Source organism: Flavobacterium gelatinilyticum (assembly GCF_027111295.1).
GTDB lineage: Bacteria > Bacteroidota > Bacteroidia > Flavobacteriales > Flavobacteriaceae > Flavobacterium > Flavobacterium gelatinilyticum.
The window spans coordinates 4,900,850-5,016,192 of record NZ_CP114287.1; the positions used below are offsets into that span (position 1 = coordinate 4,900,850).

The 115,343-nt window shown below is 34.8% G+C and carries 97 protein-coding genes and 7 tRNA genes (1 of these 104 cut by a window edge); 45 read left to right on the forward strand and 59 right to left on the reverse strand.

Annotated elements, in window-relative coordinates:
* The 15 genes from OZP11_RS21240 to OZP11_RS21310 all read left to right on the forward strand — a co-directional run.
* Nucleotides 1–993 carry the 3' portion of a T4 RnlA family RNA ligase gene (locus tag OZP11_RS21240; RefSeq protein WP_281232493.1) on the forward strand. 24 nt of this gene lie to the left of the window's left edge, so the window shows 993 of its 1,017 coding nt (coding positions 25–1,017); its start codon lies beyond the left edge, outside the window; its stop codon occupies nucleotides 991–993.
* Nucleotides 994–1,065: 72 nt separating this feature from the next.
* On the forward strand, nucleotides 1,066–2,343 hold the full coding sequence (locus tag OZP11_RS21245) for a class I SAM-dependent methyltransferase (protein WP_281232494.1): 1,278 nt from the start codon (nucleotides 1,066–1,068) through the stop codon (nucleotides 2,341–2,343).
* A gap of 3 nt (nucleotides 2,344–2,346) precedes the next feature.
* Nucleotides 2,347–3,531 (forward strand): hypothetical protein, encoded by a 1,185-nt coding sequence (locus OZP11_RS21250; RefSeq protein ID WP_281232495.1) that lies wholly within the window; start codon nucleotides 2,347–2,349, stop codon nucleotides 3,529–3,531.
* 11 nt (nucleotides 3,532–3,542) lie between these two features.
* Nucleotides 3,543–4,442 carry a phosphatase domain-containing protein gene (locus OZP11_RS21255; protein WP_281232496.1) on the forward strand — a complete coding sequence of 300 codons (900 nt, stop codon included), beginning with the start codon at nucleotides 3,543–3,545 and terminating at the stop codon, nucleotides 4,440–4,442.
* 192 nt (nucleotides 4,443–4,634) lie between these two features.
* Nucleotides 4,635–5,432 (forward strand): TatD family hydrolase, encoded by a 798-nt coding sequence (locus tag OZP11_RS21260; protein ID WP_281232497.1) that lies wholly within the window; start codon nucleotides 4,635–4,637, stop codon nucleotides 5,430–5,432.
* A gap of 113 nt (nucleotides 5,433–5,545) precedes the next feature.
* Nucleotides 5,546–6,262: a DUF434 domain-containing protein gene (locus OZP11_RS21265; RefSeq protein WP_281232498.1), complete on the forward strand. Its 717-nt coding sequence runs from the start codon at nucleotides 5,546–5,548 to the stop codon at nucleotides 6,260–6,262.
* Nucleotides 6,263–6,264: 2 nt separating this feature from the next.
* Nucleotides 6,265–6,948, forward strand: coding sequence for a hypothetical protein (locus OZP11_RS21270; protein ID WP_281232499.1), 684 nt, complete (start codon nucleotides 6,265–6,267; stop codon nucleotides 6,946–6,948).
* 1 nt (nucleotide 6,949) lies between these two features.
* On the forward strand, nucleotides 6,950–8,320 hold the full coding sequence (locus OZP11_RS21275; RefSeq protein ID WP_281232500.1) for an SDR family oxidoreductase: 1,371 nt from the start codon (nucleotides 6,950–6,952) through the stop codon (nucleotides 8,318–8,320).
* A 7-nt stretch (nucleotides 8,321–8,327) separates the two neighbouring features.
* A tRNA-OTHER gene (locus OZP11_RS21280) sits at nucleotides 8,328–8,398 on the forward strand.
* 3 nt (nucleotides 8,399–8,401) lie between these two features.
* Nucleotides 8,402–8,475 (forward strand) — tRNA-Ser (locus tag OZP11_RS21285).
* Nucleotides 8,476–8,694: 219 nt separating this feature from the next.
* Nucleotides 8,695–8,767: transfer RNA gene (locus OZP11_RS21290), tRNA-Asp, on the forward strand.
* 250 nt (nucleotides 8,768–9,017) lie between these two features.
* Nucleotides 9,018–10,124, forward strand: a complete 1,107-nt coding sequence (locus OZP11_RS21295; protein WP_281232501.1) for a hypothetical protein — start codon at nucleotides 9,018–9,020, stop codon at nucleotides 10,122–10,124.
* A gap of 61 nt (nucleotides 10,125–10,185) precedes the next feature.
* Complete coding sequence (locus tag OZP11_RS21300; RefSeq protein WP_281232502.1) at nucleotides 10,186–10,935, forward strand: nucleotidyltransferase domain-containing protein; 750 nt, start codon at nucleotides 10,186–10,188, stop codon at nucleotides 10,933–10,935.
* A 6-nt stretch (nucleotides 10,936–10,941) separates the two neighbouring features.
* Nucleotides 10,942–11,625 carry a hypothetical protein gene (locus tag OZP11_RS21305; protein WP_281232503.1) on the forward strand — a complete coding sequence of 228 codons (684 nt, stop codon included), beginning with the start codon at nucleotides 10,942–10,944 and terminating at the stop codon, nucleotides 11,623–11,625.
* A complete protein-coding gene (locus tag OZP11_RS21310; protein ID WP_281232504.1) occupies nucleotides 11,622–13,916 on the forward strand; it encodes a DEAD/DEAH box helicase in 2,295 nt (764 codons plus the stop codon). Before OZP11_RS21305 ends, OZP11_RS21310 begins: the two co-directional genes overlap by 4 nt.
* Nucleotides 13,917–14,056: 140 nt before the next feature.
* On the opposite strand, the gene OZP11_RS21315 is transcribed toward OZP11_RS21310, so the two are convergent.
* The 8 genes from OZP11_RS21315 to OZP11_RS21350 form a co-directional block, all read right to left on the reverse strand.
* Nucleotides 14,057–14,416, reverse strand: coding sequence for a hypothetical protein (locus OZP11_RS21315; RefSeq protein ID WP_281232505.1), 360 nt, complete (start codon nucleotides 14,414–14,416; stop codon nucleotides 14,057–14,059).
* A gap of 180 nt (nucleotides 14,417–14,596) precedes the next feature.
* Complete coding sequence (locus OZP11_RS21320) at nucleotides 14,597–15,253, reverse strand: hypothetical protein (protein ID WP_281232506.1); 657 nt, start codon at nucleotides 15,251–15,253, stop codon at nucleotides 14,597–14,599.
* Nucleotides 15,254–15,389: 136 nt separating this feature from the next.
* The gene (locus OZP11_RS21325; RefSeq protein ID WP_281232507.1) at nucleotides 15,390–15,971 is read right to left on the reverse strand and encodes a hypothetical protein; all 582 of its coding nucleotides are present in this window, start codon (nucleotides 15,969–15,971) and stop codon (nucleotides 15,390–15,392) included.
* A 942-nt stretch (nucleotides 15,972–16,913) separates the two neighbouring features.
* Nucleotides 16,914–17,555, reverse strand: coding sequence for a hypothetical protein (locus OZP11_RS21330; RefSeq protein WP_281232508.1), 642 nt, complete (start codon nucleotides 17,553–17,555; stop codon nucleotides 16,914–16,916).
* The gene (locus OZP11_RS21335) at nucleotides 17,507–18,811 is read right to left on the reverse strand and encodes a hypothetical protein (protein WP_281232509.1); all 1,305 of its coding nucleotides are present in this window, start codon (nucleotides 18,809–18,811) and stop codon (nucleotides 17,507–17,509) included. Before OZP11_RS21335 ends, OZP11_RS21330 begins: the two co-directional genes overlap by 49 nt.
* Nucleotides 18,801–18,974, reverse strand: coding sequence for a hypothetical protein (locus OZP11_RS21340; RefSeq protein ID WP_281232510.1), 174 nt, complete (start codon nucleotides 18,972–18,974; stop codon nucleotides 18,801–18,803). The genes OZP11_RS21335 and OZP11_RS21340 overlap by 11 nt, the downstream gene beginning before the upstream one ends.
* A gap of 4 nt (nucleotides 18,975–18,978) precedes the next feature.
* The gene (locus tag OZP11_RS21345) at nucleotides 18,979–20,826 is read right to left on the reverse strand and encodes a phage baseplate assembly protein V (protein ID WP_281232511.1); all 1,848 of its coding nucleotides are present in this window, start codon (nucleotides 20,824–20,826) and stop codon (nucleotides 18,979–18,981) included.
* Between the two features lie 358 nt (nucleotides 20,827–21,184).
* Nucleotides 21,185–21,595 (reverse strand): helix-turn-helix domain-containing protein, encoded by a 411-nt coding sequence (locus OZP11_RS21350; protein ID WP_281232512.1) that lies wholly within the window; start codon nucleotides 21,593–21,595, stop codon nucleotides 21,185–21,187.
* Nucleotides 21,596–21,805: 210 nt separating this feature from the next.
* Between OZP11_RS21350 and OZP11_RS21355 the strand changes: the two genes are divergently transcribed.
* The 19 genes from OZP11_RS21355 (at nucleotide 21,806) to OZP11_RS21445 (ending at nucleotide 46,799) form a co-directional block, all read left to right on the forward strand.
* On the forward strand, nucleotides 21,806–22,864 hold the full coding sequence (locus OZP11_RS21355) for a nucleotidyltransferase domain-containing protein (protein ID WP_281232513.1): 1,059 nt from the start codon (nucleotides 21,806–21,808) through the stop codon (nucleotides 22,862–22,864).
* A gap of 181 nt (nucleotides 22,865–23,045) precedes the next feature.
* Nucleotides 23,046–23,480, forward strand: coding sequence for a hypothetical protein (locus OZP11_RS21360; RefSeq protein ID WP_281232514.1), 435 nt, complete (start codon nucleotides 23,046–23,048; stop codon nucleotides 23,478–23,480).
* Nucleotides 23,481–23,656: 176 nt separating this feature from the next.
* The gene (locus OZP11_RS21365) at nucleotides 23,657–28,732 is read left to right on the forward strand and encodes a DUF4132 domain-containing protein (protein WP_281232515.1); all 5,076 of its coding nucleotides are present in this window, start codon (nucleotides 23,657–23,659) and stop codon (nucleotides 28,730–28,732) included.
* A 264-nt stretch (nucleotides 28,733–28,996) separates the two neighbouring features.
* The gene (locus tag OZP11_RS21370; protein WP_281232516.1) at nucleotides 28,997–32,089 is read left to right on the forward strand and encodes a DUF6493 family protein; all 3,093 of its coding nucleotides are present in this window, start codon (nucleotides 28,997–28,999) and stop codon (nucleotides 32,087–32,089) included.
* Between the two features lie 5 nt (nucleotides 32,090–32,094).
* Nucleotides 32,095–33,423, forward strand: a complete 1,329-nt coding sequence (locus OZP11_RS21375) for an SWIM zinc finger family protein (protein WP_281232517.1) — start codon at nucleotides 32,095–32,097, stop codon at nucleotides 33,421–33,423.
* A gap of 763 nt (nucleotides 33,424–34,186) precedes the next feature.
* Nucleotides 34,187–34,260: transfer RNA gene (locus tag OZP11_RS21380), tRNA-Arg, on the forward strand.
* A 20-nt stretch (nucleotides 34,261–34,280) separates the two neighbouring features.
* Nucleotides 34,281–34,353 (forward strand) — tRNA-Asp (locus OZP11_RS21385).
* A gap of 86 nt (nucleotides 34,354–34,439) precedes the next feature.
* Nucleotides 34,440–34,511 (forward strand) — tRNA-Ile (locus tag OZP11_RS21390).
* A gap of 107 nt (nucleotides 34,512–34,618) precedes the next feature.
* Nucleotides 34,619–35,167 (forward strand): 3'-5' exonuclease, encoded by a 549-nt coding sequence (locus OZP11_RS21395; protein ID WP_281232518.1) that lies wholly within the window; start codon nucleotides 34,619–34,621, stop codon nucleotides 35,165–35,167.
* A gap of 17 nt (nucleotides 35,168–35,184) precedes the next feature.
* Entirely contained in the window at nucleotides 35,185–35,754 is a 570-nt protein-coding gene (locus tag OZP11_RS21400; protein WP_281232519.1) for an RNA ligase 1 family protein, read from the forward strand.
* A 29-nt stretch (nucleotides 35,755–35,783) separates the two neighbouring features.
* The gene (locus OZP11_RS21405) at nucleotides 35,784–36,569 is read left to right on the forward strand and encodes an ATP-grasp domain-containing protein (protein ID WP_281232520.1); all 786 of its coding nucleotides are present in this window, start codon (nucleotides 35,784–35,786) and stop codon (nucleotides 36,567–36,569) included.
* An 898-nt stretch (nucleotides 36,570–37,467) separates the two neighbouring features.
* Nucleotides 37,468–38,565 carry a slipin family protein gene (locus OZP11_RS21410; protein ID WP_281232521.1) on the forward strand — a complete coding sequence of 366 codons (1,098 nt, stop codon included), beginning with the start codon at nucleotides 37,468–37,470 and terminating at the stop codon, nucleotides 38,563–38,565.
* Nucleotides 38,566–38,620: 55 nt separating this feature from the next.
* Entirely contained in the window at nucleotides 38,621–39,187 is a 567-nt protein-coding gene (locus tag OZP11_RS21415; protein ID WP_281232522.1) for a metallophosphoesterase family protein, read from the forward strand.
* A gap of 19 nt (nucleotides 39,188–39,206) precedes the next feature.
* The gene (locus tag OZP11_RS21420) at nucleotides 39,207–39,752 is read left to right on the forward strand and encodes a 3'-5' exonuclease (RefSeq protein WP_281232523.1); all 546 of its coding nucleotides are present in this window, start codon (nucleotides 39,207–39,209) and stop codon (nucleotides 39,750–39,752) included.
* 208 nt (nucleotides 39,753–39,960) lie between these two features.
* Nucleotides 39,961–40,578 (forward strand): hypothetical protein, encoded by a 618-nt coding sequence (locus tag OZP11_RS21425; protein ID WP_281232524.1) that lies wholly within the window; start codon nucleotides 39,961–39,963, stop codon nucleotides 40,576–40,578.
* 37 nt (nucleotides 40,579–40,615) lie between these two features.
* Complete coding sequence (locus OZP11_RS21430) at nucleotides 40,616–41,746, forward strand: AAA family ATPase (protein WP_281232525.1); 1,131 nt, start codon at nucleotides 40,616–40,618, stop codon at nucleotides 41,744–41,746.
* Nucleotide 41,747: 1 nt separating this feature from the next.
* A complete protein-coding gene (locus tag OZP11_RS21435) occupies nucleotides 41,748–42,446 on the forward strand; it encodes a hypothetical protein (protein ID WP_281232526.1) in 699 nt (232 codons plus the stop codon).
* A 5-nt stretch (nucleotides 42,447–42,451) separates the two neighbouring features.
* Nucleotides 42,452–45,013 carry a ribosomal protein L7/L12 gene (locus tag OZP11_RS21440; protein ID WP_281232527.1) on the forward strand — a complete coding sequence of 854 codons (2,562 nt, stop codon included), beginning with the start codon at nucleotides 42,452–42,454 and terminating at the stop codon, nucleotides 45,011–45,013.
* Nucleotides 44,985–46,799, forward strand: coding sequence for a hypothetical protein (locus OZP11_RS21445; RefSeq protein WP_281232528.1), 1,815 nt, complete (start codon nucleotides 44,985–44,987; stop codon nucleotides 46,797–46,799). The genes OZP11_RS21440 and OZP11_RS21445 overlap by 29 nt, the downstream gene beginning before the upstream one ends.
* A 48-nt stretch (nucleotides 46,800–46,847) precedes the next feature.
* Here the strand turns inward: OZP11_RS21445 and OZP11_RS21450 are convergent, their stop codons facing one another.
* The gene (locus OZP11_RS21450) at nucleotides 46,848–47,642 is read right to left on the reverse strand and encodes a hypothetical protein (protein WP_281232529.1); all 795 of its coding nucleotides are present in this window, start codon (nucleotides 47,640–47,642) and stop codon (nucleotides 46,848–46,850) included.
* 86 nt (nucleotides 47,643–47,728) lie between these two features.
* Here OZP11_RS21450 and OZP11_RS21455 point away from each other — a divergent pair, with 86 nt between their 5' ends.
* Complete coding sequence (locus OZP11_RS21455) at nucleotides 47,729–48,412, forward strand: outer membrane beta-barrel protein (protein WP_281232530.1); 684 nt, start codon at nucleotides 47,729–47,731, stop codon at nucleotides 48,410–48,412.
* 75 nt (nucleotides 48,413–48,487) lie between these two features.
* On the opposite strand, the gene OZP11_RS21460 is transcribed toward OZP11_RS21455, so the two are convergent.
* The gene (locus OZP11_RS21460; RefSeq protein WP_281232531.1) at nucleotides 48,488–50,266 is read right to left on the reverse strand and encodes an AMP-dependent synthetase/ligase; all 1,779 of its coding nucleotides are present in this window, start codon (nucleotides 50,264–50,266) and stop codon (nucleotides 48,488–48,490) included.
* Nucleotides 50,267–50,443: 177 nt separating this feature from the next.
* A complete protein-coding gene (locus tag OZP11_RS21465) occupies nucleotides 50,444–50,875 on the reverse strand; it encodes a hypothetical protein (RefSeq protein WP_281232532.1) in 432 nt (143 codons plus the stop codon).
* 342 nt (nucleotides 50,876–51,217) lie between these two features.
* Between OZP11_RS21465 and OZP11_RS21470 the strand changes: the two genes are divergently transcribed.
* Entirely contained in the window at nucleotides 51,218–51,499 is a 282-nt protein-coding gene (locus OZP11_RS21470; protein WP_281232533.1) for a hypothetical protein, read from the forward strand.
* A gap of 60 nt (nucleotides 51,500–51,559) precedes the next feature.
* Here OZP11_RS21470 and purL read toward each other — a convergent pair whose 3' ends face one another.
* The 3 genes from purL to OZP11_RS21485 all read right to left on the reverse strand — a co-directional run bounded on the left by purL (nucleotide 51,560) and on the right by OZP11_RS21485 (nucleotide 59,235).
* Nucleotides 51,560–55,213 (reverse strand): phosphoribosylformylglycinamidine synthase, encoded by a 3,654-nt coding sequence (gene purL / locus OZP11_RS21475; protein ID WP_281232534.1) that lies wholly within the window; start codon nucleotides 55,211–55,213, stop codon nucleotides 51,560–51,562.
* Nucleotides 55,214–55,596: 383 nt separating this feature from the next.
* Nucleotides 55,597–57,453 (reverse strand): endonuclease, encoded by a 1,857-nt coding sequence (locus OZP11_RS21480; protein WP_281232535.1) that lies wholly within the window; start codon nucleotides 57,451–57,453, stop codon nucleotides 55,597–55,599.
* 270 nt (nucleotides 57,454–57,723) lie between these two features.
* Entirely contained in the window at nucleotides 57,724–59,235 is a 1,512-nt protein-coding gene (locus tag OZP11_RS21485) for a hypothetical protein (RefSeq protein WP_281232536.1), read from the reverse strand.
* A 227-nt stretch (nucleotides 59,236–59,462) separates the two neighbouring features.
* Between OZP11_RS21485 and OZP11_RS21490 the strand changes: the two genes are divergently transcribed.
* The 4 genes from OZP11_RS21490 to OZP11_RS21505 all read left to right on the forward strand — a co-directional run bounded on the left by OZP11_RS21490 (nucleotide 59,463) and on the right by OZP11_RS21505 (nucleotide 61,905).
* Nucleotides 59,463–59,894, forward strand: a complete 432-nt coding sequence (locus OZP11_RS21490) for a PaaI family thioesterase (protein ID WP_281232537.1) — start codon at nucleotides 59,463–59,465, stop codon at nucleotides 59,892–59,894.
* A 3-nt stretch (nucleotides 59,895–59,897) separates the two neighbouring features.
* Nucleotides 59,898–60,962, forward strand: coding sequence for a chorismate-binding protein (locus OZP11_RS21495; RefSeq protein WP_281232538.1), 1,065 nt, complete (start codon nucleotides 59,898–59,900; stop codon nucleotides 60,960–60,962).
* A gap of 73 nt (nucleotides 60,963–61,035) precedes the next feature.
* Nucleotides 61,036–61,752, forward strand: coding sequence for a bacillithiol biosynthesis deacetylase BshB1 (bshB1, locus tag OZP11_RS21500; protein ID WP_281232539.1), 717 nt, complete (start codon nucleotides 61,036–61,038; stop codon nucleotides 61,750–61,752).
* Between the two features lie 79 nt (nucleotides 61,753–61,831).
* Nucleotides 61,832–61,905 (forward strand) — tRNA-His (locus OZP11_RS21505).
* A 122-nt stretch (nucleotides 61,906–62,027) separates the two neighbouring features.
* Here OZP11_RS21505 and OZP11_RS21510 read toward each other — a convergent pair.
* From OZP11_RS21510 to OZP11_RS21550, 9 genes are all read right to left on the reverse strand, one after another.
* Complete coding sequence (locus tag OZP11_RS21510; protein WP_281232540.1) at nucleotides 62,028–63,029, reverse strand: DUF535 family protein; 1,002 nt, start codon at nucleotides 63,027–63,029, stop codon at nucleotides 62,028–62,030.
* A 396-nt stretch (nucleotides 63,030–63,425) separates the two neighbouring features.
* Complete coding sequence (ypfJ, locus tag OZP11_RS21515; RefSeq protein ID WP_281232541.1) at nucleotides 63,426–64,274, reverse strand: KPN_02809 family neutral zinc metallopeptidase; 849 nt, start codon at nucleotides 64,272–64,274, stop codon at nucleotides 63,426–63,428.
* A 69-nt stretch (nucleotides 64,275–64,343) separates the two neighbouring features.
* Nucleotides 64,344–68,396 carry a PAS domain S-box protein gene (locus OZP11_RS21520; protein WP_281232542.1) on the reverse strand — a complete coding sequence of 1,351 codons (4,053 nt, stop codon included), beginning with the start codon at nucleotides 68,394–68,396 and terminating at the stop codon, nucleotides 64,344–64,346.
* Nucleotides 68,397–68,481: 85 nt separating this feature from the next.
* Nucleotides 68,482–69,276 carry a DUF2189 domain-containing protein gene (locus OZP11_RS21525; RefSeq protein WP_281232543.1) on the reverse strand — a complete coding sequence of 265 codons (795 nt, stop codon included), beginning with the start codon at nucleotides 69,274–69,276 and terminating at the stop codon, nucleotides 68,482–68,484.
* A 116-nt stretch (nucleotides 69,277–69,392) separates the two neighbouring features.
* Entirely contained in the window at nucleotides 69,393–70,721 is a 1,329-nt protein-coding gene (locus OZP11_RS21530) for an aldehyde dehydrogenase (RefSeq protein ID WP_281232544.1), read from the reverse strand.
* Nucleotides 70,722–70,796: 75 nt separating this feature from the next.
* Complete coding sequence (locus OZP11_RS21535; protein WP_281232545.1) at nucleotides 70,797–71,486, reverse strand: RluA family pseudouridine synthase; 690 nt, start codon at nucleotides 71,484–71,486, stop codon at nucleotides 70,797–70,799.
* A 194-nt stretch (nucleotides 71,487–71,680) separates the two neighbouring features.
* A complete protein-coding gene (panB, locus tag OZP11_RS21540) occupies nucleotides 71,681–72,499 on the reverse strand; it encodes a 3-methyl-2-oxobutanoate hydroxymethyltransferase (protein WP_281232546.1) in 819 nt (272 codons plus the stop codon).
* A gap of 50 nt (nucleotides 72,500–72,549) precedes the next feature.
* The gene (locus OZP11_RS21545; RefSeq protein ID WP_281232547.1) at nucleotides 72,550–73,743 is read right to left on the reverse strand and encodes an SH3 domain-containing protein; all 1,194 of its coding nucleotides are present in this window, start codon (nucleotides 73,741–73,743) and stop codon (nucleotides 72,550–72,552) included.
* Nucleotides 73,744–73,831: 88 nt separating this feature from the next.
* Nucleotides 73,832–75,259 carry an L-serine ammonia-lyase gene (locus OZP11_RS21550; RefSeq protein ID WP_281232548.1) on the reverse strand — a complete coding sequence of 476 codons (1,428 nt, stop codon included), beginning with the start codon at nucleotides 75,257–75,259 and terminating at the stop codon, nucleotides 73,832–73,834.
* Between the two features lie 287 nt (nucleotides 75,260–75,546).
* Between OZP11_RS21550 and OZP11_RS21555 the strand changes: the two genes are divergently transcribed.
* The 5 genes from OZP11_RS21555 (at nucleotide 75,547) to OZP11_RS21575 (ending at nucleotide 80,835) form a co-directional block, all read left to right on the forward strand.
* Complete coding sequence (locus OZP11_RS21555; protein WP_281232549.1) at nucleotides 75,547–77,694, forward strand: cation:proton antiporter; 2,148 nt, start codon at nucleotides 75,547–75,549, stop codon at nucleotides 77,692–77,694.
* A 25-nt stretch (nucleotides 77,695–77,719) separates the two neighbouring features.
* Nucleotides 77,720–78,460: a DUF2625 domain-containing protein gene (locus OZP11_RS21560; protein ID WP_281232550.1), complete on the forward strand. Its 741-nt coding sequence runs from the start codon at nucleotides 77,720–77,722 to the stop codon at nucleotides 78,458–78,460.
* A 431-nt stretch (nucleotides 78,461–78,891) separates the two neighbouring features.
* A complete protein-coding gene (locus OZP11_RS21565) occupies nucleotides 78,892–79,254 on the forward strand; it encodes a VOC family protein (RefSeq protein WP_281232551.1) in 363 nt (120 codons plus the stop codon).
* Between the two features lie 214 nt (nucleotides 79,255–79,468).
* Entirely contained in the window at nucleotides 79,469–80,131 is a 663-nt protein-coding gene (locus OZP11_RS21570) for a class I SAM-dependent DNA methyltransferase (protein WP_281232552.1), read from the forward strand.
* On the forward strand, nucleotides 80,128–80,835 hold the full coding sequence (locus OZP11_RS21575; RefSeq protein ID WP_281232553.1) for a VanW family protein: 708 nt from the start codon (nucleotides 80,128–80,130) through the stop codon (nucleotides 80,833–80,835). Before OZP11_RS21570 ends, OZP11_RS21575 begins: the two co-directional genes overlap by 4 nt.
* Nucleotides 80,836–80,846: 11 nt before the next feature.
* Here OZP11_RS21575 and OZP11_RS21580 read toward each other — a convergent pair whose 3' ends face one another.
* The 36 genes from OZP11_RS21580 to truA all read right to left on the reverse strand — a co-directional run bounded on the left by OZP11_RS21580 (nucleotide 80,847) and on the right by truA (nucleotide 115,111).
* Nucleotides 80,847–81,530 (reverse strand): 2'-5' RNA ligase family protein, encoded by a 684-nt coding sequence (locus tag OZP11_RS21580; RefSeq protein WP_281232554.1) that lies wholly within the window; start codon nucleotides 81,528–81,530, stop codon nucleotides 80,847–80,849.
* A 5-nt stretch (nucleotides 81,531–81,535) separates the two neighbouring features.
* Nucleotides 81,536–81,901 carry an iron chaperone gene (locus OZP11_RS21585; RefSeq protein WP_281232555.1) on the reverse strand — a complete coding sequence of 122 codons (366 nt, stop codon included), beginning with the start codon at nucleotides 81,899–81,901 and terminating at the stop codon, nucleotides 81,536–81,538.
* Between the two features lie 99 nt (nucleotides 81,902–82,000).
* Complete coding sequence (locus OZP11_RS21590) at nucleotides 82,001–82,468, reverse strand: SRPBCC family protein (protein WP_281232556.1); 468 nt, start codon at nucleotides 82,466–82,468, stop codon at nucleotides 82,001–82,003.
* 145 nt (nucleotides 82,469–82,613) lie between these two features.
* Nucleotides 82,614–83,801 carry a hypothetical protein gene (locus OZP11_RS21595; RefSeq protein ID WP_281232557.1) on the reverse strand — a complete coding sequence of 396 codons (1,188 nt, stop codon included), beginning with the start codon at nucleotides 83,799–83,801 and terminating at the stop codon, nucleotides 82,614–82,616.
* Nucleotides 83,802–83,925: 124 nt separating this feature from the next.
* Entirely contained in the window at nucleotides 83,926–84,567 is a 642-nt protein-coding gene (locus OZP11_RS21600) for a porin family protein (protein ID WP_281232558.1), read from the reverse strand.
* A 34-nt stretch (nucleotides 84,568–84,601) separates the two neighbouring features.
* Nucleotides 84,602–85,183 (reverse strand): LOG family protein, encoded by a 582-nt coding sequence (locus OZP11_RS21605; protein WP_281232559.1) that lies wholly within the window; start codon nucleotides 85,181–85,183, stop codon nucleotides 84,602–84,604.
* Between the two features lie 160 nt (nucleotides 85,184–85,343).
* Nucleotides 85,344–86,447, reverse strand: a complete 1,104-nt coding sequence (locus tag OZP11_RS21610; RefSeq protein ID WP_281232560.1) for an MBL fold metallo-hydrolase — start codon at nucleotides 86,445–86,447, stop codon at nucleotides 85,344–85,346.
* Nucleotide 86,448: 1 nt separating this feature from the next.
* The gene (locus OZP11_RS21615; protein WP_281232561.1) at nucleotides 86,449–86,871 is read right to left on the reverse strand and encodes a DUF1801 domain-containing protein; all 423 of its coding nucleotides are present in this window, start codon (nucleotides 86,869–86,871) and stop codon (nucleotides 86,449–86,451) included.
* Between the two features lie 5 nt (nucleotides 86,872–86,876).
* Nucleotides 86,877–87,917 carry a serine hydrolase domain-containing protein gene (locus OZP11_RS21620; protein ID WP_281232562.1) on the reverse strand — a complete coding sequence of 347 codons (1,041 nt, stop codon included), beginning with the start codon at nucleotides 87,915–87,917 and terminating at the stop codon, nucleotides 86,877–86,879.
* A 149-nt stretch (nucleotides 87,918–88,066) separates the two neighbouring features.
* Complete coding sequence (locus tag OZP11_RS21625) at nucleotides 88,067–88,480, reverse strand: hypothetical protein (protein WP_281232563.1); 414 nt, start codon at nucleotides 88,478–88,480, stop codon at nucleotides 88,067–88,069.
* Nucleotides 88,481–88,586: 106 nt separating this feature from the next.
* Nucleotides 88,587–88,979, reverse strand: a complete 393-nt coding sequence (locus OZP11_RS21630) for a hypothetical protein (protein WP_281232564.1) — start codon at nucleotides 88,977–88,979, stop codon at nucleotides 88,587–88,589.
* Between the two features lie 25 nt (nucleotides 88,980–89,004).
* Nucleotides 89,005–89,451, reverse strand: coding sequence for a hypothetical protein (locus OZP11_RS21635; RefSeq protein WP_281232565.1), 447 nt, complete (start codon nucleotides 89,449–89,451; stop codon nucleotides 89,005–89,007).
* 85 nt (nucleotides 89,452–89,536) lie between these two features.
* Nucleotides 89,537–89,950 (reverse strand): 3-hydroxyacyl-ACP dehydratase FabZ family protein, encoded by a 414-nt coding sequence (locus tag OZP11_RS21640; RefSeq protein ID WP_281232566.1) that lies wholly within the window; start codon nucleotides 89,948–89,950, stop codon nucleotides 89,537–89,539.
* A gap of 104 nt (nucleotides 89,951–90,054) precedes the next feature.
* The gene (locus OZP11_RS21645; protein ID WP_281232567.1) at nucleotides 90,055–90,651 is read right to left on the reverse strand and encodes an NAD(P)H-dependent oxidoreductase; all 597 of its coding nucleotides are present in this window, start codon (nucleotides 90,649–90,651) and stop codon (nucleotides 90,055–90,057) included.
* A gap of 17 nt (nucleotides 90,652–90,668) precedes the next feature.
* Entirely contained in the window at nucleotides 90,669–91,100 is a 432-nt protein-coding gene (locus OZP11_RS21650; protein ID WP_281232568.1) for a GNAT family N-acetyltransferase, read from the reverse strand.
* An 82-nt stretch (nucleotides 91,101–91,182) separates the two neighbouring features.
* Nucleotides 91,183–91,521, reverse strand: a complete 339-nt coding sequence (locus OZP11_RS21655; RefSeq protein ID WP_281232569.1) for an avidin-fold protein — start codon at nucleotides 91,519–91,521, stop codon at nucleotides 91,183–91,185.
* A gap of 18 nt (nucleotides 91,522–91,539) precedes the next feature.
* Nucleotides 91,540–92,187 (reverse strand): suppressor of fused domain protein, encoded by a 648-nt coding sequence (locus tag OZP11_RS21660; RefSeq protein ID WP_281232570.1) that lies wholly within the window; start codon nucleotides 92,185–92,187, stop codon nucleotides 91,540–91,542.
* 79 nt (nucleotides 92,188–92,266) lie between these two features.
* Nucleotides 92,267–92,785 carry a TPM domain-containing protein gene (locus tag OZP11_RS21665; protein WP_281232571.1) on the reverse strand — a complete coding sequence of 173 codons (519 nt, stop codon included), beginning with the start codon at nucleotides 92,783–92,785 and terminating at the stop codon, nucleotides 92,267–92,269.
* Nucleotides 92,786–92,937: 152 nt separating this feature from the next.
* Nucleotides 92,938–93,618, reverse strand: coding sequence for a carbonic anhydrase (locus OZP11_RS21670; protein ID WP_281232572.1), 681 nt, complete (start codon nucleotides 93,616–93,618; stop codon nucleotides 92,938–92,940).
* A 95-nt stretch (nucleotides 93,619–93,713) separates the two neighbouring features.
* Nucleotides 93,714–94,232, reverse strand: a complete 519-nt coding sequence (locus OZP11_RS21675) for an arginase family protein (protein ID WP_281232573.1) — start codon at nucleotides 94,230–94,232, stop codon at nucleotides 93,714–93,716.
* Nucleotides 94,233–94,282: 50 nt separating this feature from the next.
* The gene (locus OZP11_RS21680) at nucleotides 94,283–94,561 is read right to left on the reverse strand and encodes a hypothetical protein (protein WP_281232574.1); all 279 of its coding nucleotides are present in this window, start codon (nucleotides 94,559–94,561) and stop codon (nucleotides 94,283–94,285) included.
* A gap of 207 nt (nucleotides 94,562–94,768) precedes the next feature.
* Nucleotides 94,769–95,515 (reverse strand): DUF2314 domain-containing protein, encoded by a 747-nt coding sequence (locus OZP11_RS21685; protein WP_281232575.1) that lies wholly within the window; start codon nucleotides 95,513–95,515, stop codon nucleotides 94,769–94,771.
* A 112-nt stretch (nucleotides 95,516–95,627) separates the two neighbouring features.
* Nucleotides 95,628–96,590, reverse strand: a complete 963-nt coding sequence (locus OZP11_RS21690; RefSeq protein ID WP_281232576.1) for a DUF6620 family protein — start codon at nucleotides 96,588–96,590, stop codon at nucleotides 95,628–95,630.
* A gap of 24 nt (nucleotides 96,591–96,614) precedes the next feature.
* A complete protein-coding gene (locus OZP11_RS21695; protein ID WP_281232577.1) occupies nucleotides 96,615–97,556 on the reverse strand; it encodes a hypothetical protein in 942 nt (313 codons plus the stop codon).
* A gap of 11 nt (nucleotides 97,557–97,567) precedes the next feature.
* Nucleotides 97,568–97,810: a hypothetical protein gene (locus OZP11_RS21700; protein ID WP_281232578.1), complete on the reverse strand. Its 243-nt coding sequence runs from the start codon at nucleotides 97,808–97,810 to the stop codon at nucleotides 97,568–97,570.
* Nucleotides 97,810–98,763, reverse strand: coding sequence for an SPFH domain-containing protein (locus tag OZP11_RS21705; protein ID WP_281232579.1), 954 nt, complete (start codon nucleotides 98,761–98,763; stop codon nucleotides 97,810–97,812). The genes OZP11_RS21700 and OZP11_RS21705 overlap by 1 nt, the downstream gene beginning before the upstream one ends.
* Nucleotides 98,764–99,079: 316 nt before the next feature.
* A complete protein-coding gene (locus tag OZP11_RS21710) occupies nucleotides 99,080–99,544 on the reverse strand; it encodes a copper resistance protein NlpE (RefSeq protein WP_281232580.1) in 465 nt (154 codons plus the stop codon).
* Between the two features lie 197 nt (nucleotides 99,545–99,741).
* The gene (gene lpdA, locus OZP11_RS21715; protein WP_281232581.1) at nucleotides 99,742–101,130 is read right to left on the reverse strand and encodes a dihydrolipoyl dehydrogenase; all 1,389 of its coding nucleotides are present in this window, start codon (nucleotides 101,128–101,130) and stop codon (nucleotides 99,742–99,744) included.
* A 408-nt stretch (nucleotides 101,131–101,538) separates the two neighbouring features.
* On the reverse strand, nucleotides 101,539–102,123 hold the full coding sequence (locus OZP11_RS21720) for an NUMOD4 domain-containing protein (RefSeq protein WP_281232582.1): 585 nt from the start codon (nucleotides 102,121–102,123) through the stop codon (nucleotides 101,539–101,541).
* Nucleotides 102,124–102,347: 224 nt separating this feature from the next.
* Nucleotides 102,348–103,112, reverse strand: a complete 765-nt coding sequence (locus OZP11_RS21725; RefSeq protein ID WP_281232583.1) for a LytR/AlgR family response regulator transcription factor — start codon at nucleotides 103,110–103,112, stop codon at nucleotides 102,348–102,350.
* 378 nt (nucleotides 103,113–103,490) lie between these two features.
* Complete coding sequence (locus tag OZP11_RS21730) at nucleotides 103,491–104,810, reverse strand: RagB/SusD family nutrient uptake outer membrane protein (RefSeq protein ID WP_281232584.1); 1,320 nt, start codon at nucleotides 104,808–104,810, stop codon at nucleotides 103,491–103,493.
* Between the two features lie 11 nt (nucleotides 104,811–104,821).
* Nucleotides 104,822–108,160 carry a SusC/RagA family TonB-linked outer membrane protein gene (locus OZP11_RS21735; RefSeq protein ID WP_281232585.1) on the reverse strand — a complete coding sequence of 1,113 codons (3,339 nt, stop codon included), beginning with the start codon at nucleotides 108,158–108,160 and terminating at the stop codon, nucleotides 104,822–104,824.
* A gap of 19 nt (nucleotides 108,161–108,179) precedes the next feature.
* Nucleotides 108,180–110,774, reverse strand: a complete 2,595-nt coding sequence (locus tag OZP11_RS21740) for a zinc-dependent metalloprotease (protein ID WP_281232586.1) — start codon at nucleotides 110,772–110,774, stop codon at nucleotides 108,180–108,182.
* A gap of 86 nt (nucleotides 110,775–110,860) precedes the next feature.
* A complete protein-coding gene (locus OZP11_RS21745) occupies nucleotides 110,861–112,444 on the reverse strand; it encodes a histidine kinase (RefSeq protein WP_281232587.1) in 1,584 nt (527 codons plus the stop codon).
* A gap of 23 nt (nucleotides 112,445–112,467) precedes the next feature.
* Nucleotides 112,468–114,222 carry an ABC transporter ATP-binding protein gene (locus tag OZP11_RS21750; RefSeq protein ID WP_281232588.1) on the reverse strand — a complete coding sequence of 585 codons (1,755 nt, stop codon included), beginning with the start codon at nucleotides 114,220–114,222 and terminating at the stop codon, nucleotides 112,468–112,470.
* A 142-nt stretch (nucleotides 114,223–114,364) separates the two neighbouring features.
* Nucleotides 114,365–115,111: a tRNA pseudouridine(38-40) synthase TruA gene (gene truA / locus OZP11_RS21755; protein ID WP_281232589.1), complete on the reverse strand. Its 747-nt coding sequence runs from the start codon at nucleotides 115,109–115,111 to the stop codon at nucleotides 114,365–114,367.
* Nucleotides 115,112–115,343: the final 232 nt, after the last annotated feature.

Here is a 115,343-nt window from a genome sequence, read left to right on the forward strand (position 1 = left end):
ATGATTTTGCAGGATTATGTTAAGGTAAACAAACACCCTGAACACGATTTGTATATTTACAACTATACTCAAAATGCACAATTTGAGAGAGTTTGGAACGAAATTACAATTAACTGCAGAGGAATTATCTTAGATGCGAATAATAATATTATCGCTAGACCTTTTCCTAAATTTTTTAATTTGGGTGAAATGGAAAATCAAATTCTTCCAGATACTACTTTCGAAGTTTTTGATAAAATGGACGGTTCGTTAGGGATTTTGTATTGGATGAATGACGCTCCTTTTATTGCAAGCCGTGGTTCATTTTCAAGCGATCAATCTGATAAAGGAAATGAAATGCTTCACGGAAAGTATAAAGATTCTTGGCCATTGCTGGACAAATCGAAAACTTATTTATTTGAAATTATTTATCCTGAAAACAGAATTGTTTTAGATTACGGGAAATCAGAAGAATTGGTTTTACTGGCTATTATCGATACACAATCGGGAGAAGAATTCCCTCTTGAAGATATTGGATTTCCAACAGTTCAGAAATTTGACGGAGTAAAAGATATTAAAACGCTATCGGCATTAAATCAGAATAATAAAGAAGGATTTGTAATTAAATATGCTAATAACTTTCGGGTAAAAATTAAATTTGAAGAATATATTCGTTTACACCGAATCATCACTCAGATTTCCAATTTGAATATATGGGAGTTTTTAAAAGATAACAAACCATTCGATGAAATTTTAGAACAAGTTCCTGACGAATTTTTCAATTGGGTAAAACAAACAAAGGCCGATCTGGAAAGGGATTATAAAATAATAGAAGATAAATGCAGAACCGATTTTAAAATACTGGAAACAAGAAAAGAAACCGCTTTTTATTTTCAAACCTGCCCATATCCAAAGGTTTTGTTTTCGATGTTGGACGAACGGGAATATTCAGAAATAATCTGGAAACTGATCCGCCCAAAATTTGAAAAACCATTTAATACAGAAGAAGAGTAAAAAATTAATTTAAACTGCGCAGAATTACTGCGTAGTAACAAAGCTATATTTGTCAAGACAAAAATAAAAGCCATGATTATCAAAATAAAATCAGAGAACAAATACTTTTTGGACATCCTATATAAAAATCCAAATACAGACCAGGGACTTTATTTAAAGGAATTAAAAAACGGAATTGTAATAGGAAATGTCATCACCCAAAACGAATACCACTGTATCTTTTTAGACGGAAAACACAGTTATCTGCCAGAAGAAGGGAATCAAATAGATTTTCAAAGTTACTGCAGTCCGTTGTTGGCATTAAATATGGCGACGGAATTCTTTAATCATATGTATAAAGAGAATAAAGTTTTAGACGAAACGCTGATTCCGTGGTTAGAAAAAAACTATGATGAAGTTGATACAGAGAAATGCACGATAGAAGTTCCAACATTTTTTATTGATTCCAACTGGTACAAAAACGAAAAATATCTTTTGTCAAAATATATAGACGGAATTACATTGGTCAATAAAATAGGTAACAATTTCGAATTAAAAATCGAAGGAGCGACGACAAGAGAGGCCATGCAAAAATTCTCGCTGGTAGCATTATTTACCCATTTTACCAACAAATATGCGGTCTATACTTTCATTGATGATTATTTTATCCAGAAGCATATCACGATGTTTACGAATCTTACTGGCGTTCCATATTTTGTGTTTTATCTTTTTATAAAAAGAATTATGCGTTCTCCATCGCAGTTTGAGAAATTTAAACCGCAATTGGAAGCCTATTTTAATGACGAAGTTCAGTTTGGGTTTACAGATACACATCAGTCAAGAAAAGAATTTATCTGCAGCAGAATTAACTTCGAAGAATCAATTTTGGATTTTGGCTGTGGCGAATTGCAGTATTACAAATTACTTAACAAAAAAGGATTTACAGAAAATTATTATGCATATGACGAAGTTGATTTTAAGCATATTGCTGATAAAATTCAGGAATCAGACAGAACAGATAATCTGATTTGGACAGAAAACCTGGAAGAACTTAAAGATTTTGAAGGACAGATTATTTTAAGTGAAGTGATTGAACATAATTCGGTTGAAGATGCAAAAGAGATCCTAATCTGGATTAGAGACAATACGAAGTTTACTCAATTATTTGTCACAACGCCCGACAAAGAATTTAATGTAAATTATGAATTAACAGAAGAATTTCGTCATGACGATCATGATTTCGAATTATCAAATGCAGAGTTTGTAACATTTATAAATGAAATTTTTCCAAATCCTAAAACCTTTCATGGAGTAGGAGATTGTGTAAAAGGAGTTTACCCAACAAGTGCTGTAATCATTCAAAAAAAGTAGAAAATGTTAGATTATAAAGTAAGAAACAGAATAGATTGGTTCTGCAAAAATCAAATCAATGATTTTTCGCCAACCATTTCGCCTGCGCCAAAAAACAAAGAAAGAAACGAAATCGAAAGTATCGAAACCGCGATTCACTATTATATGCATTATGGCGTAACACAATTTGTAGTTCAAAAAAAATACATGGGTTCGTACTGTACGATTTATCTAAAAAGGAATATCGAAGAAACGTACTTTGTTTCCCGAAACGGCTATAAAATGGATCATATCGATACAGAACAAGCTATTGAAAGTTTGAGAGATTTGCATACAAAAATGCTTTTAGATTTTCCGGAATTTGAAACCCTTTTGATTGCGTCAGAATTGTTGCCGTGGAAAGTTCTGGGAGGAGGATTGATTGAAAAAGAATTTACAGGATATTACGATGCCTTGCAGACGCATAAAGACTATTTGCAAGATTCTGGATTAATTGAAAAATTAATCGCTGTCAAAAATGATGAAGCTTTTACAACTTATGTTTCAGATAAAAAAGAGCTTTCGAAAAAGGAATTTGCCAGCAAGCACAAAATGCATATTATCCGTCAGTATGATGCTTTGGCAGCAGTAAAAATTCCAGATCTGGATAAACAACAAGAATCACTAAATGTATTCAAAAATCAGATTGATACTTTTGGAACAGAAGGCGAAATTTATTTTAAGCCTTTTACTATTTTAAAAGAAGTAAAAATTTCCGGTGAAGAAATAGTGCCAAATAGCAATTTGACTTACGAATTGATAAACGATGATCCATTTTTGCATTTGGAAATTACAGCTTCAAATAGAGAAGAAAAGCTAAAAGAAATCTATGCTTTTTTCGAAAAACTGACAGAAGCAAATGAAGAAGGAATCATGATAAAACCAGTTCAAAATTACATAAAAGGTCTTCCGCCCTGTTTTAAAATCAGAAACAACAATTACCTGACAATGATTTACGGCGTGAATTTCCATCAGGATTTTGATTATTATTTAGATAAAAGAAACGTAAAAAGAAAACTAGAACAATCAATAAATGGCTGGGAAATCAATCAGAAGATGCTTCAGATTCCTTATAAAGATTTAGGAGACGAGAATTATTTAATGCGTCTGCTCCTTTTGAAAAGAATCAATAATGAAGAAATAGAAAAAACATTAGATCCAAGATTATAATAAATTATAAAATGAAAAAGACACCAACATTAACGATATTAGTCGGATGCCCAGCATCAGGAAAAAGCACCTTTGCCGAATGGAAAGTGAGAACTGAAGCCAAAACCATGCGAATTAGTCGTGATGAAATCAGGTTTTCTCAATTTCAGGAAGTAATGGATTCATCTGTTGAAAGTATGATTTCTAAAATCATCAACGTGCAGATTAAAACCCTGCTTTCAAACGGATGGAATGTAATTTTGGATACTTGTAATGCTAAAGTAGAATATCTGAAACAACCAGTAATGGAATTTTCTGAAATGGCAAATATTGAATTCAAGATGTTTGATCTGCCATTAGAAGAACTTTTTACTAGAAATGATAAAAGAGATCGAAAAGTACCAAGAAAGGTAATCGAAAAAATGTATTACGAATTGAAGAAAACCAAAGAAAAATTTGATTTCAAACCTATAAAAAAGATCGAAAAAAATCTGGAATACTGCGATCAAAATCCAGATTTGCCAAAAGCAATTATCTGCGATCTTGACGGAACATTGGCCTTAATGAACGGAAGAAATCCCTTTGATGCAAGCAAATGTGACGAAGACGAAATTAATAATCCAGTGGCAAATGTGTTGAGAAATTATAAGAAACTAGGATATGAAATTTTGCTGGTTTCCGGAAGAGAAGACCGATACAAAGAGCCAACATTGCGTTTTCTTCAAAAACATGAAATTGAGTACGACGATCTGATCATGCGAAAAACAAAAGACAGCCGAAAAGATTCTATCATTAAAACCGAAATCTATAACGAATTTATAAAAGATAAATACTTCGTAGAATTTGTATTAGACGATAGAAACCAAGTGGTAGATACCTGGAGAAACGATCTGAAGCTACCGTGTTTCCAAGTGTATTACGGGGATTTTTGATTTTCAAGGGGCAAAGGAACTAAGGCTTTCTGAACGCACAGATTGTAGAGACGCGACTCAGTTCCCGATAGTCATCGGGATTACGAGATTTAAATAACGCCTTAGTGGCAAAAAAATAAAATAACGAAAAAGACTAAAGAGAAGAAACCTTTGTCCCTTTGGCCCTTTGAGTCTTTGTAACTTTAAGAAAAAATGACATACATAGATATCGGAATTAATTTGACCAACAAACAATTCCAAAACGACATAGACGATGTCGTACAAGACGCCATCGATGCCGACGTATCGCAAATGATACTCACAGGTACAAGCGTACGAAATAGCGAAGAATCTGCTAAAATTGTGCGACAATACCCAGGCGTGTTGTATGCAACGGCAGGAATTCACCCGCATGATGCGAAGAGTTTTGATGCGCAGAGCATTTCGAAACTAAAGAATTTATTACATCAGAAACATGTCGTTTCTGTTGGCGAATGTGGACTCGATTTTGATCGTGATTTTTCGCCCCGAAACAAACAAGAAGAATGTTATAGATCGCAATTAGAATTGGCGATTGAAGTTCAGAAACCTTTGTTTTTGCACGAAAGAGCCGCTTTTAGTGCTTTTATGAACATCACAAAAGACTATCTGCCGAAGTTGCCAAAAGCCGTTGTGCATTGTTTTACAGGAACGCTGCAAGAAGCCAAAACGTATCTCGATAACGGATTTTATCTGGGTTTTACGGGAGCGATTTCAGATGCCAAACGTTTCAGCCATTTAAAAGAAGTCATTCAGTACGTACCGCTCGACCGAATGATGATTGAAACCGATGCGCCGTTTATGCTTCCTAAAAACGTCCCGAACAGCCTTTTGAAGAAATACCACGAACGAAGATGCGAACCGTCTTTTCTGCCTTATGTAGCGGGAACAATCGCACAGTTTAAAGGAATTGCTTTGGATAAAGTTGCGGAGGAAACGACTAAAAATTCGAAAAGTTTTTTTAATATTTAGATTTGTATCCTAACAGGTTTCAAAAACATCTTAGGTATTATATTAGGAGCTTTTAATTTGGGAAAAGACCTAATAGGTTTTCAAAACCTGTTAGCACAGAAAAAAACATAACCATGACAGATCTCAAAAACCGAGGAAAAGAAGCCAGCGACGACGCTTTGTTTAGAACTGAGAAAATGCAGTTCAAACTAAAAGAAGCCGTAACCGATATGCATTATTTTTTAAGCCGGGATTATGGCGAAAAATCGACATTGGCTTTAGTTGGAAACCGTTATCGCTTAAATGCACGTCAGCAGCAGGCTGTTCGCGGAATGAGTGCTTCTCAAAAACAGATTGATGACCGAAAAGCAAAAGAAATTCAAAGTCAGAATCTGGAAGGAAAAGAGATTTGTTTTGACGGATTTAATGTTCTGATTTTACTTGAAAGTATTTTATCAAACGCTTATGTTTTTAAAGGACAAGACGGTTTTATCCGAGATCTGTCAAGCGTGTATGGAACTTATAAAAAAGTAAAACAGACTTCTGAGGCCATTGAATTGATAGGAGATTTTTTTAGAAATGAAAAAATTAAAAAGGCACTTTGGTTATTTGATAAACCTGTTTCAAACAGCGGAAAATTAAAGCAAATGATAGAAGAAATTGCTTCAAACCATAATTTCAATTGGGAAGTGCAATTAGTAAACAACCCCGATAAAGTAATAGCCGAAAGTAATTACATAGCAGTAACTTCAGATGCCTGGATTTTAGATAACGCTTCTGCTAATTTCAATTTAATGAAATATGTATTGTCGCAAATGAGTGTAAAAGGAACTGTAATTTGCCTTGAATAAAAATGAAACACAATCTCTTTCAGGAAATTAAATCGGTAATTCCAGATCTTGATAAAGAATGGAAAGAAAAGTATGCTTTGTTTTTGACAGATGAAAATCTAGAGCTTTTTTCAGAAAACCTGATTTCATTTCACAATCAGAAATCAGAAATATCGAGACTGCCTTATTTTAAAGATGAAATTGTAGTTTCGCTGCAGGATGCTGTTTTTTATTTTAAAGCTGTTTTAGAAAATTTTGAAAATGGCTCCAGCCATTTGCGCGAAAGTTTGATTCAGACATTTGAAAAAACACCATTTGAAAACATACTGCTTATTTTAGGGCAGCGTTTAACTTCGGCAAGCCAGCGCGATGAAAACGGGATTCCGCCAACAAAAGAAATCCTTTTAGAAAGCTGTTTTGAACCTTTCAATAAAGAGATTTCAATTGCAGCAAGAGCCTGGGAAAAACATGTTGGCAGAAAAAAAGACAGTATTTTTGGAGAAATAAAAGGAAACACCATCCAGAAAAAAGAAAAAGTAGAGAAACTGCTTCATTACATTATAATGCACAAAACATGGTGGAATATTTTCTATCATTATAAACATGGTTTGGTATACGAAATAAGAGTGCAAAATGGACAAGGGTTACGATGGTCTGGAGATGGAAAAAAGTTCATCGGATTTTTAGAAGATTTTTTAGAAGAATAAAATGGAAACAGAAAACAAATATATTTTCAGCACTCAGGAATGGGAAACCTGTATAAAGGTTTTGCAGGCTTTAAAAGACGAACCGTTTGAAAATCCGGACAATGATTTGTTTGCGGGACTGATTACCAAGATTCATAAAAATGCCAAAAAGGACCTGCGCAGCGCAAGTTATTCTTCAAAAAAACAAGAAGATCTTCAGGTAAGTCTAAGTGCGGCTTTGGTTTCAAAAGCTTTAAACGGAGAAACCTTATTTGCTGAAAAAGAAAATCCCGATGAACAGCAGTTTACCGAATTGAAGCTGCCAAAAAACTGTTACGCCTGCAATAATTCGTATAAACTCGCGCATAGTTTTTACACCAGACTCTGCCCGGTTTGTGCCGAAGAAAATTACGAAAAGCGTTTTCAGAATATCGACCTCAAAGGACGAAACGTAATCCTGACCGGCGGACGCGTAAAAGTGGGTTTTGCCACCGCTTTAAAATTACTCAGAAATAATGCCAACGTGGTCCTTACAACCCGTTTTCCGGCATTGGCTCTGGAGCAGTTCAAACAGGAAACAGATTTTGAACAATGGCAAAACAACCTGATAATTTACGGACTCGATTTACGAAATTTGAATGCCATAAATGAGTTTGTAACGTTTTACAAATCCAAATTCGACACTTTGGATATTTTGATAAACAATGCGGCACAAACCATAAAATATCCCGATGATTATTACAGACCGTTAATCAGGAAAGAAGAAAGCCTGCTGGGCGAATTTGCAGCCGAAACCAAACTCATTGCCAATACAACCCCGGTCGCAGCCGAAGTAAAAGCACTTGAATACGGATATGAAGAAAAGACCGAAATCGCGCTTTCACGTTTCGGACAGCCTGTGGATAACCGCGATAAAACGAGTTGGAATTCCACTCTCGAAGAAATCAGCATGTACGAACTCGTTGAGGTAAACCTGATCAATCAAATTGCACCTTACTTTTTGATAAAAGAACTAAAACCGTTGTTTTTAAACTCAGAATTTAAGGAACGATTTATTGTCAATGTTACATCATCCGAAGGGATTTTTAGTTACACAAACAAAACGATTTTTCATCCGCATACCAATATGACCAAAGCGGCGCTGAATATGATGACGCTTACATCGGGCAGGGAATTTGCCGAAGATTCGATTTATATGACCAGCGTCGATGTGGGCTGGATTTCGACCGGAGCAAAAGAAAGTCTTCGGAAAAAGCAGTTCGAAGAAGGGTACATTCCGCCTTTGGATTCGGTAGACGGCGCAAGCAGAATTTTCGATCCGATAGTGCAGGGAATAAAAGGAAAAACTATATTTGGAGTCTTACTAAAAAACTACAAGGTTTCGGCCTGGTAAAAAAAATAGAGCAGTAGTTTAACTGGAAAAATCTTCCCGCCACTGGAAAAGTTTTGGGTTCAAATCCCAACTGCTCTTAAAAAGGTGTTAGCTCAATTGGAAGAGCGTCGGTTTGCTAAACTGGAGGATGCGGGTTCGAGTCCCTGCACACCTTTGTTTTTTTGAGGTTCGAAGATTATACCTCATTTTTTATCATTTCTGTAAAAGTTAGATAATTCGGCAAAGTAATTTAACCGCAAAGTTCGCAAAGGTTTCGCAAAGAATAGCGCGTACAGTTTGTCATTTCGACCGTTAGGGAGAAATCACACTCGGGATTCGACACAGATTGTAGATATGCTTTATGAAACTTCTTGTCCTTTACGACAAAAAAATATGCGGTGTTAGTTCAACTGGAAGAACACCTGCCTGTCACGCAGGAGGCTGCGGGTTCGAGTCCCGTACACCGTACTTTTTTTTCTATTTTAAAGGTTTGTTTTATTAATAGCGAATCCTATTTTTATTTTACTTTTTCAATAAACTTGAGTCTACGCGAAATAAAAAATTCAAACGCATTAGTACAAATAATTATCGCCATCATAGCAAAATAAAAATCACGTGTAATTACTTACTTCAAAAATTCTCTGTTTAATTACATTTGGAATAACTTCAAATAATTGTATAAAAAATGAATATTCAAAAGAGTAGCTTAATTCTATTTTTGGCAGTACTACTGTTGGTGTTTTCTTGTAAAGAAGAAAAGAAAATTAAAAAGGTAAAAAAAAGCCCTAAAAATGAAGTTACAACAGTGGAACCTAAGAAGGAAATTGAAGGCCGAATTTTATCTGAAATTCAAAGCGATTTTCTAAAACAATTGGTAATAGAAGAAATCGGCCAACAAAAATATGACAATCTGCAAACAGAAAAAGCGCCGTATAGTGTTCATTTTACTAATGATGGCGATCCGTATTCTGTTAGGTTTGATATTATAAAAGAACAAGATTTTAATGACGACGGAATTATAGATTATGTAGTGCTTAGGGATTCAAGCGGCATGCTGGGAGGAAATGCAAATACAAACCAAGATTACATCTATTACATCATGAAAGACGAAATTTATTATAAAGAAGCGCATAGTATTTTAGGTTATGCGCCATTTTCTTATAATATAATTGACGAAGCAAAATTTGAGGGAGATACATTAAAAGTCAAAATCACTCAAAATTTTAGAACATACATGGAGGATTTAAAATCTGCTTCTTTATCTTTTGTTTATACAAACGGAAATCTTTACGAAGAATCGTATTTGTCTGATTGTAAGCTCGCACAGTTAGATTCTAAAACTATTTTTAATGATATACCCGAAATAACCAAACGCATTCGAAGTATTGAAATGCATAATTACTGCGAAACTATTGGTGAAGTGTATGAAAAAGACGATGTATTTATTCGGGCTGATTTAGGAGGTTGTGACAATCTATCACTGACTTTTTCTACCTATTATGATGTCGAAAAAAGTAAGCTGAAAAATGCTGCGTTTAGAAAGAATACTACTTTAGAACTTTTAAATTTTTTATCAGCTAATACTCAGTTTTCGGAAGAGATCGATGTGATGATAGAATATTACGAACAAAATCCAGTAACCGATAAATCTATAGAAACGGTTGAAGGATATAGCTTTAGAGTGTTAATTCAGCAGAATGACCCAAAGAAAAACGAACTTCGTTTTTTAGTGCAGCTTGAAAAAATTGATAATCCGTATCAAAAAGAAAATTGGGAAATCGCAACCCGTAATAAAACCGCTCCGCAAGAGAATGAAGATTATTGATTTTCTGTCGTATGCAGCGGGAACAATCGCATAGTTTAAAGGAATTGAATTTGAAAGAATCATGAAAGAAAAAATACTTGAAAAATTAAAACAAATAGAACTCGAAAAAAACGTCGAAATACTCTACGCTGTCGAATCCGGAAGCCGTGCCTGGGGATTTGCCTCTCCGGACAGCGACTACGATATCCGGTTTATATATAAACACAAACCTGAATATTACCTCTCACTTTGGGAGAAACCCGACGTAATAGAATTCATGACCGAAGACGATCTTGACGGTTCCGGCTGGGATTTACGGAAAACCGTAAGGTTGTTAGCAAAATCCAGTGCATCTTTGATGGAATGGTTGTTTTCGCCTGTTGTGTATTATGAGAATGAAGAATTTGCAAAACAAATGCGTGAGATAGCCACAGAATGTTTTTCGCCAATAGCGGTTTTACACCATTATTTAGGAACGACAAAAAACTTTATGGAAGTCTGCGAGATGGACGAAGTAAAACTAAAAAGTTATTTCTACGCCTTACGCACCGTTTTAGCAGGAAAATGGATTATCGAAAACAATACATTTCCGCCCGTAGCTTTTGCAGATCTATTGCCTATTGCACCGAAAAACATACAAGAAAAAATACTGGAATTACAACAAATAAAAGCCGCTCAAAAAGAAAAATACCTGCACCCAAAAGAAACCCTGATAACTCATTTTTTACTCGAAACCGTAAAATTTAATCAGGAAAATGCAAGTAAACTGGCAAGCGGAAAGAAGATGAATGAGGAGTTGGATTTGTTTTTTAGGGGAGAATTCATGCAATAGATAATTATGAAAGGTTATACAGTTACTCATATCGAAAAAATTGATACACATATTACTTTTATTAGGATAAATCCAACTGATATTAAACTGACTTTGAAAGAGGTTTTTCAGTCTTTATCGGATTTAAGCTGGCTAAGTCAATTTGATGGTTCTTATATTGTTGAAAGTTTTAATGAAAGAGCAAAAAATACGATCCAATTTATAGCAGATAATATAATAAAAGCAGAAGATGATAGTGTTACAAGTAGTTCTGGAGAATACATTGTCTCTGAATTAGCTAGAAAATCTATTGTGAGTGAACTTAAATATCTTGATATTCCTTTAGCTGAATTAATAAAAAAACAAAAAATTGGTAATCCAGGATTTGATTTTTATTCTGAAAATACAACAAACATTATTTTATTTGGAGAGGCAAAATATTTAACAGACAAAAATGCGTATGGAAAAGCTTTCGAGCAAATAGTAAAATTTGAAAATAATAAAAACGACGTAGAAGATTTGATTGATTTTGACCGATTTTGTAGCATGGATTCATTAAAAAAATTTCAAAAAAGCGAAAAAGGATTTATTGCTGCTTTCTCTTCAAAAACAATTTCGACAGATAGACTAATAAAGAATATTTGTAAAAATGCTGATTTTATTCAAATAAAAAGATTTAATGAAGTAATCTGTGTAGCTGTAGATATATGAATAATGTAATTAAAAATATTATTGAAAGTAAAAATATAGATCAGATTTTTTGTTACGTATTAGATAGACTTTTTAAAGAAGGTCCTATTCATATAACTGATATGGAGATATTATCTTATATGTCCATTTATCAAACAGAAAAATTTGAGTTACATAAAAATTCAGTTTTGAATTTTATGAGTGTTTTTTATAAAAATGTACCAAGAGAAACTTTAAGGGATGTTGTTTTTGGACAGTATAAAAAATATTTGCATGAAAAACATGCAAAATATCTTAAAGAGGATGAATATTTTACTCCAGTTCAAGCAGATATATTAAAAGGAATAGATAATAATAACTGTTTTAGTTTTTCAGCACCAACTAGTACTGGGAAATCATTCGTGTTCATGAAAAAAATTATCGAATGTAAAAATGATGTTGTTGTAGTTGTTCCATCTCGAGCTTTGATTAATGAATATTATTTAAAATTATGTGCGAGTATTGAGGATAAAACTATCAACATTTTAACCTTTATAGACAAGATAAATACAAAGAGATCTAAAAAAAATGTTTTTGTCGTGACTCCTGAACGATGTCGAGATTTGTTTAAGTATGTTGGTAAAGAAGAATTTATTGTTGATTTGTTTCTTTTTGATGAAGCGCAATTAAGCAATGAAGAAGATAAAAGAGGTCTCTATTATGATAGTATTGTGCGACGAGCTTATAAAAAATATCCAGATGCTAAATTTGTTTTTGCACATCCTTTTGTTGAGAATCCAGAGTCCCAAATAATAAAAAACAAACTAGATCAAAATAAATCTGATAATAAACCGTATAATCAGAAAAATGTTGGACAAATTTTTATCATCAAAGTAGATAAAGAATATTATCACTTTGGAATTGATAAAACAATAATGGGAAATACAAGGGTTAAATGTAAGTTTAATCCAATCTTAAAAGTTTTAAATAATGGAGGAAGTGTATTATTTTATGTTCCTAAAAGTAAAATTTATGACAAAAGGATACTTCTTGATTTCAAAGAATATGTGTCACATTGTAAAGATATAGATAGTGATCGGATTGATTATTATGTTAATGAATTAATAAAGATTACAGGAGGGAATATAAAAGAAGGTGAAAACTATTATTCACAGATGATATCCTTGTTGAAGAAAGGCATTGTAATTCATCATGGTTCAATGCCTTTGCAGACAAGAATATTAATTGAAGAGTTTACTAAAGAAGGACTTTGTAGAATATGTTTTGCAACTTCAACTCTTGAACAAGGAATTAATATGCCTTTTGATATTGTGTTTGTTGATAGATTGGAAATAAAAGATTCATTAGCTCTGAAAAATTTAATCGGTAGGGCAGGTAGGTCAACTCTCTTAAATAATTTTGATTATGGAACTGTTGTTATTAGATCAAATATGAGCGGTTTTAGAAAGGTTATGTTAACTCCAAATAGATTGGATACAGTCTCAAGTTTAGATAAAATAGAAGATAAGGATGATGATTATAATGATTTTAAAATATCGATTGTTAATGGGACTTTTAACGATGAATTTAATTTAACGCCAAAAGAGATAGAAAATATTGAAAAACCAAATACTAAGAAAATAATTCTAGATATTTTAAATTCAGTTTTTTCAAATGATAAATTGATTTCATTGGATCAAATTAACAAAGATTTCGAGTTTAAACTTAACTTGTATTCATCCTTTAGAAAATTGTATGAAACATTTCTGAATAGAGATTTGAATGATGCGGAAGGTGACGTTTTAAGTACTGCCATAAAAATAATGTTGTGGAGAATATATGGAAAAACATTTAAACAAATTTGTTGGTTTAGATACTCTCATGCCATAAATTCTCATTCTATTATTAAAAGTGGTAGAGCAAATTATATAACTGGATTTCATGAGTTACCAAATAAAAAATTATCTAGATATCCCTTATATGGTGCATCAGATTTGATTAAAGATGTTGACTATGATCGAATTGTTTATGATACATATGATTACATAGATAAGCTAATAGGATTTAAATTACAAGATAAATTCTATGCGTCTTTTATAAAGTATTTTGAAAGTGAAAAGGATTTAAGAGCAAAAAAACTTGCCAATTATGTAAAATTTGGAACTGATAATAAAAAGGAAATTTGGATGTTAAGATATGGCCTAACGTTTGAAGATATAGAAATTTTAAACCCACATGTTGAAAGTATAGACTCGGAAGAAATTGTATTTAAGAATTCAATTAATGAGGTTCCTTTAGAATTGAAGCAATCAGTTATAAGATATTTAAATTAAAATACTTTTTGATATTTACATAGTAAAAAGCCCGATCGCGCGGATTTGCAATCCTTGCCCACAAAGAATATAAACTACAACCGTTAGACTTATTACAATTGGGATGGGCACGGATTGCAAATCCGCGCTATCGGGAATTCTTATTTTCTCTGGAGATAGATAGAATAATAAATCTTCACGTTTTCAAAACTACCTCTTGTCTCTTCTTTAATTGTATCAGACAAAAAATTAGGATGATTTAAAATGATAAAAAATTGTTTAGGATCATGTCCACTTTCAAAATCAAATATTTTTGTACTTGGTTCTTTCTTTAAAACAAAATAACCTAGTTTATTAGTAGTCGTTTCGTTACCTTTTTCAGTAATAATGGTAACTTCTGATATTGTTTTTTTCGTATCACGATCATAAACATATCCGTGAACTTCAGGCCTATCATTTTTTAATGAACATCCAACTAATAAAAGAATTATAATTAAAATTTTAAATAAATGCTTCATCATTAATTAATTTTTATCTTGGAAAACCATAGAAGCCCAAGTAGATCAAATTCCCGATCGCGCAGATATATCGACAACGATCGCTCGGATTTGCAATCCGTGCCCACAAAGAATGTAAACTACAACTGTTAGACTTATTACAATTGGGATGGGCACGGATTACAAATCCGCGCTATCGGGTTTTTACCAGCAATTTGTACCGTTATATAAATGATCTAAAACATCATGAAAATTATCTTCTTTGTAATCAACAAACATTTCATAAGAATTATTATCCATATAAAATCGAGTGTTATAATTGTCTATTAGAAATCGATTAGAATATGTTTCTCCAGTTTCCTTATTTTTGACTTGAGATTTAATTGAAGTTTTAAACCTTTTATAGTATTTAATGATTTTATCTTTACTTGTAAAATCTGCGATATCTTTTTGTGATTTATCAATAGGATCTACAATTATATCTTTATATAATAGGGTGTCATTTCTAAAAAAATAAGTTATAATCCTATTATATAATTTGTTTTTCAGATAATCTCTGTTTTTTTTCTCTTTAATTGAATCTTCTCTATAAAAGTGCCATAATTGAGTTGGACATAATTGACCTCCTTCATTTTTTTCAGGTTTTACATTTGAATACATATCAAACTTAGTGGCTGATTTGAAATAGCCATCAATTTTATCTTTTTCATTAGGAATATAGACAGATGAGTATTTATAAAAACCATTATCTAAGAGTTCCTTTTGTGTTACAACTTTATTTAGATAATGATTAATTTCATCTTTCTTATTACAAGAAATAAATAATACTATTATTAATGTTAGGGCTGTTATTTTTCTCACTTTTTTGTTACTTTTATTCCATAATTTTCTAATTCTTTTAAAATATCTCTATTCTCTTCATTTAGATTTCGAGTTGCAAATCCGCGCTATCGGGTTTGTCGTTTTAATGTAAAAATTGGCTTTTAAATCAATTAATTTAATCATCAAAATTGTTAATAATCGAATCTATTTTTTTAAATTCAAGATTTTTTAGGTTATCATTTAAATTTACTTTTCGAATCTTAAATTTTTGCTTCAAATCTTCATCGTCAACAATTCTTTTTATTGATTTTAGATAAAAATCTTCTCCTTCATAATTAATTACATATTGAAAAAGTGTTTTTGATTGCCAAAAATTAATGCAAAAACCATTTTTAAGAAGCACTTTTTTTTGTGAATCATCATATGTAATTTTACTTAATTCCAAATCATTAGGTTGTAAAGTATCTTTCTTCGAAATAAAATTATAAGGTATATTGAATCTATGAATTTTATTTTGTGAATTAATAATTTTGACTTCGTAATTGAGTTTATCTTTAATGTAAACCTTATTTAAGAATATGGCAATATCTTTATCAACAGTTGAAATAATTAATGAATCAATAGCATCAACTTGTAGGTTTAATTCATTTGTTTTTTGATTCACAGTTATTTTTTGTTGTGTTGTATCTTTGCAACCAGACACCAGAAAAATTAAAATGAACAAAAAAATATTATATTTTATTAATACACTTTTCATAATTTAGAATTTTTAATAACGCAACAAAAGCTTCCTTTCTTTCTCCAAATTCAGTTGTAGCTCCTTTAATTAAACGTGTTAATTCTTTAAAATCATTTTCTGTTTCTCCACATTTAGTATTTAAATTAATTAACGTTCCATCAATTTTTCTAACTCCTCTTTCCCAAAACCATCCTGCTGAATCACCTGATACTTCTAAGGAAGTAGAAATTTTGCTAGGAATTTCAATTACATCTATTTTCGAATTTTCTTATCATTATGGGTAATTAATATTAGGAGTCAATTCAATAAATTTTCCTTTTTGAATATAATTCTTACAATAAGTTGATGAGTAAGCGTTATTATATACTGCATTTTAAAAAAAATGATTTTTCTTTTTAATGAAAATAAGTGAATCAAAAGGATGGTATATTTGTCTAATTAAAAAAGTAATATTACCATTGTCTTCTTCTTGAAGTATAAAGTCTAAAGGCATATCACGCCCCTCTTTCTTTTTGTTATAATATAATTTTGTCTCAATTCCGAAGGAAAACTCAAATTAATGATTATCAGTGATTTTTCATCATTAATATCTTTATTGTTAATGTTTTTATAATTTTACCATACCCTAATGTTGAGAAGTCAGCATCAAATGGAATACTATTTCTTACGTTTCCTATAGTATGATTTTTACTGACTGTTTTTTTTAAATCAATATTTAATCTTTTTTGCATCTAATTACAAGAAATAAAAAACTGATTGAAAACAACTTATTTCTTATTAACGCATTTTCCATAATTAAATATTTTTCTTAATTCATTTGTATTGTTTATTCGTTCTTGATACCCATTGGAAGAGCATTATTTTTTTAAGATTATATTTTCACTTATTGCAAAAAGTTTAAACATTTAATACAAAATTTTAAATCTACTTTAGGAAAAACAGATATTCATAATTTAATTTCTATTTCCAATTAAATTTCTTTTTTTTGTTTCTAATAACTATACATTCATCTATCGTATAATTGGTTGGACAGTGAAAACATTCCTTGATTTTATTGAAATCAAATAAATTTTCAAAATCAAGATAATCTTTGATAGCTATTTTTTGATTACTATTTTGAATACATATATAAGATGATGGAATATTATATACACCTCCTTGATTATCGCTCTTTTGATATGATGAATTTGAATAAGAAAGTTTTTTTAACAAATACAGATTATTATGATTTTTAAAAATATAAATCAAGAACGCACTCCCAGTAAGAGTACTATTAAATTCTATTATTTTAATATCTTTATTAACTGATGAAATTTTTAATTCATATAATGGATTGAAAAATAGTTCATTTTTTAATCCATTTATGGTGGCAGGTAATTTGATAACAATTGATTTGTTGAAAATCTTTTTTGTAATAAAATAATAGCAAGTATTACAACTTTCAGTTGTTTGATGATTTAGATAACCTATTTTTTTCTTTTTTTCATAAACAATAATTTTATTTTTGTTTTGTGAAATAGCTTTAATGCCAAAAAATAATAAAAAAATACATATTATTTGTTTATACACTTCGTATCGTACTTTAAAAAATCTTTTGTCCATATTGTAAAATTTATTCTTTCTGTTAATCCGTTATCTCCACCGTTAATTTCTATTGTTACTTCTTTTATATTGTCATTCAATATACCTTTATCCATAGCTTCAATTACTTTTTTTCTGTAAATCGTGGAATACCACCCAGCAGAATTAAAAGAATGAAATAAATTTCCAGAAATTTTCTTTGCAAATATTTTTAAATTTTCATAGAAATTATCGTTAAGACCTTGCTCGTTTGCTTTTAAACTATTTTTAATGCATTCTCCGACACTTTCAATTATATTTCCCTTTGAGTCTTTTGCAGAAAACTTGTTATAAATGGATTTAAAATTTGTATCATTTATATAGTCATAATATGCAAGATAATTGTAATCATGTGTAATTTGCTTCATACCCCTTCCTTGAAAATCTACACCACCTTTATAATTGCTTGGTACAACAGATCTGCTTTCATATGTATATCTAAAACTTATTGTTTCTAGATACATTTGTCCTATAAAATGAATTTTTCTCTTGCAAGTGTTAATTTTAAATTTTTCAAACATAGAATTCATTTCATCGACAAATAGTTTTATCTTATCTTTATTGTCAGTTAATTTTCCTTTCTCTACTCTTATGCAGGAAATATATTCATTTCCCATATTAAAGAAAGCCTCTCTTTCTGCGATATAATGTTGTTTATCACGTAAATTGTAAATTATTTCAATGATTTCTTCTACCGTAAAATCTCGATTGCAATAACAAGGAGAAGAAGAATTTAAACCTGCACCAATTGTCACTCTCCCACAATGTTCCCATTTATCAGGCATATCACCTTTCATGTCAAACCAGTCATTAGAATTATCCTTAAAATAAAAATCTATATATTGTACAGTTTTCATTAAGTTTTTACTAAACGTAATCTCCACAATATCATTATAGTTTTTTATTCCTAAATCATGTTCAACATCTTTTTTATTGTGGTTTGAAACAAATACATTCCCATTTGCAGCGGTTAATTTATACTTTATAAATCCATCAGGATCACTTGCAGTTTGATGAGCTTTTTGAAGTTTAAACTTTAATATCGTTTTTTCTTTATTGAGAGTTTCAGGTTTAAATTCAATTTTATGATCGGATTTTGCTTTGTAAATATCTTTTACTGCTGTAGAAATAAGATTTGTTTTTGAAACAGAAAGAATTTTAAAGTCGTCACTATTGAGTAACTCTGCAAAAGGTACAAAGTCATATTTGCTTACGTAATCATAAAAATTAATCCCCATTGCTTTTTGTTTTTATTTGTTTTGAAGAAACTATAACTATATCATTTTCTGTAGTTCTTAGTACAATCTTGTTGGCAGTTTTAGTTATTTTATTTTTGACTATTATTGTACTGTTTGAAGCAGTTTCTATAAAAATATTTTTTGCTTGTTTTAATATTGCCATGATTTTAATTGAAATTTGAATTTTCTGCTGAATGTCCCTTTATGTTTTTTGCACTGTGCATTTCTATATCATCATCTGTTGTGCTTAAATTCATTTTGCCAGCAATTTCTCCAGAAGTTCCACCTACAGATTTAATATAATTTTTATCAGTAATCTCAGTTCTGTTATCTGATTTTTCAAAGATATTTTCACTTGCAGTTATTGTTATATTGCCTCCTGCAGCCTGAGTTATATCATTTTTTGCATTTGTTGTTATATCAATCCCTGCTTTTACCGTAATACTTTCGCCAGCCTCAAAAACAATATTTTTAGCACGAATCGTTATTGTTTCAGGAGTTGTCACATTAATATTTTTGCCTTCTTCATCCAGTTGAATCTCATTCCCACTCGGGTCTGAAAGCCAGATACCTACTTTTTCTATAAACTTAAATAATTGTCCGTGTTTAAATTTCCAGGCTTTTATACTGTTGTCTTTTGTAGAAAAACCTGATTTTTCTTTATTGCTCGTCATGGTTCCTACCACGATAGGCAGTTCGGCATTGCCTCCCTGAAAGTCTACAAAAACGGTGTCGCCTATTTCAGGTATAATGTGAGAACCTCTGACATTGCCTCCATAGTTTTGAACAAGCGGTATATAGGGTGTGGTTTCGCCTTTGGCCTGCTGCCACGGCATTTGTACCCTGACACCGCTAAGTCCGTCCGGGTCTGCATTGGCCGTTACAACGGCTGTCTGGCTTTTGCAGTTTGGCACCAGATCAGGATCGGTTTGGGGAGAGAACGGGGAACCGTTGAAATTAATAGCCGTGAAATGGTTTTGGTAATCCCCGCCGTCATCGCAGGTATGCCTAATTTGGGTAACACGATAAGAACTCTCCAGCTGTATGTCGATTCCGTATATTCTTACTGTATTTCCAACGGTGATTCCCGGCAGGTCGCTAATGGCTTCAACCTGCATCATGGTGCCCAAGATAGAGCGCATTTTGTTTTTGGCGTATTCTTCGACAGTAGTGCTGCCATTACTCCCAACGGCATTTTGATTGCGCTGGATAAGGGTTTGTTTATTAAAAATTTTGTTGGATTTGTTTATAAAGTTTTGATGGAATCCATCAGCTTCTTTTCTGTATTTTAAAGTTTCGTCTGATGCGTATTCCCCCTTGCGGTTGTCATTTTCGATTATTTTAAAGTTGGATGGCGCCAGCTGTATGTCGTACCGAAAATCCTGCATATTGACACCGCTGTATAATTTTGGCTGTCCGCCGATACCTCCGGGACTGCCAAAAATCAGGGTCCGGCCGTTGTAGTAAAACCACTGTCCGTGTCTTTTTGCCAGACGGTTTAGGAATTCAAAACTGCTTTCGTTATACTGCACCGTATACGACAGCGTATCTTTATAATAGGGTTTTACTTCCATATCGATATCATAGCCGGATTTTACCTTGTTTACAATATCCTGCAATGGTAAGGAGGTAAAAGAGTTAAACTGCGGTCCGTCTTCTAACAGTATTGACAGACTATGCCCCTGAATTAAAAAGGTTTCTTCGATATCTTTAATTTGGGATTTCTGCATTTTTACGCTGGTTACTACTCCGTAAAACTGCATGATATAATCGCGGGGGTCTGTGCCTATAAGCTCGTCAAGCCCTTCTATGGGTTTTATTTCTATGCTTACTTTTTCGCCGTAGAACTTCTGCGAAGCGGGCATTATGCTTTTAAATTCATCTACCAGCAGGTCTTGTCTTACTTCAAACGAAAAGGTGTGATGGTCATGGATTTTTTGAATAATTTCTAAATTGATGAAATTGCCAATAAGGGTTTCGCCAATCTTAATCGTGGTTGCAGTTTGTAAAGCCATAATTGAGATTTAATAGTCTTTTTATAAATATTTTATTTATTATTTTAAAAACAATGATTTTTAAAAGTAAATAAATTACTACGAATTATTGTGTCTCAATATACAAACTTTATTTAAATGTAAGAAATATATTTAATTTATTGTAAATACTATTTTTAAGGAAAACAAAAAACGCATCCAAATTAATGAATGCGTTTCTTAAATATACTGAATTGTATTTTTATCCTTTCAAAGTTTGCAGCTAGATATGCAAGGTTCATACGTGCAATGTACTCACGAGTGGGAGGTTCTCGTCAGCAGGGGGAAAACTCTTTTAAAAGTTTGCGCTTTTTCAATTCTTACCTAAAAAGAAAAATCCCTATTTCCCTTTCATCAACTTTTCTAAATACTCAACCTTATCTTTTTCAGCCTGAACCAAACGTTCGTAAAGCTCGACCACTTTATCAAGAGGATTGAAAGTACAATTGAAATTAGTATTGCTATCTCCATTTCCCTGTGGACCATTATTAGCACTATTATCGTAAAAGTTATTGAAGAAATTAAAAACAGATTCTTCAGTAAAATTTTCAATTGCTTCTACCGTCACGCCAAGTGCTTTTGCAATTAGTACCAATTTTTCGAAATCAACGGTTTCACTGGTTTCAATGCCGGAAATAGTTTGCTGGCTTGTGCCAATGGCATCAGCGAGCGCTCCTTGTTTCATGCCGCGAAGCTCTCTTATTCGGCTGATATTTCTGCCGATATGTTTAGGTTTAGTTGCTGTACTCATATTTCAAAGGTATTTAAAAATTTTAATAAAAACAGCAATTCGTAAAATACAAGATAATTTGGTAGAATACAGTTTTTGCTGTTTTTCGTAAACCGTAAATATATTCTTTTTCTTACTTTAATAAAAGCGTTATTTTTGGAAAGAACTTCGGTTTATCAAAACTTTTATCTTCTATATTTACATTGTTTAAAGAATACGTAATAATTTAAAATGACCATTCAAGACTTAAAATCCCAAAACCTAATCCTGTTCGAAGTAATTTCAGGAAGCAGGTCATTTGGCTTAAATACCCCAACATCCGATACTGATTTAAAAGGCGTTTATTATCTGCCAAAAGAAAAATTCTTTGGTTTAGAGTATATTCCGCAGATAAGTAACGAAACCAACGATGAGGTGTATTACGAAATTGGGCGTTTTGTAGAACTTCTGCTTAAAAATAATCCCAATATACTCGAAATTCTGGCTTCGCCGGAGGATTGTATTTTGTACAAACATCCGCTGATGGAACATTTGCAGTTAGACGATTTTTTGTCGAAACTCTGCAAAGATTCGTTTGCCGGTTATGCCGTAACGCAGATTAAAAAGGCGAGGGGTTTGAACAAGAAAATTGTAAATCCGCTGCCAAAAGAAAAGAAAAGCCTCTTGGATTTCTGTTATGTTTTAGAAGGCTATAAAACCATTACGGTTTCGGCATTTTTGCAGCAGCACAATTTAAAGCAGGAACAGATTGGTCTTGTAGATCTTCCTAATTCTAAAGGAACATTTGCCATGTTTTACGATCACGAAAAAACGCTGGGCTACAAAGGAATTATCCAAAAAGAAACCTCAAACGAAGTTTCGTTGTCGTCTATTAGAAAAAACGAAAAACCAATTGGGTATTTATCCTGCAATCAGGACGGTTACTCAAAATACTGCAAAGAATACACAGAATACTGGAACTGGATAGAAAAACGCAACGAAGAGCGTTACAACACCAACCAAAAGCACGGAAAAAATTACGACAGCAAAAATATGATGCACACCATCAGGCTTTTGCAAACAGCAGAACAGATTCTTGCGGCGGGAAAATTAAACATCAGGGTTTCAAACCGCGAGGAACTTCTGGACATAAAAGCCGGAAATAAAGAGTATGATGATTTACTGGAAATGGCAGATAATTTAATCGCTTCAATCGAAACGCATTATCAATCGTCGAACCTTCCTGAAAAACCAGATGAAGAAAAGGCAGTCAGGACTTTGATTAAGATTCGCGAAAAACTGTATTTTTAGAAAAATTCCAATAAATCTAAATAAAAACCCAAACCCTGCCAATACCAATTGGCGGGGTATTTTTTTGCCTACAAATTGTACTTTTAATTCATGATATTTTTTAACAGTTAAAAGATGTTCTTTTAAGAAAAAATCATTGTAAAATTCTTATTTTACAGCTTCTAAATAAATGCCGCAAAAAATGAATATAAGCATCTCAGTTAAACAATTAGGAAAAAAACATCCGTTGCTTCAGGAGAAGAATATCGCTCTTGCGATAGAAAATCCTGTCATTACTACACAAAAACTCATAGAATCGATTGTCGATCATCAGGTGCAATTGTTCCGTTCTGCTTCATTTGAGTTCGAAGACGAAGACAAAATCCACCTTCCAAAAGAAAATTATCTTCCCATTTTAACCGACACCGGAAAAGTAGGTTTCGGCGCGCTGTACAATCACAACCAAGTAGATTTGGCCAAAGCGCAGGAAAATGCCATTCAGGCTTTTGAAGACGGCTTGTATGCCATTTTCTATGGAGACGATCAGCTGGAAACACTAACCGAACAAATCGATTTATCTCAAAATAAAAACCTCACTTTTATCAGACTGACTTTCTTGGCGGGAAGTTACTGGTAAATCAATTAAAAATTGAGAATTAAAAATTAAAAATTGAAATGGCAAAAATCAATTGCAATATCAATTTTAAATCTTGCAGGTTTAGGAATCAAAATCAATCTAAAATCTAAAATCTGCAATCTAAAATTTGAAGCATCTGCAATTCAAAATAATCTAAAATCTAAAATATCAAAATCATGACGATAGAAGATCTTTTAAAAAGTAAAGTAATCGAAAATCCAATTAAGAGATTTAAAAAAGAACTGGAAGAAATTGTAAACAGCAATCTGGTTACGAAATTATTTTCTGGAAAAAAACTAAAAAAAGAAGCGGCAGAGCTTGGTCTGGAATTAGTAAAACTGCCGGATAGTTATTATGGCAATTTTATTGGGCTGGGTTCAAACGAAGCCGAAAAATTCGAAACCCTGATTAAAGAAGATATTTGGGAAGACAAAAATTACTACGATCTTTTGGTTTTCTTTTTTGGCGAACAAAATGCCGTTTTTGTAAAAGAAGCCTGGAACCGTCTGCCTCTAAAAATGTATCAGAATGGTTATAACCGACGTTCGTTTAGAGCGCCAAACCATAAAAAATATCTAGTTGTTAATCAGGTTAACTTTCTGCGTTCGCTCCTAAACGGACCCAATTTGTACAGTTATCAGGACAGCCGTGCGAATTATTACGATTTAAACCTCGAAGAACAAATTCGTTTTGATACCGAAATTTCAAACGCCAGCAATCAGTTTATGGTTTGGTCGGCAGCAATAGATTTGAATAAAGAAAATCTGTTTCAGCTTTTCGAAGACATTATTTTCAATAAAGACACCCACGGAAAAGTATCCCGCAATATCATCAAAGCGCTTTTAAACAGCGAAAAACAGGAAAGCTGGGAACTGGTCGAAAAATTACTTTTGGCTGCACAGCGTCAGGAAGGTCTGCGCCAGACCGTATTAGAAGCTTTAGATGAAACGAGCATCAACGCGCTGCCTTATATGATTAAGGTGATAATCGACAATAAATTAACCCGTTTTTCATCGGTTATCAGAGCCATTGATACCTGGACAGGATTGGGCTGGGAATCTGAAAAAGAAACTACGGTTCGCAATATCATTGGTCTGGCTTCGGGGTATTTTGATAATCCGGAGACGATTCCGGCGGGAATTCAGAGCAAAAACAATAACGAAGTCTATATGGCGCTTTGGGTTCAGGGCGTTCTGGACGTACAAAAAACCGTTCCGTATCTGCGTGAATTATTAGAAAACGGTTCGGTCGAAAAGAAATCCCTTGCCTTAAAATTTGCCGGAGAAACCAACGATCCGTACATCGAAATGCCGCTTTATTTTAAAGCAATCGACAACGAAAACCTACAGGTTCTGGCTTTTGCCGTGCCAAGAATGAATACCTTGCTTGAAGCCAATGTAAAATCGAAATTTTATGTAGAAAATCCGGATTACCCGAACTTTTTCGATAAAGTCTACAATCTGGCACAGACGGTAACCGAAAAAGAAAAAACGTTTGAAGGAAAAGTATTTTCTTGGTTAAATATTAAATTTGAAAGAGACACGCTTTACGCCGCCGCTATAAATCTCGTTGGTGATAATACCGAAAGATTAGAAGCGGTTTTAACGCATTTTGAAGGCTTTTCTATCAACTTAAGAGAAAAATTAACCCGACAAATTCTGGGCGATTTCTACTCGTATTCTTTCTACAGTTACAACAACAATACACAAAAAGAAGATAAGATTCCAACCGATTTTCAGCGCAGTTTTGCCCTTCGTATCTTAAAAGACAGGGGAGAATCGCTGGTAGCATCGGCAATCCGTACGTTGAATAAACTGAGCCTGACAGAGGATGAACTGGCGATATTTCAGGAATTGTTTAAACGTAAAAATTCCAATTTAAAGAAAAACCTAACGGCGATCCTGATCAAACAGGAAGACCAGAAAATTGTTTCGTTCGTTAATCAGACATTAGAAAAAGGCGATCTGGAACAACGTATGTCGGCTCTGGATTTAATGCTGCAGCTTCAGAAAAATAACAAACTGACAGACAAGGTAAATGACTGGGTAAAAGACTATCTGGAAAGACCAAAAATTACCGAAAAGGAATCTAAATTTATTGAGCAGTTAGAACCGTCGCAAAAGAAAAACGTTTTGAGCGAAGAAAACGGATATGGTTTTTATACCCCAAATACGGTTTCGGCTTACGAACTTCCAAAACCAAAGGCAGATTCTTTGTACACAAAATCGGTTAAGGAGCAGGAATTTGGATTTTCAAAACCGTTATCGCACATCAAAACCGAAATTTCGAAACTGTACACGTTATTCGAAGAAAATAGAAACTACGAATACGAAGTCGAGAATTACGACAACAGTAAAATGTCGGTGCTGCTGGGCAATGGTTTCAGACAATTACGAAGTCTTAAAGACGAAAAAGATCCGGAGATTTTGTTTGCCAATTATCCGCTGCATACTGTTTGGGAAGACTGGTTTAAAAATTCGGGTTTAGACGAAAGAGATTTATTCCTGATGACGCTTGTAAGCAATTGCGACCGAAAAATATGGCGCGATTTTCTGGAAAAACATGTTTTTTATTATAAAGAATTGCTGCCACACCCCAACAAAAGAGGCTACGACTGGGACAACCCAATTTTGAATATTCTGAATGCTTTGCAGGTTAAATACATCTTTAAAGACAAAACCGACTTTTTAATTGATGCCTGCAGTATTTTATATGCCGATCTTCCGGAATCGGTAATAGAATTTGAATTTAAGCCATCAAAAGACCAGTATTATTATGATGCTAATAGTGGAAACGGCTGGCAGAATCAGGGCTTTTTTGATGTGTATTTAAACAAAATTGGTTTTGCAGATTTAACCGAAGAACAAAATATAAAAGTCTGGAATTTGTACCGATGGAGACAGCTCAACGGATTACCAAGAAATATTTCGTATACAAAACCGCCAATTCATTTGTACTGCATTGCTTTTGAACAAAATGCGATTACTGAAGGCGAGTTGTACGAAGGAATTTTAGAAAGCGAAAGAATCTCGGTTTTAACAAGCGATACCAAACATTACAGACATTACGGAAGCGAAGGTTTAACAACGAGATTTCCGTTTTTGGTTCCTATGATCGATAAAATAAGAGAAACCTTTTTGGATGTTGAAATCAAAAGAGGGGATTCGAATACAGCGGTTACACATTTGGTTCAGAGTTTCCAGAAGATTTTTGGCATTAATCGCCTGGTTGAAATTATTTCGGCACTCGGAAAAGCAAGTTTGTACAAAGGTTATATTTATTCGTGGAGTTATACTGAATTGACGAAACAAAAATTGTTCAGTTATTTATTAAAAAGATGTTATCCGCTTGCCACAGACACGCAGGAAACTTTTAATGATCTGGTAAAAAAAGCTAAAATATCCGAAGAAAGATTAATTCAAACCGCCATTTATGCACCTCAATGGCAGAAGTTTATCAGCAATTATCTGGACTGGAAAGGTCTCGATGAAGGAATCTGGTGGTTTCATGCGCATACAAAAACGGCAGCATACAGCGCCGCAAATTCGGAACTGGAAAGTGAAGCCGCACGATTTTCATCTTTGGATTTACAGGATTTCAAAGACGGCGGTGTCGACAAAGACTGGTTTATATCGGCATACAAAAAATTAGGAAAAGCAAAATGGGAACTTCTGTACGAATCTGCTAAATATGTAACAGATGGTAATGGTCACAGACGTGCCAGATTATATGCTGATACGATTACCGGAGATTTAAAAATAAGAGAAGTTACCGCAAAAGTAAAAGACAAACGCGATCAGGATTATTTACGCGTGTACGGCTTGGTGCCTTTAAGCAAAACCAGTCCCGAAAAAGACATTCTGGCACGCTACGAATATTTGCAGCAGTTTAAAAAAGAAAGCAAAGAATTTGGTTCGATGAAACAGGCCAGTGAGGCTTTAGCAATTCGCGTGGCATTGGAAAATCTGGCAAGAAATGCCGGATATCCGGATCCGGTTCGTCTAACCTGGGCAATGGAAACCAAACAAGTTCAGAATATTCTATCTAAAGAAACAGAGGTTGTTCTGGATGATATAACCGTGAGCCTTGTTATTAATAAAGAAGGAAAAGCAGATCTCGTAACCTATAAAGCAGGTAAGGAACTAAAATCGATTCCGCCAAAATACAAAAAAGACAAAGGTATTCTGGAACTAACCAATTACCGAAAAACCATGCGCGAGCAATGGACACGTTCGCGAAAAGGTCTTGAAGAAAGTATGATTCGCGGTGACGAGTTTTTATTCGCAGAAATGCAGAATCTTTTCGAACACCCGATTATTTCGAAACATCTTGAAAAATTAGTTTTCATTTCAAACGATGATAAAATTGGTTTTTATGTAGACGGAAATCTCGTGAGCGGTTTAGGAGAAATGATCGAAGTAAACGAAAACCATACTTTTAGAATTGCGCATTGTTTCGATTTACATAAAAATAATGTCTGGACAGATTTCCAGAAATATTGCTTTGATAACAAATTACAACAGCCGTTTAAACAGGTTTTCAGGGAATTGTATGTGCCGACACCGGATGAATTAAAAGAAAAATCAGTTTCAAGACGTTATGCCGGACATCAGGTACAGCCAACACAGACTTTGGCCTTACTGAAAACAAGAGGATGGAAAGTAGATTATGAAGAAGGATTGCAGAAAGTTTTCCATAAAGAAGGCTATCAGGTAAAAATGTACGCCATGGCCGACTGGTTTTCGCCAGCCGACATCGAAAGCCCGACTCTGGAAACGATAGAATTCCATTCTTTAAAAGATTATAAAAACATTGCTTTTGAAGCTATTAATCCGAGGATTTTTTCAGAAGTAATGCGCGATATTGATTTAGTGGTAAGCGTTGCCCACGTTGGCGGTGTTGATCCTGAAGCAAGTCATTCTTCTATCGAAATGAGAGCTGTTTTATTGAGAGAAACACTTCGATTATTCAAAGTCAAAAACGTCGAAATCAAAGAAAACCATGCGATCATTAAAGGAAAAATGGCAGAATACAGCGTGCATTTAGGAAGCGCCGTTGTACACCAGCTTCCGGGCAAATATCTGTCGGTTCTGCCAATTCATTCGCAGCACAGAGGACGTTTGTTCCTTCCGTTTGCAGATGACGATCCAAAATCGGCCGAAGTAATGTCCAAAGTTTTATTGTTCGCCAAAGACGATGAAATCCAGGATCCTACTATTTTAAGCCAGATTGATAAAACATATACAGAATAGCGCAGTAAAAAGTATCCGGGGAATTTAATAGACAGGGAGAAAGAGTAAAGAGCAAAGAGCAAAGAGTAAAGAGAAAAGAGCAAAGAGAAAAGAGCAAAGAGAAATCCGTTTTAATCCGCGTCTAATTAAAAGCATACAACCAATTAATTCAGAAAAAGCGACCAACATTTAGAGGACAAAGTAAGGCAGGAAAAAAGAGCAAAGAGAAATCCGTTTTAATCCGTGTCTAAATTATGCGCATTTCAAACCTGAAAAAAAACAGTAATGAAAAAAACTTTAAAATACATCGACGGAAATTCAGATAAATTCTGGGAAATTGAAGTAACAGGAACCAGTTATACCGTAACGTACGGAAAAAACGGAACATCTGGCACAACCCAGACCAAAAGCTTCGGTTCAGACGAAGAATGCCTCAAAATGGCAGAAAAAATACTGGCAGAAAAAGTAAAAAAAGGATATTCAGAAACCGGTGAAGTCGATGCTACTTCAAAACCAAAATCGGCTAAAAGTAAAATATCAGACGAAATTCTTGAAGAATACGATTCGATTATAAAAGCAAAAAAAATCGATTTGATGCTTCCTTTTCTAAAAGAAAAATCCAAAGGAAATATCGAAGCGTTAAAAAAACACATTAAAAAAAGTAAACGTTACTGGATGACGTATACAGATTTGTCAAAAGATCCCGGTTATGTAAAAAAAGACAAACACGATTATGGCTGGGGCACGCGCGGTGATTTTCAGCAAAAAGAAATTATCACGCTCAGCGCGGTTGCTTTGTTTGATAAAACCGATATTACAACCTGGGATGAAGCACTTCAATTACTGGACGAAGCCGATCATAAATCGTATGTTTTAGAAACCTTGTTATGGGCAAAACCAAACTGGCTCGAAACGTTTATACTCGAAAAAGTTCGAAGAGACGACTGGCGAAGCTTCAACTATTATATTCTGCGTTTGTTTGAAGACCAGGGTTTAATGCAGTTCAATCCTGAATTGTATGCCTTATGTCTGGCCAATACCAACGAATGGCGCGCCAAAATGAAAGCAAGGGTTTTTATTGCCAAAGCTCTGGAAGATAAAACAACGTACCAAAGAGATATTCCGGAGATGTTTAATTACGAAACCACTCTTCATAATATTTTTTTTAGAGATAATGATAAGCAAAGCCACGACGAGTTTAGCACGTGGGCTATTGTGTACAAAGAATTATTGGACCAGAAAAAAATGGACCGCGCTTTCTTTTTTGAAAATGCGATTCAGATTCAGACCAAAGAATGGAACAACAATATCAAATCGTTTTTTAGAAAAAGAATTGAAGAATTTAACGCATCCGAAGACGAACTGATTGTATATCAGGAAAATATATTTTCGCTTTTACACAACGCTTATCCGCCTGTTACGAGTTACGGAATCGAACTGGTTAAAAAAATATACACGCATCCTAAATTTAAAACCAAATCATTTTTAGAATGGCTGGAGCCGATGATGATGCGAAGCGACTGCAAAGCCGGAATAAAAAGCGCCTTGCCGGTTTTAGAAAAAATGAGCAAAGCCAATCCGAAATTAAACAACTCAATAGCTTCGATTTTAGCCGATATTTTTGTAATCGCTGATTTGACTTTGCAGGAACGCGCGAGTAAACTTCTGGTAAAATTAGGTTCTGTGAAAGACAAAGCGCTGAAAGAAAAACTGACTTCGTACGCCTCATTGATGCAGGGGAATATAAAATCCGGTTTGAGTCAGTTTATGGATCAAGATGCCTTAGCTGATTTTGATTCCGGTTTTGAAGAATACCAGTTCGAAACTAAAAAAGAATTGTTATTGACAGAAGAAGTGCAATTACCAAAGGATTGGAATGAGATTTTGTTTCAGTTTGGAAACTTTATTGGTTCCGAAGAAGTTCTCGATACCGAAATTCTGATGAATACCTACATTCAGCAGCGCGATTTATTCCCGGATGATTACACCGCACAATTACAGCCGTATGAAAAACAGCTGCAAAAGCATTATTTTGAAGCCTCTCATAAAAATGTAATGAAGGTGTTTTTATCCGAAAAAATAAAAAATATCAACACCAAATTCGATGGACGTTTCAAACATTACTCCAATATAAGAACCAATTTTTTAATAAAACCTTTACTGGAAAAAGTACAGCAAAAAATGGATTCTGATTCAAAATTACCAATGCTTTCTTTCCCAAGTCATAAACCGTATTGGGTAGCGCCAAAAGTTTTGCTGGAAAGAGTTATCGCCTATCAAAAAGCAGAGGAAGAAATTGATTACCTGGATTTAGCAGTAGCGATTGCCAGAATGCCGAGAGAAAATACCGAAGAAGCGATTCCGTTACTAAATCAGATCGAAGGCGAATTGAAACCATTATTGTCATTTGCCGTAGGAGCCGAAGACAAATTGACAATCGATTCGACTTCGTTAGTTTCAAAACTTTTGGCAACAATGGGCAAAACGACCAAAGAAAGCGGGAAATTATCGTTATGGGCCGTTGCAGCAAGAACATTCTATCCGGACAATACTTTTGCAGAATTTGAAAGTACGTATTTAAAAGAAGTTCCGTTTGTGGTTTCACCCTATACACCCGAAATTACTTTTAAAGAAAAATGGAATGAATGGAGAAATTATCAAACCAAAGAAAAAGAAAGATCACCATCCTGGTACGAACTTCGTTTTGATATGCCCAACTATACCAAAATTCCGGATTATTTACTTTACAGTCAGGATATTTATACCAGATCAAACAGCTGGGATTATAATTTAAATTATGCCGGAAATACCTGTTACTGGCACAGTTTAACACCGCAGAATCCGGATGCATTGGCCTTGACATTACTGAACAACTGCCGAATTGCCGATGGTTCTAAACCGGAATTAAAAGGTTTTCTGGATGTCATGAACAGGCCGGAGTTTCGATTTTCTGAAAATACACTAATGTTGTTTGCTGCATGTTTCTTTCAGGAGAAAAAAGATTTACGATTAATAGCTTCTGAAACGCTGATTAACCTGATAGAAAAACAAATTCTGGATGTCGAAAAACTGGCTCAGAAAGCGTCGTTTCTGGCTTCTGAAAAATACGGTGCTTTTTCAAGATTAACCGATGGCATAATTGCTTTAAAAGATATTTCGCCTTTGCATAACAGTGCACTGCTTCAGTTTTTTAATACTTTTTTTGCCAATCTTGATGTAAAGGAAAAACTGCCGACGAATTTCAAGAAAATGGTCGAAAATTATGTCGATGTTTTAATCAAAACCAATCAGAAACCATCAGAAAAAGCAATTGTGTTTTTTGAGCAATGGAAAGATAATGCTTCGCTTAAATCGTTGATTAAGCAAATTTTAAAATAAAGAAAATGACAGATTTAGAATATAATTACAAAGGAATTTCGACATACAGTAAAACCAAAGGAATCAACAATCTCGTTTTGGCACATCAAACCGAAATTGAAGAAGTAAACAATATTCCGTGTTTTTTCTGGGGAAGTTTGACAGATCCGTATGTTACGGCAAAATGCTGGAGTACGATTGCCAAAGTCGTTCGTTCGAGTTTTGGTCCTATTCCGCCAAGTCTTCGCGATCCTATTGTTTCTGCCGGATCAGAAAGATTACGCTTTGAAGGATTTTCGTCCTGCAATGGCGTTTACGTACGATTAGATATGAAACCGGAAGCAGTCGACGGCGAATTTATTGCAAACGGAACAACCAATGTCGATTTTAATGATCCAATGCTGAATGCCTTAAACGCCATTCAAAAAAATGAAAAAGTAACCCTTGCAGTTGGACAGCAGGACGTTCAGGTGATTACCAGCAAAGCAAAAGTAACAGAGAAAAAAGTAACGCTGCCTATGCGCTGGATAAAAGGCTTAACAAGTGTTCAGCTGTATTTAGCGGATATGGATTTGAAATTTGAACTCAATAAAATCCAGACCATTCAGTTATTTCAAAGTCTGCCAAAAGGAAGCGTAAAAGGTGATTTCTTTATTACCAAAAGAGCCGGAAAATTTATGTTTTCGACTTTAGCCACAGCCGACAGCGTAAGAATAGGAGGCGTGCAGAGATTGAGACTGCTGGAAGGGATTCTTTCGATAGTCGATAAAATATTCGTTTACGAATCATCAGACAAACAAACCTGCTCGATTGTCTGCGAATTTGGAAAAATGCAATTGCTTATGGCGTTTTCTCCGGATTCCTACCGCGGTTTTTCGGGAGAAGGAAACGTACTGGAAACCATGACCGAAAACCTGCCGATGGAATGGGTGTATGGTTTAAACAGTTTATTAAAATCGAATGAAATGTTTGATCCAACCATGCTTTCTATAGAAAATGATATTGATTTTGGAACGATGGACAACCTGACTTCTAATTTGTCTTCAATGGGATTATTGGGGTATGATTTAAGCGAAAAGGCCCATTTTTACAGACGTCTTCCGTTTAAAACAGAAAGAATTCTTTCGCTGAATCCAAGACTTAAAAATGCTAAAAAGCTGATCGACAATGAAGAAATAGAAATCACAGAACGCAGAGCCAATTATATAGAAGCCAAAGTAAAAGGTTCCGGCGTAGTGCATAAAGTGATAATCGACAGCAATTCGCAAAAATGTACCTGCGACTGGTTTACCGCTTATCAGGGAAAACGTGGTATCTGCAAACATATTCTGGCTGTTAAAATGACGGTTTCTTAAATCATCAAATTGTTATATTTATCAAATTTTCATAAAAATTTGTTAATTTAAGATAGAAAAAGCTACATTTGCACCCGAATGAAAATAAGAAATCAACATATCGACCTGTCAGCAGGACAAAAATGCAGCTATTTAATGGGAGGATTTCCATCGAATAATGCAGGATGCGATATGTATTTTATAGAATAGAATTGTAATTTGTAGTTACAAACTCAATAAAAAATATAAAAAGCGTCTTGATTTCAGGGCGCTTTTTTTTGGTTATCACTGAAAAGCAAAGCAAAAAGATGAGTAAAAACACTTTAATGAAAAATAATTTAAAAAAATTGTACAAAAAATGTTTAATGATTGATCAAAATAGCGAAATATAATCTTGAGAAGTAATCTAATGAGAGACAGTCATTTGATACAATTAAGGATCTGCACCAGTTTGCGGACAGGATTTTCTATCTAATAACATTAGGTTTAAGTAATTGATAATCACTAAAATAATTCAAAAAATAATTTGGATAATTGATTTTTTCGACTTTATCTTTGCCGAAGAAAATCAGAACATAGATTTTCAAAATAAAAACGATTTTAAATTAAAAACAACATATAAAATGAAATTCAATTTCGCATATAGAATGAAATCGCAACGTCCGATCCTAGATCTTGGATGTCTAACAATACAGGTGCATGAATATGGACAATAGGATACGTATATCTTATAAATTCTGCAAGCACCTTTAATCGGGTGCTTTTTTTATGCCCAATAATAAATGATTTTGTAGCTCAGTTGGATAGAGCGTCTGCCTTCTAAGCAGATGGTCGAAGGTTCGAATCCTTCCAAAATCACTTGTTCTCTAGAAGGAACTGGCTCATTGGGGTTACTGGCTAACCTTCCCGACTGTCTCTCGGGAGAAACGGGTTCGACTCCCGTATGAGCCGCTTTTTTTGAAGATGCTGAGGTTCTGAGTTACAAAATAAAAAACTCAGCTTCTTTCTGTCTTTGCGGCAAAAAACAAAAACATAAAATGAGAAGAGAACGAAGGTCGTTCGTCCGCCTTATATGCGGGAGGCTGCAGGTTCGAGTCCTGTTTTTCATTTTTTTTGTCGCAAAGGCGCAAAGCTTCAAAGTTTAAAAAAAACTTAGTGACTTAAAATAGTAGCCGCTTCAAAAGAAGTTGAATAAAAAAATAAAAATTTAGAAATCATGGTGTTATATGATAAAATTATAGTGATTGATATTGAAGCAACTTGTTGGGAAACTAAGGAGGAAACACTCTTAAATCAGAGAGAAATTATCGAAATAGGAGTATGTAAGTTAATCTTATCGTCGGGAAAAATTGAAAATAAACAGAGTTTTTATATCAAACCGGAGGTTTCACGAGTTTCTTCTTTTTGCAGCCAATTAACTGGAATTACAAATGAAAAACTACAGATAGAAGGAACTTCTCTTGAGAAAGCATTAAAGAAAATTAATTCAAAGTATTCGGCAAAGTATAGAACATTTGCAGGTTATGGCGATTTTGATCAAGAAATATTAGAACAAGAGTGTAAAGCAAAAGCAATTGAAAACCCATTTAGAAATGACTATTTGAATATAAAGACACTTTTTAATTTAGTTTACCTTCAGGAGAAACCTCAAGGATTATTAAAAGAGCTGGAGCTGGTAGGAGAATCTTTTGAAGGGAAAAATCATAATGGAGCCGATGATGCTTACAATGCAGCCAAATTACTGTATAAAGTTTTACGGAGATAACAATTAAAAAATGAAAAATGAAAAAGATAAGCACATTATTTGCTAAAAACCCTAACGATTTAGCAAGAGTAATAGATAAAATTAACATCGAAAATAAATGGGTAATGGAAGGAAAAGCCATTGCAACCCGAAAATTTGACGGTACATCGGCTGCTATTATCGGCGGGGAAATATTCAAGCGATTCGATGCCAAAAAAGGACGAACAATCCCGGCAGGAGCAATTCCATGCCAGGAAGCAGATCCCATTTCAGGACATCACCCGCACTGGTTAAAATGCGAGAGATCAAAATCTGAGGACAAACATTTTTTCGAAGCTTTTGATCAGTTAGAAAATAAAATCGACGGAACGTACGAATTATGCGGTCCAAAAGTACAAGGAAACCCTGAAAAGTTTGAAAGACACACTTTGGTAAAACACGGTGAAGAAATATTGGATTTTGTAAGTCTTAATTTCGATGACTTAGAAAATTTCTTATCAGAAAATGATATCGAAGGAATCGTCTTTCACCATATTTCAGACGGAAGAATGTGCAAATTAAGAAAATCAGATTTTGGAATTAAACGAATGAAATTAGAATCTGTATAGAAAACAAGTAACGCTAAAAATGCAAAAAAATGAAAACAGTATACAACAGAATTGCCTTAGTAGGAATTGAACAAGAGGAATATGATGTCATAAAAGCCAGTTATTCAGGACATATTATCTGGCATCAGGCGATACCAAAAATCGTTGTAAAAGACGAGGTGCTTTACATGGAAAAAGCAAACGGAATTGGAATGCTTCCTGTTGATAAAGTAGTGTACTACGGAATTTATGATAATGATTTCGATTTTATTGCAGGTTTAGCCATCTGGAAAGGAGCTTGTTATCCAAATGCAGCAGCTATGCTCGACTGCAGATTTAAGATTCCGTGTCTCGTAAAAGCATTATCGCTTTCAAGATTTAGTGCACCACGCGGCTTTGTAAGCGCAGGAGCTTCTGTAAATACAGCAAACGATACCGTTGCAAAATGGGGAAACTGGCATTGTGGTGAAAACAAACATCGTTTTACCGGAGAGTGGGAAAGTGAGTTTACCGCCACCATTGAACCGTATTACGAAGGAGAAGCCGTCAGGATTATGATGATAGGCGATACCTATTGGCAGATTAAACTGGAAGGAAATGACTGGCTGAAATCGATTCATCCGGATAGCGCGGGTTTTATGCCTGTAGATGATGAGCTGCTTGCCGATACGCTTCATATTAAACAAGCTTTAAATATGGACATGATTGGAAACGATTATATCGTGGCAGAGGATGGTTCGAAATATTTACTGGAAGTAAACCATATCCCCAATATTACAAGGTTTGAAGAAGTAAGACAAGCTTATTTATCGACTGTAATAGAATGGATTAATTAAAAAAAATATCCTGCGCAGAATAATTGCGCAGGATCATTTGAATCTTTGTTCAGGAAATAAAAAGTTCTTTAACAAAATGAAAATACAGCAAAGGAAACTTTGCATTACAATATCAAACAAGCCTTGTTGTGTGTTTCTGTACAGCACCATTGCAGCGAACTTTTCGCGAAAGCGTATCATGTTTTTCTGTACAGCAGGTTTGGAGGTTTTAATCATTTTTCCATAAAAATGGTAATCTCTAAGGGTTGTGGGTTCGAGTCCCATTCGCATTCGTGCGGTAGCTCAATCTGGATAGAGCATTAGAATGTTTACGCAGGTTCGAATCCTGCACCGAATATGCTTCGGTTAGACAAGTGGCTAGTCAACGGGTCTCAAAAACCTGCAAACAGCAGAGAACATCACTCTTAAAAAGATGATTAGGAAAAAAACTAATTTGTCTTTGTCAGTGAAACCCGGGTTTTAAAACCCTAAGTTTCACACTCTGATAAAGCCAGTGCGAACAGCAGCGTATTTTGAAAAGCGTGTTTTTCTTTTCGGTTTGATTGTTAAGAGAATTCGGGGATTCGCTTAATAAAACAGAATCGTAAACAATTCAGGCAGACAAAAAACAAACTATTCGTCCGTTTTTGTTAGAGGAGAAAGACAAAGAGTTTTTTTATTTAGAAAGAGAGAATAGAGGCAAGAGAATAGAGGCAAGAAGCAAGAGAATAGAAGCAAGAGAATAGAAGCAAGAAGCAAGAGAATAGAAGCAAGATGCAAGAGAATAGATTTGAAAAATAGGATATAGATATTCAGAAACCTGAAACCTGAAACCTGAAACCTGAAACCTGAAACTTGAAACTTGAAACCTGAAACAAACAAAACCAAAAAACCAAAAACCAAAAAAACAACACAAACCATGATAAAGAAAATTAAAATCGAAACGTACCAGATAGGTTTGGTGTTCGAAAACAGAAAATTATTAAAAGTAATAGAAGAAGGACAACACTGGATTTTTGGAAACAAAAACATAATGGTGTATGATTTAAACGGATCTTTTCAGCCTCCTTTTGAACTCGATATACTATTGCAGAATGAAGTTTTGGCTTCACTTTTAGAAGTAGTCGAGGTTGCCGATAACGAAATTGTACTACAATTTGTGAAAGGAAACTTCAAAGAAATTTTAGTGCCTGGAAAATATGCTTTCTGGAAAGGAATTGTAAAAAATGAATTCATCAAAGCCGATTTGTCTAAAATCGAAATCACAGAAAACATTCCTGTAAACTTACTCGAAAATGCTAAACTGAGATATTTTGTCAGAAAGTTTACAGTAGCAAGCCACGATAAAGCTTTGTTGTTTGTAAACGGAACTTTCATAAAAGAATTACAATCAGGAACGTATTATTTCTGGAATAACGCGATTACAATCGAGGTTAAAACAGCCGATACAAGACAGCAGCAAGTAGAAATTTCAGGACAGGAATTGCTGACTAAAGATAAAGCAGGATTAAGAATCAACTTTTTTGTGAGATATCAGGTTGTGGATATTCTAAAAGCTTTGGTCGAAAACAAAGACTTTGAAAAACAATTGTATGTTACGATGCAATTGGCTTTAAGAGCTTTTATAGGCAGTTTGACTCTGGACGAATTATTAAGCAGAAAAGACACTGTTGCCGATGCCGTTTTAGAAGAAGCCAAAGCTAAAATCAAAGACTTAGGACTGGAAATTTCTGATGCCGGAATTAGAGATGTAATTCTGCCGGGAGATATGAAGGAAATCATGAACCAGGTTTTGGTTGCCGAGAAAAAAGCTCAGGCAAACAGTATTATGAGAAGAGAAGAAACTGCAGCAACAAGAAGTTTATTAAACACAGCAAAGCTGATGGAAGAAAACGAAATGCTGTGGAAACTAAAAGAGATGGAATACGTTGAAAAAATCGCGGATAAAATTGGTGAAATTACCATTTCAGGAAGCGGAAACGTTATTGGCCAGCTGAAGGAAATCTTCGTTAAGTAAAAAGAAACCGGCAGTATTTAAGCAGCTGGTTTCAAATTAAAAAATTAAAAACACAATGAATCAAAAAATATTTTTCACGTCTGATCATCACTTTGGTCATACGAATATAATCAGGTTTAGCGAGCGCCCGTTTGCTTCGGTCGAAGAGATGGATGCAGAGCTCATTAAACGCTGGAACGAAAAGGTAAGTCCGCGCGATATTGTCTATCATTTAGGCGATATTTCGCTCGCAAGACCGGAACGAACAAAAGAAATTTTAGACCAGTTAAACGGTTCTATTTTTCTGGTAAAAGGCAATCACGACAAATCGGCACTGAGCTGTGCAAAACGATTTGAATGGATCAAAGATTACTACGAATTGAGTGTTGCCGATGAAGACGCACCAAACGGAAGACAAAAGATCATCCTGTTTCATTACGCTATGAAAGTCTGGAGAAGTTCTTTTAGAGGAACATGGCATTTATACGGCCACTCACACGGACAATTGTTCGACGATGAAACCTCACGTTCTTTTGACGTAGGTGTAGACTGCCACAATTATGAACCGCTTTCGTATGACGAGGTTAAAACCCGCATTTTGTCGAAAGCCTGGACAGCTCCTTTTGGAGACAGAGAATTGTAAATTTTAAAAATTAGAAAAAATGACAACTACAGATAAAGTTATTATCATCGATTTAGAAGCCACATGCTGGCAGAGCACCGTCCCGCAGGGACAGCAAAACGAAATTATCGAAATCGGACTGGCGGTTTTGGACACCAATACGGGAGAAATTTCTAAGAACAAAGGAATCCTGATTAAACCGCAGCGCTCTACGGTAAGTTTGTTTTGTACCGAATTAACAACAATCACGCAGGAATTGCTGGACAAAAACGGAGTTAGTTTTGAAGATGCTGTTAACCAGCTTATCGACGAGTACAATCCAGATTTGTATACCTGGGCAAGTTACGGTCAGTACGATTTGAATATGCTTAAAAAACAATGCAAATCGTTTGGTGTTCCGTACCCAATGGGCGACGAACATATCAATGTAAAAGAATACTTTGCGGAAAAATACGGTTTGGTAAAAGCAACCGGAATGAACGGCGCTTTGCATATGCTGAATATCCCGCTTGAAGGAACGCATCACAGAGGTATAGACGATGCCAAAAATATCGCCAAGATCTTGAACTGGTGTCTTAAAAATTAGAATTTAATTTGTTGATCACAGCTGTTAAAAGGATAGTTGACAGCTGTAAAAAGGAACTGCAGTTTAGAACTGCGGTTTCTCTTTTTTCGCCGCGAAAAAAAACGATTTTTTGTCCTTGTTTAATGATATATTTGTTAAGATACAATTTCAAAAAAGTGTGCTTTTAGAGCCGTAAAAATAATTCGATTCAAAAAAACAATCAGATAAAATGAAAACACCCTTTTTGGATACCATTTATCATCTCAGAACAATCGAACAGGTTATTTTGTACGATAAAATAATGACCATTACAAAAGCAGAGGAATCAGAAATTGAATTGTTCCTGGAAACCGAATACGAAAAAGAAATTTTAGAATATCCGGGCACAGCACCGCAATTTAATCCCGATGCGGCTTTATGGGCTGCCAAAACCGTTTACCTCTCGGTACAGCTATTGTTAAACAGAGAACATAAAGTAAGCGAACTGGATGTACTGTTACCCAATTATAAAGGAATTCAGGATGCATCGGCCATTATTTCGGCAGATATCTGCCTGCGTTTCCTGCCTCAAATTATGGCAGAAATGAAAAGAATTGATCCCGAAGATTTGGTAATTCCCATTTTAGAAAAAATCTTAATTCAGTTTCATTATTCTGCTGTAGGATCTGATTTGGATTTTGAAGAACTAAATTATGAAACTATTGCATCAAATGAATGTCTGCTGCAGCTTTATATTGATCGCATCGTACATCGGAAAGCAATCAAATATGCCCAGTCAGATTTTATAAAAAAACAGCTCGAAGCCGGATTTGGAGATTATAAAAAAATTTTCTGGGCGCAGCTTTAAAATACTCGAACAAAACAAAAAAAAACTAACCAAAATAATGAATACAATAGATAAATTAAACGAAGTTTTAAAACATATCAAGGAAATTTTTGTTGGTAAAAATGAGATTATCGACCTGCTGGGACTTGGATTACTGGCAAGGGAAAACGCCTTTTTGTTAGGACCTCCGGGAACTGCAAAAAGTGCCATCGTTAGATCATTGTCTAAGGGAATTGAAGGCGATAAAAACTTCGAATATCTTTTGACCCGTTTTACAGAACCCAATGAGATTTTCGGACCATTCGATATTCGTAAACTGAAAGAAGGCGAACTGATCACGAATACAGAAGGAATGATGCCCGAAGCTTCGATGGTTTTCCTCGATGAGATTTTCAACGCAAACTCGGCAATTCTGAATAGTTTGCTGATGGCGCTTAACGAGAAAATTTTCCGAAGAGGTAAAGAAACCAAAAAGCTGCCCGCATTGATGTTTGTAGGCGCCAGTAACGTGATGCCCGAAGATGAATCGCTGAATGCTCTGCTTGACCGTTTCCTGATTCGTATAAAATGCGATTATGTAGAACCGGATTTATTGCATCAGGTTTTAGCAGCCGGATGGAAACTGGAAAGTGCCGGTGCCAAAGAAACACCCACAATTTCAGCAGATGAAATCCGCGAATTGCAGAAACTCTGCCGTGAGGTAGATTTAACCGCAACACGAAACGAATACGTAGATATTATTCACAGCCTTCGAAATACCGGAATTAAAGTATCTGACCGTCGTGCCGTAAAACTGCAGAACCTAATTGCTGCCAGTGCCTTAATGTGCGGCCGAAAAGAATCGATTGTATCCGATTTCTGGGTTTTGAAATACATCTGGGACAACGAAGAACAAATTGAAATACTGGAAGGAATCATCAATAAAATTATCGAAAAAGATAATTCGGCAGATTCGCACCCTCAGGCTTTGTACAACAAAACGCCTGACGCCGAAAGTGTGATGAAAGAAGTCAATTATCTAACCGAAAAATGGCAGGATGAAAACCTTTCTTTTGAAGAACAAAATGTAATCAAGGATAAACTGAGATATATTCAGACCCGCTGCGACTGGATTAAAGATGCTGAAAAGAAAAAATACATTCAGGATCATATAGAATCGCTGTGGCAGAAAATCCTGCAGACTATTTAATATGTATTTTTTAGAAATAAATAAAGAGCACAAAAATTTTCTCGGCGCCATCAGGCACTGGGAAAACCTCAAAGCCGCTTTTGAAACCCATACAATCTGGATAAAAGATTTCTCGGCTGAACAGATAAATTCGGCCGAGGTTCTTCAGATTCCCTACACAAAACTTTATGAGTTAAAGGATAATTTATTGTTTGAAAAAGGAAAACTGCTTCCGGTAAAAAAACTTCCTTCGGGCTTGTTATGGACACCGGTTTTACGAGCACTTCCGGTTTCACTGCCTAAGTTTAACCATAACTTTTTCGGGATCGAAAAGGAACTAAAAACGACTTTAAAACCTTCTGAGGATTTCAAAGAAGCTTACGCTTTACTGGTAGAATATGACGAACTGAAGACGTTTATAGAATCTGCGCCAAAATACAGGCTTGCCCCTTTGCAATGGGTTATTGTAGACAAAAAAGCTCTGATTTTAGGAACACCTTTACTGCCCTTAAAAGGTGATACGTATTGGTTTGACAATAATTTTTTAATGCCTTCGGGATATAATTTCGAATGGCATGCTTTAACAAAAACGCTGCAGGAAAAAATAAACCCTTCAGCAGAAAGTATTGTACTTTGGAATAGGGACAATACGTATTCAAAAATCCCAATTAAAAATATAAAACCGCTTTCAATAAGCTCATTTCGATTAACTTTTTCATAAATAAAATGGAATTTCAAAGATATTTTCAATCGTATAAAGACTATTTCTGGGAATGGGAAAATCAAATTTTTTCCGAAGACAGTGTATTCGAAACCCTTACCATTCCGAACGGACAGACTATTGGGTACGAGAAATTTGTTTTTGAGATTTTAGAATTTCTTTCAGATGACAGTTTACCGCCTTTCGGAACTTTACTGCTGGCCATAATCGCAACAAATCCGGGAAATGCCGAAGCTGTTGCCATGATCGAAAACCTGGCAAAAAGCAAAGAACTGAAAAAGACTTTTCAGCATCAGAACTTTTTTAGGGTGGGGGCCAGTATCGATTTTTTAAAACTGCTTGCCAGCTTACCGGATGAATACAAAACCGGCGAAAAAAGACTGCAGTTGTTTCAGACCATCTTTCACAAGTGCCATAACCGAATTTCGACAGAAAAAGCAAAATTATTTCTGGATGAATATAGAGACTACAGGCATCATTTGTCGCGTGCAGCGGTCAAGGATGAGTTTAACGAATCGAATTTTATAAAGGATTTTAGAACGCTGGCGCTGTTAAAAGCAAAATTCCCTACAGTTAAGTCTATTCTGGATGAGATGGAAAATACACCGCAGAAAGAAGTAGAAGAAAAACTGGGAGAAGAAGTTTTAGAAGAAGAAAAACTCACTGAAAATCCACCTGATTTTGTGCAGCAGCTTATAGAAGACGACAGAACATTTCAGGTTGGGAGTCTCATAAAACGCCTATGGTCCGGATTGAATATTCCGCTTCATCATAATCACCCAAGCGAACAGCCTTTGGGAGGAATTTCGGATTTAACTAATAAAGGTGATTTTGATAAACTGGTGATCTCGGAATTCGCTTATGATGATGATGTCTTCATGTCCAGAATTGCCAACAATGAAGCACTTTACATTCAAAGAGAAGTACCGCCTCAGGCAGATAAATTTGAACGTATACTGTTAATCGACAGTTCGCTGAAAAACTGGGGAAATCCAAAGATTTTGTCTTACGCTTCGGCGATTGCTATTGCAGCACATCCTAAAACCGATATTAAATGCAGGTTTTTTGTACTGGGAGAGCATTTTGATGAAATAGCTTTAGATAATGTAAGTGAAGTAATTGCTGCTTTAGGTAAGCTCAGCGGAAAACTAGATAGTGCTGCAGGAATTGAAGCCTTTTTTAGAGTTAATAAAATCGACAGCAGTAAACAGGAAGTATTTCTTTTTTCGTCAGAAGACAGTTTAAAACTGACTCCTATGCAAAAAGTACTGAACGATTATTTTAACGAGATCAGATATGTTTTCGAAATGCAGCTGGAAGGCATTAAAGTTCATAAAAACCAGAACAAAGGCAGAAAACTGTTGCAGCATATTATAATGCCGCTGGATGAGTTGTGGCAGAGAGAGAAAAAAAGTAAGCCAAAACAATCACAGAAAACAGATTTTGAAGTAATGCCGCTTTTGTATCCTGTTGAAAGAAACTACGATACAATATTTCATGATGGAAAGAATTTCTACAACTATATAAAGGGAAATTTATTTGCGTTCGTAGATAATGCTTTTGACAAAGGTTTTGAAAAAAAAGCATCTGGTATTCCTTTTGGAAACGGAGAGTTTGCTATAAAAAGAAATCACCTGGGGCAGGAAATTTTATTGTATTATTACTGCGATTTGCTGGTACATAATATCAGCATATTAAATCTCCAAACTCGTGAGTTAAAAAGTGAAACACTTGATATAAGTGCATTAAAGGGAGGGAATATTAGTGTATATGTATTTGATGATGAATTTTACTTCACCAACGGGCAGATGTACTGGCATCTTAGCGATGATTTAAAGCTACACTGGAAAAACGGTAATGCGATAAGAGAAGCTTTCAGTATTTATTCCAGAACACGAAATTCATTTGTGAATAGTTTTAAAAACAGCAAATTTAAGTATAGTACCATAAAAAGAGTATTGGGAGCATCAATTGTCAATGGCCAAATCGAAATTAATGGTTTTGTATTCGCTCATTTAGAATTTAAAAAGAAAACCTACTATAGAAGCGACCTGACAGGAAGTGAAGATGTACGATTTACCGAAAAAGTAAATCTGATTTTAAAAACAAAAGGAACACCTTTAACAAAAGTTATAAAATTAATCAAAGATTATACAAACAAACCTTTGGAGGAATGCCAAAGAATCGTGGATGTAGATTTAGGCGTGATTTTAAATAATGTACCGAGAGAGAATGCCGAAAAACTTAAGAAACTGATAGAAGCGGAAGGAACAATCTGCTATATTGAAAGTTTGTTTTTCGAGTTCGAAGATGGCAGTAAAATAACCAATACAGATGGTATTCTTGTCTTTGAAAGCAGTAAAAAGGAAATATCTAAATTTTATATTCCTTTCATAATTAACGGCAGAACCGTTATGGTGTCAGAAAACGAATATTCAGGGAATGAATACTTCATTTCTGATCCTGCTATGACAAGTATCAAGGAAAGAGATTTTACGGCAAAATATATCGAGCCGTTTCTAAACAATATAAGACAGTATGAAACTAAAATTAAGCATAACAGCTAAAAATTCTTTCCCAAAAGAAGGAATTCTTATAACAAGTACTTCTCCCGGGGTCTGGCTTCATGAAATCCAGACTATCGGGCTGTCACTTGATGCTGTAAAAGTTTTTCCGGTTCCGGGAGTCAAAGCCAACGAAGTATTTGGCTGTCTTGTAGTTTTTAATCCAGGTAAAGTCAACGTAACCGATATTGGGAAAAATAACTTCTGTCAGCTGGCAGAAAACAAATTGTTTATTCCTGAAAATACTATCATCGAACCCCGGCTGACAAAAGAAGAATGGCATACTTTGTTTTCAGAACATTATCATTTACTGCATCCTGAAATTGGTTTTGTAGAATTGAAAGATGAAGTACTGTGGCAGGATCTGCTTCAGGCTCCGGTTGAAAAAGATACAGAAATACTCGAACCGTCAAAAACAATTTCGATACCTCAGTTTATTTCTTCTATTCGCTATGATATCAATCCCGAAAAGATTCTGGAAAATATCGAAGAACCCTTTTCAGAAGAAGAAAAAACAGATGATCTGCCTTTTGATCTTCAAAAAATAATGAATGGAAATCAGGCGGAAATGGATAAATTCCTGGCGTTTTTTGACAAAAATCCGGAACTGGCTTTGAAAATGGCAATTCCGCTCGATACATTAGGAACATCCAGAGGAGGAAATGACGGAAAATTTTCTTTTGATGGAATTACTTACGGCGGAGGCTCTTTTCGGGGAGGAGGAAATACAATGGGTTCGGATTCATTTGACAGTGGATCGGGCAGCATATTCCTAAAAATAGTTTTTGTACTTTTTGTTTTGGCCAGTGTACGCAGCTGCGATTTACGAAGCACCAATCTGGGTATAGATTCTGTTTTTGTAGTAATTGTTGTTATAGCCATAGTGGCTTTACTCGTTGCATTGGCGGTCAGCAGCAGTTCTTCCGGAAGTTCCGGAGGAGCCACTTCAGGCTCAGGAAGTTTAGGGTCTAAAGGATCTTCGGGCTCAGGGAATTCATTTTTAGTAGATTCAGAACGATTTGCCAGTTTACAAAATCGTTATGAAAAACTGGCCGAAAGTTTTATCGAAAAGAAAGAATATGCCAGAGCAGCTCATATTTACATGAAGCTTCTTAAAAACTATTACAAAGCAGCCGAAGTACTTGAAAAAGGCGAATTGTATAATGAAGCGGCTGCGGTGCATCTGAAATATCTGAAAAACAAAAACAAAGCGGCCGAATGTTACGAAAAAGGCCGTGCTTACAATCAGGCGATAGAACTGTATAAAGAGTTTAACAACTATGAGAAAGTGGGTGATTTATATTTGATATTGAATAATAAAAAAGAAGCCGATACCTATTTTTACAAGGTTATTGAAAGCTATACAAACCATTTTCAATATGTAAAAGCCTCTTTGGTTTACAGAAACAAAATTCAGGATGGTAAGCAAGCTCAGGATTTACTTTTAAAAGGATGGAAGGAAAACAGAGATGGGGCAAATTGTCTCAATAATTATTTTGCAAATATCAAATCTGTCGAAAAAGCATCAGAGGCTATTACTGCTGTTTACAATGATACAGTAGCAGAAATCAATTCGGAGTTGTTTTTGCAGGTTATAAAACACGAGTTTAACCGACATGAACAGTTAGAAGAAGTTACCAAAAATATCGCTTACGAAATCGTGGCTGATAAAATTGACAAGAAACCCGAAATTGCTTCAGAGCTGATTCATTTTAACCAAAAGAATAAATCGATGGTTAAAGATGTGATGAGGTATAAACTCAAAGCAAAAAATAAATACCAAAATTAACAAAGGCTGTCTTTTACGAGACAGCCTTTTATATTTGAATAGAAATGCTTATTTGAATGAATGTGAAAATTTACCATTCAGCATATAATTTTCTCCAACCGGAGTATCGCAGAAAATGATAGAGACCACATTGTTTTCATTTTTTACATAAAATTTAGTTCCTGTCGCGGCTACAGCTCCTCCCGGATAACCTCCGTAATTTTCTATAGAAAGTTTTGCTTCACCGGTCGATAAATTTTTATTGTTTCCGAAATCTCCCGAAACTACGGTATACGTGCCCGTTAACGGCGGATTCTGATTGTACTCGTTAAACTGAACTATTATTCGGACAGTCGAGTAAGATGCCGATGTTTTAAACTCGATATTTCCCTCATTAAATCCCCAGCCCGGATTGCTTATTTCAACATCGTTAATGCTTATTGTTGGTAACGATCGGCTTAAACTTATCTGATTATCAGTCGTTGGATTGCAAGGCGCTTTTTCGCCTGTTGTAAACGAATATTCTTTGCCATATCCCGCACCGATTTCGTTGACAGCATAAAATCTATAATAGTACGTTGTAGCAGGTTCGAATATGTTATAGGTCTTAAAAGTTTCACCTCTTCCTGTTCCTTCTGCAATTTTATTGTCGTTTACCGTAGGATTTGCAGATTTAGACCAGACAATACCAAATTCGCTGATTTTTTTACCGCCTTCGCTGGCAATTTCGCCTCCCAGACTTGCTGATGTGGTTTGTACATTTTCAGGTTCATAACTGAAAATAATTGGTACTGAATAGTTTATATTTTCAATTTCGCATCCGTTTAAAACGACCAGTAAAAACAACAGAAAAACTTTTTTCATCTAAAATATTTTTTGCCAAATGTATATAATTTAACAATATATTTGTCCTATAATTTTTAATAATAATCCCCGAGTTTTTCCCCTTTATGAGATCATCAAAAATTAGTTTCCTGCTCTTGTTTTTTCTTCTTGTGCATTCCAATATTTACAGCCAGCTGTTCGAAGGAAGGTTTGGTTTAACAGCCGGATATACTAATTACGTTTTAGATTCGAATGTGCTTTTTACAAAATCGCAGCCGGGTTATATGGTTGGAATAGTAAGTACTGCTGAAATTACAGATAATCTGGAGTTATCGATGGGTTTAAATTATGTGCACCACAGAATGGTTTTTATAGGAAAAGCCGACATGGATGCAGAACCGGAAGAATTAAAATTTAAACTCGAAAATTTAGATCTGCCGATCATTTTTAATTATAATTTTCTGAATCTTAAGAATGAAACCCTCAAATTTGGTGTAAACGCAGGTATTACAATTAGTTTTTTCCAGCAGTACGTTCCATCAGACAGCAGTAAGGAAGACTATATTCTTGATCCTCTTTACATGCCGGTTAAATACCTGAAATTTGATCAGGAAAATGAATCGATATCCATCAATACTTATATTCCTTTTGGTATAAGTGCAGAATATGCCAGTGTAGTCTGTAATTTACGATATAACAAAGGTTTATCTGATCCTTTTAGAAACGCGCCTTTCCATAATTCAGTTTACGAAACAAAAGCAAAACAGGATTATTTCAGTCTTTCATTTACATATTTCTTTGGTGAATAAATAATCCGGCTTACGATTATAATAAAAAATGCTGTCTAAAAAGACAGCATTTTCTTTGGTTAATTATTTTGATTTTTAATTATGATCGTAAATTTTTGCGTAAAGATCTTTGTAGATTTCTCTGATGACTTTTCGTTTTAATTTCAGGGTAGGAGTTAGCTGTCCTCCGTCGATAGACCAGACATCAGGAGTAAGTTCAAAACGTTTTACCTTTTCCCAGTTACCAAATTTTTCGTTTACTTTTTCCACCTCTTCGTCAATACGTTTTATTACATCCGGATTTGAAGCGATATCTGCATTAGAATCTCCTAAAGTAATTTTATGGATTTTAGCCCATTCTTTTACAAATTCAAAATTAGGCTGAATAAAAGCAGCCGGCATTTTTTCGCCTTCGCCAATAACCATAACCTGTTCTATAAAACGGGATTGTTTCATGGCATTTTCAATAAGCTGAGGTGCCACATATTTACCGCCCGAAGTTTTGAACATTTCTTTTTTACGGTCAGTGATTTTTAAGAAACCTTCGCTGTCAATTTCTCCAATATCTCCGGTGTGGAAATAACCGCCCTGTAAAGCTTCGGCTGTTTTTTCAGGATCTTTATAATATCCTAACATTACATTTGGACCTTTAAGTAAAATTTCACCGTCTTCGGCAATTTTAACTTCAAGATTACGAAGTGGTTTTCCAACGGTTCCAATTTTAAAACCTCTGTTTCTTTGGTCGTTAACGGCAATTACCGGAGAAGTTTCAGATAAACCGTAACCTTCCATAACCGGAATTTCGGCAGCAGCAAAAACTCTCGTTAAACGAGGCTGTAAAGCGGCGCTTCCTGAAACCATTAAATCCAAACGTCCTCCCAAACCTTCTTTCCATTTACTGAAAATAAGTTTGCGGGCAATTTTTAACTGAAATTCATACCAGAAGCCATTTGCTCCGTAAGGTTCATAACGAAGACCTAAATCGATAGCCCAGAAAAACAGTTTTTTCTTGATACCGGTAAGTTCGGCTCCTTTTGCATAAATTTTATCGTAAACTTTTTCTAAAAGTCTTGGTACAGCTGTAATTACTGTTGGGCGTACCTCTTTTAAATTATCACTGATTTTATCAATAGATTCTCCAAAATAAACTGAAACGCCATAATATTGGTAAATGTAAAGTATTAGTCTTTCAAAAATATGACAGATAGGCAAAAAGCTCAAAGCTGTACTATTACCCGGGGCAAACGGAATTCTGGGAGCACTGTCTAAAACATTCGAAACAATATTTTTATGCGAAAGCATAACACCTTTTGGTTTTCCCGTAGTTCCGGATGTATAAATAATAGTGGCTAAATCCTCCGTTTTTATGCTGTTTTTTCGAGCTTCAACTTCGTTCTGATTACTTGTATCTTCTCCTAAAGTTAAAAGTTCTGACCAGTGCTTACAGCCTTCAATTTCATTAAAAGAATAAACCTCTTTCAACGATGGCACGTTAGCCTTAATAAGATTTACTTTTTCAAGTACTTCTACATCAGAAACAAAACAGTAAATACTTTCACTATGATTTAATATATATTCATAATCCTCCTCTGAAATAGTTGGATAAATAGGAACATTTTGTGCACCAGTCTGCTGAATACCAATATCCATGATATTCCACTCGGTGCGATTGTTTGAAGTTATTACGGCAATTTTATCATCTTTTTGAACCCCCATGCGCAATAATGCTCTCGAAACGGCATTAGCTTTTGCAATATATTCCCGGCTGGATGTTTTTTCCCAAACCCCATTTTTTTTGGTTGCAAGGGCAACCGGAAGGTCATAAGTTTCTTGTTGATAATAGGGAAAATCAAAAAGTCGTGTGATTGAAACCATGTTTAATATATTGAATTTTACTGCAAATTAAATAAAAATTAAGTACCATTTTTATTTTTGTGAGATTTTATGGGAAAAATTACAGGTACTATTAAAAATCAACGAAAACGTTTTCTTTTTTATAGGGATTCTTTTAAAAAATCAAGAAATATTTAATTTGAAACAGGATTGTAAGGACTATTGTACGTTAAAATCGACGTATTCTTTTACTCTTTCGCCCATTAAAAACATTTTTTTCTTTGTAAAATGTATAGAGAATTGTGAGTAGTACCATTCATTGCCATCAGTAGGTCTGTACCAAAAAGTATACGAAGCACTGTTGAAACCTTCTTTAAAAACAGGAACACCTTCTTCACTGCATTCAATTCCCCAGTTAATCTTTTGTTTGCTTAAATCCTCTGCCTGAATATAACCAGTACCATCCGGATTTAAAACCGTAAGAGGCTGTTTCATGCCCGTTGGAGCATAAGTTCCCTGAACAGGATATCCTATAGTAGTAGTAATATAACGGTCTTTTGAATTGTGTTTGATTTGATCAACATGAACCTGAGAATGTGATTTTGAAGCAATAAAAAATAAGGCAATAAATAGTAATTGTACCGATTTCATTTCAATGTAGGTTTAAGTGTTTTTGGGCGTTCAGCAAAAAATCAGCGGCTGATTTTTTCGCTAATATAGGTTAAATTTTAATAGAAAACGGAATCTGAAATTAACAGAAATGAATTCTTTCCTGATTTTTATTTTTTTGTAAAAAAAATCATTCGCTGTTGTTTAAATCACGTTATTTTTCTCTGATATTTAACTTTTACGTAAAATATAAAAACATTTTCATGATAAAAAAAGGGTGTTTTTCCCCTTTAAAAAACAGGAAATTTCATAACCCGCGGCAACGTAATCTATTTTAGTTTTGGAATCAGTTAAAAACCTAAGCAAATAGAAAAGCTTAACTGTATGGGAATACTATTTTATACCGTAATGGGAATTTGCGGCACATTATATCCGAATGGCTGGAGACGTTTCTTTGAAGTAGCATCACAACAGTCCAAACCGGAATCAGGACGGCATATTGGCGCGATTGGTATGGGGGCAATTGCAGGGTTAGCAGGAGGAACTTTGTTGTATGGACGATTTGCTGAACACGAGCTTTTCGCTGGTGAAGCAGCAGTCGTATCAGGACTGGTTGCTTTTGCTTCCGCCAGTATTATAACAGGTGTTATTTCTTTTTTTGAGTAATGAAAAATGCCTCGGCTAAGGATAGCATCGAGGCATTTTTATTTTTATGAAAACTAAAATCTAGTTTTTCTCAATCCATTTTCTTGCATTCACAAACGCTTCATGCCAAGGAGAAACTTCGTCGTTTCTGTCTTTTGGATAATGCGCCCAGTTCCATTGAAAAGTCGAACGCTCAATATGAGGCATCATAACCAAATGTCTTCCGGTTTTGTCACACATCATTGCCGTGTTGTAATCAGAACCATTAGGGTTTGCCGGATATCCTTCGTAAGCATATTTAGAAACAATGTTGTATTGGTCTTCTGCATATGGTAATTTGAATTTACCTTCTCCGTGAGAAACCCAAACTCCTAAAGTGCTTCCTGCCAAAGTAGATAACATAACCGAATTGTTTTCCTGAACTTTTACAGATGTAAAGATACTTTCGTGTTTCTGGCTTTCGTTATGAAGCATTTTTCCGTGAACTTCATGTTCCGGATTAATTACTTCTAATTCCATAAACAACTGGCATCCGTTACAAATTCCAACAGATAAAGTATCTTCTCTTTTGAAGAAATTGTCTAAAGCCGTTTTTGCTTTTTCGTTGTATAAGAAAGCTCCGGCCCAGCCTTTAGCAGAACCTAAAACGTCAGAATTAGAGAATCCACCAACAGCTCCAATGAACTGAATATCTTCAAGCGTTTCACGACCGGAAATCAAATCGGTCATGTGAACGTCTTTTACGTCAAAACCTGCCAAGTACATCGCGTTTGCCATTTCACGCTCAGAATTACTTCCTTTTTCGCGGATAATTGCTGCTTTTGGTCTTGGTTTTGAGTTATCAATTTCTGGTTTCTTTCCTGTAAAATGTGCAGGGAAAGTATAATTTAAAACCTGATTTTTATAGTTTTCGAAACGTGCCTGAGCTCTTCCGTTTTTAGATTGTTTTTGATCTAATAAATACGAAGTTTCAAACCAAACATCACGGTAAGCTTTTATGTCTAAAGTCCAAAGTCCAAGGTCTAAAGTCTCAGTAGTTGTCGCTTTTCCTAATTTGAAAAACTCAATATTGTTTGATTTTAATTTAGCTTCAACAGCTGCATCTGATTTTGCCTGGAATACGATTCCGATGTTTTCTGCGAAAAGGATTTTCAACAAGTCTTTTTCTGCGAAAGCACTGAAATCAATTTTAGCTCCAAGGTTTACATCAGCAAAACACATTTCTAGTAAAGTAGTGATCAAACCACCGCTTCCAATATCGTGTCCGGCTAAGATCTGGCTTTCGCCGATTAATTCCTGAACTGTGTTAAATGCATTTTTGAAGAAAGCCGAATCTTTAATGGTAGAAGTTTCGTTTCCGATTGTATTTCTGATTTGTGCAAAAGACGAACCTCCTAATTTGAAATCATCTTGAGACAAATTGATATAATAGATTGATTCTCCGTTTTTCTGTAAAACAGGTTCAACAACCTTTCTAATATCGGTACAGTTTCCAGCAGCAGAAATAATAACCGTTCCCGGTGCAATTACTTCGTCATTTGGATATTTTTGTTTCATTGAAAGTGAATCTTTTCCTGTTGGAATATTGATTCCCAATTCGATTGCAAATTCAGAACATCCTTCAACAGCAGCGTACAAACGAGCGTCTTCACCTTCGTTTTTACAAGCCCACATCCAGTTTGCAGATAATGAAACTCCTTTTAACTGATCTTTAATTGGAGCCCAGATTATGTTAGATAACGATTCTGCAATAGCATTTCTAGAACCTGCAACAGGATCAATCAAAGCGGCAATAGGAGCGTGCCCGATAGAAGTTGCGATTCCTTCTTTTCCTAAATAATCTAAAGCCATTACACCAACGTTGTTCAATGGCAATTGTAACGGACCTGCATTTTGCTGTTTCGCAACTCTTCCTCCAACGCAACGGTCAACTTTGTTTGTCAACCAGTCTTTCGAAGCAACAGCCTCTAAACGTAAAACATCTTTTAAGTAGCTTTCAAAATCTCCTGAGTTGTACCCAACATCAGCATATTTACGGTCTACTTTTTTGTCTGTCATGATGGTTTTTGGAGAACTTCCAAAGAAATCTTCCAAAGCATAATCCATTGGTTTAGAACCATTAGATTTTGATTCGAAAGTAAAACGGTGATCTCCAGTTACATCTCCAACCTCGTACATTGGAGAACGCTCTCTGTCAGCGATTCTTTGCAATGTATCGATATCTTTTTGACCAATAACCAATCCCATTCTTTCCTGAGATTCGTTACCAATAATTTCTTTTGCAGAAAGAGTAGGGTCTCCAACAGGTAATTTGTCTAAATCGATCAAACCTCCCGTTTCTTCTACTAATTCAGAAAGACAGTTTAAGTGTCCGCCCGCACCGTGATCGTGAATCGAAACAATAGGGTTATTGTCGCTTTCTACTAAACCACGAATTGCGTTTGCAGCACGTTTTTGCATTTCCGGGTTTGAACGCTGAATGGCATTCAACTCAATTCCTGAACCGAAAGCTCCAGTATCTGCAGAAGAAACCGCAGCACCACCCATTCCGATTCTATAATTTTCTCCACCAAGAATAACGATTTTGTCGCCTTCTTTTGGTTTGTTTTTAATAGACTGATCTACTTTTCCGTAACCAATTCCACCCGCTTGCATGATTACTTTATCGTAACCAATTTTTCTGTTTTCTTCTTCGTGTTCAAAAGTTAAAACAGAACCAGTAATAAGCGGCTGACCAAATTTGTTTCCAAAATCAGAAGCTCCGTTTGAAGCTTTGATCAAAATGTCCATTGGAGTCTGGTACAACCATTTTCTTTCTTCGACTGCATTTTCCCATTTACGATCTTCTTTTAAGCGAGAGTAAGAAGTCATGTAAACAGCAGTTCCGGCTAAAGGAAGCGAACCTTGCCCTCCGGCTAAACGGTCACGGATTTCTCCTCCGGATCCTGTTGCTGCACCGTTGAAAGGTTCAACAGTTGTTGGGAAGTTGTGTGTTTCGGCTTTTAAAGAGATAACCGAATCAAATTCTTTTATTTCGTAAAAATCAGGTTTATCAGCAGATTTTGGTGCAAATTGCTGCACTTTTGGTCCTTTTACAAAAGCAACGTTGTCTTTGTAAGCAGAAACAATATCGTTAGGGTTTTCCTGAGATGTTTTTTTGATTAATTTGAAAAGAGAAGTTTCTTTTTCTTCGCCATCGATTACAAAAGTTCCGTTGAAAATTTTGTGACGGCAGTGCTCTGAATTCGCCTGAGAGAAAGCAAAAATCTCAGAGTCAGTTAATTTTCTTCCTAGTTTAGTCGAAAGATTGTTTAAGTACTCAACTTCTTCTTCGCTTAAAGCTAAACCTTCGACTTTGTTGTAAGCGGCAATATCGTCAATCTCCAAAATTGGTTCCGGCTGAATGTTGATAGTGAAGATTTCCTGATCTAATTCGTTGAATTTTTGAGAAAGCATGGGATCAAAATCATTGAAATCTTCCGTTGCAGGATGAAATTCTTCAATTCTGATAATACCTGAAATACCCATGTTCTGAGTAATTTCTACAGCATTTGTACTCCAAGGGGTAATCATAGTGGCACGTGGACCAACAAAAAAACCTGTCAATGCAGATTTTTCGATCTTATTTGCGTCGGCAAAAAGCCAGTTTAATTTTGAAATGTCTTGAGCTGAAATTTCGTTTTGCGTTTGTACGGCAAAAACAGTTTTGCTTTGGTTTTCAAAGAAATGGATCATTTGTGTAGTTTGTTGTATTGAGCTGCAAATTTAATGTAAATAAATAGTAAGCGCAAATTTGAAAACCATCTCTTTTCAAAAAAAATGAAATTGCTTTTTTCTTGCATTTTTTCTACCAAAAAGACGCAAAATCAGGAGGTTTTGGTTTTCAGCATTTCAAAGATTTCTTAAAAATATGAGAGGTGATATGTGCTGCTATATTAAACTTTTAGAGGAAAAAATATCAAAATTAAAACGGCGCATTTTTTAAGAACTTCACAATAACAGATTTGCAAAATTTACGAAAACTGCAAAGCTGCAGAAAATAATTTCTGCAGAAAATTCTTTCCGTACAATAAAAAAAGCGGCAAATTGCCGCTTTTCTGGTCGATGAAAACCTGATTTTAATTAATAATTATCCTTTTAAACGTTGTTTTTTCTTCTTTGGTAACTTTAATAAAGTAGATTCCGGATAAAATATTTTCTATCGAAACTTCTGAAGAAGTATTATTTTGTTTTTCAAAAACTTTCTGTCCCGAGAATGAGAAAATTTCAATTGAATATGGAATATCAGAATGTCCAAATTCAACTTTGAAGTTTCCATCAGAAGGATTTGGGTAAATTACGATTTCATTTGATTCTGATATAACCTCTTCTTCCTCGATTACCGCAGTCTGTACTTTTTTGCTTCCCAGATTATTGCAGGTATCTTGTGAAAATGAATCCCATTGTGCGCTTAAATTAAAAGTAGTGCTTGGAGAAGTCACGGTTGATTTTCTTCTTAAAGTAACATCTACTGCAAAATTGGCCGTTCCGCCATTGAAAGTTCCAATGATGTCAATTAAAACACCGTTTTTAAATAAACCTACAGCGTCATTTCCGTTAAAAGTTAATTCGGTTGCAGTAGTTGAAATATTGGCGCTGCTTTTTGCAAAACAAGCTGATGCAATAGAATTGTTTACAATTACAAATTTACTTCCTGCCGCCAGTATGCCGCTTAGTGCCAGACCAGTGCTCCAGGAGCCTGCTCCGTTGGTTTGTTTTTTGATGCTGTAAATCGATAAGTTAACAGAACTTCCGGTGTTGTTTGCAATTTCGAGCGCTTTATTGTTTCCTGAGCCTTCGATATACTCAGAGAAAAGTAAGTCGGTTGCAGTGCCTCCGGTGCCGCCGCTGTTTGTGATAACATTTAAGGTATTGCTCGATGCAGAAGTATTTCCAGCGGCATCTTTTGCATACACATTTATATTGTAAGTTGTAGAAGCTGTTAAGCCTGTAATAGTTGCCGCTAATCCCGAAACGGTTGTTTTAAAAACACCATTTGCATAAATATCATAACCTGTAACAGCTGTGTTATCTGTTGAAGCGTTCCATGAAATGCTGACAGAATTTGAAGTTTTGGCTGTTAAAGTCAAATTAGCTGGTGCAGTTGGTGCCTGAGAATCTCCGGAAGAAGTACCGCCCCAGATTTGATTTACATATTCCGGATGATCAATAAACGGGTTTCGGTTGTTCTGGCGGGCATAAATAGCATTGTTTCTGACAATTTCCCTCGGGCTTACAGGATCTTGCGCATGCCACGCCAGCAGCATATTTAAGAAAGCAGTTGTAAAAACTTTGCTGCTTGATCCGTCAAACATAGGAAACGAATAGCCGGAAACTGTGTTTTCGTATCTTGTAGCAAAGTAAAAATACATGCGGGCAATATCGCCTTTAAAAGCATTTATGGGTTCGAAAACCGTTCCTGAATATCCGGAGACAGCACTTGACCCTAATCTGCTCCCGTTTTGAGAAGTATAAGTAGCTGAACTTACATTTCCGTGCGGATAGTTCGAACGCATACCGTTTACTTTTCCATCGGTTGGAGTTATAAAATGAGCATCGGCAACCATTGGCGACTGCTCGTTAAAAACCGACTGTGGAATGATATGTTCTCTGTTATAACAATCTCCTTCAGCAGAATAATTACCGCATCTTTGAGTAGTTCCGGTTGTATAATTATAAGGATCTGTTCCTGATGGATTTTCAGAATACATATCCAAAATGGTTCCGTCGTTTTCATAAAAACTGTCAACGTCAGAAGTTAAGTAGGTAGTGTATAGTCCGGCGTAACCGTTATTGGTATGACCTTTAATAATATTATACAATTGAGTTTTTAAAGTATAACCGGTTCCCGTTGCTGTGCTGTAATAACCAGATGGTATCTGAGCGAAACCAATTGTAACAAATATCAATAAAAATAAAAAGTAATTTTTTTTCATAAATTAATAGTTTTAAGATTTGGTTCGAAATTGATTTTTTAACTTTTTTAAATCATTGAATTTTATAAAGTTAAAAAATGTATTGTAGCAAATCTATTACTTTTATGAATGCGGTGCGTTAAGTGATGTTTAATTTTAAATGTATTTTCTTACTTGAGACTTAGAAACTAGGCAAAAAAGATTAGATTTCCGTTCCAATATTCTGTAGAGACGCACTGCAGTGCGTCTCTACTTTGTGCAAAAAGAAATCTTTGTTCCTTCGCGGCAAAACTAAGGTTTAGGAAAGGTTTTACTCTGATAAGCGCCCAAATCCGGAGGAGAAGTTCTGTTAATTCCTAAAATATCTGTTGGAATAATATATGCCTGATTTCCTTTCGCGAAAGCGGCAGAAGTATTGTCGATATTCAGCTGGTTTTTGGAAACATTGTAAAACTTCGGGTTTTCATTTAATATGATAGTATTGTAATGTTCCGTATCGGTTTTAAACTGATAATCAGGATTTGTTGTGTTACCGAATTTTAACAGACAATTATTCAGCTGATAAACAAAGGCTGTATTTGTATTCTTACTCAAATTGAATTCGTTTGTACTCGAGCCGTAAATGATACAGTTGTTGAATGCTGCATTTGTCAACGGATTGGTTTCAGGAGATGCTCCGGCTAAAGTATTGCTTAAATTAACCGCAAAATGCGAACTGTTGGACCAGTTGTTATTAAAAGTACAATGTGTAAAAGTGTAATTACCGCCGTAAACACAAGATAAACTGGCAATTCCGGCAGAATTAATCGCAATGTTTTCGCCATTAATCTGCGCGTTTTGAGCCAAAATTCCGTATTCGACACAATTGTAAATCTGCGTGTTTTTAATTTCTATTGTATTCAGCGGACTTCTGAATTCTAAACCTGTAACCGCATTTTTTAAAGTCAGATGATTGATGGAATGACCGGTGCTTCCTTTTTCAAAAATAACCGATTTCCATTGTCCCGGAATATTCGAATAAAGCGATTCTAAACGATCACCTTCAAAAATAACTTCGTTTTCTAGTTTAGCAGTTGTTGAAACGGCGCCGTTAATCTGAAGAGACGCTTTATCACCAACAAACAGTCCTGAATTGGCGTGAAAATGAACTCTTGAACCGGCTTCAAAAGTTACCGTTTTGTTTTCGGGAACTCCTGCGTAACCATAAATTACGTAAGGTTTGGTGTTTGTAAAAAGAAGTTCGTTTCCGTTTGCAGCGTCATTTTCGTCCAGATAAAATCCGTCTACGGCTTTACCATCGATTTGGATTTTTTCTTTCGTTCCATCAGGGTTTTGTTTTGGATATAAGAAAACCGCATCCTGAATCAGCGTTACCAATGCCACTTTTTGAAGATTCGCGCCGCTGTCAAATTCGATTTCATCTGTATATAAAAAATCAGTTGGATCAGCGTCGGTAATATCGGCAGTGGTTTCTATAAAAATGTACAAACTATCTTTTGCGAGAAGCGTTACATTATTAAAAATCTTCCCATTGTTGCCGTTCATTCCGTCAACCGTCATGCGGTATTTGGAGTTTAAACCTTTTTTAAGCTGTACAACCGGAATCGAAATATCGTCTTTGCTTCGGTTGTATACTTTTAACTGATATGTACTTGAACCAATATTTTTAAAAACAGTATCCAGATAAACAGTGTCTTTTGAAAACTTTAAATTTCCGTTACTGGCAACGGTATCAAAATCAGTTCGGCAGGAGCTGAAAATTAAAATTATTGCAAGAATAAATAAAGTAAAATATTGACGCATCTGAATAGTTTTTTACCGCAGAGTAAAGGATTAAAATGTTTTTTAATTCTAAAAAATTAATCTGTGTAATCTGTGTCAAAAAAACTTTTGACGAAGATTGATTTTGATAGTTTTTGTAAAAATAACAAAAAACTTACATGTTCGAAGCGGCATTTTAATTTTCGAACAGTATTTTTCAATTTGTCTCATTATCTTTCTTTAATTTTACGATTTTAAAGACCATTTTAATGAATTATACAAAAGAGCAGATTTTGGCGCGCTGTAATGAGTTTTCTAAAAACACATTAATGGAAACGCTCAAAATAGAATATATCGACGCCGGAGAAGATTTTTTAACTGCAAAAATGCCCGTAAATCCAAGTGTTCATCAGCCTATGGGATTACTCCACGGCGGAGCTTCGGTTGCTTTGGCCGAGAGTGTGGGCAGTGCCGCTTCTTTCTTTTTTATCAATCCGAAAGAGCAGGAGGTACGTGGTATTGAAATTTCGGCAAATCACTTAAGAAGTATTCGTGAAGGTTATGTTTTTGGCACAGCCAGAATTATTCACAAAGGCAGAAGTCTACATCTTTGGGAGATCAAAATTACCGATGAAGAAGGTAATCTTGTTTCGCTTTGTAAACTGACGAATATGGTTTTGGAGAGAAAGAAAAGTGAGTAAATTATGAATGCATTTTTCTCTAAAATTAAAAATCATAAAGAACAAAATTTACCTTTTGTGCTTTATTCAAAACCCAATACTTCTGAACTTGTTGGGATTTTACAAAAAAATAATACTTTACATACCGTTTCTGATTACAGCGAAAAAGGATTTGTTTTTGCTTCTTTTGATGGAAAACAGCTTGTTTTAATTCCCGAAAACGAATCGGATATACTGATTGCTCAAAACGAAAGTACTTTATTTGAACCAATTGAAATTGATGATTCTGGTTTTGATCCGGAAGCTAAATTTCAATATGAATATCTGGTAGCACAAGGCGTGCAGGCAATCAAAAATGAAGAATTCAAAAAAGTAGTTTTATCAAGAAGCGAAGAAGTGCCTTTGGCTGCGTTTGATTATATTGAAACGTTCCGTCACCTGGTACAGCTATATCCTGCGACTTTCTGCTATTGTTTCTTTCACCCAAAAATTGGATTGTGGATGGGAGCAACACCAGAAAAACTGCTGAAAGCAAACGGAAATGTTTTTGAAACCATGGCTTTGGCAGGAACGCAAAAAGATAATCCGGAAAAAGAAATCGTCTGGGAGCAAAAAGAAAAAGACGAACAGCAATACGTAACCGATTTTATTGTAAAACGATTAAAGGAATTTGCGGCTTCGGTTGTGGTTTCTGAACCTTATAGTTTAAAAGCTGGATCGATCTGGCATATCAAAACGGATATTTCGGGAGTTTTAAACGAAAATTCAACTTTAGAAGAAGTAGTAGATACTTTGCATCCAACGCCTGCAGTGTGCGGTCTGCCAAAGAAAAAAGCAAAAGTTTTTATTATAGAAAACGAAAATTACAACAGGACTTTCTACACTGGGTTTCTTGGAGAGCTCAACAGCACTTTTGCCGGAGATCATGCCAGTTCTGATTTATTTGTAAATTTACGCTGCATGCAGATTCAGGATGAAAAAGCGATTTTGTACATGGGCTGCGGAATTACCAGAGAAAGTATTCCGGAAAAAGAATGGGAGGAAAGCGTCAATAAATCAATGACGATGAAAAGAGTTTTAAAAAAATAGTTTCAAGTTTCAAGTTACACGTTCTGTGGACAACCTGAAACCTGAAACAAAAAAACAAAACAAACAAAAAGCAATGAAATTAGATATATTAGCCTTTGGGGCGCATCCGGACGATGTAGAATTAGGTTGTGCCGGAACAATTTTAAAAGAAGTTTCCCTTGGAAAAAAAGTAGGCATTGTAGATTTGACACGTGGCGAGTTAGGAACGCGTGGTTCGGCTGAAATTCGTGATGAGGAGGCAAAAGCTGCAGCAGACATTTTAGGGGTTGTAGTACGTGAAAACTTGCGTATGCGTGACGGATTTTTTGTAAATGATGAAAAACATCAGCTGGAAGTTATAAAGATGATTCGAAAATATAAGCCTGAGATTGTATTGTGTAATGCGATAGATGATCGTCATATTGATCACGGGAAAGGAAGTAAGCTGGTTTCGGATGCCTGCTTTTTATCTGGGTTGATGAAAATTGAAACTTCTATAGATGGAGAACAACAGGAAGCGTGGAGACCAAAGGTGGTGTATCATTATATTCAGTGGAAAAATATAGAACCTGACTTTGTAGTAGATATTACAGGATTTGAAGAAAAGAAAATAGAAGCGATCCTGGCTTATAAAACTCAGTTTTATGATCCAAATTCAGATGAACCTGCAACGCCAATTACGAGTAAAAACTTTTTAGAAAGCTTAAATTATCGTGCGCAGGACTTAGGAAGACTTGTTGGTAAAGATTTTGCCGAAGGTTTTACAGTAGAAAGATGTTTGGCAGTCAATAGCTTAGGAAATTTGATTTAATTTTTATGAAAATTTTTCATTTTTTTCTTTGTAGAACTCAACCTTTGTTATATATTTGCACTCGCTAAGCAAAAAAATGGTGGTTGTAGCTCAGCTGGTTAGAGTAGCGGTTTGTGGTGCCGCGGGTCGCCGGTTCGAACCCGGTCAGCCACCCAGATTTAAAGCCCTGAAGTAATTCAGGGCTTTTTTTGTTTTTAGATAAATTCCAATAAAAAAAAATCCAAATCTCAAAGTATACTGACTTGAGATTTGGATTTTTTTATTGGAACTGTTTTTTACAATAATTTTTTTGCAGAAGCTTCGATTTGCGCAGCTATTTCATCCATTTGAACATATCTTCTTCGATATAATGCCCGTTTGTGAGATTTGAGATCTTCCATTGATTTTCGCACCGGACTAAGTGGAAGTTCAAACCAGCCGTCATCATTTGGATGTCCGCCTGATTCATTCCAAATAATATCATAATCGAAATTTATGGTATGACGCCACGGAAGATGAATGGCATGTTTTTGACGATAGGCATGAATAGAATCTCCTGCGCCATAAATATTCACACATCCAAGTTGTCTGGAAAATTCCTGAACAGCGAAAATGATGAGTGATTTTGGACGAAGCCCATTTAATAGTTTTTGTGCTGTTTTGGATTCGTTTTCGGTGTTTTTATTTCCCTGAACACAGCCAATTCTGCAAATCCATTGTTTTGGGGAGATTTCTTCAAATGAGAAAGCGGCAGATACAATCCTGCCTCCCAGCTGATCGCTTGAAAAAGAAAAAACCAGTTCACCTTCTTTACGGAATCTTTCGTCATAGCCCAAAGTAATAGAGGCTTGTATTTCGTCATTAAGCCTGAAATTAGCTATTGTTGCTGCCTTATTGCTGCTGATTACCTTTTTGAATGTTTCGTTTTTACTCATAATAAATTTATAAGTATCACAAATAACTTTTGTTTTTTGCTTTTTTGTCCATTTAATGGACATATAGACTCTGTAGGGTTTTAAATAAATTCTCCTGCGATACGCTGTTATAAATAAAAAGTCAGGAGATTTTAAAATTTGATACCACTTACAAGTAAAGTACGGATTGGTAAGAGCTCCAAAAAGACTCTTTAATTGTTGTTTTAACCGATAGCTTTTTCTTTCTTCTGCAAACGAAGCAGAAGCCTGCAGCCAGCTTTCTTTCATTACAGAAATAACAGAAATTTGTTTTGTATTTGCAGTAATGATGTTTGATTCTATTGAATAATTTCTATTAAAATTATCTTGTTTTTTTTCTAACATATCTCCTAATTCATCTTACTGTACAGTTTCAGGCTTATGAAGTATCTTTTGGTAAAAAGAATTAACATAAATGAACCTTTCAACTTATCAGTAACCCCTAAATGATTTTAAAATTTCGGACGCAAAATTAGAAATAATAATTCAAAAAATAAAGAATAATCTTATATTTTAATCTTTTTAAATTGTTTTAATTAGGTTTTATTCTTACAATTTGTTTAAATTTAAAAATAAGATACTTTTAATGTGGCGCAGAATCTGATTTTTTTCAGATGAGCTTAAATCCGGAAGTTTAAATTACGAAGGATTTGTTTTTACAACCTCTGAATAAATTGCATAAAAAAAAGCATGACTTAAATCGTCATGCTTTTTGGTGGTTATTATATTTGGTTTAATGTATTATCTGATTTCTTCAAATGTAGTTCCTTCTTTGATGTCGCCGGTTTTGTATCCTTTTTTAAACCAGTACATTCTTTGTTCTGATGATCCGTGTGTGAAAGAATCGGGAACGACCTGTCCCTGCATTTTGCTTTGAATCGCGTCATCTCCTACAGCATTGGCTGCACTAAGAGCTTCGTCAATATCGTCAGCATCTAAATTTTCCTGATTGTAATGAGCCCAGACTCCTGCGTAAAAATCCGCCTGAAGCTCTAGGGCTACAGAAAGTTTGTTTGCCGCTGCTTTACTTTTTCCCTGCTGATCGCGACGCATTTTTTCTGATGTGCCTAATAAGGTCTGAACATGATGTCCTATTTCGTGTGCTATAACATACGCAATGGCAAAGTCGCCGCCTTTTGCACCAAATTTAGTTTTAAGCTCTTCAAAGAAACCTAAATCCATATATACCTTTTGATCTCCCGGACAATAAAATGGTCCCGATGCCGACGATGCGCCGCCACAGGCAGTTTGTACAGAACCTCTAAAAAGAACCAATTTTGGCTGTTTATATGTCATTCCATGTTCGGCAAATATTTTTCCCCAAATGTCTTCGTTATCAGCTAAAACTACTCTGACAAAATTCCCCATTTCTTCGTCTTCTTTGCTTAAAGGTGCAGCTGTTTCAGTCTGAGGCTGTGAGCCCTGCATTTGTTCTAAAATAGGCGTAATAAGCTGTGCATTTTCTCCTCCAAAAACATTGAGCAATAAAATAATGATACCAATAATACCGCCTCCTACAGCTATTTTGCCGCCAGAAACTCCTCTTCGGTCTTCTACATTATCACTTTGTCTTCTTCCTTGCCATTTCATAATACTTGTATTAAAGCTTGTTAAGTTTTTCTTGTACGAATTTATATATTTTTTAGCAATAATTTGATTTTATTTTAACCATTTTACCAGAGTCTCCTCTACAGTACCTTTCATGATAGGTTTTGAAATATAGTCGTTCATTCCGGCAGATATGCATTTGTTTCTTTCTTCTTTTTCGGCTCCGGCAGTTACGGCAATAATCGGGATGTCTTTACCTAAAATAGTGTTTCTAATGGCTTTTGTAGTTTCGTAACCGTTCATAATAGGCATTTGGATATCCATAAAAACCAAGGTTGGATTTATGGCTTCAAATTGCTGGACAGCTTCATAGCCGTTTTCGCATTCGTAAATAAAAGCATTGTGATACAGGTTTTTAACGATTGTTTTTAAAAGAAGCATATTGACTTTATTGTCTTCTACAATTAAAAAACGAATACTTTTATTTGTGTTTTTATCACTATCGTCATCAAATTCCAGATTGTTAATATTGAATTCGGTATTGTATCTTTCATTGATACTCTGATTGCTGGTTTTTAGATTTAAATCAAAGAAAAAGTTACTTCCTTCGCCAATATTACTTTCGAGCTGTAAGCGGCTTTCCATTAAGGCGAGAAGCTGATTGGAGATGGTTAATCCTAAACCGGTGCCGCCAAATTTTCTTGTAGTAGAACTGTCGGCCTGAGAAAATGCTTTAAAGATTTTCTGCTGATTTTTTTCCAGAATTCCAATTCCGGTATCAATCACAGAGAACCGAATGGTGCAATTGTTGTTTTTATTTTTGGACAGGACAGAAACGTTTAATTTTATAGAACCTTCGCTGGTAAATTTTACTGCATTTGAAAGCAGGTTAATCAAAATTTGTTTGATTCGTACAATATCTGTCCAGATATATTTTGGAACATTTGGATCAACATTTAATTCCAGCTGCAGGTTTTTTTGGTTGGATTCGTAAATGATTAAATCGAAAACTTGTCCGAGTACTTTTTTAATATCATATAAATCAATGAAAAGCTCCAGTTTTCCGGCTTCGATTTTAGAGAAATCCAGAATATCGTTTATAATTTCCAGAAGGGAATGTGCCGACTGATTAATAGTCGTCATGTATTTTTCCTGAATTTCCTCCAGTTCAGTTTTCATTAATAAATGCGTGAAACCAATAATACCGTTTAGGGGAGTCCGGATTTCATGTGACATATTGGCCAGGAAATCTGATTTTGATTTATTGGCGGCTTCTGCTAATTGCTTGGCTTTTATTGCGTCTTCGGTTTCTTTTTTGTTGGTAATATCAAAATAAATACCACCGACAAATTCGATTTCGTCTCCTTTTTTAATTACGTCCCCAAATTCTTCTATCCAGATATATTCACCTGTTTTGCGTTTGATGCGGTAAATATTATGCAGCGGCATTCCGTTTTGCAGATTGTCGATTTGGTTGTTAATTACTTCATCGCGGTCATCAGGATGAATAAGTGACAGAAACGATAAGTTATTTTCTATAAATTCTGCCTTCGAATATCCTGTAAGGTTCTGGATTTCATCATTTAAAAAGATCTTGGTCGAAAAAGCGTCAAATTTTGATAAATAAACTGTTCCCGGAATGTTGTTGGCTATTAGTTTGAATTTTTCCTCACTTTCGATAATCTTATTTTCATTTCGGTTTCTTTCCAGAGCAGATGAAATGTTGTTGGCCAAAATCTGAAATATATATATTTCTTCTTCAGACCATTTTCGTTCTCTCGTGCAATCGTCAAAACCAATAAATCCGGTAAAAACATCGTTGATATACAATGGCAGAATCAGAATTGATTTTATTTCATTGGCAGTTAATAATTGTTTGAAATATGTGTCTTTTAGTTTTCGGGTGAAGGAGCTGAGGATTTTTCGGTTTTTTGCAGCATTAAATATTTCCTTGAGATTCTCTTCTGTCATATGACGAAGCGGGGTAATTTGATGCGTTACACCTTTTCTGGACCATTTGTATTTCTGGCTGACTGTATTGGTCGAAAAATCTTTTTCGTAATAATACATATGGTCAGCCTTTGAAGCTTTTCCAATAAGATCGTAAGTTTCCTGAAACATTTGCTGAGTCGATTTGCTCAAAAGAAATTTTTCGGTACAAAGAGAAAGTGCCGAAAGCAGCTGGCTTTTAAATTCGAGTCTTTTTTCGGCCTCAAGACGCATTTGCGAAGATGTAGCTAGCGAAATCACATCTGATATGGTTCGGGCGTAATTTATATCCTCATTATCCCACTCCCTTTGTTCTTCTGTACTTTCAAAACAAACCACTCCGGCCAGTTGTCCGCTTAAAAATATTGGCACATCCAGCATCGATTTTATGCGGTTTTTTGTAAAATAAACGGTTTCAAACTCCGATGTTTCTAATTTATTAAAAACGTCCGGAGCATTGATAATGGCTTTGTTCTTTAATGTTTCGAAATAAATTGGATAGGCTTCTTTGTTTAAAATGTTTTTATCGGTCAGGTTTTGACTATCAATGCTGTAAAGGTTTTTGCATTTGATTAAATCATCGTAATATTTCCAAAAGCTCACACGATTTGCTTTGCTTACTCCTGAGGCTTCTTTGATGATAAAATCGATAACAGTATTTAAATCGGCATAGGTGCTGAAATCTGTAGTCGATAATTTTTTAGTCGAATTATTATAGGCTTCGATTTTTTCAAGACGTCTTTTCTTTTCATTCTCAGCGTTTTTGGTTTCGGTTATGTCCCTGGCAATACCGGCAAATCCAATGGTTTGTCCCAAATCGTTTTTGCGGATAATGATTTTTTGGGAAATCCATAATTCATGTCCGTTTTTCTTCAAAATCGGCAGTTCGATAATTGGGAACTTGTTGCCGTTGTTTTCAAAGTTTTCATAGAAATCAACAGCGCTTAAAGAATACTTTTCATGAATAAAATTCGAATAGTGCTTGTTGATGATTTCATCTTCGGCATAACCCAAAAGGGAATAAGCAAATTCGTTTATAAAGGTAAAATGTCCTTCGGCATCCACTTCAAAAATAATATCGGTCGCAGTCTGAATTAAGTTTTTGTACTGGTCCTGTACGTTAATCTGCTCCGTTACATCTTGTCCGATGCTGATAATCAGATCATCAGAGAATTTTTTGTCTTTCCACTGAATGTATTTGTATTCACCGTTTTTGCTTTTTAATTTTCGGGTATAAATTTTATTTTCTTCATGATTTACCGGATATATTTTTTCACTGAATTCGTCTCCTTTTGTTAGTTTCCAAAATTGTAGTCCCATTACTTCTTCGGGCTGATATCCTAAAATAGAGGTAATGGTTTCACTGCAGAACAAAATTTCGCCTTTTTTGTCTGTGGCAATGGTAAGTGAATTTCCTTTATGAACTATTTCGCTGGCAAATCTAAAATTATCTCTGTTGTTTAATAAGACAGCATATTTTACCTGATTGATAATGAAAATCAATATGCAGAAGTTCATTAATAAAATAGATGATTTTATAGGAATGAGATGAAGTGTGATTGTTAAAAACAGAAATACAAATACAAGTCCTACGAAAGACCAGTAAATTTTAATGGGTTTTAAAATGTTGTATGAAAAGAAAAATGAAATTAAAAAAACAATAATGGGTACGACATCATTAGGAAGATGAAGAATGTTGTATCCCACATAACTGATATAAATAAAGAAACAGAAAATAAAGATCGGCTGAATTTTATCTTTCAGCCATTTTACCTTATCGGTTATCAGATAGCATATTAAAACAGTAATGCCTATTGAAACATTAACAACCAGTAAACTTTTTGGCCTTATCCTGAAAATTTCATTTATAATTTCGATGATAATAACCGCAATACCAAAGAATAAAATATAAAGCTGGTATTCTTTGCTGACTGTTTCGGCTTCTTTCTTTTTTTCGATAAAGTTTCCAATTCTGGCTTTAATTCTGAAAAACTGATAAACAAGCAGTCCCAGAAGAGCAAGAAGCGAAATGCCGAGAAGTATAAATTTGGGATTGTTGTAAAAAATAATATCCTGATTAAAAACGTACCAGTTTGTCATGATTGATTTCAGGGTATTGCCAAAACTGGCAATTCCTGAACCTTCAAAGATGAAAAAACGATAGTTTTCTACCATAGATCCCTGTGTTTTCGGTTTAGTAAATGGTTTTTAAATCCCGGAAAGATTTCATTATTTCTTTTTGTACCAGAATTTTTCAGATTTATTTAAAATCCGAGTTCCCAATTTTATCAATTGAATCCTGATCTTCCTCTGCATTAAAAATTGAAAAATAAGCAGCATACGTTACAGATGTATTAAAGATGGCTGTAAAAAGAACACCTACAATACAAACAAATAAACCTGAAAATGAGCCTATAAGTCCAATTATAAATAATGCGAATAAGGTTAATGGATTTTTACTGACAAGTACAACACTCGATTTAATGGCGTCTATGGCGTTTAAATTTCCGAAAATGATCAGGGGAATTGTAAAAAATGTAAAATAAGAAATCATTAAAGATACAGCACCGCCCAGGTACAGAACTCCAAGGCTGTCTATTACATAAGAAATCCCGGTGCTTGCTACGGCTAAAACAAAGGTAACCAGGAATAACTGCAGAAAATAGGGGGCTTTGTAATAGAAAAATATGGTTGAAAAGTTGAATTCTTTGTTATGGTCTGCACATTCGGCCATTTTTAGAAAACCGGCTCCAAGTGGTGAAAACAGGGCTGATATCGATGCTATTGCTGCTGTAGTAATCAATTGGTCGAGATAGGACAGGTTTTCATTGTTTAAAACATTAAATAAATCCTGAGTAATACTTTTTATACCAAAAAATGCAGTGGCTAATCCCATTACGACGATGAAAGCCAGAAACGAAAACACGACAAATATAAGCGCAGAGTAAAGCGCAATTTTTTTGTAATTTTCAAAAGCAAAATTAAAAACATTCGAAAAGTCTATCGAATAGCCATCTCTTTTGATGTCTTCAATCTGGTCAGGTGTAGATTTCATTTTGAATGTAAAGTTGTTTTATAGACTACTGTATTGCTGTTGTTGGACGTAAATATACTGTTTTTAATCAATTCCGAATAAAAATCTCTAAAACATTAAGAAATTGTTTCTCAATTTTAAATCCAGTCCAAAATGCGTTTAATTGATGCCAGTTTATCTTTGTAAGGTGCATATCGCATGGGTAAATCGAGCCAGTTTGCTTTTTTTACAATGGCTTTGTGATGCGAGAAAGTATCGAAACTCATCTGACCGTGATAAGCACCAATACCGCTGTGTCCAACCCCTCCAAAAGGCAGTCTTTTGTTGGAAAAATGGACTACTGTATCGTTTATAACACCGCCTCCAAAAGAGTATTTTCCAATTAATTTTTGAGCAAATGAATTATTTTCGCTGAAGATGTAAAAGGCGAGAGGTTTTTCGTACTTACTGATTACGTTATGAATTTCGGCTTCGGTTTCATAAGTCAGTATGGGAAGAACAGGACCAAAGATTTCCTCTTTCATTACAGCACTGTCCAGACTTGGTTCTTCGATTAAAGTAGGCGAAATATAAAGTTTGTCATGATTGGTTTCACCGCCAAAAATCACCTTCTGCTTTTCTATCATCTGATCGAGTCTTACCCAGTTTTTGGTATTGATTATCCGGGCGAAATCAGGTGATTTGTCTATTTTTTTGCCGTATGCTTTTATGATTTCTTCAATTAGAAAAGAAATAAAATTGATTTTCATGTTTTTCTGAATCAGAATATAATCAGGAGCAATACAGGTTTGTCCTGCATTGATGAATTTTCCCCAGACGATTCGTTTGGCAGCCAGTTTTAAATTAGCAGTTTCGTCAATCACACACGGATTTTTTCCGCCTAATTCCAAAGTAACGGGAGTCAGGTTTTCGGCAGCTGCTTTTGCTACAATTTTTCCAACAGAAACACTTCCGGTAAAGAAAATATAATCCCAGCGCTGTGCCAGCAGTTTGTTCGAAACTTCTACGCCTCCTTCACACACTTCAACATGCTTTACATGAAATGTTTTTTCGATGATTTTAGCAATTACAGAAGATGTATTGGGAGTAAGTTCTGATGGTTTTACAACCACGCGGTTTCCGGCAGCAACGGCAGCAATAAGCGGACATAAAGCCAGTTGAAACGGATAATTCCAGGGAGCAATCACGAGAACATCTCCGTAAGGTTCTTTATAAATATAATCTGTAGAAGGAAAGTTAAGCAGGGAAGGCAGAACTCGTTTTGGTTTTGCCCATTTATGAATGTTTTTAATAGTATCTTTTAGATCTGAAATAACATAATTGGTTTCAGTTAAAACAGCTTCAAATTCCGGTTTTTTAAAGTCATCGTACAAAGCTTTGGCAATTAAATCTTCGCTTTTCTGAATGTTATGCAATAACTTTTTCAGCGTTTCTTTTCTGTACCCAATGTCGTTTCTATAGTCCATTTTTAGAATCAGCTTGTTTTAGGATATGCAAGTTAATCGATAAAAAGGAAAAAACGTTACAAATTATCCATAAAATCATACAGCATTCCAAATCGTTTCATCCGGAACCGGAGCGATTATCGTGATGTTTTCTTTCGAAACGGGGTGTACAAATACTAATTTTCTGGCGTGAAGATGGATACCGCCGTCGGGATTGCTTCTGTCGGCGCCGTATTTTAAATCCCCTTTTATGGGAGATCCAATAGCCGACAACTGAGCACGAATCTGATGATGGCGCCCTGTATGAAGGTTGATTTCTAAAGCAGTATAGTTTTGAAGTTCTTTGATTATTTTATAATCCAGACTTGCCGGTTTACTGTCCGGCACTTCTTTTAAATGTGCTTTTGAGGTATTGTTTTTTTCGTTTCTTTTTAAATAATGAACCAGTTTGGCGGCAGCATCTTTTGGTTTGTTTTTTACCACTGCCCAATAGGTTTTTTTAGTTTCCCGATTGCTGAACAGTTCATTCATTCGTGATAATGCTTTGCTGGTTCTGGCAAAAACAACAATTCCGGTTGTAGGTCTGTCCAGACGATGGATTACGCCCAAAAAAACATCTCCCGGTTTATTGTATTTCACTTTAATATATTCCTTTACAATATCAGACAAAGGTTTGTCTCCCGTTTTATCTCCCTGCACAATATCGCCAACACGTTTGTTAACCACAATAATGTGATTGTCTTCATGTAATATCTGGAGGTTATTTTTATCGGAAAGAATTTTCATATTAGACGGGCTTAGATTTGTTAGATCTTTAGATTATTGGATAGGAAGTTTGGCAAAAGCCTTGATATTGTCTTAAAAAATACCTCCAGCAAAAGCTGGAGGCAGTTGAATTTTAAAAATTGATTTTTTTGAAGTCTTTGTTACTTTGTATCTAAAAAAAAAACTTAGAACCTTAGCTGTTTAGTACCTCAGACCTAATATTGCTCTTTCTCATTAGGGAAATCACTCGACTTAACATCGGCCGCATATTGCCCGATTGCTTTTGTCATTTCTTCGTAAAGGTTTAAGTAACGACGAAGGAAACGAGGACTAAACTCATTGTTCATTCCCAGCATATCGTGAATAACCAAAACCTGTCCGTCTACACCACCTCCTGCACCAATCCCGATAACCGGAATCGAAATGCTTTTAGCCACTTTTTCTGCTAATGCAGCCGGAATTTTTTCAAGAACAACCGCAAAACACCCAATTTTTTCAAGCATTTTAGCGTCTTCCATTAGTTTTTCAGCTTCTTCATCTTCTTTGGCACGAACGCTGTAAGTTCCAAATTTATAGATTGACTGAGGAGTTAAACCCAAATGTCCCATAACCGGGATTCCTGCGTTTAATATTTTTTTGATAGATTCTCTGATTTCTTTTCCGCCCTCAAGTTTCACGGCATGAGCACCGCTTTCTTTCATGATTCTGATAGAAGAACGAAGTGCTTCTTTTGAGTCTGACTGGTAACTTCCAAAAGGTAAATCAACTACAACCAAACCTCTTTCTACAGCACGTACAACAGATGAAGCGTGGTAAATCATCTGATCTAAAGTAATTGGTAAAGTCGTTTCGTGACCCGCCATAACATTTGAAGCCGAATCTCCCACTAAAAGTACATCGACTCCCGCGGTATCAACAATTTTAGCCATTGTATAATCATACGCCGTAAGCATAGAGATTTTTTCTCCGTTGCTTTTCATTTCAATTAATGACTTTGTTGTGATTCTTTTATAATCTTTTTTTGCTACTGACATTTTAATTTTTTTTGATAATGTAAAAGTATTGAATAATTGCAAATTGGGAATCAGCAATAAAAGAATATTTCGACAGAAAATAGCTTTCCGTCTTTAAATTCGATTCTGAATTGACTGTCTTCCAAAATGATAGTGTAATTATGCGGCGACTTTATCGAAGCTTCGATATAGGTTCCGTATTTTTCAATGAACGCTTTTTCCGATACAGTGTGGTCTAAAACAGCGTTTTGACTGAATATAAGTTTGTTATTTTCGTTAATAAAAACTTTAACGATTTCTGCCTGATTTTTCTTTTCGTCTACAGATGCCTGTAAATCCGGATAATAATAAAAAAGATCGCTTAAATATATACCGCATTCATCTCCTACACTTTCTTTTTTAACGGGTTGTCCAAATACTTTTACGAGATCTTTCTGGGTAAGATAAAGTGATTTTGTTTTGGTGCCTTTTAGTGAGTATTCGGCTTTTTGGGCAAACGAAACAATTTGTTCCGGAAGTTTATGTTTTGATAATCCTTTTACCAAAGCCATATTCAATTCAGTATCGGCAATTAATTTAGGGTCGTTTATCTGTTTTACAACTTCGTAATATCTTTGATAAGCGGGAGCTAATTTAGAGTAATCGCTGTTCCATGCCAGTTCAACGATTCTTTCACTTAGTGTTTTTCGTTCTGCTGCGGCAGTAGCATCGAGTTTATCAAAATCCTTGATTAAGGTGTCAAAATCCGGACGAAGTCCAAGGAATTTACGCAGTGTATATCGAGAATATTCTTCGTTAAAATTACCGTTGATGTTTACCCATTCATCGGGATTTACCGGAACATAATTTACCGGAACGGGATCGCCTGTAAAAAGGATTTCTTTAATTTTTGAATTTTTATCTGGAAGTGCTCTGGCTTTTAAACCGGCTGCGAGAACAAAAAAATGATTGCCTCCATAATACACATCACCGCCTTCCAGAATTGGGTTTTCGGGATCTTTTACTTTAACATCTTTGGCATTTAATCTTGTGGCAACGTACTTTTCCTGAATATAGCCTTCATTAAAATTGTCTGCCTGAACTTTGTACCAGCCGTTTTGACTTTCGGATAATAAACGAACCTCGGCACCGTATTTAAAATAACCCAGAAAAGAACCTGTTTTTGGTGAAGTATAAAGTCTGGTATCTGAATTTAGAAAATAACGTTCCTGCGAATGCAATACAAGAGAAAGAAATAATGCAATTAGAAAGTAAAGTTTTTTCATGAATAATTTTGAAGTTTTTGCCGCAGATTGAAAGATTTTAAAGAACTTTTAATCAGTGCATATCCTTTAATCTGCGGCATATTTTAAATTAACAATCGGCCATGTTTACAGCTACTGCAAGTCCGCCTTCTGAGGTTTCTTTGTATTTTGAGTTCATATCTTTTGCCGTCTGCCACATTGTATTGATAACTTTGTCCAACGGTACTTTTGCATTTTTTGAGTCGGTTTCAAGAGCAAGTTCTGCTGCATTTATGGCTTTTATAGCGCCCATCGTATTTCTTTCGATACACGGAATCTGAACCAGACCGCCAATAGGATCGCAGGTTAAGCCTAAATGATGTTCCATTGCAATTTCAGCTGCCATTAAAACCTGAGCAGGAGTACCTCCCATTAATTCGCACAAAGCCGCCGCTGCCATCGACGACGAAACGCCAATCTCTGCCTGACAGCCTCCCATTGCAGCCGAAATTGTAGAACCTTTCTTAAAGATACTTCCAATTTCTCCGGCTACCATTAAAAATTGTTTGATTTCTTTTTCGCCTGCATTATGGTTTTCAATTACCATATAATACATTAAAACAGCCGGAATTACACCTGCACTTCCGTTTGTAGGAGCTGTTACAACACGCCCCAGTGAAGCATTTACTTCATTTACGGCCAATGCAAAACAGCTTACCCATTTTAATATCTGACGAAATTTAACTTCGGTTTTTCTAATTTCTTCCAGCCATGACTGCGGATCGGTATAGTTTGATAAACCAATCAGGTTTTGGTGCATATCAAAAGCTCTTCTTCGAACGTGAAGACCGCCCGGAAGAATCCCTTCGGAATGACAGCCAATGTACATACACTCAAGCATGGTATTCCAGATGCGCATTAATTCGGAGTGAATTTCTTCTTCCGGACGCATTGATTTTTCGTTTTCATAAACAATTTCAGAAATCGATTTGTTTTCAGAAACCGTATAATTCAAAAGCTCAACCGCGTTTTGAATTGGAAACGGAAAAGCGCATTTTATTTCTTCTTTTATTTTGGCATTTGTACGTTCTTCTTTTACGACAAAACCGCCTCCAATAGAATAAAAAGTAGATTCGTATTCAGAATCATCCTTTTTATAAGCCGTAAATTTTAGGCCGTTGGCATGGAAGGGAAGAAAATCTTTATTGAAAACAATGTCCTGCAGAAAATAAAACGGAATTTTATGCTCATTGGCAAGATTGATTTCGTTTGTATCTTCAATAGTTTTAATGATTCCGGCGATATTTTCTACCGGAATATATTCGGGGTCCTGACCGCTGAGCCCCAGCATAACAGATAAATCAGTCGCGTGGCCTTTTCCGGTTAAAGAAAGCGAGCCGTACAAATCGACTTTTACTCTTGTAATCTGCTCTAAAATCGCTTCGTCTTTCAGCTCTCCCAAAAAACGTTCTGCGGCTCTCCACGGACCCAAAGTGTGTGAGGATGAAGGTCCAACACCAATTTTAAGCATATCAAAAACAGAGATACATTCTTCCATTGTTACAATTTTGTTATTACAAAGATAATTGAATAATGCAACGAAGATTCTCTTTTGATTGTTAATGTTGCATTTTTGTTAAAAAAGATATTAAAAAATAATAATTTGACAACGAAATAAATTTAATTCCTTAATATGCGGATTAAGTAAAAAGTTCACGTTTTTTAGGTATTTTTGTAGTGAAACAGGAAGTAAAAATAAGTTGTTTTTACTGCTTCAATTTTCGTTTTAAATTCTGAAAAATGTCTTTTTACGATTATTAATGCCACAAGAAGATAAATTACTTTATGATAGAATTTTTCAGACATCTATTACACGAATTCGAATTACCGCTCAGCAACCCAGTATTGATTTTTTCTTTAATACTTTTTATAATACTGCTTTGTCCTATTTTATTAAAAAAGATAAATATTCCGGGCATCATCGGGTTAATTATTTCAGGGGTTGTTATTGGGCCGCACGGATTAAATATTCTGGCAAAAAACTCAGCAGTTGATTTATTTTCGACCATTGGGCTTTTGTATATCATGTTTATTGCCGGGCTCGAACTGGATATGAATGAGTTTAAAGCCAACAGAAACAAGAGTTTGTTATTTGGTTTTTTTACGTTTATCCTGCCGCTTTCGATAGGTTTTCCAGTTTGTTTTTATTTATTGCAATACGATTTTAACGCCAGTTTTTTAACGGCAAGTATGTTTGCTACACATACTTTGGTTGCCTACCCTATTGTAAGCAAACTTGGAATCGCAAAAAATCAGGCGGTTGCCATTACCGTTGGAGGAACTATTTTGACAGATACGGCTGTTTTGATTATTCTGGCCGTCATTATGGGAAGCAGTCAGGGAAATTTGAATCAGGCTTTCTGGATCAAATTAGGAATTTCGCTGGCGATTTTCTCTGCCATTATGTTTCTTTTGATTCCTCGTATTGCCAAATGGTTTTTTAAGAAACTTGAAAGCGAAAAACATGCTCACTATATATTTGTGCTTTCGGTGGTTTTCTTTGCTGCCTTTTTGGCCGAAGTAGCAGGAGTAGAGCCTATTATTGGGGCATTCGTTGCCGGATTGGCGCTGAATCCGTTAATTCCGCATTCATCAGCTTTAATGAACCGAATTGAATTTATAGGTAATTCATTGTTTATTCCGTTTTTCCTTATTTCTGTTGGAATGCTGGTTGATGTAAGTGTAATTTTAAGCGGTCCGACAGCATTGATTGTAGCCGGAACTTTGAGTGTTGTGGCTATTTTTGGAAAATGGATTGCTGCATTTTTTGCACAAATCGCTTTTAGATATACCAAAACCGAAAGACAGCTTATTTTTGGGTTGAGCAGTGCACACGCTGCAGCGACTCTGGCGGTAATTTTGGTAGGATTTAAAGCAAAAATCCTTGATGAAAATATCTTAAACGGAACCATTATTTTAATTCTGATTACTTGTATCGTAGCTTCGTTTGCAACTGAAAAAGCCGCGAAAAAAATAGCCATCTGTGAAGAAGAATTTTCACATGAAGATGCCGGAAAAGATCAGATTCTGGACGAACATATTCTAATTCCGCTGGCAAAAACATCGGCAGCGGCCAGTTTACTTGATTTTGCCCTTTTAATTAAAGATAAAAAATCATCAAATCCGGTTACTTTATTAACGATTGTTCCGAATAATGATCAGGCCGAAAAAAATATTTTGAAGTACAGGAAAGCAGCTGACAAATTTGTAATTCAGGGTTCAGCTTCAGAAGTAAAAATTAATACCATTGCCAGAATCGATCACAATCCGGCGAGTGGTATTGCCAGAACGTCAAAAGAAATCATGTCTGATATTGTGATTGTGGGATGGCCGAAAAAGACAGGTTTCCTGGATAAAATTTTTGGAGAAAATGTCGATTCTATTATCAACAATGTCGATAAAAATTTATTCATCTGCAGATTTTCGAAGAATTTTATAGAAGAAAAAAGACTGGTTTTTATTTGTCCGCCTTTTTCTGAAAGAGGAATTGGATTTCAGCTTTTACTACAGAAGATTTCCAGATTATCTCAGGAATTAAGCATTCCAATCGTAATTTATTCTGATGAAAGAACGCACCAGGCCATTCAGCAGATTGGAAGCAGCCTTAGACTGAATGCAAAATTGGGCTTTAAAAACGTATTGGACTGGGATAATTTCGATTCTATTTCAGAAGAAATAAAACAAACTGATTTAATTGTTTTCAATCTGTCCAGAAAAGGTTCTGTTTCCTACCATTCAATTTTTGACCGACTGCCTCAGAAATTCGATAAATTCTTTGACGGAAATAACATTCTTTTGGTTTATCCACAAGATGATCGTCACGAAAGTGCTATGGATGCCTACGAAGATTTTACGGCAACGCCTTTAACGAAAAGTCTTGAAGCGATTGAACAAATTGGCCGTGGTTTAGGAAATATTTTGAAAAAAGGTTAAAAATCACTATCTACATTCTCAATAAATGACACGAAAGTTTCCCCTAATCGCATTGCTATTTATAACTTTTGCTGCCACAGCACAAAATAAAATGAAAAAAGCGGAAGAACTTATAGATAAAAACGATCCGGGATGGACCGTTGTTGAAGACTGGATTAAAACGGCAAAAAACAAAGTAGAAGTACTGCCTGTCGATGCTGGAAAAGCAAAAGACGCTTTGTATAAAACACAGGTTACGACCCGTTCACCAATGGGGGCGATTGTGTATATGACCGGCGGACTCTTGATTGATGACGGATGGATCCGAATTCTGGGTTCTGGAAATGCAAAATTTAACCGTACGCTTCCGGATTGGAACAAAGGAAAATCGTTTACCGAGTTTGGTGAAGCAGCGCCTTTTTTACTGATCGCAGATGATGCTATTGGCGGGTTTTATCTTTTAAACGGAGGCGGATTAGGAACTGATGTAGGAAAGATTTATTATTTTTCTCCGGATAATCTCGAGTATGAACCGCTTGATGTTACGTATTCGGAATTTTTAGGATTCTGTTTTAATAATGATCTTGATAAGTTTTACGAAGGAAACAGATGGAGCAGCTGGAGAGCAGAGGTTTCAAAACTAAAAGGCGATGAAGTTTTTAATTTCTATCCTTTCCTTTGGACAGCGGAAGGTGATGTAAATAAAAGTTCCAGAAAAATCATTCCTGTTCAGGAGCAATACGGTTTGAATTTAGATTTGAGAAAACAGTTAGGTTTTCAGAAGTAAATCTTAATATGGAACTTTTAAAAGAGATTTTTAAGAAATATGATTTTCCTTTGAGAGATTCAGTACCTTTAATTTTAGTTGAAGATGTTGAAAAATATTCGAATTTAAAACTTCCAAAAGATTATATTTTTTATCTCGAAATTTATTGGAGTTGAATTTATAAAGCTTTGGAGTTTAGAAGAAATCATTGAAGCTAATAAAGATTATAATATTGTTTCTGAATTATCCGGAACAATTGGAATTGGATCAAATGGCAGCGGCGAATATATAGGAATTGAATTTAATTCAGAAAATGCTCTAAGAATTGTTCTTTCTCCTTTTATTGATTTAGATGCGGAATATCATATTGAAATTGGTAAGTCATTTACTGATTTTCTTGTACGGCTTGACAATGAAGTTGAATGGTTTTTGTAAAATTAAATTCTTTTAAAATGAACCACAAAATAAAATCGATCAGACCTTTTATAGGTGCCAGAAATTTTGAATTATCGAGAAGTTTTTATCGCGATTTAGGATTTGAAGAAACCGTTCTGGAATCTAATTTTTCTGTTTTTAAAAGTGGAGAAACTGCTTTTTATCTTCAGGATTATTATGCGAAAGAATGGATCGAAAATACCATGATTTTTCTTGAAGTTGATAATGTAGAACGCTATTACAATGAGCTTAAAGCTTTAAATCTTCCCGAAAAATACGAGGGAGTAAAATTAACACCAATCCGCCATTTAGAATGGGGAAGTGAATGTTTCCTGCATGATCCGTCCGGGGTTTTATGGCATTTTGGGAAGTTTGTTTAAAAGCGGATAATTTAAGAATCGATAGGGGTTATTCAATACGATTTAACCAAATTCACAGACGATATAATTACACGCATCCTGTGGGTTATTTTCAACGAATATAAATTAACGATAAAGGTGTAATTAGCATCAAAAAAATCTCCAAAAACATAAAACTAAATTTGTTTCGCGTAAGATAATTTTTATTTTTGTTTAATTCTTTAAAAGCAGAAATATGGATGAAATTATACGTTATTACGATGCTCTTGCGAGTTCTTACGATGAGGATCGGTTTGATAATACTTACGGAAAATTTCTAGATAATCAGGAACGAAAAATTTTAGACAGAATCCTGCTTAATAAAAATGAAGAAGTTCTGGATCTGGCCTGCGGAACAGGCAGACTTTCTAATTATGCCACGATTGGTGTAGACGGCAGTTCTGAAATGATCGAAATAGCCAAAAAAAAATTTCCTCAAAAAACATTTCTGCGCAATGAGGCCGATACTATTATTCTGGATGATGAATCTGTTGATACTATTATCAGTTTTCATTTTTTTATGCATTTAAACGAAAACAAAATAAACCGGATACTGCTTGAGGCCGACAGGATTTTAAGGAAGAAAGGCCGTATTATATTCGATATTCCATCCAAAAAAAGGCGAAATCTGCTGGGTTACAAAAAGAAAAACTGGCACGGTGCAAACAGCCTTGATATTTCTGATTTTAAATCAAATCCGAATTTTAAAATCAAAAGAACATTTGGAATCTTGTTTTTTCCAATTCACAGGTTTCCAAAGTCATGGCGAAAGTTTTTGGTAAAACTGGATTCGGTTCTGGCCAATTCATTCCTAAAAGAATACAGTTCTTATTTAATTATTGAATTAGAGAAGAAATGATACGGAGATGGAAACAGTTTAAAGTTAGTTTAAAATTACTGATCAGGTTTAAAACCGATCTGTTAAGTAATGCCTTGTTTAAATTTCCTGCTAAAAACAGCAGTAATCCAGTTTTTGATTATTCGATTTCTTTATCTCAGGAAATTAGAAAAAATAACGGTTTTGAGAATAAAGTTTATAATCTGCAGCTGGCTTCGGAAAGGATTAACCAATATGTTCTGGAACCCGGGCAGATTTTCTCGTTTTTTAAAATTATAGGAAATCCCAATTCAGGTTTCAGAAAAAGCAGGACGCTGGTAAATAATACACTGGTGGAAGAAAAGGGAGGCGGTATCTGTCAGGTTTCGGGAATTATTTATCACATAAGCCTCATGGCCGGACTGGAAATTTTAGAAAGGCATAATCATTCTATCGACATTTATACAGACGAAACCAGATTTGCCCCATTAGGAACTGATGCAACCATTGTATACGGCTACAAGGATTTGAGGGTGAGGAACAATTTTTCGTTCCCAATCAAGTTTCAAATAAATGTAAAAGAAAGTTCTATAGTTGTCTCTTTATTAAGTTCTGAACTTATCCATAAAAGACAGCTGTTTTTTGAATCGTTAACCGATAAAGATTCTACAACGGTAAATGTTCTGGGGCATGACAGAAAATTACTGAATCAGTCCCGATATAAAAAGCTCCAACACAGTTTGTAGTTTTGGGCAGGCTATCTTAAACAAAATTCACCCAGAACTTTGGTGTTCTTTTTACGCTGATACCAGTCGTTGTAAACGAGTTCGAGACTTGTAACATTGAATTCTCCAAAATCATAATCACGAAACTGATCTGTAATATGTATTAATTTTTTTGGATCAGCTAATTGTTCCTGAAAACGCATTACGGTTGAATGTGCTGTCGAAATGGTGTAACGGCTGTCAATACTTTGCTGTAATCCCGAATTTTTGAAATTTTCGCGAAGTTTATCGCGTAAATTATTTAAAGTTTCATCTGTTGGAAAACCCTGAATCATCAGCGCTGAAGGAGAAGCGGTTATTCCTTTAAACTGAATGGTGATTTTATCTACATCAACAAGACTTTTGCAGATAACCTGGATATAATCGTTTGGAGAAATTTGGTTTACGTGAAAATTTTCCGAACAGGAGATAATGGACAAAACAGTAACGTGAATATCAGAATCAGGATAAAAGTACTGGTCCGGTTCTGTTTTTTTTAATTCGTCGATAAAAAGCTGAATCTTCGTTTTTATTTCACTATTGGGGCGAATAAGGAGCGTTACGCCAAATCGGGAATCAGATTCGTTTTTGATCGCAGCATCTGTTTCATATTTTCCTTTTATGATAGCTTCTGAAGAGGTTTTGTAAAGTTGATTGTAATGTTGGGATAAGTGCATGGAAATTATTTCTTTTTGGCTTTGAGATTTTCTTTGACCCTAAATTTAACAATTTTAGTAATTAAATCATATGGTATCGGATCTTTTAGCGGAAATTGTACAGAGCCTTTTCCGGATTTGTACTTCGAAAGTTCTTCTTTAAATTCATCATGACCGCTTGGCAGTGCATACAGCCCGATATGATTTTTATAACCGGCAAAATACACTACGATTCCGTTTTGGTCAAAAGCCGGCATTGAATAACTGATTTTTTCCTTGGCCTCGGGAGCCGCTTTCTGAATTGTTTCACGTATTTTTTCCAAAATTTCCTGAATCTCATTTGGGAATCCGCCAATGTATTCGTCGATATTTTCGGGTTTCTTAACTTCCATGGAGTTTTGTTTTTTTATTGTTTCAGGTTTCAGGTTTCAAGTTTCAGGTTTCAGGTTAACGCTGAGAGCTTGGAATCTGAAACCTGAAACAAATTTTTTTTAAGCTAATCCTTTCGGAAAGCGGTCTAAAACCAAATTGAGTTGTAATTTATGTTCGAGATAAGCTTTTGCGCCGGCGAGAACAAGCGTAAAACCTTCGGTAGAATTCCGAACCTGATCGATTATTTTATCTGAATCGCCTTGAAAACCGGAATTGGTAATGCTTACAAACGTTTCATTTTCGTCGAGCGCATGAAAAACCCATTCGACTAAAGTTACTTCATCGGGATTTCCCCACTCAATTACAATCTTTTTATTTTCCTGTAAAACCAATGTCGTAACCGAAAGAGAGAAGCCATACATTTCCCATGTCCACTCGGTTTTTTGGTTTTCTTCTAATTTTCCGGAACCTTTTGTAAACCAGAATTTACTCGTGATTTCGGGATTTATAAAAGCCTGGAATACTTCAGAAACGTGTTTCCTGATCAGCATTTCGGCTTTTGCGAATTTATTATTCTCTGTTTTCATCTTTTTGCAGGATTAGATGTTTAACAAGTAAGGTTTTGAAATTGCGAAATCTCAAAATTTTGAGCTGTAATTTACGAAAAAAGTGACGGAATAAAAAAAGAGCCTTACAAAATGTAAGACTCTTATTAAATTGTTTTTATTAAGTTTAGAATATCGTGTATCCTAATACAAAAGAAAATGCTTTATAATCAGATATCCAGTAAACATAAGAACCAAAAAGTTCTTTTCCGAAATTGGCTCTCACCTCTGCGCTGTATTTCTTTTTGTAATTGTAACCAAGACCAACCACAAAACTGGCTTTTGGTTCAATTTCAATCTCGTTAGTTCCAAAAACACCTTTAGCGTTAAGAGCTTTTTCCATTACATATTGTGCATTTGTGAATATCTTCGAATCATTGTTCAGGAACATATTGTATCTAACCCCTATAGGAAATTCGATTGTATTGTAATCGATTTTTGCGGTATATCCTCTTGCATTTTTTATTTCAGAACTATAATTCTGATACGTAGGTTCGATAATAATAGCCCATTTGTTTTTATTGAATGGTAAGACGAATTCGGCTTCAAGACCAAGTCTAAAACCTATTTCGTTGCTGAATTCTGCGTCGTAAATATTGGCTACATTATTTGTAACATTTAATTTAGTACTCGTTATACCTGGTCTCACGGTTAAATTAAATACATCTCTTTTTTCCTGATTTTTAAAACTTTTGATTTCTGAATTGTAGAAGCTGTTGTATTTTGTAAAGATTTTTACAAGGTCATTCTTTTTGTATGAAAGTCTTTTAAAATCATCTGTCGAAATGTTATCAGATTTTAAAGTAGTTGCCAGCTGCTGTTTGTAATAGTTATTCTCACCAAGTTGGTTTTCTTCTATTTTATAAGTTTTAAAAACCAGCTGATTAACCGCTGTAGTATCGGTTTTGAAAAAGAAACGGTTTGTATTTCCGTCTGTATATTGAAATAATGTTGCTTTTCCTTCTAATAAAATTCGTAGAAGAATAGTTTGTTTTTTAAATTGAGGATTTCTGTCGTAATCTAAATCGTTGATGTTGTCTGTAGACTGATCCACATCAATAGTGAATTTTTCATATTTTGATTCGTTTTCGATTTCAAACATCTTTAACTGCTGCATCGAAACTGTAATAGGCTGGTCTTTTTCATCCAACTTGTACTGAATCTCAGACGGATTGCTGCGCCAATCCATATTCCTGATTAAACAATTGATTTTGTTATCGTTATTATCGATGTAATATCCTTTTTCAAATCTAATTTGAGATTGTGCGGCAAAACTTAAAAGAACGAAGAAGCACGCAAATAATTTATTGTACATTTTTGATTGGGTAATTAATTTATTTTTGGGTAAATATAGAGGGTTTTTGTTTGTAACTATTTTTTTTATTTAAATTTATTTTTAAGCTGTTATTAATTAATAATGTTACTCTAGATCATTCGATTTAAAGTGTAATTCCGGCAATTAAGCTGACCGTATTAAATTTTAAATAAGCATCAGTAGGCATTGCAGGTTTGGCAACATCGGTTAATCCCAGATTATCTCTTAGTTCAAGGTAAAGCAGGTGTTTTTGAGTTAATTTAAACTCTTTTCCAAATCCTGCAGCAATTCCAAAATCAAATCTTTTTCTGTATTTTGTGTTTTCCATATCGCCATCCCATGATTTTGATTTCATTCCGGATTTAAGTAGATAACCAACATAAGGTCCGCCGTTTACGTAGAAGTTTTTACTGGAGAAAGTGTATTTTAATAATACCGGAAGTGTGATGTAATTATAATAGGCAGTTGCTTTAATAGTACGATAGGTCATGCCGCCATTTTCCCATGATCCCATTCTTCCTTCTGAAATTTGTGTTTTTCTTTCGTAATTAAGATCTGCTTTTATAGACAGTTTTTCTTTTAGTGGAAATTGAAACGAAGCGCCAAATAAATAAGAGAAGCCCTCTCTGCTGCCAGAAGAATCATAACCTCTAAAACCGGTGTAAGTTAAACCGGTCTGTAATCCAAATTTAATTTTAGAATCCTGTGCGGTAGTTTTGAACGTAATTAGGGTAAGCGTAAAAAATAAAAAGGCAATTTTTTTCATGTTTTTGTTACTGTATGTTATATTTTTTAATGGCTTAAAGCTGTTTTTTATCAATCCATTTTCCAACAGCCGGCGGTGTGTAGTTTTTCATTTTTTCTAATAGATCATCAATGTTATCGCTTACCAAAAGCATTTCCTGATTCACGTCTTTCAATAAACCTTTTTCGACCATCACTTTTGTAAGTTCGATTAAAGAATCGTAAAAGCTATTGATGTTTAAAATTGCGATTGGTTTTTTATGTAAACCCAGCTGTGCCCATGTCAGCATTTCGAATAGCTCTTCGAGAGTTCCAAAACCACCCGGAAGCGCGATTACTCCGTCGCATAAATCGTTCATTTTGGTTTTTCTTTCGTGCATGCTTTCCACCAGAATTAATTCAGTTAACCCCAGATGAGCAATTTCTTTAGATCTTAAAAAATTAGGAAGCACACCAATTACGGTTCCGTTTTCGCTTAAAGCGCCATCTGCAACCGCGCCCATTAGACCAACGTTGGCGCCGCCGTATACTAAACCAATATTTTGTTTTGCTAATGTTTTGCCAAGTAATACGGCTTGTTCTTGATAAATTTCATCGGTTCCAAAGCTGGACCCGCAGAAAACTGTTATTCTATTCATGAGTTGTTTTTAGTGTTCGATGTTCAGGTTTTTAGTGTTCGATGTTCAGGTTTTTAGTGTTCAGTCTCGGTTTCAGTGTCAGTGTCCAGTCAATCTAAAATGAATTCACAATAAACATTTTACAATAAACATTTTACATTTTACAATTCACCATTCACAATTAATTCACCCCTTTCCACCATTGTTTGAATTCCTGATTTTCGTTTTTGAGTTCTACTGCTTCTCCTATCATGGGTGTGATTAGCGGAATTGGCGTTTCAGATAAACTGTTTAATTCGGTTACCTGAATTAAAGGCTGATCCCAGGAATGAAGTGAGAGAGCAAATTTTGAAGAATGAACCGGAAATGCTCGTTTTGCTTTTAAGTCTTTCATGGCTTTTATAACATCTTCGGGCATGTTGTGAATGTATTTCCAACTCTGGTTGTATTGACCGTTATCAAGTAAAACAACATCAAACGGACCGTATTTCTCGCCAATTTCTGCAAAATGAGTATCGTAACCGCTGTCTCCGCCCAGATACATTTTAAAATCTTTTGTTTTAAGAATAAAGGATGTCCACAGCGTGTTGCAGCGTTTAAAACTTCTGCCTGAAAAATGTCTCGACGGTGCTGTGTAAAGTGTCAGTTTATCATCGAGTTCTATTTTGCTGTACCAGTCTTTTTCGATAATGTTTTCTGATGGAAAGCCCCAAAACTCCAAATGAGATCCTACGCCAAGGGCTGTGATTACTTTTTTGGTTTTTGGCTTTAACTTCAGAATAGTATCATAATCTAAATGATCATAATGATCATGTGTAATCAGCAGATAATCAATTTCCGGAAGATCATCAACCGTATAAATATCTGAACCTTTAAATGATTTTGTAGTGCCGGGAACAGGCGATGCGTTGCCGCTGAAAACGGGATCAATTAAAAAGCGTTTTCCTTCGAGCTGGATAAAATAAGAAGAATGTCCAAACCAGACTAGAACATCCTGATCCGGTGCGAGTTCATGTAAATTGGTTTTGATAGATGGAATTAAATCTGTTGGGATTTTCCGATCTACTTTTTTGAAGAAAAATTCATAAAAAACTTTTGAATAGCTGGCTCCTTCGGCCAAATCCGGGGTAAAGGACTGGTTTTCGAATTTTCCGTTCTTGTATTGAGGTGATTTCTGAATAGAATTTAGTCTTTCTCCGGAAGGCGCTTTTCCAAATTTTGGATGCTGCAGGAAATTGTAAACAATAAGTGCTATTAAAAATAACAGAATTAAGAATGTAACCATTTTATTTTGAGGGATATAATTTTTGTAAGCTGGCAGTCGAAAGCAAAATCATCTGCTTTAAGATTTCAATATCGATATCTGCTAATTTTTTAATGTAAATACAGCTTTTCCCCGCTTTATACTTTCCAAATTTTGAAAGTAATTCGTCTTTATTTTCAAAATCAGAATTAAGATAAAGAGAAGTAGCATCTTTTCTGGGCGAAAAAGCAGCGAGCGGCGCATCGCCTTTGTGTCCGCTCTCGTATTGGTAATGATAACTTCCAAAACCAATAATACTCGGCCCCCACATTTTGGGTTCAAAATGAGTGGTTTCCTGTATGATTTTTAAAAGCTCAAATGCATCATTTCTTTTTGTTTCATCTTTAATAGCATTTATAAAATCAGTTACACTGCTTTCTGTTTCGGTTGTTTTATTTTTTGCCATCTTGATTATTTTTTATGTAACAGATCACTTTGCATCAGGATATTCTTGATTTTGAATTCGGAGATATAAAATAAATCAGAATCGTCATTCATCTGGTTTTCCAAAACAATTAAACTAATATCGCTTTCCGGAAAATACAAATTTACAGAAGAAAATCCGTCTCCTAAACCGGTATGGCCAAGATATTTAACGGGTTCTTTTTCGATTATTCTGATTCCGTAACCATAACCTTCTTTTTCTTTTCCAAAAAAGTTATGCTGCGATAAAATCGAATATTGAATCATTAATTGATAGGTTTCCGGTTTCAGGATTTTTCCTTTGTGCAGATTATTATTCCAGATTGCTAAATCGGAAGCTGTAGAAATGATTCCGTCAGCACCGAAACTTTCCGGATTAATCTGACTTTCGTTTTTAGGCTGCATTTCGTTTTTATTTACGAAATAACCTGTTGCCAGATTTTGTGCTTTGTTCTTTGAATAACAATAAGTGTGATTCATTTTTAATTTTTTAAAAAGTGCTCCTGAAACTTCAGCGTAACTTTTTTTGGTGCTGAATTCTACAATTTTACCAACAAGATTAAAACTTAAATTTCCGTATTTATAATCTGATCCGGGTTTAAATACCAACGGTTTTTGCAGATCGACAATTCCGTGAGTATGATTTAAGAGATTATGAACCGTAACCGAGTCTGCCCAGGTTTGGGTTAATTCTGGTAAATATTTTTTAATCGGGGCATTTAGATTTACTTTTCCTTTTTCGACTTCCAGCAAAAGTAAAATGGCCGCGATTAGTTTGCTGTTGGACATAATTTCGAACTGCGTATCTGGTTTTATAGGCTTTTTTGTTTCAAAATTGGCAAATCCTTTTGTTTTTGTGTACAATGTTTTTCCGTTTTGGGAAATCAACACAACGCCATTAAAAACCGGCTGGGTGTTTTGAAGTAAACTGTCTATCTGCAAAGCATATTTATCTTGTTTTTGAGCAGAAGTGCCGCAGCTTGTCAGGATAAAACAGAATGTAAGTAAAAAGGTAATTTTGAAGGCCATTTTTTTTAGTGTTCAGTTTTTTTAGTATTTATTCTCAGTGGTTAGTATTCTGATTTTCGTATTTCGTATTAGTTTATATTCTAAGTTTTTGTTTGCTTGTTAGCAGCAACTGTAAACTGTTACAGAAACCGATCACTAAAAACTGAACACTAGAATTTCCTGCACGTGAGGCGTAAGGCAAGGTAGGCCGTTGGGATATAGGCAAAAATTAAATCGATGAGTGTAAACCAGGTGGGAGAAGGCATTGAGCTGACGCTTACAATACCGCACAATAAAAAGAAAGCGCCAATAAGCAATGCAAGTTTCTTTTTGTGGTTAACAGCGAGTAAAGCAGTTGTAACAGCTCCTGTAAATGTTCCGATGGCGTGCGCTAAAAATGGCAGAAGAAAATGCTTTGCTTCAAATAAATGCATGCTTTCCTGCAGTCCTTTCATTGTGGTATTGTTACAGCCGTCAGGTGGAGGAATTATAGAACCGCTGATTAAAATGATACTCATATTGACAATACTTCCAATAATAATTCCAACAATGACTGCCAGAGTATTTCTTAAAACAGGATTCATAAATACAGGGTTTAGTCTTACAAATCTATGAAATTATTTAGATTGTAGATTATTTTAGATTCGAGATTATTTTAGATTTTAGATCGGATTGCTTTTTTTAATTTATCTATTGATATTTAAAAGCTATCTTATATTTTTTCATTTCAGGATTTTTAATAATATAAGTAACTTTATCAATAGCTTTAGAAGTACAAACTACATCCGAAATTGACTTGTGAATTAAATAAAGAGAGTCTTTTTTAATTTCTATATCTCCTTTATAATTCCCGCATGCGTTTACATTAATCAATTGCGATACATAAATAATATCATCTAAATATTCGGTTTTCATTTTATATTCTGTTCCCGATTGCAATTTTAACGATTTTTCATCCCCTGGTTCTGCCACAGCATAAGAGTTAAAATAGATCAAATTTTCATTATGCTGCGGTTTTTCGGTCTGCGTTTTATTCTGGCATGAAATACAACATATAACAGCAAAAAAATATAAATACTTCATGAAGGAAATTTAGATTTTGGACTTTTTAATTTATAGCTTCTGATGCAAAAAGAAGGGTAACCAAAACGGCAGCGGTTATTAAGGAAGCACCGATAGAGATTCCAATTATTCTCCACCAGCCAAATTCTTCGCCTCCATTGGCAATATGTTCGTTTATTTTAATTTCCTGATGTTTTTTTACAAAATAAGAAGCAATTCCCATGTATAGTAAAGAAAATACAATGCTTGGAATATCTATATTTTCAGGAAGTAACAGAATTAAAGCTAAAACAAGAATAAGGGAGGAAACACAAATAATCCATGTTTGTTTTACTTTTTCGTAATCATCAAAAACTTTAAAATTTTCGGCTATGAAATAACCTGCTGCAAGCGGACCGCCTAAAAAGGCACTTACACGGATTGCTTTTTCTGAATAAATTTTTTGCTGTGGAATTTCTTTAAAATTAGATTGTTCGGCTGTTGTATTTTCCATTGTACTTTTTATAATGTGAGAATAACGAAAATACTATATTAGTCTGGATTTATTAGACTTTAAAAGTCTTTTTTAGATGATTTTTCTACGAAATTTTGACGCACATCCAGCTTGCTTTCAGAATAGTTTTTTCATCAATAAATGCAGTTCCCTGCTGTTTGATGATTTTTTCGCTTAAGCGGACATTTTCTACTACAAATTTTACATGATCGCCAAATCTGGCACCTCCAAAAAATTCGGCACTTTCAATGCTTACCAAACCAAATATTCCGTCTGTAATACCCAAAAGTTTAACTCCGGCACCGCCGCATTGTGCCATGGATTCTATTAAAATGGTTCCGGGGATAAAATCAAGATCAGGAAAACTGCCTTTAAGCCAATTGTCTTTATCGTCGAAAGTTTTATAGCCAACAATAGATTCCTTAGTATAAGAGGTTATTTCATCAACAAATAAAAACGGAGCTCTGTGCGGAATAAGACTTTCAATATTTTGTACCATGATTTGTAATTTTGTTCTCTGCAATATACATAAATTATTAAGGATTTTATAGTATAGATTCCGGATTGGCATTAAAGATAAACATCATTTAATGTGAGAAGTAATCAGGCAAAATGTTTTTTAATTTTTTCTATGCTGTTTTCAAGCTGTAAAAAATGATCTTCCATCACGTTTTCTAGTTCAAGAGTACCGCCCAGAACCAGCATTTCTTTGTTTTCAAAACGCTTGCCAAGCCGGTCTTCGATCATTATTTTTTCCATACTTTGAGCAATGCCGATTTCATTTAAAAAAGCATTAGGATGTCCGGCCGTACAAATTACAAGTCCAAACGGAATTGTTTTCATTTTAGGAAAATTTTCTGTTTGTCCGTATGCATATCCAACCGAATACACGCGGTCAAACCAGCCTTTTAACTTTGCGGGGCAGTCACTCCACCAAACCGGATAGAGGAAAATAATACAATCGGCTTTTTCAATTTTTTTATGTTCTTCTAAAACATCATGGGAGATTGGCAGTTCCAGTTTAGCAAAACCTTCTCTTTCGTATTCTTGTTCAGACATATCGCTTTGAAAGTTTGAAGCATATAAATCTGAGATCTCCAGATTCCAGTTTTGTTTTTGTATTACAGATTTCAATTTTTCTAAAACCTGAAATGTGTAGGATTTTTTACCGGGATGACTGTATACGATTAGAATATTCATTTTTGCAGGATTTAGATTTATGTAATTTCTTTCGACAGTTCAAACAAAATATAGGTACCGTTTGGAGATTCACCTTTGCTTTTTTCAATAAAACCTTTTCTTCGGTAAAAAGCGACAGCCTTTTTGTTATTTTGCAAACATTTTAAAGTAATTGGAAATTGGGTTATTTGAATAACTGCTTTTAACAATTCAGTTCCAATGTTTTGTCCCTGATACTGATTGTCAATGTATAAATGATGAATAAAATTATTCGGCATCCAGACCGAAATAAATCCAACTATCGTATCGTTTATTTTTGCAATTAAAATTACTTCGCCCTGTGTTTGTTTATCAAAATCTTCAAGGTGGAATTCAGATGTGTCAAGCCACGAAAACGTGCGTTGTCTTTCTTCGAGAAATAATGTTCTTAAAGCTTCAAAATCAGTTTGTATGACTTCGGTTATTTTCATTTACAAGAGACTGATTTTGTTTAACGCAGAATAAACATTTAATCTGAAGTAAAAATAATTTAAAATATTGAATAGTAAAAAGTTATTGCTCTTCTATAACAGAATTCCCTTTTGAGAGATCTCCTGATGTCCATTGCCAGGTTTCGTGAAGTCGTATTTTTCCGTTTTCAAGAATTTCCGGTTTAGAGGTGCATATTCCTGTCATAAGTTCGCCTTTTTTATTCACCTGATGATAGCGCATTTCGATATTACCTTCGTTATCAACCAAACCAATTAAATGACCGCTTACGATCTGGCCGCCGGAATATTCAGAAGTTAAAATGTTACCGTTTTGTTTGTAATGAAAAAAGGTTTCGCTTGATGTTTCTCCGTTTTCTGTATTACTGACAGGGGAGAAGGTTTTATTATTGTAATTGATCATATTGAGTAATCTTCTGGATTATTTTCGGTTTAAATCTGTAATAAGGAGCGGATTGTTTTCTCTTAGTTTGTTTACAAGTTCTTCGGCAGTTCCGGGGTTATCTTTAATAGATTCGTATTCGGCAGAAGTGATACCTGTGATTTGTAAAAATGTAACTTCGCCATGAGGAGTCTGCTTTTTCGGGATTTCGGGATCGTTTACAAAAACCAGCGCCGTAATATCAGTGTCAGTTTCGAGCCTGATAGGTCCGTTTGCCGGCATAAAATGAAATTCTTCAAACCAGTTTCCGCTGCTAAAAACATATTTGGCAATATTCTGCAGTAAAGCAACTGCCCATGAAGGAGGATTTCCGTTATCTCCTTCAAAAGGTTTTAACCTGAAAGTAAGTTCAAAACCCCATTTACTGAATTCGCCGTTTACTTTTTCTTCGTTATAATATAATTCTGAAAACCCGTAGGTTACAAAATGAAAATGATCGGTTTGTTTTTTGCTTTCATAGATGCTTACGCCGTCAAGAGGATATTCGCCTCCAAGCATATAACTAATAGGCGGTGCATAATGTTTAGGTTCCTGATCCGGATAAAGACGATCAAATTCCTTATCAATTTCCAGCCATCCTACGGCATCATCCTCTGTAAATTCTTTTTTGTATTCTTCTAATGTCATCTTGCAAGGCTTTTAAAATAGGCAATACAAGATATGATTTTTAGTTTAAAGATCGAATTTTATTTTGGCTTTTTACAGATTAGTTAGAAGGCTGCAGTTTTTTCATAAAGTATTCTGATGCCTGTTCTAAGCCTTTAAAATAGTCTCCTTTTTTAAATTCGGGAACGGCATACGTGCTTACAATACTTTGAGTGTCTTCGTTATTAAGTTTGTAACGGATAAAATCGACACTTAAAACCTGAATTTGTCTCAGGGTTTTACTTACTACAATTAGTATGGTAGGATCTAACCGCGGATCTTTGGCTAAAAACTTGTCCAGATCCTGTGCAAATTCTTCAAAACTGGCAAAAGGTTTTACGGTTGGAGTTGTTACGATAACAATTTTATATAAATACTTTTTTTCGAATGCGTTTAAAGTATTGTTTAGTGTTTGTGTCTGTTCCGGAGTCAGGACTTTTTCGAAATCATTGACACAATTTGAAGAACTTGAAAATATTGTTTTTAAAGCTGTATTTAAATCTGAATCATTCTTGTTTTGGGCTGATAAAATAGTTAATGACAGCAGGTTAATCGAAATAATGAAGAATAATTTTTTCATTGTAAAAACAGGTTAAATTTGGTGTCGCAAAAATAGAACTTTATTGACTTTAAATATGCTATGAAAGTGAAGATTATATCATTTAATTGAAAAAAAAATCCGTTTGGCAGAATTGGTCAATCGGATTTTTTTTACTAATGCATTTTTATGCGTTATATCTTATCTATTTTTCCTGTATGTACATCGTAGCGCATTGATACCACTTTTGCTTTGTGTTCTTTTGCAATTGGATTATCCTGAATTAGTTTGACCGAATGTTTAATATTTGCATCGATTGCACCTAAATAATTAAGTTCTTTTGGCGAAATTTTATCGGCTTCGATTTCCTCATCTTCATTTGATATGGTTTCAATAATATCATCAATATGATTTAAATGTTTTTTATACGCCGCGTTTTTGTCGTTAATGTAGGCTTTTACGGCACCGCATTCTGTGTGGCCTAAAACTACAACCAGTTTAGCATCCAGATGTTCTATGGCGTATTCAATACTTCCCATGTCGATATCTGAAATTAAGTTTCCGGCATTTCGTATTACAAATAGATCGCCAAGTCCCTGATCGAATATAATTTCCGGAGAAACGCGGCTGTCTGAACAGGTTATAATAATGGCAAAAGGTTTCTGCCCGTTCTGATTAGCGAGTACTGTTTTTTTATCCTGATGCGGATGAATGGATTTGCCTTCGAGAAAACGCTGATTTCCAATCTTTAACTGTTCTACGTCGTTCGTGTTTTGAGCAGTAGTTTTGTTTTGTTCTTTTGAGTTCTGACAGCCCAGTACAATGCATGCTGTGAGAATTGCTAGTAAAACGACTATGGTAATTTTGTTTTTCATTTTGTAAACTTTTTAATATTTAAAACGCTACAAAATTATTTTGCATTAAATTCCAAATGGATGATAATAAGTCTTTTTTGTGTTAAAATAAATCATTATTTAAATGAGTTAAATGTTGTTGTGAGGTTTGTTATAAAGTCTTTTGTATAGGTTCCCGAGGGATCAAGATCAGGATCAAGAATGGTTATTTCGAGTCCTGCCAGTTTTTCGCTTTTAAATAAATAAGACAGTAATTCATTGAATTCTTCATACGAAAGTCCATCCGGCGTTCTGCTGTCTACGCAGGGCATTATGTCATCATTTAAAACATCAACATCAATATGAAGCCAGAAACCGTCCAGTTTTTTCTTTTTAACTTCAAGAAGAAATGACTCGGCGCAATTCTTAATGCCTTGTTTTCGAAGTTCGGCAAGACTTATATAAGTTGCGGCCGATTTTTTGATTTGATTTTCGTATTCATCATCATATTCGCGGTTTCCTGTGCACCAAAGATTTTCTTCTTTAATGTAAGGGGATAAATGAAGAATATTGGTTAGTTTGGTATGTCCGTTTCCGGTTACTATTGAAGCAATCATGCCGCCGGCACCGCCGGTTTGGGATAATGAAATATCCATAAAATCAGTATGACCGTCGAGATAGAATAATGCATAGTTTCCTTTTTGTTTTAAGGCAATTTGTTTTGACTGAGCAGATTGTTTATTAAATAGGCTTGTTCTCTGGCGTAAGTAACCAATGAATCTGCGTTTAAGATATGTGTTTCCGGATCTTTGATATTTGAATATTTTGGAGGATCAAGCCGAATGCTGTTTTTAGTATTAATCAGTTTATGAAAATTGTGTTTCCATAACCAGTCCGGTAAATGTTTTACACCCGGTTCTTTTCCAGTCTCTGGTTCTTTGAGCCCCAAATTTGAAGGGAATTCTACTATGGTTACTTCTTTCATAAAATTGTTTTTTTGAGATATAAAGTTATTAAAATTAAACTGCCTGCGTATAATTTTTCAGCTCTGGTACTATAGTTTGTAAACTAATAAGATGTTTCACTTGTTTTGGTATTTACAGATTGCTATGTAAAAGAGAATGCTTTCTTTTTTGATATGTTTTTATGAAATAAAAAAATCCGGTTATTTACAAACCGGATTCTTCGTTTTTTAGAATAAAGGAATTAAATGTTCCCATTTAAGTTCTTTTGCAAAATCTGATGCTGTTTTTCCGCTGGCGGTTTTAGCATTTTTATCGGCTCCATTTTTCAGCAGTACTTCTACCGAAGTACTGTTTCCGGCAATAGTTTCGCGATGCAGAAAAGTATAACCGGCTTCATCCTGAGCGTGAACTTCGTTTGGATTATTTTTAATAAATTCAACGAGGCTTTCTTTCATGTTTTTGCTCATAGGGTGTTCGATCAGGTTTTCGGGTTTTTCATTTTGGTCCGAAACTACATGTATATCGTTAAAATCACCAAAATCAAGTCCCCAGGCGTTGTCGTGTCCTTCTCTTTCTTCATCACTCATTTCAGAACGCATCGCATGAATTGTAAAACCTCCGTACGTTTTGCCCTGACTTGCAAATAACCAGTCACTGATTTGGTTGATCGGAATCGCCACTTCGTCTCCGTTATTTACATTTGTCAGTTCGTTAGGATCGTTTACCAGAATGCCGTAAATGGTCTCTCCGTCAAAATCAATATCATTTATCCACATATGTTCGACTATGGTTTCGTTGTCGATTTCCTGAGTAAAAGCCAGTTTTACGCAGGCAACATCCAGACCAGGAATAATACGGCGGAATTCCCACGAAAGTTCTCTCCAGAAATATTTAAAGGTTTCTTGTGCTTTTTGATAAGCTTCGATCATTTTTGGACTTTCTCCGTCGGCGAAAAATATTGGTGTGTCTGCCATGTTTAGTAATTTAATAGTGTAATCGTATTTATTATCTTCTTTTTGAGATGAAAAATCCGATTTAGTTTTACAAATCGGATTTTTAAAATGTTATTCTAAAAAGAAACTGATGTTAGAAATTTACATCATCTGCAATATTTCCTCCTTGTTCTGCAGCAAATTTTGCTGCATATTCTTTTTGTTTTTCCTGCTGGTAGTTAGAAAATTCCATAATATCCTGTGAGTTCCAGTTTTGATTTTGCTCTGTCATCCATTGCATTGCAACAGATTGAAAATCTGCCAAATTGATTCCAAAGTTTTCCAAAATCCATTGCGCGCCATCGATTCCGTATTCGTAAGCTGCCTGTCTGGCTCCGGCAAGTTCTTCGTAAAAATAACGGTCCGTTTTCATTCTTTCCAGATTGGCAGCACCCTCGGCAGAAACTTCGGCTTTTAGATTTTCTAATTGCGGAACCGTAACGTTTTCTGCATAATACTGCCCGAATAAAGTGGTAACCGTAAACGAAGTATCTTCGCCCATACGCTGCGGCCAAATCGTATTTAATTCTTCCCAGATAATAGGTTCAAATCCCATTGCTTTACAAACTTCAAGATAATCGATTCCGGCACTAATTTTAAGACACATTGCGGTATAAGTTCTTAAATCTACACCATGAACCGGTTCCAGGAATGGATTATTGTCGTCAACTTTTACAAAACCCGAAGTTTGAATTCCGGTGTATTTTAATGAATTTGCATGTTCAAAACGAATCATTTGATCAGAATCGCAGTTGTTCCATTCTGTGTAAACAGCTCTTCTGTAATTGAAATAAATATTTTGAATGTCTTTTTCGTCAGGATTCTCACCGCTTTCGCGCTCGTCCTGAATCCATGCCTCGGCTCTTCGTGCAACTTCTGCATCAAAATCTTCAACAGAATAATGTGTTCCGTGCAAAGTTTCAGGATCATATTCGACTTCCTGATATTCATTATCATAATCCTCTTCATAATTATTATTAGAAGATTGAGTTTGTTCATAATTCTGATTTTCCTGTTTGTTGTCTCCAGATAGAGATCCAAAAAGTTTTTTAAACATTTGTCGGTTTTTAGGGTTAATAAATTATATATATTGCAACTGATTTTGATACATTTTTTCGTTATGTTCCTTCAAATCCGGAGTAATTTTATTCCATTCATCGTACATCGCTCTTAAATAAATCTGATGTAGTTTTGGTGCATTTTTAATAGCAAATTGTCTTTGTTCTTCCAGATAGTCCATTTTTGCCTGAATTTCATTCAATACATTTTTATTTGATTCGTGAATTTTACTCAAACTCAATTCATGGCGCTGATGATATAATTCTCGTTCCTTGTTATTTTCAGTTTCAAATTCTTCATACAAATGCGCTGTTCTTTGTTCGGCAAGACCGCGTGAAATATTTTGAAGATTTCTGGCCTGTGTACTGGGTTCAAATGTATTTTGGGTTTGGCAGTATGGACATGAAATATAAGTTTCGATCAAAAATATTTTCTGGATTGTAATATTTCCACCGCATTGTTTACATCCAAATTTGTCTTTAATGTTTTCAAATTCATTTAAAATCTTTTGATATTCAACTTCAAGATCACGTTCTTGTGTTTTTTCAATTTGTTTTCTCCAATAATCATATCGCTCGTCAAATTGGTTATGGCGTTCTGAGCAGACATTTCTAAAATCGGAAATCAAATTATGATGTTTGCTTAAAACAGAAATCTTAGAATCGTAATGATAATAAACATCAATAATTTTTTCTTCGTAAGTTTCTCTGGCCTTTTCCCGAATATGATTTAATTGACCATTTACGCCCGAATATACTTTATGAAAAGTTCTTTTATAAAGATCTTCATCTTCCTGTAAAATCTGTTTTAATTCCGGAATTGAAGCAGTTGCCAATTCTTCCATTTTGGCTTCTAGTTTTTCTAAAAATGTAAACCATCTTTGTTGCGATTCCTGAAGTTCTGCATGCCATTCCGGAAAAGTTTCTTGGCTTTCTTTTTGTTTTTTATTAAATAATCCGAACACGTTTTATAATTTTAAAGTGAATTGTCTTCTTTTTTAATGTAAATTCCGTCTGTAAGTTTTACGTTTAAAAACTTAAAACCACAATATGCACAATGAGTTACGCCATCTTGTTTTGCCCTTCCGGCGCCACAATTTGGGCAGTCTTTTAGTTTCATTTGTGCGTCATTGATTTCGGTTTCTCCGCCATAATTAGATTGTTTTTTTGCGTTTTCCTTTAATCGGTTTAAAAACGAATTGACTTTTTTCTCTTCCATTATAACTGACTTAATAATTCACTTTTCTTTGATTTATATTCATCTTCATCAATTAAACCGGCATCGAACAATGATTTTAGTTTTTGAAGCTTGGAGGTCAGATCGTCAGCGCTTTCCTGTTTTGGAGTTTCTTTGTTTTGTTGCAATTGATTTAGAAGAATCCCCATGCTCAATGCATTTTGAGTAGCATCATGAAGTGCCGTTCCTTTATCGCCAATTGCTGTTGCAGTATTGAATTTGGTAAATTTATCCATATCGGTTACCATATTCATATTGGTGATTTTGTCGTAATGCGCTGTAACTTCTTCAGGAAGAGTAACGCTTGTAATTACAAATTGCGTTAATTCAATTCCGAATTGAAGAAAATAAGGCTTTAAATAAGGTTCAATTTTTTGACCTAATTGCGAAATGTTTCCGGCAACATCTGTAATCGTGATATTTTCGTTTGCTAAAACTTCTCCAAATTTTGGAGCTACAAAATCTCTTAATTGGTTTTGTAGTTCAAAGATTGTAAGTTGTTCATAGGTTCCTGCATATTGACGGAAGAATTTGGCAACATCAACGATTTTAATATCAAAACTTCCAAATGCACGAATTCTGATTTGTCCAAATTGTGTATCATTCATTAAAATTGGAGCCGGAGTTCCCCATTTATTATTAATAAACTGATGCGTATTGAAAAAGTAAACATCGACTTTAAACGGACTTTCGAATCCGTATTTCCAGCCTTTTAGCCTGCTTAGAATGGGAATGTTTTCTGTAGATAAAGTATGAAGTCCGGCAGAAAATACATCGGCTAGTTGACCTTCATTCAAAAGCATAACCTGTTGACTTTCGCGAACGGTTAATTTTGCTCCATTTTTTATTTCTTTGTCTTCATCAGGAAACTTCCACATCAATAAATTAGGATTGCTTGTCGTGGCTTCGATTATTTCTATAAAAGGTAATTTCATGGCATTTTCTTATTTATAAAGAATAAAAATAAGAATTCTAAGACGAAGAAAATATATTTTTATGTCAAATTTTGAACAAATTTTTATTTGGTTATTTCTTTTGGGTAAAGTGTAAAATGTGATTGGTAAGTTGATAGTAGCGAAATAATTATTAGAATATGATACTGATTTCGTAATCTGAAAATAGTTTTTGCGTGAAGGATGGGAGCGGCATCCTTTTATGGCGGGGTTCGCCATAAAAGATATAGCGGACAGCCTGACCCGGAGGGACACGCCATAAAAAAATCCGACCTGCTTTCGCAAATCGGATTTTAAGTTATTCTGCATGTTTTACTTCTACTTGTTTTAGAATGTAATTTTCGGCAAGCGGCCCGGTTATTTCTTTATTTTCATTGTCTAATTGTATCAAAATATTTTGTCCAACCTTATACGAAATTGTAGAACTTTTATCTTTTGTGACTGTAGTAATTATACTTCCGGTTTTATCCCAGCTAAAAGTTCCGGTTTCGGTAAATTTATTGTCTTTTCCTTTTCCTAAGTAAGTAGATTTTACTGAGAAAGTTTTATCTTCATTTAAGATGATTTCTTGTTCAATTCCTTCACAATCTGCACACGGAATTGTTCCTTTATAGGTTCCTGGCCAATCTAGCGAGTTTTCAGAATTATCTTCGCTTATTATTTGTGTTTCCTGTGTGATTGTTTCTTCTTTTTGAGTTTTTTTATTCTCGCAGCTTGCCAGAATAAGGACAAAAAAGGCTAATGATAAAATTTTTGTTTTCATTTTTTTCTAAATTAAATTATTTGAAGTTAATTAGATAAATAACGAAAAAGTAGTATTTTTATTACTTTACAATTTAAGTTTTAACTGAAATTTAAAAGAACAAAAAAATCCGATCTGTTTTCACAAATCGGATTTTTATAAATTGAAAATTATATATAACTCCGTAAAGACATTTGAGGTCTCTACATTGTATATTTTTACAAGTGAATTACTTCGCCGTAAGCATCAGCAACAGCTTCCATAACAGCCTCGCTCATTGTTGGGTGAGGGTGAACTGCTTTTAAGATTTCGTGACCAGTAGTTTCTAGTTTACGGGCTACAACTGCTTCAGCAATCATATCTGTAACACCAGCACCAATCATGTGGCATCCTAACCATTCTCCGTATTTAGCATCGAAGATTACTTTTACGAATCCGTCAGCAGCTCCGGCAGCTTTTGCTTTTCCAGATGCTGAGAATGGGAATTTACCAATTTTTAATTCGTAACCTTTTTCTTTAGCTTGTTTTTCTGTTAAACCTACAGAAGCGATTTCTGGAGTTGCGTAAGTACAACCCGGAATGTTTCCGTAATCGATTGGGTCTACGTGTAAACCTTTGATTTTTTCAACGCAGTTGATTCCTTCAGCAGAGGCAACGTGAGCCAAAGCCTGACCAGGAGTTACGTCTCCAATTGCGTAGTATCCAGGAATATTAGTTTGGTTGTAAGCGTTTACTAAGATTTTATCTCTGTCAACAGCAATTCCAACTTCTTCTAAACCAATATTTTCGATGTTTGTTTTGATTCCAACTGCCGAAAGTACGATATCAGCTTCAAGAATTTCTTCTCCTTTTGCTGTTTTTACAGTTGCTTTTACTCCGTTTCCAGTAGTATCAATTTTTTCTACAGAAGAGTTTGTCATGATTTTTACACCAGCTTTCTTCATAGAACGTTCCATTTGTTTAGAGATATCTTCGTCTTCAACAGGAACGATGTTTGGCATAAATTCTACAATAGTAACTTCTGTTCCCATTGAGTTGTAGAAGTGAGCGAACTCAACTCCAATTGCTCCAGAACCTACAATAATCATAGATTTTGGCTGCTCCGGCAAAGTCATTGCCTGACGGTATCCAATTACTTTTTTACCATCCTGAGGTAAGTTTGGAAGTTCGCGGGAACGTGCTCCGGTTGCGATGATGATGTGATCAGCGCTGTATTCTGTAACTTTATTGTCTTTATCAGTAACGTCAAGTTTTTTTCCTGGTTTTAGTTTTCCAAAACCTTCGATAACGTCAATTTTGTTTTTTTTCATTAAGAACTGAACTCCTTTGCTCATTCCTTCTGCTACACCACGGCTGCGTTGAATAACTGCTGGAAAATCTTTATCGAATTCAGAAACTTTTAATCCGTAATCAGAAGCGTGTTTTAAATAATCAAAAACCTGAGCAGATTTTAATAATGCTTTTGTTGGGATACATCCCCAGTTAAGGCAAACTCCACCAAGATTTTCTTTTTCTACTACAGCTACTTTAAAGCCTAATTGAGATGCTCTAATCGCTGTTACATATCCTCCAGGACCACTTCCTAAAACAATAACGTCGTATTTCATTTTTTTGGGTTTTAGTATTAACTACCGAAAAATGAATTTTACAATTCAGAAACTCATTTTTCGATTTTCTTTCTTTTGTTATTTGTGATTGCGAATTTAAGGATTTATTTTAAATGAACGCCCTTAAATTTGTATTTACAAGCAGAGATTTTGGTCTTTTCACATAGAAAGCCGGAATTGTTAATTGTAAATTGTGAATTATGAATTGTAAACGGAGTTTTTGAAACGAAATCTGAAAAAGTTATCAAATTTCAATTTCAAAAATCAATTTCAATATTAAATCAAAAAAATAAGCCATAGATTACAGGATTAAAATGATTTAAAAAAATCTGTGATAATCTTTGTAATCTGTGGCTTTGATTTCTTTTAATAATTTGAGGTTCTGAATTGATAATTAACCATTCAAAACTATACCTTAACGTGTCCCCAGTTTTCACCGCTGGCGATTCTCCTGATCTGCATTTCGCTTACGCCGAATTGTTTGGCAATCATTTTTAGACGGGTTTTTTGTTCCGGTCTGGCAAGGATTTTTTTAATTAACATCACTTTTGTGGTCGTTAATTTTCTTCCGTCGGCTTTAAGATTGTGTTCGATCAGGTTTTTTTTGGCCTGAATCACGCGCGGACTTTTTCGACTGTGGGCCATCATTTCCTGTTTGGTTGCCCAGCGTAAATTGCTTACGTCGTCGTTACTTCTGTTATAATCTAAATGCAGTACATAAGTCTGATCTTCAGAATCTTTTGGAATGAAATAATGAGCAACTAATTTGTAGAGAAATAAATATTTGTTGATGATTTTGTCGTCTTTTTTGACTTTGAAGCGAAAGGTTGGATATCCGTCGCTCAGGCCGCCTTTAAGGATGCGTCCGTTTTGAATATCGTCTGTAAAACTTATTAATCGGCCTCTGTTTGAAATGGCATATTTAAGCTGCAATGAGGCATTTATTTCTATTTCTTTGAATTGTTCATTAGGATAAAATCGTGTGTGTGGCATATTCTTTTTCATTTGAAGTTGTCTCTCAAAGATAAAGAAATGAAAAATCAATATTGTTATCTAACTGGTTATGAACCCCCAATTTTATGATTCTTATAACGCTATTTTAACGTTTTAAAATGATTTTAATAGTTTTTAGACAGGTTTTATGTCTTAAATTAGGAATAATTCAGTTTTTTGATTTTGGGCAAAAATGAAAAAATTAAGACAAAATTAAGTTTTGACTACTGGTCAAGCCAATTTTTAAAATTGTTTATTTCCTTTTTGCTTATCATAATAGGGTCACTTTCTACAGGAGGTACATTGAGTATTAATTCAATTTTTTGGTTAGAATGTTTAACGACTTCTTTGATAATTTCACGGTTCACAATGTACTTTCTGTTGACCTTAAAAAACGTAAATGGGTCAAGACTGTTGATAATATCTGTAAGTGTATTATTATATAAGTAGCTGTTTCCGGATTTTACATAAATGAATAGATGTTTTCCTGAGGCGGCAAAATAGGTAATTTCGGACTCATTTACAGAGATCATTTTATACCCGTGATTGACCAAAAAGTGACGCTGAATCTTGTTTGTTTCCGGATTTTCGATTGTAACCAGCGATTCCAGAGTAGCATCCGGAGTAAAGGTTTTTCTTATTTTTTTGAATTTATTAAGTGCTTCAAAGAGTTCTTCTTCTTCAAAAGGTTTTAAAAGATAATCTATTGTGAAGTGTTTAAAAACCGAAATGGCATATTTGTCATAAGCCGTGATAAAAATTACGGGGCAGGAGATTGGGGTTTGTTCAAAAATTTCGAGACTTTTTCCGTCACCCAGATGAATGTCCATAAAAGCAAGATCGACATTATTTTTGCTGAAAAATTCGACGGCTTCTTTTATAGATCTTAAAACTGTTATTGAAGCGATAGAGATAACATCTTGTTGTTCTAAAATAGATTTTAGGTAATTAGAAGCAAGGTGTTCGTCTTCAACAATGGCAATTTTCATTTTTTTCTAATTTTCCGCAAAAGTAGAAAAAAAAGTGATTTTAACTTTTTAAGCTTTTAAATGATTATTTAAATCGTTCTAATATTATTTTAATCTTGTAAGTAATAATTTTAATATAGAGTTCGTAAACTCTTATCTTTAAGTTATATCTTAAAAAAAATTAACAAGTCGAAGAAAATAAAAATATTTTATCTTGTTGTGAGTCTATTTTTGTTAATTATTCAAAACACCCCTTTTTATAAGCTGTATTTTTGAATTATTACTATAGTTACCAGGGTAATTTTGGGCTTTTGTTATTGTACTATTTTTGTTATAAAACGGCTAAAAAAAGAAAAAGGTCCAGTTTTGCAACTGGACCCTTTTCAGGACTAATAGGTATTATAGATTGGGATTGTTTAATCTCGCTTCTGCCGGGTAAATGATAGTATAGCGCGGATCGTTTTGTTGTAATGTAAAGTCTTCACCATTGAAAGAGTGAACGATTTGTTTTTGAGATGTTCTTCTCAAATCAAACCAACGCTGCCCTTCTGCGGCAAATTCACGTTGTCTTTCTGCTAAGATGAAGGTTGTTAAATCTGCAGCATTCATCGCAGTAACATCAGATTCAAGCTGTGTGTATCCAGCTGTAGTGTATCTGTTTTCGATGAATTTTAAGATTGTAGATTTAGCGTCAGCAATGTTGTTCAGTTTTAATGAAGTTTCTGCTTTTGTTAAATATAACTCAGAAGTTCTGAAAGAACATCTTTGGTCATCGTTACCACCTTTTTGGATTCTGAAACGGCTTCCGTTTGCAGAAAAGTAAAGAGGGAAACGTAAGTCAGTAGTTCTTGTATAAGCTCCAATTAAATCTGGTGAAGCATAAAAAAGACGTTTAAGACCTACAGTGTATCCATCTTCCAAAGCTAAAATTGATTCTTTTGAATCATATTTAGTAGTAAGAACAGGAGTTGCTTTTAAGTCAACAAGTTCGCTTTTAATTGTTAATGCCTTGTTTGCTGCATCTAATGATTTTTGCCATTGTTGTAAATACAGATAAACACGGCTTTCTAAACTATATAATGCTACTTTAGAGAAACGGTAGTTGATACCTTTTACCTGAGATTCAACATTTATAAATTCTCCTGCTTTATTAAGATCAGAAAGAACTTGATTGTAAACTACTTCAACAGGCTGCGGAACAAAAACTTGCTCTAAATCAATTTCCAAAGCCAATGGTACTCCTTTGTCTGAACCAGAAGTTGAAGGGTTATAAGGTTTTCCGAAAAGATTAACCAAGTCAAAATAAGCTAAAGCTCTTAAAGCATAAGCTTCACCAAGTAATTGGTTTCTTTCTGGAGAATTGTTTAGTTTACCAGGAGCATCATTGATAATTACATTAGTGTAAAAAATCACATTGTATAAAGCTCCATATTGAAATGGTAATGTGTTAGCATCCGGGTTAGTGTCTTTCCAGATAAAAATATCTTTGTAAAGGTTAATTTCATCACCGAATTCGTCAATTACTAATTCATCAGTACGAACCGCTGTCATCGATTTGTGTTCAGGATAAGCATGGTATGCCTTTGTTATAACAGCACGGTATTGCTCTAATGTTTCCGGAATAACTCGACCAACAGGCTGAACATCCAGATAGTCATCGCAGCTTGTTACTGCAATAGCAGCGACAAAAAGTAATATATATTTTGAGATTTTTTTCATCTTTAATTTTATTAGAAAGTTACATTACATCCTAAAGTGAATGATTTAGGAACTGGTTGAGCATAGATATTTCCAAAAGTTTCAGGGTCAAAGTAACCTTTGTAGTCTGAACTGATTACGAATAAGTTTCTAGCTTCAACATTAAGTCTGATACTTGCAATGTTGATTTGATCTGTAAATGATTTAGGGAATGTATATCCTAAACGTACACTGCTTAATCTCATGTAGCTCATCTCACTAGTCCATGTATCTAAATAACTCAAAGTATTAATTTGATTTCCACCAGAGTACCATAAGTACGCCATGTAAGAATCTCCAGCTGCTAAATCTTTACCGTTAATACCAGGTAAGTTAGAACCTGTATTAGTTGGTGACCATGCATTTAAAATGTCTCTGCTGTAGTTTTGTCCTCTGTCTACAGTTGTTCCGTTGTATGGAGGAGTTCTTGTTACAGTCTGCTTAATGTTGAAAGAAGCAGCAATTGCAAGATCAAAGTTTTGTACTTTAAATGTATTTGTGATACCTCCGGTAAACTTAGGATCTCTGTCTCCTAAATAAACGAATAAATCTCTAAATTCAGCTGCAGTTAATTTTGACTGTGTAATTTCTCCAGGGAAGAAGTCAGCATAAGGATCATATAAACCAAAGAATGTTTGAGAGTTTACAGTTTCTCCTTTTTTGTTTACAAATAATGGGTAACCATTTTCGTCGATACCATTTGTTTTAAATCCAAATACAGCGTTTACTGCATAACCTTCCTGATTTGGTAAATAACTGTTATCTCTTACTTGTAAACGGTCTATGTTACTTTTGTTGTGAGAGAAGTTAATACTTGTATTCCATTTGAAATTTGGACGGTCAAAGTTTTTAGTAGATAAAGTAATCTCGTAACCTTTGTTAGTTACCTGCGCCCAGTTCATATTTGTAAACTCAAAACCATTTTCGAATGGAAGTGCTCTCATACCAATTAAGTCACTACTTTTTCTTCCGTAAAGATCTGTTATAATGCTGATACGGTTGTTGAATAAACCGATGTCTGCTCCAACGTTCGTGTTTGTAGTTTTTTCCCAACGTAATTTATCGTTTGGCGGGCTGTCAATTACAATATTTTGCTCTGCTTGTCCAGGAAGAATAACAGATGAATTGTACTGACCAATAACATAAGGAGATGTACCTTTATCAATATTACCTTGTAAACCGTAAGAAGCACGAAGTCTTAAGTTAGATAATGTTAAGTTATCTTTTAAGAAGTTTTCTTCTGAAACTGCCCATGAAGCAGATGTTGACCAAAGTGGTAAGTACTTGTATTTTGGATCTACACCAAATAAATCTGAACCATCGTATCTAACACTTCCAAAAACACTGTACTTTCTGTCGTAAGTATAAGAAGCTGTTGCAAAGAAAGATGCAAATGCATTTTCTTTTTGAGCTTTCGTGTATTGTATCCAGTCTTTTTCTCTTGCAAAAGATGAATTTGGGAAAATAATCTGCTGTGTAGTTAAGTTTTTATCATCAAAACCAAATCCTTTAGTAGAAATTGTTGTTACGTAGTTTCTTCTTAATTCGTTACCAACCATTGCTTCAATTTCGTGTTTCTCTCCTAAAGATTTAGAATAGTTCACCATTGTTTTTAAGTTGTACTGGAAGAAATCTGTGTTTCCGTTTTGAATAACACCACCAACAGGAAGGAAGTAGTTTTGTACTCCACCGCTAAAGTAGCTTGATTTCTCTCTTACGTTTCTTGTGTAATAGGTGTCTTTACCAGCGAATTTTTCACTAGATGAATTATCTAATTGTAAACCTAATTGAGAAGTTACTTTTAAGTCTTTAGTAACTTTATATTCAGCATCAAATAAAGCTTTTACAGCTCTGGTTTTTAAATCGTAAGAAGTATTAGCTCTTTCTTCTAAGAAGTTGAAAGGTACCTTACGATCTGAGTATCCAACGATATCCGGATCATATTTGTAACTTCCGTCTTCGTTATATGCAGTGAAGTAAGGGTTTACGTTTCTTGAATAATTAGAAGGACTTGTAAACGCATTAATATCAGTTACATATGATGTACTTGTGTTTTCAGAACCAAAAATACCAATACCAACTTTGAATTTATCTGTAATTTCGTAGTTGTTTTTTAATGTTAAGTTGTAACGTTTGAAACCAGTTCCTACAGTAGTTCCTCTTTCATCATAGTATCCTAAAGAGAAATAGTAATCTGATTTTTCACCACCACCAGATAAACTTAAACCGTGCTGCGTGTTGATGGCAGTTTGGTATAATAAGTTACCCCAGTTTGTATTGTTGTTTCTTAAAGTATTGATTGATTGTTGTGTTTCAGGGCTCAAATTAGAGAATCCGCCTGCTCTGTAAGCAGTTAATTCATTTGACGCGTTTAAGATTCGCATAACATCACCACCATCAGCTCTGTATGTTAACTCTTCACGTCCTGCAAGACCAAGTTCAAAATCAACTTTTTCACTTGAATTCATTAAGTTTAATTTAGAAAACTCAGGTCTTTGTGTAATAAAGGTATTTGTGTTAAAGCTTACAACCATTTTACCAGCTTTACCTTTTTTAGTTGTTACAACGATTACACCATTTGCAGCACGAGCACCGTAAATAGCCGTTGCAGCAGCATCTTTTAAGATTGTAATATCTTTAATATCGTCAGGGTTTAAACCAGCGATAGAGTAGTTGTTTAATACATCGATATTATCTTTATCGAAGTTTTTAGGAACATCATTACTTTCTAATGGTAATCCGTCAAGTACCCATAACGGATCTTGTGTACCATTAAGAGAGGCAGTACCCCTGATTCTAATTTTTGCAGGTGCTCCAGGTGCTCCAGAAGGCGTACTTACAGCAACCCCCGCAATTTGTCCTACTAATAACTGGTCAATACTAGAAACCCCTGTTTGCTGGATTGCAGCCATGTCAATTTTTGTAACCGCAGCAGTAAGTTTTCTTTTCTCAATTTTTTGGTAACCAGTTACAACAACCTCCTGAAGTTTTGCTGTTTCAGACTTTAAGTTAATTGTATAGTTTTTTTGTGCATCAAGTTCAAGAGTGTACGATTTGTATCCCATGAAAGTAACACGTAAAGAAGTAACTTTTTTTCCTATTTTCAAGCTGAATTTACCATCGAAATCTGTAGTTGTTCCGATAGATTCACTCTGGATAATACCTGCCATGGCAGTTTTGTTTGAGATCGAATTGTTCTCAACGAAGATTGAGGCACCAGGTATTGGCGACTGATCTGCTTCGTCCAGAATGATCCCCGTAATAGTTCGGGTTTCCTGCGAGTAACCTGCGATGGCCAGGAACAGCAGTAAGGCATGTAGAATTTTTTTCATGTTTTGGGTTGTGTAATTATTAAAAGGTTGTATTATTCAAAGCTTTTTCGATTCGTTGTATCAAATCGCGGTAATGGTTTTGGGTAGACAAATCTCCTGTGCTCTTTTTTAGTTTTACTAACTGAAGCACTTTTGTTAATTCGCCTTTTTTATCTGAAGTTACTTCTGTAACTCTTTTTAAGAAATAATTATTAATGTTTCTCGCTGTATGCGTATCGTCTAAAGAACATAAATGAGGCATTTGTAATGTTTCTTTTATTTCGATTACTTTTTTAGGATCCGTTTTTTCAAATAATTTATTTGTCGAAACAATTAAAACATCAACATAATTCTTTTGAGTCATACGCTCCAGAATAGTAAGTGATTTGTTTTGGATAGTCCCTGCAAATACACTCTGATGCATTTTTTTAAACAACTCATTTACGGTAAAAACCTTCTCATTGGTTTTGTTTTGCTGATATAATTCATTTTCTGTCATTCGAAGCAAACGCTCATCGCTGAATAGACTATAAATGATTTCATATTGTAATTCTCTTGATAGTGTGTAAGGTGTATATTCAAAAGGTCCAAGAGGAGAATCTTTCAGCGGATTTGTTTTGTCTATAATGTCGTTGAAAAACAGCCACTTCGGAATTGTAATTACATTTTTAACTAAATAATCTGCAGCTCTTTTCTGCATTGCTGCAGGAACCGGAACATAGCTTTGCTGGTTGTCGCCGTGAACTGTTTGATTTAAGTAAATACCGCCAATATTGGTTAATACATGACGATTGTACATAAACCATTGTCCGATAGTTCCAATATACAGTTTTCCGGTTTCGTAATAAGACTGATCTTTGTCGTACGACCAGCTTAAGATATTGTCTACAACACGTTTTAAGTTTTTCAAACCGTACTCGCTTGCTTTTACAGCATCATTTCCTAAATCTTCAGATTGTGAACGAGGATCAATTGCTCCAGATTGCTGTTCACCGTAAAAGTAAATCGGATCATTTTGATGTTTTGTAATGGCTTCATTCAGTTTTGCTGTTTCGTTATCATTTGGTCCGTACCATCTGTAACCCCATTCGATAGCGTATTTATCATATTCTCCAATTTTTGGAGTGATAGCTGTAACATTATCTTCAGGCTGTGCAACATAATTGTATCGGGCATAATCCATGATAGAAGGAGCAGTACCGCCCATTTTTGCCGTAAATTCTTTAGAACGTAAAGACTCAACATCATAAGCGAAAGAAGCACCCATATTGTGTTTTAAACCAAATGTGTGTCCAACTTCGTGAGACGATACAAAACGAATCGCTTCTCCCATGTGTTCATCACTAAATTTGTTTCCTCTTGCTTTCGGGTCGATTGGTCCTGTCTGGATACGCATCCAGCTGTGAAGCGAAGTCATAACATTGTGCCACCAGATAATATCGGCCTCGATAATTTCACCGCTTCTTGGGTCAACCACAGATGGCCCCATTGCATTTGATTGTGGAGATGCTGCATACGTAATAACAGAATAACGTACATCATCAATATCAAAATCTAAATCTTGCTCAGTAGGTTCTTTTGCTATAATAGCATTTTTAAAACCAGCTCTTTCAAAAGCTGCCTGCCAATCGTGTACTCCATCAATAATGTATTGTCTCCACTGTTTTGGAGTAGACGGGTCGATGTAATAAACGATTGGTTTTTTCGGCTCTACTAATTCACCTTTTAAATAACGTTCTTCATCTTCTTTTTTAGGTTCTAAACGCCAGCGGGTAATCAATTCTTTTTCAAGCATTGCCTGCTGTGCATCGGCGAAATACCAATGCTTTTCAGTAAAATAACCTATTCTGTTGTCAGAAAAACGTGGTTTCATTGGAGTTTTGTCCAATAAAATAATATTACTTGTAACGCCAAGCGTAATCGGTACTGATGGTCCGCCGTCGCTTAATGAAGTTGTAATCTGTGATTTTACAACAATGTTTTTAGGGAAAGATTTTAATCCTTCGATATAAGATAACTCAGATTTTGCAGAACCTCTAACGCCAACGCTGCCAAAAACATCATTGAAACTTTTTTGTTTTCCGTCAAAAATCTTGTTTACTTTAATTACTACAGCACTCGAATCGTTGTTTTTGGTTTCAATGTCAAAAACTTCAATAATAGATTGTGCAAAATTATCAATAACAGATGCTGTAATGGCATCTTCTTTAGGAGAAGAAACTTTAGGAACATACGACTTAACCCAAACTTTCTTTGCAATAGTATCTTTATAAAAGGAAATGACTTTGTTTTCGTAATTCATTCCTTTGTTTAATCCATTTTCATTGATTTCAAAAGGAACCTGAGATATTTTATTTACAACCAGGAAATCTCTTTTAAACAAACTATCCTGAATTTCAAAATACACATCGGTTTTAACCTGAATAATGTTGAATAGTCCTTTTTTAATTGTTCCCTTTTTTATCAGGTCACTATATTTTTTACCTTTTTTGGCGTCAGTAGAATCTTTTTTTACTAATTCACTCTCCGTGTCTTTTTTCTTTTTCTTTTGCGAAACGACTGTAACAGGAATGAATAATAATAAAATTAGTAAGCAGAATAATTTTACATTATGCAGGAATGCCTTTTCCTTCATTTTGGTGTTAAGTTTAAGTTAATTTTCGGCCGAAACTATTCTATAAAACCGCAGAAAAAAAACAAAATGGAGTGAATGGCTTTTTTTTAGGAGTGAATGGATATTAATGGCAGAATACATACGAATTTGCCGTCTTTTTCTGAGGTCTCAAAAGTGGTTTTTGAATAGAAATTATAGATTCCGTTTAGGTAGTTTAATCCAAATTTTGTGCTGGGTTCAATGCGTAATTTCTTTTGTAAATTATTACTGATAATCACCCGGTCTTTCTCGATTACTATTTGTGTTGTTAGCGGCGTTTCGTAAGTTGCCTTATTATGTTTGATTACATTTTCGACAGCAATCTGAAAAGCCAGATACGGAATAAATTTATCAAAAGCTTCTTCGCTTTCAATTTTTATAGAAAAGAACAATTCATCTTTAAAACGGGTTTGCTGCAGAAAGATGTATTTTTCTATAAAAAGCAATTCATGTTTTAATGGAACAATATTTTTTTCGGGCGGATCAATTAAATAGCGATAGATGCGCGATAAATTCAGAGTGAATTTCTGCGCAGTCTTCATATCGCTGTCAATTAACATATAAAGCGAATTAAGCGAATTAAAAAGAAAATGCGGATTGATCTGTTCTTTTAATTGCTGAAGCTGAATAAGGGCTTTCTGTTTGATGATTTTTTCATTCTCAACAAGAAGCCTGTTTTTTTCCTTAATTGCAATTCCTTTTTCTTTATAAGCTCTTCTATTAGCATACGAGAACAAATAAAATATAAGAAGAAGCATTACGGTTGTAATTGAATAAATCCATGTTGAATATTTTTTAATCAACGCAACATTTTCATCAGTTACATTTTTTGGAAAATTAACGCATATATACCATTTGGTTCCTTTTACATCGAGCTTTTTTGTAAAACGAATTACATCGAGCTGCAGGAATTCAGACATGGTAACAGTCTGGGTGTATTTTTGTGTTTTGCTGAAAACTGTATCCGATGGCTGAATCGACGAAATGGCATAAATATTTTGTCCTATAAAATCAGATTCAGGATGATAAATGCATTTTCCGGTATCATCAAATACAAAAGCATAATTGGAATCCGAAGCTGTTTTCTGAGCAGTCGAAAAATAGTCATGAAGTTTTTTTAAATTGATGTCGTAACCGTAACGTACAGTTGTGTAGTTTTTAGAAACCAGTTTAAAATAAATCCTCCACACAGATTCTTTGCCCTTAGGTACAAGAATATTTATATGATTCGAAGTTTTGTTATGAAGTAGAAAATTTTGGACATCTTTTTTTACAGCTTCAGATGTTGAGTCATTTCCAAACTGAACAGGTTCGTTATTAATCTGAAACCAATTGTTTGTCACCAGCTGATTGATAGATTGAACGGAAGACAAGATTTTGATATTCGAGGCTAAATTTTCCTTAGTGCTTATTTTTAAAGCGTGCTTAATCCTGTTTTCATGTTCCAGCAGTTTTGAGAATTCCTGCGACATAAATTCGTGTTTCTTAATAAAGTTACGCTGCGACGCTTCTTTGTTCCCTTTTTCGGTAAGATCTGTAATTAAATTACTAAGAATGTAAACCGAAGATACAGTAAGGAAAATAGTAAACGCTACGTAAATTAAAAACGCACGTCTTGATGTAATTTTTTTTAGTCTAAACTTGAATTTCAAAGAAGTCTTTATCTGCTTATGATTTAATTTGCCGCGGCAAACTGCGAATCATATAAGTTTTTATAATAACCATCAGTCTTAGTTAGTAATTCCTGATGAGTTCCTTGTTCCACAATTAACCCTTTGTCCATTACGACAATCTTGTCTGCATTTACAATAGTTGCCAGACGATGTGCAATAATAATCGAAGTCCTGCCTTTTGTAATCGTTTCAGTTGCACGCTGAATCAATTCTTCAGAATACGTATCGATAGATGATGTTGCTTCGTCCAAAATTAAAATACTCGGATTGCTTACATACGAACGTAAAAATGCAATAAGCTGTCTTTGTCCGGAAGAAAGCATGACACCGCGTTCCTTAACATCAAAATCATAATTATCCGGAAGGTTCATGATAAAGTCATGAACACCTATTTTTTTGGCTGCGTCAACAACCTTGTCACGTGTAATTTCAGGATTATGAAGCGTAATGTTGTTGTATATAGTATCGGCAAACAAAAATACATCCTGTAAAACCACCGCAATTTGTTTTCGAAGCGAAGCCAGCGTATAATTTTCGATATTTTGTCCGTCAATACAAATAGTGCCGCTGTTGATTTCGTAGAAACGATTCAGCAGATTGATAATGGTTGACTTTCCTGCTCCGGTCGAACCTACAATCGCGACGGTTTGTCCGGCCTTTACAGATAAATCGATTCCTTTTATTACTTCTTCTTCCGGAATATAACTAAAACGGACTTGTTCAAACTGAATGCTTCCGTCAAAAACCGGAGCTTCCAGAGTTCCCGTATCCTGAATATGATCCTGGGTATCGATGATGTCAAAAACACGATTGGCAGCGATCATCCCTAATTGCATCTCGTTGAATTTATCTGCGATTTGTCTCAGCGGATTAAAAAGCATCCCGATAAACATCGTATATGAAAATAAATCTCCGAAAGTAGTAAAGTTGTCTCCGCCTAAAATCTTGAATCCGCCAAAAACAACTACCAATCCTAAAGTGATTGACGAAATAATATCCGCAATAGGAAAGAAGATCGAGTTGTACAAAATGGTTTTGATCCATGCCACTCTGTGTTTATCATTTATAACCCTGAAATTTTCGGCTTCGATTTTTTCACGATTAAAAAGCTGTACGATTTTCATTCCCGTAACACGTTCCTGAACAAAAGAATTCATATTAGCAATCTGTGTTCTTACTTCTTCAAAAGCGATCTGCATTTTGCGTTGAAAAATTCTGGTAATGTATACCAGAATCGGCATTGCAACCACGACGATCCAGGTAAGTTTCCAGTTCATGTAAAACATAAAAATCAAAATTACAAGCATTTTCATCAAATCGCTTATAATCATAAACAGTCCCTGGCTAAAAATACGGGCAATCGATTCAATATCCGAAACCGCTCTGGTTACCAACTGCCCAACCGGAACCAGATCAAAATACTTCATCCTGAAACTAAGAATATGCTTAAAGAGTTTGTTTCGAATATCTTTTACAATATCCTGTCCGAGCCAGTTGGCCCAGTATACAAAGTAAAACTGCGAAAAAACCTCCATCAAAAGTACGGCGCCCATCAAAACAATGTATAAAAGTAATCCCATCTTGTCGTGGGTCTTGATATAGCCGTCGACCGTTTGCTTTAATAAATAAGGTCTAAGCGCCGCAAAAACAGACAGCGAAACCGCAAAAATAATTACGCCGTAATAACGCCATTTATAAGGTCTTGTGTATTTTAAAATTCGTTTAAATAATCCAGTATCAAATGCTTTTGCTTTCATTTATTTAGGAGCTGTTTCCTGCTTTCCGTTTCAAGTTTTTCTCAAAAATATGTTTTTGTACTGTTTTGTATAAGAGCTTCCTCCGGTCGCTTTATACAAAACACAAAAACTATATTTTTTTCAAAAAAGCTTTTCACTTTAATCAGGGCTGTTTTGTAATGTAATCGTAATAAATATCGGTTAAATATAATCCATGTGCCGGAACCGAAAATCCCGCTTTCTCTCTGCTTTTACTGGCAATAATATTTTCCAGGTCTGCCAGTGTAATTTTGTGTAAACCAATATTAATTAAAGTCCCCACAATCGCGCGAACCATATTTCGTAAAAAACGATTTGCCGAAATTGTAAAAACCAGTTTGTTGTTTTCTTTTTTCCAATAGGCCTCAAAAATCGTGCAGTCAAAAGTATTTACATCTGTATTAACTTTAGAAAAACACTGAAAATCGGTATGTTTCAATAAAACCTGAGCAGCTTCATTCATTAAATCTACATCCAGTTTTTGATTTACATACCAGCTTAATCCTTCCAAAAACGGATTTTTTACAGTATTGATATGATATTCGTAAGTTCTTTTCACAGCATCAAAACGGCAATGAGCGTCATCATGCAGCGGGATAATGTCAAAAATGGCAATGTCTTTAGGTAAATACGAATTGAGTTTGTGTACCAAAACCGGAACATTAATAGGGTTTTCAAAATCAAAATGACCGTACATTTCAGAAGCATGAACTCCGGTGTCAGTTCTTCCTGCGCCCATTACACTTATTGTTGAATTCAGTAAAACAGAAAGTGCTTTATTTAAAGTTTCCTGGACTGAAGGTGCATTGGGCTGAAACTGCCATCCGTGATAATGGGTTCCGTTGTAAGCAAATTGAATAAAATATCTCATTTTAAGGATAGAGGTTCTTGAGTGCAAAGGTATGAAAAAAGTTTCTAAGGTTTTTTTTAAGAAGCTAAGGTTCTGAGGAGCTAAGGTTTTCTTTTTGTTCTGATATTCGTAGGGAGGCGCTGCAGTGCGTCTAACATTAGATTGTTTAATAATGTGTATTACAAAACTAACAGCTGTAAATCTAAAGCTAGATTGTAAAACAAAATACTTAATTTTGCCAATCACGGACAAA

Bases quoted from the DNA above. Each gene is read 5' to 3' on its own strand.
- OZP11_RS21410 (WP_281232521.1), top strand. From the start codon at position 37,468: ATGATAAAGAAAATTAAAATCGAAACGTACCAGATAGGTTTGGTGTTC.
- OZP11_RS21520 (WP_281232542.1), bottom strand. From the start codon at position 68,396: ATGGTAGAAAACTATCGTTTTTTCATCTTTGAAGGTTCAGGAATTGCC.
- OZP11_RS21665 (WP_281232571.1), bottom strand. From the start codon at position 92,785: ATGAAAAAATTATTCTTCATTATTTCGATTAACCTGCTGTCATTAACT.
- OZP11_RS21630 (WP_281232564.1), bottom strand. From the start codon at position 88,979: ATGAAGTATTTATATTTTTTTGCTGTTATATGTTGTATTTCATGCCAG.
- OZP11_RS21270 (WP_281232499.1), top strand. From the start codon at position 6,265: ATGAAACACAATCTCTTTCAGGAAATTAAATCGGTAATTCCAGATCTT.
- OZP11_RS21260 (WP_281232497.1), top strand. From the start codon at position 4,635: ATGACATACATAGATATCGGAATTAATTTGACCAACAAACAATTCCAA.
- OZP11_RS21565 (WP_281232551.1), top strand. From the start codon at position 78,892: ATGAACCACAAAATAAAATCGATCAGACCTTTTATAGGTGCCAGAAAT.
- OZP11_RS21400 (WP_281232519.1), top strand. From the start codon at position 35,185: ATGAAAAAGATAAGCACATTATTTGCTAAAAACCCTAACGATTTAGCA.
- OZP11_RS21255 (WP_281232496.1), top strand. From the start codon at position 3,543: ATGAAAAAGACACCAACATTAACGATATTAGTCGGATGCCCAGCATCA.
- OZP11_RS21610 (WP_281232560.1), bottom strand. From the start codon at position 86,447: ATGGTTACATTCTTAATTCTGTTATTTTTAATAGCACTTATTGTTTAC.
- OZP11_RS21310 (WP_281232504.1), top strand. From the start codon at position 11,622: ATGAATAATGTAATTAAAAATATTATTGAAAGTAAAAATATAGATCAG.
- OZP11_RS21275 (WP_281232500.1), top strand. From the start codon at position 6,950: ATGGAAACAGAAAACAAATATATTTTCAGCACTCAGGAATGGGAAACC.
- OZP11_RS21340 (WP_281232510.1), bottom strand. From the start codon at position 18,974: ATGGCAATATTAAAACAAGCAAAAAATATTTTTATAGAAACTGCTTCA.
- OZP11_RS21245 (WP_281232494.1), top strand. From the start codon at position 1,066: ATGATTATCAAAATAAAATCAGAGAACAAATACTTTTTGGACATCCTA.
- OZP11_RS21635 (WP_281232565.1), bottom strand. From the start codon at position 89,451: ATGGAAAATACAACAGCCGAACAATCTAATTTTAAAGAAATTCCACAG.
- OZP11_RS21300 (WP_281232502.1), top strand. From the start codon at position 10,186: ATGAAAGAAAAAATACTTGAAAAATTAAAACAAATAGAACTCGAAAAA.
- OZP11_RS21485 (WP_281232536.1), bottom strand. From the start codon at position 59,235: ATGCGTCAATATTTTACTTTATTTATTCTTGCAATAATTTTAATTTTC.
- OZP11_RS21600 (WP_281232558.1), bottom strand. From the start codon at position 84,567: ATGAAAAAAATTGCCTTTTTATTTTTTACGCTTACCCTAATTACGTTC.
- purL (WP_281232534.1), bottom strand. From the start codon at position 55,213: ATGATCCATTTCTTTGAAAACCAAAGCAAAACTGTTTTTGCCGTACAA.
- OZP11_RS21250 (WP_281232495.1), top strand. From the start codon at position 2,347: ATGTTAGATTATAAAGTAAGAAACAGAATAGATTGGTTCTGCAAAAAT.
- OZP11_RS21580 (WP_281232554.1), bottom strand. From the start codon at position 81,530: ATGCACTTATCCCAACATTACAATCAACTTTACAAAACCTCTTCAGAA.
- OZP11_RS21470 (WP_281232533.1), top strand. From the start codon at position 51,218: ATGGGAATACTATTTTATACCGTAATGGGAATTTGCGGCACATTATAT.
- OZP11_RS21530 (WP_281232544.1), bottom strand. From the start codon at position 70,721: ATGGACTATAGAAACGACATTGGGTACAGAAAAGAAACGCTGAAAAAG.
- OZP11_RS21335 (WP_281232509.1), bottom strand. From the start codon at position 18,811: ATGGGGATTAATTTTTATGATTACGTAAGCAAATATGACTTTGTACCT.
- OZP11_RS21740 (WP_281232586.1), bottom strand. From the start codon at position 110,774: ATGAAGGAAAAGGCATTCCTGCATAATGTAAAATTATTCTGCTTACTA.
- OZP11_RS21480 (WP_281232535.1), bottom strand. From the start codon at position 57,453: ATGAAAAAAAATTACTTTTTATTTTTATTGATATTTGTTACAATTGGT.
- OZP11_RS21460 (WP_281232531.1), bottom strand. From the start codon at position 50,266: ATGGTTTCAATCACACGACTTTTTGATTTTCCCTATTATCAACAAGAA.
- OZP11_RS21370 (WP_281232516.1), top strand. From the start codon at position 28,997: ATGAAAAAAACTTTAAAATACATCGACGGAAATTCAGATAAATTCTGG.
- OZP11_RS21375 (WP_281232517.1), top strand. From the start codon at position 32,095: ATGACAGATTTAGAATATAATTACAAAGGAATTTCGACATACAGTAAA.
- OZP11_RS21615 (WP_281232561.1), bottom strand. From the start codon at position 86,871: ATGGCAAAAAATAAAACAACCGAAACAGAAAGCAGTGTAACTGATTTT.
- OZP11_RS21620 (WP_281232562.1), bottom strand. From the start codon at position 87,917: ATGGCCTTCAAAATTACCTTTTTACTTACATTCTGTTTTATCCTGACA.
- OZP11_RS21315 (WP_281232505.1), bottom strand. From the start codon at position 14,416: ATGATGAAGCATTTATTTAAAATTTTAATTATAATTCTTTTATTAGTT.
- OZP11_RS21645 (WP_281232567.1), bottom strand. From the start codon at position 90,651: ATGAATATTCTAATCGTATACAGTCATCCCGGTAAAAAATCCTACACA.
- OZP11_RS21420 (WP_281232523.1), top strand. From the start codon at position 39,207: ATGACAACTACAGATAAAGTTATTATCATCGATTTAGAAGCCACATGC.
- OZP11_RS21430 (WP_281232525.1), top strand. From the start codon at position 40,616: ATGAATACAATAGATAAATTAAACGAAGTTTTAAAACATATCAAGGAA.
- OZP11_RS21720 (WP_281232582.1), bottom strand. From the start codon at position 102,123: ATGCCACACACACGATTTTATCCTAATGAACAATTCAAAGAAATAGAA.
- truA (WP_281232589.1), bottom strand. From the start codon at position 115,111: ATGAGATATTTTATTCAATTTGCTTACAACGGAACCCATTATCACGGA.
- OZP11_RS21725 (WP_281232583.1), bottom strand. From the start codon at position 103,112: ATGAAAATTGCCATTGTTGAAGACGAACACCTTGCTTCTAATTACCTA.
- OZP11_RS21265 (WP_281232498.1), top strand. From the start codon at position 5,546: ATGACAGATCTCAAAAACCGAGGAAAAGAAGCCAGCGACGACGCTTTG.
- OZP11_RS21490 (WP_281232537.1), top strand. From the start codon at position 59,463: ATGAATTATACAAAAGAGCAGATTTTGGCGCGCTGTAATGAGTTTTCT.
- OZP11_RS21510 (WP_281232540.1), bottom strand. From the start codon at position 63,029: ATGTTAGAAAAAAAACAAGATAATTTTAATAGAAATTATTCAATAGAA.
- OZP11_RS21350 (WP_281232512.1), bottom strand. From the start codon at position 21,595: ATGAGTACAGCAACTAAACCTAAACATATCGGCAGAAATATCAGCCGA.
- OZP11_RS21415 (WP_281232522.1), top strand. From the start codon at position 38,621: ATGAATCAAAAAATATTTTTCACGTCTGATCATCACTTTGGTCATACG.
- OZP11_RS21495 (WP_281232538.1), top strand. From the start codon at position 59,898: ATGAATGCATTTTTCTCTAAAATTAAAAATCATAAAGAACAAAATTTA.
- OZP11_RS21550 (WP_281232548.1), bottom strand. From the start codon at position 75,259: ATGGAAGAATGTATCTCTGTTTTTGATATGCTTAAAATTGGTGTTGGA.
- OZP11_RS21670 (WP_281232572.1), bottom strand. From the start codon at position 93,618: ATGAAAAACAAAATTACCATAGTCGTTTTACTAGCAATTCTCACAGCA.
- OZP11_RS21345 (WP_281232511.1), bottom strand. From the start codon at position 20,826: ATGGCTTTACAAACTGCAACCACGATTAAGATTGGCGAAACCCTTATT.
- OZP11_RS21585 (WP_281232555.1), bottom strand. From the start codon at position 81,901: ATGGAAGTTAAGAAACCCGAAAATATCGACGAATACATTGGCGGATTC.
- OZP11_RS21680 (WP_281232574.1), bottom strand. From the start codon at position 94,561: ATGAAAGAAGTAACCATAGTAGAATTCCCTTCAAATTTGGGGCTCAAA.
- OZP11_RS21710 (WP_281232580.1), bottom strand. From the start codon at position 99,544: ATGAAAACAAAAATTTTATCATTAGCCTTTTTTGTCCTTATTCTGGCA.
- OZP11_RS21525 (WP_281232543.1), bottom strand. From the start codon at position 69,276: ATGAAATCTACACCTGACCAGATTGAAGACATCAAAAGAGATGGCTAT.
- OZP11_RS21440 (WP_281232527.1), top strand. From the start codon at position 42,452: ATGGAATTTCAAAGATATTTTCAATCGTATAAAGACTATTTCTGGGAA.
- ypfJ (WP_281232541.1), bottom strand. From the start codon at position 64,274: ATGAAATGGCAAGGAAGAAGACAAAGTGATAATGTAGAAGACCGAAGA.
- OZP11_RS21750 (WP_281232588.1), bottom strand. From the start codon at position 114,222: ATGAAAGCAAAAGCATTTGATACTGGATTATTTAAACGAATTTTAAAA.
- OZP11_RS21660 (WP_281232570.1), bottom strand. From the start codon at position 92,187: ATGACATTAGAAGAATACAAAAAAGAATTTACAGAGGATGATGCCGTA.
- OZP11_RS21405 (WP_281232520.1), top strand. From the start codon at position 35,784: ATGAAAACAGTATACAACAGAATTGCCTTAGTAGGAATTGAACAAGAG.
- OZP11_RS21555 (WP_281232549.1), top strand. From the start codon at position 75,547: ATGATAGAATTTTTCAGACATCTATTACACGAATTCGAATTACCGCTC.
- OZP11_RS21465 (WP_281232532.1), bottom strand. From the start codon at position 50,875: ATGAAATCGGTACAATTACTATTTATTGCCTTATTTTTTATTGCTTCA.
- OZP11_RS21560 (WP_281232550.1), top strand. From the start codon at position 77,720: ATGACACGAAAGTTTCCCCTAATCGCATTGCTATTTATAACTTTTGCT.
- OZP11_RS21455 (WP_281232530.1), top strand. From the start codon at position 47,729: ATGAGATCATCAAAAATTAGTTTCCTGCTCTTGTTTTTTCTTCTTGTG.
- OZP11_RS21735 (WP_281232585.1), bottom strand. From the start codon at position 108,160: ATGAAAAAAATTCTACATGCCTTACTGCTGTTCCTGGCCATCGCAGGT.
- OZP11_RS21355 (WP_281232513.1), top strand. From the start codon at position 21,806: ATGACCATTCAAGACTTAAAATCCCAAAACCTAATCCTGTTCGAAGTA.
- lpdA (WP_281232581.1), bottom strand. From the start codon at position 101,130: ATGAAATACGACGTTATTGTTTTAGGAAGTGGTCCTGGAGGATATGTA.
- OZP11_RS21425 (WP_281232524.1), top strand. From the start codon at position 39,961: ATGAAAACACCCTTTTTGGATACCATTTATCATCTCAGAACAATCGAA.
- OZP11_RS21365 (WP_281232515.1), top strand. From the start codon at position 23,657: ATGACGATAGAAGATCTTTTAAAAAGTAAAGTAATCGAAAATCCAATT.
- OZP11_RS21445 (WP_281232528.1), top strand. From the start codon at position 44,985: ATGAAACTAAAATTAAGCATAACAGCTAAAAATTCTTTCCCAAAAGAA.
- OZP11_RS21595 (WP_281232557.1), bottom strand. From the start codon at position 83,801: ATGTACAATAAATTATTTGCGTGCTTCTTCGTTCTTTTAAGTTTTGCC.
- OZP11_RS21330 (WP_281232508.1), bottom strand. From the start codon at position 17,555: ATGGACAAAAGATTTTTTAAAGTACGATACGAAGTGTATAAACAAATA.
- OZP11_RS21605 (WP_281232559.1), bottom strand. From the start codon at position 85,183: ATGAATAGAATAACAGTTTTCTGCGGGTCCAGCTTTGGAACCGATGAA.
- OZP11_RS21395 (WP_281232518.1), top strand. From the start codon at position 34,619: ATGGTGTTATATGATAAAATTATAGTGATTGATATTGAAGCAACTTGT.
- OZP11_RS21590 (WP_281232556.1), bottom strand. From the start codon at position 82,468: ATGAAAACAGAGAATAATAAATTCGCAAAAGCCGAAATGCTGATCAGG.
- OZP11_RS21655 (WP_281232569.1), bottom strand. From the start codon at position 91,521: ATGATCAATTACAATAATAAAACCTTCTCCCCTGTCAGTAATACAGAA.
- OZP11_RS21730 (WP_281232584.1), bottom strand. From the start codon at position 104,810: ATGAAAAAAATCTCAAAATATATATTACTTTTTGTCGCTGCTATTGCA.
- OZP11_RS21435 (WP_281232526.1), top strand. From the start codon at position 41,748: ATGTATTTTTTAGAAATAAATAAAGAGCACAAAAATTTTCTCGGCGCC.
- OZP11_RS21690 (WP_281232576.1), bottom strand. From the start codon at position 96,590: ATGTTTAAAAAACTTTTTGGATCTCTATCTGGAGACAACAAACAGGAA.
- OZP11_RS21570 (WP_281232552.1), top strand. From the start codon at position 79,469: ATGGATGAAATTATACGTTATTACGATGCTCTTGCGAGTTCTTACGAT.
- OZP11_RS21705 (WP_281232579.1), bottom strand. From the start codon at position 98,763: ATGAAATTACCTTTTATAGAAATAATCGAAGCCACGACAAGCAATCCT.
- OZP11_RS21325 (WP_281232507.1), bottom strand. From the start codon at position 15,971: ATGAAAAGTGTATTAATAAAATATAATATTTTTTTGTTCATTTTAATT.
- OZP11_RS21685 (WP_281232575.1), bottom strand. From the start codon at position 95,515: ATGGCAGACACACCAATATTTTTCGCCGACGGAGAAAGTCCAAAAATG.
- OZP11_RS21700 (WP_281232578.1), bottom strand. From the start codon at position 97,810: ATGGAAGAGAAAAAAGTCAATTCGTTTTTAAACCGATTAAAGGAAAAC.
- OZP11_RS21360 (WP_281232514.1), top strand. From the start codon at position 23,046: ATGAATATAAGCATCTCAGTTAAACAATTAGGAAAAAAACATCCGTTG.
- OZP11_RS21535 (WP_281232545.1), bottom strand. From the start codon at position 71,486: ATGAAAATTCTTTCCGATAAAAATAACCTCCAGATATTACATGAAGAC.
- OZP11_RS21650 (WP_281232568.1), bottom strand. From the start codon at position 91,100: ATGAAAATAACCGAAGTCATACAAACTGATTTTGAAGCTTTAAGAACA.
- OZP11_RS21625 (WP_281232563.1), bottom strand. From the start codon at position 88,480: ATGAATCCTGTTTTAAGAAATACTCTGGCAGTCATTGTTGGAATTATT.
- OZP11_RS21305 (WP_281232503.1), top strand. From the start codon at position 10,942: ATGAAAGGTTATACAGTTACTCATATCGAAAAAATTGATACACATATT.
- panB (WP_281232546.1), bottom strand. From the start codon at position 72,499: ATGTCAGTAGCAAAAAAAGATTATAAAAGAATCACAACAAAGTCATTA.
- OZP11_RS21640 (WP_281232566.1), bottom strand. From the start codon at position 89,950: ATGGTACAAAATATTGAAAGTCTTATTCCGCACAGAGCTCCGTTTTTA.
- OZP11_RS21675 (WP_281232573.1), bottom strand. From the start codon at position 94,232: ATGGATATTTCATTATCCCAAACCGGCGGTGCCGGCGGCATGATTGCT.
- bshB1 (WP_281232539.1), top strand. From the start codon at position 61,036: ATGAAATTAGATATATTAGCCTTTGGGGCGCATCCGGACGATGTAGAA.
- OZP11_RS21575 (WP_281232553.1), top strand. From the start codon at position 80,128: ATGATACGGAGATGGAAACAGTTTAAAGTTAGTTTAAAATTACTGATC.
- OZP11_RS21545 (WP_281232547.1), bottom strand. From the start codon at position 73,743: ATGAAAAAACTTTACTTTCTAATTGCATTATTTCTTTCTCTTGTATTG.
- OZP11_RS21450 (WP_281232529.1), bottom strand. From the start codon at position 47,642: ATGAAAAAAGTTTTTCTGTTGTTTTTACTGGTCGTTTTAAACGGATGC.